The sequence below is a fragment of the Sphingomonas morindae genome, from assembly GCF_023822065.1.
Classification (GTDB): Bacteria; Pseudomonadota; Alphaproteobacteria; order Sphingomonadales; family Sphingomonadaceae; genus Solisphingomonas; species Solisphingomonas morindae.
Map to the genome: position 1 here is coordinate 2,102,391 of NZ_CP084930.1, position 111,004 is coordinate 2,213,394.

Genomic DNA, 111,004 nt, shown 5'->3' on the forward strand with positions numbered 1-111,004 from the left:
GGCCTTTCGCGTCGCCGATGCGGCGGCGGCGCATGCGGCGGCGCTGGCGCGCGGCGCCAAGCCCGCCCCGGCCGAGGCCGGCGCGCTCGGGCCCGATGCCCATGTGCTCGAAGGGATCGGCGGATCGCTCCTCTATCTGGTGGATGGCGATCCCTTCGCCGGCTGGACCGAGGTGCCGGGCTGGCGCGCGGCGGCGGCCGAACAGGGGGTGGGGCTGGATCTGCTCGATCACCTCACGCACAATGTGCGGCGCGGCCAGATGCGCGTCTGGTCCGCCTTCTACGCGCAGCTTTTCGGCTTCGAGGAGCAGAAATACTTCGACATCAAGGGCAAGGCCACGGGCCTGTTCAGCCAGGCGATGATCGCGCCCGATGGCGCGATCCGCATCCCGCTGAACGAGAGCCAGGACGACAAGAGCCAGATCGAGGAGTTCATCCGCGAATATAAGGGCGAGGGCATCCAGCACCTGGCCTTCACCACCGAGGATATCTACGCCACCGTGGAAAAGCTGCGCGCGCGCGGCGTGCGGCTGCAGGATACGCTCGATACCTATTATGATCTGATCGAAGGCCGGGTGCAGGGCCATGAAGAGGATGTCGAGCGGCTGCGGCGCAACCGCATCCTGATCGACGGCTCTTCGGACGAAGGCATTCTGCTCCAGATCTTCACCGAGCCGCTGTTCGGCCCGATCTTCTTCGAGATCATCCAGCGCAAGGGCAATCAGGGCTTCGGCAACGGCAATTTCCAGGCGCTCTACGAATCGATCGAGCTGGACCAGATCCGGCGCGGCGTCATCACCGTCGACGCCTGATGGCGGACTATCTCCCCGGCTTCGGCAACCATGTCGCGACCGAGGCGGTGGCGGGCGCGCTGCCGTCGGGGCAGAATTCGCCCCAGCGCGTGCCCTTCGGCCTCTATGCCGAGCAGCTTTCGGGCACCGCCTTCACCGCGCCGCGCGCCGAGAACCGCCGTTCCTGGCTGTACCGGCTGCGGCCGAGCGCCGGCCATCCGCCCTTCGCGCCCTATGCGCGGCCCGGCGCGCTGCGCACCGCCCCGTTCGACGAGGTGCCGCCCAGCCCCAACCGGCTGCGCTGGGATCCGCTGCCGCTGCCCGAGACGCCCACCGATTTCGTGGACGGCCTCTTCACCTATGGCGGCAACGGCGATGTCGCCGCCGGCACGGGCATGGCCGCGCACGGCTATGCGATCAGCGCCAGCATGGTCGATCGCGTCTTCGCCAATGCCGATGGCGAGCTGCTGATCGTGCCGCAGCAGGGCGCGCTCACGCTCGTTACCGAGCTAGGGCGCATCGCGGTGGCGCCGCTCCAGATCGCGCTGGTTCCGCGCGGCGTGCGCTTCCGGGTGGAGGTGACGGAACCGGCGCGCGGTTTTGTCTGCGAGAATTACGGCGCGCTGTTCCGCCTGCCCGAGCTGGGCCCGATCGGCGCCAACGGCCTCGCCAATCCCCGCGATTTCGAGGTTCCGGTGGCCGCCTTCGAGGATCGCGACGCGCCGGTGGAGCTGGTGCAGAAATTCCAGGGCCGGCTATGGACGACGCGCCTCGCCGCCTCGCCGCTCGATGTGGTGGCGTGGCACGGCACGCTCGCGCCGTGGCGCTATGATCTCACCCGCTTCAACACCATCAACACGGTCAGCTTCGATCATCCCGATCCCTCGATCTTCACCGTGCTGACCGCGCCGAGCGATACGCCGGGCACCGCCAATTGCGATTTCGTGATCTTCCCGCCGCGCTGGATGGTGGCCGAGCACAGCTTCCGGCCGCCCTGGTTCCACCGCAATGTCATGAGCGAGTTCATGGGGCTGATCGCCGGCGCCTATGATGCCAAGGCGGGCGGCTTCGTGCCCGGCGGCGCCTCGCTCCACAATCAGATGGCGGGCCATGGACCGGACCGCGCCAGCTATGAGGCGGCGGTGGCGGCGGAGCTGGTGCCGCATCGGCTGCGCGATACCATGGCCTTCATGTTCGAGAGCCGCGCCGTGATCCGGCCGACGCGCTGGGCGACCGAAACGCCGCTCGCCCAGCCCGATTATGATCTCTGCTGGGACGGGTTCGCCAAGGCGCGCCTGCCATGAGCCGGGCCGGGCTGGACGAAAGCCACGATCCGGCCCGCACCAGCTGGGTGGCGGCGGCGGGCGCGGGCGGCGATTTCCCGATCCAGAATCTGCCGCTCGGCCGTTTCGCCCCGCCCGGCCACGGGCCGCGCCCGATGGTGGCGATCGGCGATCAGGCGCTGGATCTGGTCGATATCGCCGATCTGCTGCCCGAGGCGGCGGCGGCGACGCTGGCGCAGCCCGGGCTCAACGCGCTCTTCGCGCTGCCCGCCGCCGATCGCCGCGCGCTGCGGCGGCGCCTCTCGGCGCTGCTCGCCGATCCGGCGCAGGCCGCGCGGCTCACGCCCTCGCTCCACCCGATCGCGTCCTGCACGCCGCATCTGCCGGCGCAGCTGGGCGATTACAGCGATTTCTATGTGGGCATCCACCATGCCCGGCAGGTGGGCGCGCTGTTCCGGCCGGATGCGCCGCTGCTGCCCAATTATGCGCATGTGCCGATCGGCTATCATGGCCGCGCCTCCTCGGTGCGCGCGAGCGGCGTGCCGGTGGTGCGGCCGCATGGCCAGAGCAAGGCGGCGGACGCGGCGGCACCGCGCTTCGGCCCGAGCGCGCGGCTCGACTATGAACTCGAGCTGGGGCTGTGGATCGGCACCGGCAACGCGCTCGGCACGCCGATCCCGATCGCCGAGGCGGAGGCGCATCTCGTCGGCCTGTGTCTGCTCAACGATTGGTCGGCGCGCGATCTCCAGGCCTGGGAATATCAGCCGCTCGGGCCGTTTCTGGGCAAGAGCTTCCACACCAGCGTCTCGCCCTGGGTGGTGACGGCGGAGGCGCTGGCGCCGTTCCGCCGGCCGCCCGCCCCGCGCGAGGAGGGGGCGCCGGCGCCGCTTCCCTATCTGCAGCATGAAGAGGATGCGGCGCGCGGCGGCTTCTCGATCCGGCTCGAGGCCTTTCTGTCCAGCGCGGCGATGCGCGCCGCCGGCCATGCGCCGCTGCGCCTGGCCGAGGTGGCGGCTGCCGATGCCATGTATTGGACGGTGGCGCAGATCATCGCGCACCATAGTTCCAACGGCTGCAATCTCCGCCCCGGCGACCTGATCGGCACCGGCACGCTGTCCACCCCCGGCGCGGGCGGCGCCGGCAGCCTGTTGGAACAGACACGCGGCGGCGCGGCGCCGATCACCCTGCCCGGCGGCGAGACGCGGCGCTTTCTGGAGGATGGCGATCGCATCACGCTGCGCGCGCGCGCCGAGGCGCCCGGCGCGGTCGCCATCGGCTTTGGTGAGGTGACGGCGGAAATCGTCGCGGCCGCCGGCTGATCCGCTTCAACTGGCGGCAAATCGCGCTACAGATGGGCCATGCCGGCCCGCAGCGAGACGCTTCCCCACCGCCGCGCGATCATCGATCGCCGCCTCGTCGCCGATCGCCTGGCCGCGCTGCCCGATACGCCCGCGACGCTGCGCCAGGACGCCACCCAGATCTTGCGCGCGGCGCTGGCGGACGGCCGGGCCGAAGTGGCGCGGCGGCTTACCGAGCATCCCTCGCGCGGGCGCGAGGCGGCGGCGGCCTATGCCTTTCTCGCCGATCAGATCCTGCGGCTGGTGTTCGATCTCGCGGTGGAGCGGCTTCGCGCCGAGCCGGCGCGGGCAGCGTCGGATCAGCTCGTGCTGGTCGCGGTGGGCGGCTATGGCCGGGCGGAGATGGCGCTCGCCTCGGATGTCGATATCGCCTTCCTCACCCCGGCCCGGCCCAGCGCCTGGGCCGAGGCGACGATCGAGACGATCCTCTATCTGCTCTGGGATCTCGGCCTCAAGATCGGCCATTCCACGCGATCGATCGACGAGATGGTGCGCCAGGCGCGCGCCGATCTCACCATCCGCACCGCGCTTCTGGAAAGCCGCTATGTCTGGGGTGACGAGGCGCTGTTCGACGAGGCGTGGCGGCGCTTCAATGGCGAGGTGGTGGCCGGCACCGCACGCAGCTTCATCCATGACAAGCTGGCCGAGCGCGATGCCCGCCACAAGCGCATGGGCGACAGCCGCTATGTGGTGGAACCCAATGTGAAGGAGGGGAAGGGCGGGCTGCGCGATCTCCACGCGCTCTTCTGGATCGGCAAATATGTGTTCAACACGCGCGCGGTGGGCGATCTCGTCGGGGTCGGGCTGTTCAGCGCGGACGAGCTGCGCCAGTTTCAGCAGGCCGAGAATTTCCTCTGGGCGGTGCGCTGCCAGATGCACCTCATCACCGGCCGCCCCGAGGAGCGGCTGACCTTCGATCTGCAACGCGAGGTGGCGGCGCGGATGCGCTACAAGGACCGGCCGGGCCGATCGGCGGTCGAGCGGTTCATGCAGCATTATTTCCGCACCGCCAAGCTGGTCGGCACGCTCACCGGTCTGTTCCTCGCGCATCTCGACGAGAGCTTCGCCGCGCGCGCGCGGCTGCGCCTGCCCAAGATGCGGCGAAGGCCGCGCAAGCTGGACGGGTTCGTGCTCGACGCGGGGCGGCTGGCGCTGCCCGACGAAGGCTTCTTCCTCGCCGATCCGGTGCGGCTGATCGCGCTCTTCACGCTGGCGGATCGCCACGGGCTGGAGATCCACCCGCTGGCGATGCGCCAGGCCTCGCGCGATGCCGCCGCCATCACCGCCGCGGTGCGCGCCGATCCGCGCGCCAACCGTCTCTTCCTCGAGCTGCTCACCTCGCCGCGCGAGCCCGCCAAGGTGCTCCGCTGGATGAACGAGGCCGGCGTGTTCGGCCGGTTCGTGCCCGATTTCGGCCGCGTCGTGGCGCGGATGCAGTTCGATATGTACCATCATTACACGGTGGACGAGCACACCATCCACGCGATCGACCTGCTGTCGCGGATCGAGCGCGGGCTGCTGGCCGAGGATCATCCGATCGCGACCGAGCTGATGAGCCGCATCGTCGCGCGGCGCACGCTCTATGTGGCGGTGCTGCTGCATGATATCGCCAAGGGCCGGAGCGGCGATCATTCGATCCTCGGCGCCGAGGTGGCGGAGCGGCTCTGCCCGCGCCTCGGGCTCACCCCCGCCGAAACCGAGACGGTGGCGTGGCTGGTGCGCTACCATCTCCTCATGTCGGCCACCGCCTTCAAGCGCGACCTCGCCGATTTCAAGACGATCCTCGATTTCGCCGAACAGGTGCAGAGCCCCGAGCGGCTGCGGCTGCTGCTGATCCTCACCATTGTCGATATCCGCGCGGTCGGGCCGGGCGTGTGGAATGGCTGGAAGCGCCAGCTGCTCGGCCAGCTCTACGAGGCGGCGGAGGAGGTGCTGCGGCTCGGCCACAAGCAGAAGGGCCGCGCCGAGCGGATCGGCGCCAAGCAGGAGCGGCTCGCCGAGGCGCTGGGCTGGGACGCGGCGCGCTTCGCCGCCTATCGCCAGCGCATGCCCGAAAGCTATTGGGTGGCGGAAGCGGGCGATTCGCTGCTCGCCAACGCCCGGATGATCGCCGAGGCGGATGAGGCGGCGCTGCCGCTGTCGGTCTTCACCCAGCCCGATCCCGAGCGCGGCGCGACTTTGGTCACCGTCTATGCCGCCGATCATCCGGGGCTGTTCTACCGCATCGCCGGCGGCATCCATGTCGCCGGCGGCACCATCATCGATGCGCGCATCCACACCACGCGCGATGGCATGGCGGTGGACAATTTCCTCGTCCAGGATCCGCTGGGCGGCCCGTTCGACGATCCCGACCGGCTCGACCGCATCCGCACCACCATCTCGGACGCGCTCGCCAATCGCGCGCGGCTCAACGATCGGCTCGCGGACAAGAAGCCCGCGCGGATCCGCGCCGAGGCCTTCCATGTCGAGCCCAATGTGCTCATCGATGGCAAGGCCTCCAACCGCTATACGGTGGTGGAGGTGAATGCGCAGGACCGGCCGGCGCTGCTGCACGCGCTGGCGCACGCGCTCTTCCAGTCCAAGGTGACGATCCACTCGGCCCATATCGCCACCTATGGCGAGCGGGCGGTGGACACCTTCTACCTGACCGATCTGACCGGGGACAAGATCGCCGGCACCCAGCGGCTCAAGGCGCTGGAGCGGCGGCTGCTGGCGGCGGCGGCGGGCCAGACGCTGGCGGAGCCGGCCTGATCCGGCCGGCTCCCGCGTGACGCCGCGGCGCCGGGCTTATTTGGGGGCGAGCACCATCAGCATCTGGCGGCCTTCCATGCGCGGGAACTGCTCCACCTTGGCGACCTCGGCGACATCCGCCTGAACGCGCTGGAGCACCTGCATGCCGAGCTGGCCATGGGCAAGCTCACGACCTCGGAAGCGCAGCGTGCACTTCACTTTGTCGCCCTCTTCGATGAACTCGAAGATCTTCTTCATCTTCACGTCGTAGTCGTGGTCGTCGATGTTCGGACGCATCTTGATCTCTTTGATTTCCTGCGTCTTCTGCGACTTGCGCGCGAGGTTCGCCTTTTTCTGCGCCTCGTACTTATACTTGCCGACATCGAGGAACTTGCACACCGGCGGATCGGCGTTGGGCGAAACCTCAACCAGGTTCAGGCCCAGCTCATGCGCCTGCTCCACCGCTTCGCGCGTATACATGACGCCCAGATTCTCACCCTGCTCATCAATCACGCGCACGCGCGGGACATTGATGAACTCATCATAGCGGGGGCCGTTGAGGGGCATGGGCGGCGCACCAAGCGGGCGGCGCATCATCGGCGGTCGTATAGCGGCTTCTCCTGTGGTCGTGCCTATTCCAGCGCCATATAGTGATTCACGCAGGCGAACGGAAGATGCGCCCGGGCCGGTCCTGCATATTGGTGGCGGCTGTTCCTTTTAGGACGCGGCGGCGAGATCGCCCGCGCGCGGCGGATGCGCGGCGGGGCCGAGCCGCTCCATCGCCTCGGCCTCGATCTGGCGCAGCTCCGCGATCGTCTGCGCGATCGCGGCCTGCTGATGCTCCAGCGCCTCGCGCCGCCGCTCCGCCGCCTCGGCGAGCCGCCGCAGCTGCTCCAGATGCTGCGGATCGGCATCGTAGAGATCGAGGAACTCCTTGATCTCCTTGATCGAGAAACCGAGCCGCTTGCCGCGCAGGATGAGCTGCATGCGGCCAAGCTCGCGCCGGCCATAGACGCGGATCGCGCCCACCCGGCGCGGCTCGATCAGCCCCTTGGCCTCGTAGAAGCGCAAGGTGCGGCTGGTGATGCCGAGTTCGTCCGCGACATCCTGGATGGTGCGCAGCTCGCCGCGCGCCTCATCCATTGGGCCGGCCCGCCTTGGCGCGTTCCTCCGCCACCAGCTCCTTTTTGGAAAGCTTGCCGATCAGTGTCTTGGGCAAGGTGTCTCGAACCTCGATCTCGCGGGGCAGTTCGAGTTTGTTGATATGCGTCTTGAGGAAATCGCGCAATTCCAAGCCCGTTACACTGGCGTCGGGCTGGAGCGTGACAAAGGCCTTGGGCGCCTGGCCGCGATAGGGATCGTCGATGCCGATCACCACCGCCTCGCGCACCTGCGGGTGCAGATAGAGCGCCTCCTCGATCACGCGGGGATAAATATTGTAGCCGCCGCACAGGATCACGTCCTTGATGCGGTCGACGAGGAAGAGATAGCCGTCCTCGTCGAGATAGCCGACATCGCCGGTGCGCAGCGCGCCATCGACGAACACCCGCGCATCCTCGTCGGGTCGCCGCCAATAGCCCTTCATCACCTGCGGCCCGCGCGCGCACACCTCGCCGCGCTGGCCCGCGGGCAGGCGCCGGCCGGGATCGTCGAGGTCGCGGATCTCGATCACCGTGGCGGGGAAGGCGGGGCCGCAGCTATTGTCCTTGATCGCGCCGTCCAGCGGATTGCAGGTGATGATCGGCGAGGCCTCGGACAGGCCATAGCCCTCGACCACCCGGCAGCCGGTGCGCGCCTCGAAGCTCTGGCGCACGTCGAAGGGCAGCGGCGCGCCCCCCGAGATCGAGAATTTGAGCGAGCCAAGCGCGCCGAGCTTGGCCTTGGGCAGGGTGTTGAGCGCGCCATAGATGGTCGGCACGGCGAACAATTCGGTGCAGCGCGTGCGCTTCATCGTCGCCAGGAAGAGCTTCATCTCGAAGCGCGGCAGCAGTACGATCGTCGAGGCGGTGTCGATGCCGTGGTTTAGCACCGTGGTCAGCGCGAAGACATGGAAGAGCGGCAGCACGCCCATGATCCGCTCGTCGCGCAGGTCGAGGCTGCCGGTGTGGATCGTCATCTGCGCGCTGTTGGCGGCGAGATTGGCGTGGGTGAGCATCGCCGCCTTGGGCACGCCGGTGGTGCCGCCGGTATATTGCAGCACCGCCACATCGTCGGGATCGCGCGCCACGGGATCGGCCGGCGCCGCGCTCGCGAGCAGCGAGGTGAAGGCGAGCAGCCGCCCGTCCTCCCGGACGCGCGCGATCGCCTTGCGCTTGAACAGGCGGTAGAGCAGCCGCTTCAGCGGCGGCAGCGCCTCGCTGATCGGGCAGACGATCAGCGCGTCCAGCGCCAGCGTGTCGCCGAGCGCAACGAGCTTGTCGTGATATTCGGGCACGTCGCAGCAGGCGACGATGCGCGCGCCGCTGTCGCGCAGCAGATGCTCGATCTCGCGGCCGGTATAGAGCGGGTTGATGTTCACCACCACGCCGCCGATCCGGTGGATGGCGAAATAGAGGATCACATAGGCCGGCATGTTGGGCAGGCAGAGGCCGACCGGCGTGCCCTTTTCCACGCCGAGATCCTGCAGGCCGCGCGCCGCCCGCGCCACCAGCCGGCCAAGCTCGGCATAGCTGATGGTGGCGCCCATGAAATCGAGCGCCACCGCGTCGCCCGCCCGCGCGACGCTCGCGTCGAGCAGGTCGGTGAGCAGGCGCGGCGCGGGGCCGGCGGCGATCGGATCGCCGGCCGGATTGGCGCGGGGCGGGACGCGGGCGGCGCGCATCGCGGCCATCAGAAGGTCATGTGCCCGCCCAGGCCGAACACCAGGGCGTGGGCCTTGTAGAGCTGGCCGGAGGTGAGGATCAGCGTCTGCAGCGGCGTGCCGGCATAGGCGGCGGTCGCCTTGTCGATCGGGTTGGACGCGATCTTGGTGTAGTTGACCGAGGCGTCAAGGCCGAGATGCTGGGTCAGCTGGTAGCTGGTGCCGCCCGCGAAGGTCCAGCGATTGCCGTCGGGCACGCGCGGATCACGCTCGCCATCGGCGATCGGCGAGAGATCGCGCTGCACGCCGCCACGCAGCGTCCAGCGCGGCGTCACGTCCCAGTCGAAGCCGAGCGAATAGGCGTAGCGGCTGCGATAATTCTCGGGCAGCGCCGCGTTCACCGGCGCGGCGAGCGTGATCTGGTCGAACTTCTCCCAGCCGAAGCGCGTCACCTGCGCGTTGACGGTGAAGCTCGGCACGATGTGATAGCGCGCGCCGACATTCACCTGCCACGGCGTGGTGAACTGCGCGCGCGCGGGATCGATCGTCCGGTTGACGCCGGCGGCCAGGGTGATCGGATCGGCGAGGCCGTCCACGATCAGCGTGCCCTTGAGCTTGTGCTTGATCGCCGATTTGTAGCTGGCGCCGAGATCCACTTTCTCATTGTGGAACTGGAAGCCGAACGAATAGCCGACATCCCAGCCATCGCCCTTCAGATATTGATGCCCGTCGGGGAAGGCGGCGGAGATCGGATCCGGCAGATAGTTGGACAGGGTGGCGCGGACATATTCCACGTTCACCGCCGCGCCGAGGCTGATCGACGGCGCCGGCGAGAAGGCGAGTCCGGGCTGGATGTCGTAGGTGCGCAGCCGCGTCTTGTCGGCGCTGTAGCGTGCCCAGGAGTCGGAATCATAGTTGGTGGTGAAGCTGTAGGGCGAGGTGACGGTCAGCCCGGCGGCGAGCTTGTCGGTGATCGGGAAGGCGAAGCCGCCATTCGGGAGATAGCCGTCATTCACCGGGTTGGAGAAGGTCTGGTTGCCGCCCACCGCGCTGTTCGAGCCGGGCACGACCTGGCCGGTCGGGAGGGCCAGCGTCGGCCGCACCACGCGCGTGTTGACATTGCTCGACCGCGCGCGCGGATAGAGCGCGGTCACGCCGCCATAGGCCTGAAAGCCGGTGATCCCGCCGATCGCCGCCGGATTCCACCATTGCTGCTGGGCGCCGCGCTCGGCCGCCTCGCCGGACCAGGCCCGGCCATTGGCCTTGACCGACTGTTCCTGCAAGTAGAAGGCCGCGGCATCCGCCTGGCTGGCCGCGGCAAGTCCGGCGGCGATCACGGCCAGGGCAGTCGCGCCGCGAAGCGCACGATCATAAGCAAGAAGCACGGGCAATCTCCCTTTTGTTCCTCCAGCGCCTTTTATGGTCAAGGCAGCCGCGTCCAGGTTTCGGTCTTGCACAGGGGCACGAACACACAGCCACGTAACTTCAGGTGGTTCGCATCGACGATGGTGATGCGGCCGCTATAGGTGCGGCCGTCGGCCCCATTATAGACCTCGCCATCCACCCAGGCGTCGGATTCCTGTCGAAAGCCGCTGAGCATCAGCATATTCTTGAGCGGGCGGCCGCGCAGCGCGGGGTTCTTGTTGTTGACATCCTTGCGCGCCGGATCGGCCCGCAGATCATCGGACGAGACCAGCCGGCCGCACAGCGAGGCGCCGCAGCGCTGGATCTCGATCACGGCATTTTTGGTGGGCGAGCGCCAATGGCCCACCGCGCTGTCGCTGGATGGCCCCGCCATGGCGGCGGCCAGCAAAGCGCCGAGCATCAGAAGCGGCATCATACCTCCTCACACATCGCTCTCCCCGCCCGACGCTCTTGACGGCGTCCCGGCGGGCCGGGGCGGCGCGACCGCCTCCGACTCCTCTACCATAGCCAGATTTGGCTTGACGTATAGGGAAAAGATCGCACCTTAAGGACAAGCAATGCGGAGGCCCGACTCCGCCCGCCCCTTGGAGAGGAGTGTCGATGAGCGACGTCGTGATCGCGGGTTATGCCCGCTCCCCCTTCCACCTCGCCAACAAGGGCGCGCTCGCGCGGACCCGCCCCGATGATCTCGCCGCCGCCGTGATCCGCGGCCTGATCGAGCGCACCGGCGTCGATCCCGCCCTCATCGAGGATATCATTGTGGGCTGCGCCTTTCCGGAAGGCGAGCAGGGCATGAACGTGGCGCGGCTGATCGGACTATTGTCGGATCTGCCGCTCTCGGTGGGCGGCATGACGGTGAACCGCTTCTGCGGCTCGTCGATGAGCGCGATCCACATCGCCATGGGGCAGATCGCGATCGGCGCCGGCGAGGCCTTTATCTGCGCGGGCGTCGAGTCGATGAGCCGGGTGCCGATGGGCGGCTACAACCCCCTGTTCAACGCCGATCTCGCCGAGCGTAACGCCGGCGCCTATATGGGCATGGGCGAAACCGCCGAGAATGTGGCGGAGAAATACCAGATCACCCGCGCCGAGCAGGAGGCGTTCGCGGTCGCCAGCCAGCACAAGGCCGCCGCCGCGCGGGCCGAGGGCCGGCTGAAGGACGAGATCGTGCCGATCGCCACCAAGGCCGGGCTGGTGACGGAGGATGGCATCATCCGCCCCGACACCACGGCGGAGGTGCTGGCCGGGCTCAAGCCCGCCTTCGACAAGGACGGCACCGTCACCGCCGGCACCGCCTCGCCGCTCACCGATGGCGCCTCGGCGGTGCTCGTCACCTCGGCGGCGTTCGCGGCGCGCCACGGCCTCGCTCCGCTCGCGCATATCCGCAGCGTCGCGATCTCGGGATGCGATCCGGCGATCATGGGAATCGGCCCCGTGGGCGCGAGCCGCAAGGCGATGGAGCGCGCGGGCGTCACCGCCGAGCAGATCGATCTGGTCGAACTCAACGAGGCCTTCGCCAGCCAGGCGCTCGCCTGCATCCGCGATCTCGGGCTCAAGCCCGAGAGCGTCAATCTGGATGGCGGCGCCATCGCCATCGGCCATCCGCTCGGCGCCACGGGCGCGCGCATCGTCGGCAAGGCGGCGGCGCTGCTGGCGCGCGAGGGCGGCCGCTTCGCGCTCGCCACCCAGTGCATCGGTGGCGGCCAGGGCATCGCCACGGTGCTGGAGCGCGCGTGATGGGCGAGACGATCCGCAAGGTCTGCGTCATCGGGGCGGGCACGATGGGCGCGGGCATCGCCGCGCAGATCGCCAATGCCGGCGTGCCGGTGCTGCTGCTCGATATCCTGCCCAAGGACGGCGCCGATCGCGACGCCGTCGCCAAGAACGCGGTCGCGCGCCTCGCCAAGGCGCAGCCCGCCGCCTTTATGAGCCCCGCCGCGATCAAGCTGGTGGAGACCGGCAATCTCGAGGATCATCTCGATCGCATCGCGACGTGCGACTGGGTGATCGAGGCGATCATCGAGCGGCTCGATCTCAAGCAGGCGCTCTACGCCCGGATCGAGGCGATCAAGCGGCCGGGCACGGCGATCTCGTCCAACACCTCGACCATCCCGCTCGACCGGCTGATCGAGGGACGCGGCGAGGCCTTTGCCCGCGATTTCCTCATCACCCATTTCTTCAATCCGCCGCGCTATATGCGCTTGCTCGAAGTGGTCGGCGGCCCGGCCACCGATGCCGCCCTGCTCGCGCGGGTCAGCGATTTCGCCGATCGCGCGCTCGGCAAGACGGTGGTCCGCGCCAAGGATACGCCGGGCTTCATCGCCAATCGCGTGGGCACCTACTGGCTGTCGGTCGCGGTCAACGCGGCGATGGATCTCGGCCTCACGGTCGAGGAGGCGGACCAGATCGGCGGCAAGCCGATGGGCGTGCCCAAGACGGGCATTTTCGGCCTGATCGATCTGGTCGGGATCGATCTCATGCCGCTGCTCGCCCGTAGCCTGACCGAAACGCTGCCCAAGGGCGATCCCTATTTCGACACGGTGCGGCCGCTGCCGCTGGTGGATCGCATGATCGCCGAGGGGCTGACGGGCCGCAAGGGCAAGGGCGGCTTCTACCGGCTGGATCGCAGCGGCGGCGGCAAGGTGAAGCAGGCGATCGATCTCGCCTCCGGCGCCTATCGCGCGGAGGCGCGGCCGCCGCGCCTGCCCGGCGCGGCCGAGCGCGATCTCGCCGCTTTGGTGGCGCTGCCCGACAAGGCCGGCGCGTTCGCCTGGACGGTGCTCAGCCAGGTGCTCGGCTACGCCGCCGCGCTGGTGCCCGAGGCGGCGGCGGACATCGTCGCGGTCGATACCGCGATGCGGCTCGGCTATAACTGGAAGTTCGGCCCGTTCGAGCTGATCGACCGGCTCGGGCCGGGCCGGCTGGCGGCGCGGCTGCGCGCCGAGGGGCGGCCGGTGCCGCCGCTGCTCGATCTCGCGGGCGATCGCCCCTTCTACCGCGTCGCCGATGGCGAGCGCGCCTATCTCGGCGTCGACGGCGCCTATCATCCCATCGTCCGCCCCGAGGGCGTGCTGCTGCTGGAGGATGTGAAGCGCGCCTCCGCGCCCCTGCTCAAAAACGGCTCGGCCGCGCTGTGGGATGTTGGCGATGGCGTCGCCTGCCTCGAATTCACCGGCAAGATGAATGCGCTGGACGGCGATGTCATGGCGCTGATCAACCAGACGGTCCCGCTGGTGCAGAGCCGCTTCAAGGCGCTCGTCGTCTATAATGAGGGCAGCAATTTCTCCGCGGGCGCCAATCTCGGCCTCGCGCTGTTCGCGCTCAACATCGCCGCCTGGGGCGAGATCGAGAAGCTCATCGCGGGCGGCCAGCAGGCATACAAGGCCCTCAAATATGCGCCTTTCCCGGTCGTCGCCGCGCCGGCGGGCATGGCGCTGGGCGGCGGCTGCGAAATCTGCCTCCACGCCGATGCCATTCAGGCCCATGCCGAAACCTATATGGGGCTGGTCGAGGTCGGGGTCGGGCTCATCCCCGGCTGGGGCGGCTGTGGCGAGCTGATCGATCGCATCGTCAAGGCGCCCGGCACGCCCAAGGGGCCGATGCCCGCCGTCGCCAAGGCGTTCGAGACCATCTCCACCGCCACCGTCTCCAAATCGGCGGCCGAGGCCAAGGCGCTGCACTTTCTGCGCCGCGACGATGGCATCACCATGAACCGCGATCGCCTGCTGGCCGATGCCAAGGCCAAAGCGCTGGCGCTCGTTCCCGGCTATGCGCCGCCGCCGGCGCCCGAATTCCGCCTGCCCGGCGCGGGCGGGCGCGTGCCGCTGACGGGCGCGGTGCGCGATTTCCAGAAGAAGGGGCTCGCCACCGCCTATGACGGTGTGATGGGCGGCGAGCTGGCCCTGGTGCTGACCGGCGGCGACGCCGATCTGGTCGATGTGGTGACCGAACAGCAGCTGCTGACGCTCGAGCGCGCGGCCTTCATGCGGCGGGTGCGCGATCCGCGCACCATCGCGCGGGTGGAGACCATGCTCGAAACCGGCAAGCCGCTGCGCAACTGACCGCGCCGCATCGCGGCCGGCAACGAGACGAGAGGAGTGCGCCCGTGCAAGTCTACAAGGCTCCGCTGCGCGACATGCGCTTCGTGCTGCATGAGCAGTTCACCGATGATGGCTTTGGCGGGCTCGCCGCCTTTGCCGAGCATACGCCCGATCTGCTCGACGCGGTGCTCGAGGAATCGGCCAAGGTGGCGGAGGAGCTGCTGCTGCCGCTCAACGCCAGCGGCGATCTCGAGGGCTGCACCTATGAGAATGGCGTGGTGCGCACGCCCCAGGGCTTCAAACAGGCCTATCGCCAGTTCGCGGAGGCCGGCTGGCCCGCGCTCGCCGCGCCGGTCGAATGGGGCGGCCAGGGCCTGCCCGAGGCGGTGAACAAGCTCACCGAGGAGATGATCTGCGCGGCCAACGTGTCGTTCAGCCTCTATCCGGGGCTCACCCATGGCGCCACCACGGCGCTGCAGGGCCATGCCAGCGACGCGCTGAAGCAGGCCTATATGCCCAAGATGGTGTCGGGCGAATGGTCGGGCACCATGTGCCTCACCGAGCCGCATTGCGGCACCGATCTCGGCCTGCTGCGCACCCGCGCCGATCCGCGCGAGGATGGCAGCTACGCGATCACCGGCTCCAAGATCTTCATCTCGGCCGGCGATCATGATCTCACCGACAATATCATCCATCTCGTGCTCGCGCGGATCGCCGGCGGCCCCGCCGGGGTGAAGGGGATCAGCCTGTTCCTCGTGCCCAAATTCCTGCCCAAGGACGATGGAACGCCGGGCGCGCGCAACGGCGTCACGGTCGCCGGCATCGAGCACAAGATGGGGCTCAAGGCCTCGGCCACCTGCCAGATCAATTTCGATGGCGCGACCGGCTGGCTGGTCGGCGAGGCCCATAAGGGCCTGGCCGCCATGTTCACCATGATGAACACCGAGCGCGTCTCGGTGGGCGTGCAGGGGCTCGGCCTGGCCGAGCTCGCCTATCAGTCGGCGGTCCATTACGCCAAGGAGCGGCTCCAGGGCCGCGCCCTGTCCGGCGCCAAGAATCCCGACGGGCCGGCCGATCCGATCATCGTCCACCCCGATGTGCGGCGCATGCTGATGACGATCCGCGCCTATGCCGAGGGCTCGCGCGCGCTCGGCCAATGGTGCGCCCGCGCGCTTGATGCCGAGGCCCATGCCGAGGATCCCGAAACGCGGCTCCGCGCCGGCGATTTCGTGGCGCTGATGACGCCGGTGGTGAAGGCGCTGTTCACCGATCTCGGCCATGAGGCGGGGCAGCTCGCCATCCAGGTCTATGGCGGCCACGGCTATATCCGCGAACATGGGGTCGAGCAGATCGCGCGCGATGCCCGCATCGCGATGATCTACGAAGGCACCAACGGCATCCAGGCGCTCGATCTCGTCGGCCGCAAGCTGCCGGCGCATATGGGCCGCAGCCTGCGCGCCTTCTTCCATCCCGTCTCCACCTTCCTCGAGGATATGGCGGGCGAGCAGGACAAGGGGCTGAAGGCGATGACCGCCGGGCTGCAGCAGGCGTTCGGCGCGCTCCAGCTCTCCACCGCCACCATCGCGCAAAAGGGGCTGAAGGATCCGGAAGAGGCGGGCGCCGCCGCGACCGACTATCTGCGGCTGCTCGGCCTGGTGGCGATGGGCTATTGCTTCCTCAAGGCGGCGCGGATCGCGCATCGGCGCCTCGCCGAGGGCAGCGAGGAGACCGATTTCTACCGCGCCAAGATCGTCACCGCCGGCTTCTTCTTCGATCGCATCCTGCCCCAGGCGACGGCGGCCTTCCTCGCCATCAAATCGGGCAAGCGCGCGATCATGGCGCTGGAGATCGACGCTTTCTGACATGGCCGCCGCCCGCGCCGCGAGGCCGGGCGGGGCGGGCGGCCGTCGGGATGCGGGTCGCGCGCGCCGGATCAGCCGGCGATCGAAAGCGCGGTCCGCGTCATCTCCTGGTCCGCCTTGAAGCTGGCGGCGTTGGCCTGATAGGCGCGCTTGGCGGCCGCCTGCTTGCCCGCCTCGCGCACCAGATCCACCGGCCGCTCGGCCAGCCGCTGATTGGTATCCCCCGCCTGCGCGGGAGCAGAGGCCGGCGCCGCCGCCGCCGGGGGCGGAACCGCCCCGCGCGCGGCCGCCGGCGCCGCGTCCTGCGTCGCCGCGCGCGCCGTCCGCGCCGCGCTCGCATCGAAACGCGCCATGCTGGCGCGCATGCCCGAAACCGCTCCGATCGCCATCATCGTCCACCCTCCTGGATCGCCGATCCTGCGCCCGAACCTGCTACCACCGAATTGGCGAAGAGGGTTGCGCCCCCGTTCAGCACGAGCCCCGCGCCGGCCTCGCAGTATCGACGGATCACGGATCTTCGCCTCGGCGACGGCATCCCGATGGGCACAAGGCCGCGCCGATCGGGGCGCGGGGCTAGTGTCCGATTGCACCTCAAACATCTCACGGGGCCTGGCCTAAAGGTCATAGCGCGGCGCTTCGCCGTCTAACAGCAGCGGCGGATAGACGATGGGCTTATCTCCGAAATGCCGCCGCAGCGAACGCTCACTGCGCACCCCAAGGTCTTCCTCCGGATCGATCTCGTCCGGGTAGAAATAGGTGACGTGGAATCTGCCATCGCGAAGCACGAATTCCAGCTCCGTCCACCGATCGCGCGCATTCTGTGCGTCCCACAAATCCAAAAGCCCGTACGTCAAACGATCGCTCATTTCCGAGCGGTAGAGAAAATGATTGCCAAGTTCCTTGAAGATGGCGGGTCTGATCATGTTGTGATCTAGTTGAGTGTAGAGCAACGTGGGTTCGGACGGGTAATCGGGGTCTTCCATCAGCGACTGACCGATCTCGTTCAGCAGGCGCTCCGACTCATTTTCCACCATGGCGCTTCTCCGGCGGTTTATTGACGAATCTCGCACTCTTCTTCAGGCCATCGACCGTCCACCACACATTGATGTTCGACGGCCGAACAGAATTGCTGCCGAACTGCGGTGCGATTTGCACCGTCACCGCCCGACCGGCCCGCTTGTCCCTCGCCCACTCGTCCTCGAGCCGACGATAGGCGCCCCGGTTGACGCTGGCATCCTGCGCGAAATGGTTGAACGCGTCCCTCGGGCCGTTGAAGCGCGCCGCGATGTAGTGGCCGCCATCGTCGCTCGCCCGCCGCTCCGATCCACCCGCCTGACGCTGCGACGCGCGGGAACGCACCGGCGCTTGAGCGATCGTGAGGCTCCCGGACACGTGTCGCGTCCGCTCCCGCGCATCGATCTGGTACGTGTAACCGTTGCGAACGACCGTGCGGAGACCGTCGCTCGGTGGCTTCGCAGGCCGCGCTGTGACCGTGCGCGGCGCGGCGGCGCGGTTTGAAGGCGTAATGGCGCGCGTCGAAATGCGCGAAGACGTCGGGCGAGCCTCCCGCTCGGCTGATCCCCACGTTCCCGCTGCGCCACCTCCACCGAAGCTGCCGCCGCCGCCGCCGGTAAAGCCGCCACCCGCCCATGGTCCTGCGCCGCGGTCGGACGCTTTGGGAGCCGTGTCGCGAGCATTTGGCGACGCGGTCCGCCTTGGCACCTGAGAAGCAATGCGTCGCGCCGGGCCGTGCGATGGCGCGGGGGCCGGGTGCGCCGGCTGATCCCATGATCCGGCCGCACCGCCACGGCCCCCCTGGCCATAGCTGCGTCCCGCGCCGACGAAGGTGAAGCGTCCGGTCTCAGGATCATGCCATGGATTGAACTTGCGCTCGATCCCGTCCGGCCCTTGTGGAGAGGGCAGCCTGCCGGTCCGCAGCCATATCGAGAAGGCGCGCCGTCGTTCATTTTCCGATATGTCGATCATGGTGCCCCGCTATCCACGCGGCGAGAACATCTGAGCAACATTCTCCTACATGTCAAGCTGGGTCGGGTCCGCGGTCGACACCGCGCCGCGAGGCCGAGCCCCGTCCTGCCCGAGCGGCCTTTTCAAGCGACTGGTGCCGGGTGTCGGACTCGAACCGACGACCTCCCGCTTACAAGGCGGATGCTCTACCAGCTGAGCTAACCCGGCGGCGGCTGCTTCCATGCGTCATGGCACGCCGAAGGTCCAGCCTTCGCGCGCGGCGAGTCGCGGCGTCAGCGCGGGCGGGTGCCAGAGCGCCGGCTGCCCGGCGGCGCGGCGTAGCCAGGCGGCGCCCAGCACGGCATCGGCGCGATGCTCGTCATGGCGCGCGTCCGGGGCGCCCGGCCGGCTCTGCAGATGGGCGAGGGCGGCGGCGAGATGCGCCGGATCGCGCAGCTTGGTCGCGCCGCGCCGTCCGGCGGCGCGCGCGGCGAGCCCGGTATAGATTTCCACCAGCAGCGGCCCGCGCGCGGGCACGGGATCGAACGGCCAGACCGGCAGCCGCCCCGCCAGGCGGTGCAGCAGCCGCATCCCCGTCAGCGCCGATTTGCCGACCTGCGCCGGCCCGACCAGCACGAAGCTGCTCTGCGCCGGGCCCAGGCCGGCGGCGCGGCAGGCGGCTTCGGTCACGCGCAGCCGCCCGCCGCCGGCCGCGCCGAAGCGCGCGCCCCGCAGGCCGCCGGGGCGCCGGAAGTAGGGCGCGATCGCAGGGTCCGCGAGCACATCGCCCAGGCCCAGCCCGGGGGCGTCGGCGGCGCGCGCGTCGATCAGCGCCCAGAGCGCGCGAGCGTCGGCGGGGCTCCCGTCCCAGCCGGGGAAGAAGGCGCCGGCGTCCGCGAACGGCAGCGAGGCGGAAAAGTCCACGCCGATCAGCAGGTCGCTGCCGCGCGCGGCATGGTCGAGCAGCCAGTCCGCCAGCGCGGGCCGGCTCCACCCGCCGGGCGGATCGACCAGGGCGGGCGCCTCGGTGCCCGCCGCGCACCAGGCGAGCGCGAGGCCCGGCGGGCGCGCGACCGCCGCGCCCGACCAGTCGATACAGGCGAAGCGCGCGAAGCGCCTCACCCGCGCCGGTCGCGCCGCAGCCGCTCCCAATAGGCCAGCCGCTCCGCGATCTTGGCCTCGAAACCGCGCGGCGAGGGCGTGTAGAAGCTTTGCGGCGTCATCTCCTCGGGCCAGTAATCGTCGCCCGAAAAGGCATCGGGCGCGTCATGGTCATAGGCGTAATCCTGGCCATAGCCGATCTGCTTCATCAGCTTGGTCGGCGCGTTCAGGATCGTCTTGGGCGGCATCAGCGAGCCCGTCTGCTCGGCGGTGCGCCGCGCCGCCTTATAGGCCACATAGCCGGCATTGGATTTGGGCGCGGTGGCGAGATAGAGGCAGGCCTGCGCCAGCGCCAGCTCGCCTTCGGGCGAGCCCAGAAAATCATAGGCGTCTTTCGCCGCCAGGCAGTGGGCGAGCGCCTGGGGATCGGCCAGCCCGATATCCTCGATCGCCATCCGCACCAGCCGGCGCGCCAGATAGAGCGGCTGCTCGCCCGCCACCAGCATCCGCGCGAGATAGTAGAGCGCCGCCTGCGGATCCGATCCGCGCACCGATTTATGCAGCGCCGAGATGAGGTTGTAATGGCCCTCGCGATCCTTGTCGTAGACGGCGACGCGGCGGTGGAGCAACGCCGCCAGCCCGGCCGGATCGAGCGGCGCGGGCGGCGCGATCGAGACCAGCGTCTCGGCCTGGTTGAGCAGGAAGCGGCCATCGCCATCCGCCGAGGCGATCAGCGCGGCGCGCGCCGCCTCGGTCAGCGGCAGCGTCGTCCCCAGCAGCGCCTCGGCGCGGGCGAGCAGATCGCCCAGCGCGGCGCCGTCGAGCCGGTTGAGGATGAGCACCTGGGCGCGGCTGAGCAGCGCGGCGTTTAGCTCGAACGAGGGGTTCTCGGTGGTCGCGCCAACCAAGATGACGGTGCCATCCTCGACATAGGGCAGGAAGCCATCCTGCTGCGCCCGGTTGAAGCGGTGGATCTCGTCCACGAAGAGCAGCGTGCGCGTGCCGGTGCGGCTATGGTCGCGGGCTTCGGCGAACACCTTCTTCAGATCGGCGACGCCCGAGAAGACCGCCGAGATGGCGACGAAGCGCAGCCCCACGGCGGCGGCGAGCAGCCGCGCGATGGTGGTCTTGCCCGTGCCCGGCGGCCCCCAGAGGATCATGGAGGAGAGCCGCCCCGCCGCCACCATCCGCCCGATCGCGCCGTCCGCCCCGGTGAGATGCGCCTGGCCCACCACCTCGGCCAGCGTGCGCGGCCGCAGCCGCTCGGCCAGCGGCGCGCCCGAGGGCGGCGGCGGCGGCGCGGAGACGGGATCGGAGGAGAAAAGGTCCATGTCCCGCATATGGCGGCGGGGCGGGGCTTGGCAAAGAGGGGCGCCGTACCTCTTGCACATCACGATGCCTCAAGATATATCGTGAGTCGTCTTAGAAGGAGCTTTTGCACATGTGGACCGAGGATATGGAGGGCTTTCCCTCCCGGCACGATCTTGGATCGATGCACCGTCACGCGCACCCGCACCGCCACCGTTTCGGCCACCGCTTCGGCCACGGCTTCGCCGCCGCCGGCTTCGGGCGCGGCGGCTTCGGCTTCGGCTTTGCCGGGTTCGATGAGGCGGAACCGCGCGGCGGCCGGCGCCGGCAGTTCGATGGCGCCGGGCTGCGGCTGATCCTGCTGCGGCTGATCGCGGACGCGCCGCGCCATGGCTATGATCTGATCCGCGCGATCGAGGAGCGCACGGGCGGCGCCTATGCGCCCAGCGCCGGCGTCGTCTATCCCACGCTCACCCTGCTCGCCGAGATGGAGCTGATCGCCGAGGCCCCGGCCGAGGGCGCGCGCAAGATCTACGCCGCGACCGAGGCGGGCGAGCGGCTGCTGGTCGAGAAGGCGGAGGAGGTCGCGGCCCTGATGGCGCGGCTGGACGCGCTCGGCGCCGCGCGCGAACGGCCCGATGTCGCGGCGGTGCGGCGCGCCATGCACAATCTCAAGGCGGTGCTGCGGCATCGCCTGGGGCGCGAGGCGGTGCCCGCCGAGACACTGCACGAGGCCGTCGCGCTGATCGACGAGGTCGCGCGGCGGATCGAGCGGCTGTGAGCGGCGTGGACATCGCCGGCCCCGCCAGCAGCGAGGCCTGCGTGCCGACCAAGCTCGGCGCGCGCTATCTCCAGCAGCTCTGCAAGCATTGGGCGCACAAATTCGCCGTGGAACTGGAGGACGCGCGCGGCCTGGTGCCGTTCGACCCCGCCACCCGCGCCGAGTTCCTGGCCGAGCCGGAGGCGCTCCGCGTCCGGATCACCGCGCCCGATGGCGAGCGGCTCGCGCAGATGCAGCGCGTGGTGGCCGCGCATCTCGATCGCTTCGCCTTTCGCGAGGCGCCGCTCTCGTTCGACTGGACCTGACGCGCGCGCCGCTCAGCGCGCGGGCGGTACCTGGCCGCCGGCCCAGGGCACGCCGCCCAGGCCGGGCGCGCCACGGCTGCCGCGCGCGCGCTGGCGGATGATGCGGAGATAGCCGTCCACCATCGCCTGGTTCACCGTGTCCCATTCATAGGCGCGGCTTTCCGCGCGGCCGGCCGCGCCGGCGCGGGTGCGGGCGTCCGCGTCGCGGCAATAATGCTCCACCGCGTCGACGAAATAATGGACGGCGCCGGGGCGGATCAGCTGCCCGGTCAGGCCGGGCACGACCAGGCTGCGGCTGCCCGTGGCGTCGGCCGCCACCACCGGGACGCCGCACGCCATCGCCTCCAGCGTCACATTGCCGAAGGTCTCGGTGACGGAGGGGTTGAGCATCACGTCCATCGAGGCGGTGGCGCGGCCGAGATCGGCGCCGCGCTGGAAGCCGGCGAACACGGCATCGTCGGGCAGGCGCTTCTCGAACCAGTCCCGCGCCGGGCCATCGCCGACGATGAGCGCGCGCGCGCGCACGCCGCGCCGCGCCAGCCCGTCGATCGTGTCGGCGAAGACATCGAGCCCCTTCTCCATCACCAGCCGGCCGACAAAGCCGATCGCCACCTCGTCATCCTGGATGCCGAGCGCGCGGCGCCAGCCGAGATCGCGCGCCTCGGGCGTGAACACGTCGCGCTCGACCCCGCGCGACCAGATGCCCACGTCGAAATTCATCCGCTGGTCGCGCAGCAGCTGCGCCATGCTGTCGGAGGGGGCGAAGATGGCGTCGCAGCGACGGTAGAAGCGCCGCAGCGCGGCCTCCACCATCGGCTCGAGAAAGGCGAAGCCGTAATAGCGCGGATAGGTTTCGAAGCGGGTATGGACCGAGGCCACCGCCGGGAGCGCATTCTTGTGCGCGTGGCGCAGCGCCGCGTGGCCGAGCAGCTCCGGGCTGGCGACGTGGATGAGATTGGCGCCGAAGGCGTGGATGTCCTTCTTCACCCCCGGGGTGAGCACCAGCGGCGCGCGATATTCGGCGCGGCCCGGAAGCGGGATGGCCGGCACGCCCACGAGATCGCCGATCGGCTCGAAGGCCGGCTTCTTCACCTTGGGCGAATAGACGCGCACCGCCGCGCCCTGGCGCAGCAGATAGTCCACCAGCCGGTTCAGCGCCTGGTTGGCGCCGTCGCGGACATAATTGTAGTTGCCGGTGAACAGCGCGATGCGCAGATCGGTGACGTCCATTTCGGGTCCGATAGCGTGCCCGGCGGCAAAGGCAAATCCGGGATGCGCGCAGCCGGCGTCATCCGCTTCGCGGATCGCCCGCCTCATGCTCCAGCAATTCGTGCCGCACGCGGGTGGAGCGGTTGGCGAGATGGATCTCGTACAGGAACAGCAGCAGCGCCACCATCAGCGACAGGGTGGCGAGCACGAAGAGCAGGGCGGTGGCGCGGCCGAAGCCGCCGCCGATCAGCCCCGAGATGAACAGCCCCGCCACCACCAGCGCGATCGCCAGCGCGCTGACCGTGCCGAAGGTGATCGCGGCGCTGACGATCCGCATCCGCCGATCGAGCAGCCGCAGCTCCCACACGGCGCGATCGCGCTCCTCACCGGGGCCAAGCTCGGGGATGCGCAGCTCGACCACGCGCGAGCGATCGATCACCCGCGCCAGCCGGCCGGCAAACAGGTTGAGGATCTGCCCCAGCCCGGTGAGCAGGAAAACCGGCCCGACCGCGAGCTGGATGGTGTGCGCGATCGTCTGGCTGGGAAGCTCGGTCATCATCCTTGGCAGGATGGCGGGGCGGCCGCGTCCGGTCAACGCCGTGCCGAAGCCGCCAATATGGGGCTTTGTCCTTGTTCCCCGATGGTTGGCAGCTAAGCCGTTGCCCGGGGGGACAGCGAAGATGATGATGGGGTCGGTCACCGATCGGGCGAACGGGTGCGCCGCCGCGCCGGCGCCCGATCTCCGCTTCGCCTATCATCGCGGGCTGGTGCCGCTGTTCGCGCTGCTGCTCGGTCTCGCCCTCGCCGTCGCGGGGCTGCTCCATTGCGCCGCCGCTTTGCTCTGGCCGTGGATGGCGCGCCCGCTCGCGCTGTTCGACGCAGCGGTGGTGGTCGGCGCGCTGGGGCTGGTCCGCTCCTTCCGGGTCCGGCCGGTGCTGGTGCTCCAGGATCGCCTCGTGCTCCATGCCGGCTGGCTGGCGCGGGTGTCGCTGCCGCTCGCCTGCGTGCGGCTGCGGCCGCACTGGTCGCCGGGCCAGCTGGCGCGGCCCGATCTGCTCGATCTCGCGCTGGTCGGCGCGCCCAATATCTGGCTCGATATCGAGCCGCCACTGCGCCGCCGCGGCCGGTTGGTGCGGGTGATCGTGCACCGGCTGGATGATCGCGAGGCGTTCGTCGCGGCGCTGGTGGCGCGCGGCCGTGCTCCGGCGGTGCCGCGCTAAGCCGGCGGCGGCGCGCGCCGCTCGGCCGGCCGCATCCCGATCCCCGCTCCGCGCGATCCACTTTGCGTCGACGCCGCCGACGCGCTAACCCGCCGGGAATGATCGATGCTGAGGATCCATTGGGGCCGCTCGACCCGGGCTTCGCCACGCGCTTCGTGCGCGATGACAGCCGGCCGCCCTGCCAACTCTACCTGATCTCGCCGCCGGTGCTGCCGGACGATTTCGCGGACCAGCTCGCGCGCGCCTTCGATGCCGGGCCGGTGGCGGCCTTCCAGCTGCGCATCAAGGATATGGACGAGCATGGCCTGGCCCGCCTCGCGGCGCCGCTCCAGACGCTGTGCGCGCGCCACGATGTCGCCTTCATCGTCAATGATTCGGTGAGCCTGGCCAAAAGGCTCGGCGCCGACGGCGTGCATCTCGGCCAGACCGACGGCGATGCCCGCGAGGCGCGCCAGCTGCTCGGGCCCTCGGTGCAGATCGGCGTGACCTGCCACGACAGCCGCCATCTGGCGATGGAAGCGGGCGAGGCGGGGGCGGATTATGTCGCCTTCGGCGCCTTCTACCCGACCGAGACCAAGGCGGTGCGGCATCGGCCGGAGCTTTCCATCCTGTCCTGGTGGTCGACCCTGTTCGAGCTGCCCTGCGTCGCGATCGGCGGCATCACGCCCGCCAACGCGCGGCCGCTGGTGGAGGCGGGCGCGGATTTCCTCGCGGTGAGCGGGGGTGTCTGGGCGCATCCCCAGGGGCCGGACCGGGCGGTGGCGGCCTTCGCCGCGCTGCTGGCATGATCCGGCGGCTGGCGCGCCTGGTCGCGATCGCGGCGATCGTCTTCGATCTCGCGGCGGCCTGGGCGCGCTGGCGGTACGGGCCGAGCCCGTCGGGCTTTGTCCGCGCCACCATCGTCACCGTGCTGGCGCTGATCCCCTGCGCGCTGGCCTTTGCCGCCACCATCGTCGCTCAGTCGCGCCGGCGGATGCGCAGCACACGCGGCGCCTTCACGCGGATGCGGCTGCCGATCAAGGTGCCGCGCGCCTATGTCGGCGCGGCGGCGCTCGGCTTCATCGGCACGCTGGCGGCGATGGGCGAGGGGTTCGGCGCCTATATCCTCCTCGCCGGCGTCGTGCTGATCGCGCTGGCCCTCTCGCAGGCATTGCCCGGCGGCGTGCAGGGATACGCGCGGCGCTGAGCGGCGTTGTCTTGTCCCATTGGCGGGAAGGACGACCATGATGCACAGGGCCGCGAGGCTGTTTCCCATTGTCGCGCTCGGGCTTGCCGGCGCGTCGCTCGGTGCGCAGGCGGCCGTGGCGCCCGCGCGTCCGGCGCCGGCCGCCAGCACGACGCCGCCGGTCGATCCCAAGATCATGCTCGTCCAGGTCGCGCTCGATAGGCTGGGCTTCGGCCCCGGCGTGATCGACGGCCGCACCGGGCAGACGCTGACGCTGGCGATCAAGGGGCTGCAGACCGCCGCCGGCCTGCCCGTGACGGGCACGATGGATCCCGCCACCGCGCAGGCGCTCGGCAAGGCGGGCGTGGCGCAGCCGGTGCGCGACATCGTGCTCACCCCGGCCGATGTCGCCGGGCCCTTCGTCGGGCCGATCCCGAAAAAGGAGGATGCGCAGGCCAAGCTGCCCGCGCTCGGCTATCAGAATGCGCTGGAGATGCTCGCCGAGCGCTACCACACCACGCCGGCGACGCTGATCGCGCTCAACTCGCCCGACACCAAGCTCGTCGCCGGCACGCATATCCGCGTGCCCGACGTGATCACCAACGCGCGCGACTATCCGGCCGATGCCAAGCCCGAATGGAAGGCGACGCTGGCCGGGCTCAACGTCGCCTCCACCCAGCCCCAGGCGGATCACATCGTCGTCAGCAAATCGGCCAAGGCGCTGATGGTCTATGATGCGGGCGACAAGCTGGTGGCGCAGTTCCCGGTCACCACCGGGAGCAGCCACGATCCGCTGCCGCTCGGCACCTGGACCATCTACGGGGCCGATACCAATCCCAAGTTCCACTTCAATCCGAAGCTGTTCTGGGATGCGAAGAAGGGCGAGACCAAGGCCATGCTGCCGCCAGGGCCGAACGGCCCGGTGGGCGTGGTGTGGCTCGATCTCTCCAAGCCGCATTACGGCATCCATGGCACGCCCGAGCCGCAGAATATCGGCCGCACCGCCAGCCATGGCTGCGTGCGCATGACCAATTGGGATGCCGCCCGGCTGGCGCTGATGGTGAAGCCCGGCACCAAGGCGATCTTCAAGGCATGAACCGCTTCGGCATCGCCATCGCCGGGCTGCTGCTGCTGCTGCTGATCGGCTTCGCGGCCGTGGTGCGGGTGACGGGGCCGGGCTGGAGCGGCACCAGCCCGCACGTCGTCGCCCCACCGCCGGCCGCGCCCGGATCGCCCGCGCCGGGCGGGGCGCCGGCGACGCTGCCGGTGCCGGTGCAGGGCGTCGCGCGCGCGCAGCTCAGCTCGAGCTGGTCCGATCCGCGCGACGGCGGCACGCGCGCGCATCACGCCATCGACATTCCCGCGCCGCGCGGCACGCCGGTGCTGGCGGTGGCGGACGGGACGATCGAGAAGCTCTACACCTCGGCGCTGGGTGGGCTGACCGTCTATGAGCGCACGCCCGATGGTGGGCTCGTCTACTACTATGCCCATCTCGATCGCTATGCGCCGCAGCTGGCCGAGGGCCAGATGGTGCGCGCCGGCCAGGTGCTGGGGGCGGTGGGCAGCACCGGCGATGCCGATGCGCGGGTGCCGCATCTCCATTTCGAGATCCACCGCATGGCGCCCGGCGAAGCCTGGTGGCAGGGCGAGGAGCTGGACCCCTATCCCATATTGCGGCGCGGCTGAGCTTGCCCCGGCGCGGGCGCGCGGGTAAAGCGCGCGCCTGCTCTTTCAAGCTTAGGCGAGACTTCCCATGAAGATCAGCGGCGTGGACATTCGTCCCGGCAATATCATCGAATATGAGGGCGGCATCTGGCGCGCCGTGAAGATCCAGCACACCCAGCCCGGCAAGGGTGGCGCCTATATGCAGGTCGAGATGAAGAATCTCATCGACGGCCGCAAGAACAACGTCCGCTTCCGCTCGGCCGAGACGGTGGAGCGGGTGCGGCTGGACACCAAGGATTTTCAGTTCCTGTTCGCCGATGGCGAGGATCTGACCTTCATGGACAAGGACAGCTACGAGCAGATCACCCTGCCGCGCGACCTGCTCGGCGATGCCGCCGCCTTCCTGCAGGACGGAATGGACGTGGTGATGGAGCTGCACGAGGAGCGGCCGATCTCGGTGCAGCTGCCCGATCAGGTCGAGGCGACGATCGTCGAGGCCGATGCGGTGGTGAAGGGGCAGACCGCCTCGTCCAGCTACAAGCCGGCGATGCTCGACAATGGCGTGCGCGTGATGGTGCCGCCACATATCAGCAGCGGCACGCGCATCGTCGTCGATGTGTACAGCCAGGAATATGTGCGCCGCGCCGATTGAGCGCCGCGCCCCACACCCTCGGCGCGGGCCGGCCTTAGCCTGGCCCGCGCCCCATCGCCCCCGCCGGCGCGCGGGGGAAAGGACGATCATGGTAGCCCATTCCGGTCTCATCACCGTCATGCAGAAGGCGGCGCGCAAGGCGGCGCCCAAGCTGCGCCGCGATTTCGGCGAGGTCGACGCCTTGCAGGTATCGCGCAAGGGGCCGGCCGATTTCGTGTCGCAGGCCGACAAGGCGGCCGAGCGCACGATCTTCGACGAACTCAAGCATGCGCGGCCCGATTGGGGCTTCGTGATGGAGGAGGGCGGCACGATCGAGGGCGATCCCGACAAGCCGCGCTGGATCGTCGACCCGCTCGACGGCACCAGCAACTTCCTGCACGGCATCCCCCATTTCGCCATCTCGATCGCGGTCGAGGATCCGCGCGCGGGCGTCACCCATGGCCTGGTCTACCAGCCGCTCACCGATGAGAGCTTCTGGGCCGAAAAGGGGCGGGGCGCCTGGCTGCACGATCGGCGGCTGCGCGTCTCCAGCCGGCGGGCGCTGGCCGATGCCCTGGTCGCCACCGGCATCCCGTTCAAGGGCCATGGCGATTTTGACAGCTGGCAGCGCATCTTCCGGACCCTCGGGCCGGAGGTGGCGGGCATCCGCCGGTTTGGATCGGCGGCGCTCGATCTCGCCTGGGTCGCCGCCGGCCGCTATGACGGCTTCTGGGAAACCGATCTGAAGCCGTGGGATGTCGCGGCGGGCGAGCTGCTGGTCCGCGAAGCGGGCGGCTATGTCACGGATTTCCGGGGCGGCGATCAGCTCGCCGAGCGGCGCCAATGGCTCGCCGCCAATGACGGGCTCCACCCCAGCCTGCTCAAGCTCGTCGCCGCCGCGCTGCGCTGAGCCCGGCCGATCGGCCGTCGCCCCAAGGCGGCGGCCGCGCCGGACCTGAATTGCGATTCATTCTCATGGCCCCGGCGGGTTGCTTCGCAGGTGCGGCAGTCCTAGGAAGCGGCCGTTAAGCTGCGCACTCGCGCGTGTTCCGCCCGGAGAAAGCCATGGCGTCCGTCGCCGTCCAATATCTCCCGATTCTCCTGTTCCTCGGCGTGGCGCTGATTCTGTCGTGCGTCTTCGTGTTCCTGCCCCAGGGCGTGGCGCGGCTGACCGGGGCCTATAAGCCCAACGCCGACAAGCTCGCCGAATATGAATGCGGCTTCCCCGCCTTCGAGGACAGCCGCATGCAGTTCGACGTGCGCTTCTACCTCGTGGCGATCCTGTTCATCGTCTTCGATCTCGAGGCGGCGTTCCTCTATCCCTGGGCGGTCTCGCTCAAGCAGATCGGCTGGACCGGCTGGCTGTCGATGATGGTGTTCCTGGGCGAGCTTGTGCTCGGCTTTGCCTATGCGTGGAAGAAGGGAGCGCTGGAATGGGAGTAGAGGTCGCCACCGACCCGCAGGCGCCGTACCTGCCGGAGACCGCGCAGAAGGCACCCGACCAGGCCTTTTTCGACGATCTTAACACCGAGGTGCAGGACAAGGGCTTTCTTGTCACCTCCACCGAGGATCTGTTCCACTGGGCGCGCACGGGCTCGCTCTGGTGGATGACCTTCGGCCTGGCCTGCTGCGCCGTGGAGATGATCCACGTCAACATGCCGCGCTATGATCTCGAGCGCTTCGGCGTGGCGCCGCGCGCCAGCCCGCGCCAGTCGGACGTGATGATCGTCGCCGGCACGCTCTGCAACAAGATGGCGCCCGCGCTCCGGAAGGTCTACGACCAGATGTCGGAGCCGAAATACGTCATCTCCATGGGCTCCTGCGCCAATGGCGGCGGCTATTATCATTACAGCTACTCGGTGGTGCGCGGCTGCGACCGCATCGTGCCGGTAGATATCTACGTGCCCGGCTGCCCGCCGACCGCGGAGGCGCTGCTCTATGGCGTCCTGCAGTTGCAGCGGAAGATCCGCCGCGTCGGCACGATCGAGCGGTGAGGGCATGACGGCAAGCTTCCCCAAATTCGCCAGCAACCAGGGCGTGATCGAGGCGGCCACCGCCGCGCTCGGGCCCGTGCTGATCGAGGCGGTCGAGCGGGTCGGCGAGATCCAGCTCTTCGTCCGCCGCGAGAGCGTGGTCGACGCGCTGCGCCGGCTGCGCGACACGCCGGGGCTGGAATATCAGCAGCTGATGGAGATTGCCGGGGTCGATTATCCGACCCGCGATCTGCGCTTCGAGGTGGTCTATTGCCTCCTCTCGCTGACCCGCAACCACCGGCTCCACGTCCATGTCCGCACCGACGAGAGCCAGCCCGTGCCTTCGGTGACGGGCCTGTGGCCGGTCGCGAACTGGCTGGAGCGCGAGGTGTACGACATGTACGGCGTGCTGTTCGACGATCATCCCGATCTGCGCCGCATCCTCACCGATTATGGCTTTCAGGGCCATCCGCTGCGCAAGGACTTCCCGATGACGGGCTATGTCGAGATGCGCTATTCCGAGGAGGCCAAGCGGGTCGTGTACGAGCCGATCAAGCTCCAGCAGGATTTCCGGACCTTCGATTTCCTGAGCCCGTGGGAAGGCGCGGCCTATCAGCTGCCCGGCGACGAGAAGGCGCCGCAGGCGCCCGGCGCGCAAACCCCGCTCAAGGCCGATGAGGTGAAGCGCTAATGGCGACCCTCCACCAGCTCACCGAGCTTGATACCCAGGTCGATCCCGTCCCCAAGGGCGAGGTCGAGATCAAGAACTACACGCTCAATTTCGGGCCGCAGCACCCGGCCGCGCACGGCGTGCTGCGGCTGGTGCTGGAGCTGGACGGCGAGATCGTCGAGCGGGTCGATCCGCATGTCGGCCTGCTGCACCGTGGCACCGAAAAGCTGATGGAATGGCGCCCCTGGCTCCAGAACGTCCCCTATTTCGATCGTTTCGACTATTGCTCGCCGCTGTGCATGGAGCACAGCTTCGTGCTCGCGATCGAAAAGCTCATGGGGCTGGAGGTGCCGCTGCGCGGCCAGTATCTGCGCGTGCTCTTCGCCGAGCTGACGCGGATCTCCAACCACCTGCTCAACCTTGGCAGCCACATCATGGACGTGGGCGCGATGACGCCCAATCTCTGGCTGTTCGAGCCGCGCGAGGACACCTATAATTTCTTCGAGCGGGCCTCGGGCGCGCGGATGCACGCCAATTATTTCCGTCCGGGCGGCGTCCACCAGGACGTGCCGCTGGCGCTGCTGACGGATATCGGCGACTGGCTGGACAGCCGCCTGTCGCCGCTGTTCGAGGACGCGATCCGCCTCGTGGCCGACAACCGCATCTTCAAGCAGCGCAACGTCGATATCGGCACGGTGAGCCGTGACGACGCGATCGCCTGGGGCTTTTCGGGGCCGATGATCCGCGCCGCCGGCATCCCCTGGGATATCCGTCGCTCCCAGCCTTACGACGTGTATGATCGCATGGAGTTCGATGTGCCCGTCGGCACCCAGGGCGATTGCTATGATCGCTTCATGGTGCGCGTCGAGGAAGTCCGCCAGTCGGCGCGGATCATCAAGCAGTGCATCGCGCAGATGCCGGACGGCCCGGTGCTGACCAGCGATCGCAAGGCCGCGCCGCCGCGCCGGGGCGAGATGAAGCGCTCGATGGAAGCGCTCATCCACCATTTCAAGCTCTACACCGAGGGCTTCCACGTCCCCGAGGGCGAGGTCTATGTCGCGACCGAGAGCCCCAAGGGCGAGTTCGGCGTCTATGTCGTGTCCGACGGCACCAACAAGCCCTACCGGGTGAAGGTGCGGCCGACCGCGTTCAGCCACCTCCAGGCGATGGACTTCATGATGAAGGGGCATATGCTCGCCGATACCACCGCGATCCTCTCGGCGATCGACATCGTGTTCGGGGAGTGCGACCGCTAATGGCCGACGCTCCCATCCTGCCCGACGAGGGCGAGGTCCGCGCGCGCTGGGGCGGGTTCGCCTGGAACGAGGACAGCGCCGAGAAGGCGCGCGTCATCCTGGCGCGCTATCCCAAGGGGCGCGAGCAATCGGCCGTGCTGCCGCTGCTCGATCTCGCCCAGCGTCAGGTCGGCGCCGAGACGCAGACCCAGGGCTGGCTGCCCGTGCCGGTGATCGAATATGTCGCCGCCTTCGTGAACGTGCCCTATATGCGCGTCTACGAAGTCGCCACATTCTACACCATGTACAATCTAGCCCCGGTCGGTCGCTACCATGTCCAGGTGTGCGGCACGACGCCGTGCATGCTGCGCGGCTCGGACGACGTGCTTGCCGCGTGCAAGAACAAGGGCCTGGTGAAGGGCAGGACGACGCCGGACGGGCTCTTCACGCTCACCGAGGTGGAATGTCTGGGGGCCTGCGCCAACGCCCCGATGGTGCAGATCAACGACGACAATTTCGAGGATCTCACCTACGACAGCACGACCGCGCTGCTCGAGGCGCTGGCCGCCGGCGAGGCGGTGACGCCGGGCTCGCAGATCGGGCGCCGGGCGAGCTGCCCGGAGGGCGGCCCCACCTCGCTGCCCGAGATGGTCGACGCCAATCATGATTACCGGGATCGCTGGTGATGCTAGAAGACAAGGACCGCATCTTCACCAATGTCTACGGCTTCCAGCCCTGGGGGCTGAAGGCGGCGCAGGCGCGTGGCGACTGGGACAATACCAAGGCGCTGATGCTGCGCGGGCAGGACGCGATCATCGACGAGATCAAGGCCTCGGGGCTGCGCGGGCGCGGCGGCGCCGGCTTCCCGACCGGCACCAAATGGGGCTTCATGCCCAAGGAGCCCAAGCCGGGCCGTCCCAATTTCCTCGTCATCAACGCCGATGAATCCGAGCCGGGCAGCTGCAAGGATCGCGAGATCATCCGTCACGATCCGCACAAGCTGATCGAGGGCGCGCTGATCGCCGGCTATGCGATGCGCGCGCGCGCCGCCTATATCTACATCCGCGGCGAATATATCCGCGAGGCCGAGACGCTCTACGCGGCGATCGCCGAGGCCTATGACGCCGGCCTGATCGGCCGCAATGCGTCGGGCTCGGGCTATGATTTCGACGTGTTCCTGCATCGTGGCGCCGGCGCCTATATCTGCGGCGAGGAAACCGCGATGCTGGAGAGCCTGGAGGGCAAGAAGGGCCAGCCCCGGCTCAAGCCGCCTTTCCCGGCCGGCGCCGGCCTCTATGGCTGCCCGACGACGGTCAACAATGTCGAATCGATCGCGGTGGCGCCCACCATCCTGCGCCGCGGCGCCGGCTGGTTCGCCTCGTTCGGCCGCGAGAACAACAAGGGCACCAAGCTCTTCCAGATCTCCGGCCATGTGAACAAGCCGTGCGTGGTCGAGGAGGCCATGTCGATCCCGTTCCGCGAGCTGATCGATCGCCATTGCGGCGGCATTCGCGGCGGCTGGGACAATCTGCTCGCGGTGATCCCGGGCGGCTCCTCGGTGCCGCTGGTGCCCGCGTCGCAGATCATGGACGCGCCGATGGATTTCGACGGGCTGCGCGACGTGAAGTCGGGCCTCGGCACGGCGGCCGTGATCGTGATGGACAAGTCCACCGACATCGTCCGCGCGATCAGCCGGATCAGCTATTTCTACAAGCATGAATCCTGCGGCCAGTGCACGCCGTGCCGCGAAGGCACCGGCTGGATGTGGCGCGTGATGGAGCGGCTGCGCGAAGGCCAGGCCGAGATCGAAGAGATCGACATGCTGGAGGAAGTGACCCGGCAGGTGGAGGGCCACACGATCTGCGCGCTCGGCGACGCCGCCGCCTGGCCGATCCAGGGCCTGATCCGCCACTTCCGCCCCGAGATCGAGCGCCGCATCACCGCCCGCCAGGCCGGCGCGGCCCCGCTGGCGGCGGCCGCCGAATAATGGCCGCGCCCGCTTCCCCCCGTTTTCGCGAAGAGACGCACTGATGCCCAAGCTCAAGGTCGATGGGATCGAGGTCGAGGTGCCCGCCGGAGCCACGGTGCTCCAGGCGTGCGAGGCCGCCGGCAAGGAGATTCCGCGCTTCTGCTATCATGAGCGGCTTTCGATCGCCGGCAATTGCCGCATGTGCCTGGTCGAGGTGAAGCCGGGGCCGCCCAAGCCGCAGGCCTCCTGCGCCTTGCCCGCGGCCGACAATCAGGAAGTCCGCACCGACAGCGCCATGGTGAAGAAGGCGCGCGAGGGCGTGATGGAGTTCCTGCTCATCAACCATCCGCTCGATTGCCCGATCTGCGATCAGGGCGGCGAGTGCGATCTCCAGGATCAGTCGGTCGCCTATGGCCGCGGCCATTCGCGCTATGACGAGAATAAGCGCGCCGTCACCGAGAAATATATGGGTCCGATCGTCAAGACCCAGATGACGCGCTGCATTCAGTGCACGCGCTGCGTGCGCTTTGCCGAGGAGGTGGCCGGGGTCGAGGAGATCGGCGCCATCTATCGCGGCGAGAATATGCAGATCACCTCCTATCTGGAGCGGGCGGTCTCGAGCGAGCTGTCGGGCAATGTCGTCGATCTCTGCCCGGTCGGCGCGCTGACCTCCAAGCCCTATCAATATGAGGCGCGGCCCTGGGAGTTGAGCAAGACCTTCGGCATCGACGTGATGGATGCCGTGGGCACCAATATCCGCCTCGATTCGCGCGGACGCCAGGTGCTGCGCGCGCTGCCGCGCCTCAACGAGGAGGTGAACGAGGAATGGGCCTCGGATAAGACCCGGCACGCGGTCGACGGCCTGGTCCGCAACCGGATCGACAAGCCCTGGGTGCGCAAGGACGGCAAGCTGGTGCCGGCGAGCTGGCAGGAGGCGTTCGCCGCCATCGCCGCCGCCGCCGCCGGGCTGCGCGGCGATGCCGTGGCCGGGCTGGCGGGCGATCTCGCCGAGGTCGAGAGCGTCTATGCGCTCAAGCAGCTGCTCGCCGGCTTCGGCTCCACCCTGCACGAGGCGCGGGTGGATGGCGCGATGTTCGATGTCGCCGCGCCGGCCGACTGGCGCTTCAACCCCGGCATCGCCGGCCTCGAGACGGCGCGCACCATCCTGCTGGTGGGAGCCAATCCGCGCTGGGAGGCGCCGCTCGTCAACACCCGCATCCGCAAGGCGGTGAAGAAGGGCGCCAAGGTGTTCGCGATTGGCCCCGAGGTCGATCTCACCTATCCCGCGCGCTGGCTCGGCGAGGATATTAACGCGCTCGGCGCGCTGCCCGAGGAGATTGGCGGCGAGGGCGTGGTGGTGATCGTGGGCACCGGCGCCTGCGCGATCGAGGGCGGCTATGGCGCCGCCCGCCAGACCGCCGCCGCGCTGGGCGCGGGCTTCGGCCTGCTCCACACCGCCGCCGGCCGGGTGGGCGCGCTGGAGCTTGGCTTCGTCACCGAGGGCGGGCTTGCCGCCGTCGCCGCCGCGGCGCCGAAGCTGCTCTTCCTGCTCGGCGTCGACGAGACGGATCTGAGCCCCTTCGCGGAGAGCTTCACCGTCTATATCGGCACGCATGGCGATCGCGGCGCGCGCGCGGCGGATGTCATCCTGCCGGGCGCGGCCTATCCGGAAAAGCCGGGCACCTGGGTCAATCTCGAGGGCCGGGTGCAGCGCGCCGAGCGCGCCGTCTTCCCGGTGGGCGATGCGCGCGAGGATTGGACGATCCTGCGCGCCCTGTCCGGCGTGCTCGGCCGGCCGCTGCCGTTCGACACGCTCGCCCAGCTGCGCCAGCGCATCGCCGCCGATCACCCGACGCTGGCCGAGGAGGGCATCGCCCCCGTCGCCGCGCTGGGCGCCGCCGCCAAGGGCGGCGATGTGTCCGGCGCGATCCGGTGGCCGATCGAGGATTTCTACCTGACCAATCCGATCGCGCGCGCCTCGCCGACGATGCGCCGCTGCTCGGCCGAACTGCTGCATGGCGCGCAGTTCGCGGAAGCGGCGGAGTGAGCGGCCCCATGGCGCAAGCGACGATCCCGAGTGCAAGGAAGGCCGGTCGATGACCGACGCGATGACCCCCTATCTCGGCTATGAGCTGGCCTGGTTCGTGGCCACCCTCATCGGCTGTCTGCTGATCGCGCTGCCGGTGATGCTGGCGGTGGCGATGGCTATCTATGCCGAGCGCAAGCTGTGGGCGGCCTTCGCGCTGCGGCGCGGCCCCAATGTCGTGGGCCCGCTCGGCCTGCTGCAGAGCTTCGCCGATGGTCTCAAGGTCTTCCTGCAGGAAACCATCGTGCCGGCGGCCGCCAACCGCACGCTGTTCCTGATCGCGCCGATCATCACCTTCACCGTGGCGCTGATCGCCTGGGCGGTGATCCCCTTCGGCCCCTCGATGGTGCTGGCCAATGTCAATGTCGGCCTGCTCTACATCCTCGCCGCCTCGTCGCTGGGTGTGTACGGCGTGATCCTGGCGGGCTGGGCGTCCAACTCCAAATATCCCTTCTACTCGGCGATCCGCGCCGCCGCGCAGATGGTGTCCTACGAAGTGTCGATCGGCTTCGTGCTGATCTCGGTCGTGCTCTGGGCCGGCAGCTTCAACATGCAGGACATCGTGCTGGCGCAGAAGGGCACGATCCTCGGCGTGATCAGCTTCAACGCGCTCAACCCGCTGCTGCTGCCGATGTCGGTGGTGTTCCTGATTTCGGCCATGGCCGAGACGAGCCGCACCCCCTTCGACCTGACCGAGGCGGAGAGCGAGCTGGTCGCCGGCTATCAGACCGAATATTCGTCCATGGCCTTCGCGCTCTACTGGCTGGGCGAATATGCCAATGTCATCCTGATGTGCGCGCTCAACAGCGTGCTCTTCTGGGGCGGGTGGCTGCCGCCGGTGGATTGGGCGCCGCTCTACGCCGTGCCCGGCATCCTCTGGCTGTTCGCCAAGATGCTCGTCGTCTTCTTCATCTTCGCCTGGGTGAAGGCCACCGTTCCCAGGTATCGCTACGACCAGCTGATGCGGCTGGGCTGGAAGATCTTCCTGCCCCTGTCGCTGCTCTGGGTGTTCCTCGTCTCCGGTTGGCTGATGCTGACCCGCTTCCACGGAGCCTGACGCGATGAGCGTTGCGCATTACGTCAAGTCCTTCACGCTCTGGGAGCTGTTGAAGGGGCACGCGCTGACCCTGAAATATTTCTTCAAGCCGAAGGCGACGCTCAACTATCCGTTCGAGCGCAACCCGCTGAGCCCGCGCTTCCGCGGCGAGCATGCGCTGCGCCGCTATCCCAATGGCGAGGAGCGGTGCATCGCGTGCAAGCTGTGCGAGGCGGTGTGCCCGGCGCAGGCGATCACGATCGAGGCCGAGCCGCGCGACGACGGCTCGCGCCGCACCACGCGCTACGACATCGACATGACCAAGTGCATCTTCTGCGGCTTTTGCCAGGAAGCCTGCCCGGTCGACGCGATCGTCGAGGGGCCCAATCTTGAATATGCCACCGAAACCCACGAAGAGCTTCTCTACGACAAGGCGAAGCTGCTCGAGAATGGGGACAAGTGGGAACGGGTGCTGGCGGCGAACCTTGCCGCCGACGCGCCCTATCGTTAATCGCGCGTAGCGAAACCAAGGGGCCAGCCGCAAAGTGATCCAGGCCATCGCCTTCTATCTGTTCGCCGTGGTGGTGATCGCGTCCGCCGCGCTCGTCATCACGTCGCGCAACCCGGTCCACTCGGTCCTGTGGCTGATCCTGGCGTTCTTCAACGCCGCCGGGCTCATGCTGCTGGTCGGCGCCGAATTCATCGCGATGCTGCTCGTCATCGTCTATGTCGGCGCGGTCGCGGTGCTGTTCCTGTTCGTGGTCATGATGCTCGACATCGACTTCGCGGAGCTGCGCGCCGGTTTCGTCCGCTATCTGCCCTTCGGTCTGGCGATCGCGCTGGTGCTGCTGGCGGAGATCATCATCGCCGCCGGCGCCTGGTCCAATGGCGGGGTGCAGATGGCCGCGCGTGTCGCGCCCACGCCCGACGCGGCGGTGACGCCGAACATCCAGGCGCTCGGCATCCTGCTCTACACGCGCTACCTCTTCATCTTCGAAGGGGCCGGCCTGGTGCTGCTGGTCGCGATGATCGGCGCGATCGTGCTGACGCTGCGCGCCCGCACCGGCGTGCGTCACCAGAATATCAGCCGCCAGACGATGCGGCGCCCGGAGGATGCGGTGCGCAACACCAATCCGCCGGTCGGCCAGGGAGTGACGCTGTGATCGGCCTCCAGCATTATATCGCCGTGTCGGCGATCCTGTTCGTGATGGGGGTGCTCGGCATCTTCCTCAACCGGAAGAACGTCATCGTCATCCTGATGGCGATCGAGCTGATCCTGCTCGGGGTGAATCTCAACCTCGTCGCCTTCTCGGCCTTTCTGCACGATCTGGTCGGGCAGATCTTCGCCATGTTCGTGCTGACGGTGGCCGCCGGCGAGGCCGCGATCGGGCTCGCCATTCTCGTCATCTATTTCCGTGGCCGCGGCACGATCGCGGTGGACGACATCAACCGGATGAAGGGCTGAGCCGCTTCCATGATCCAGCTCCTCGTCTTTCTGCCGCTCCTCGCCGCGATCGTCGCCGGCCTCGGCAATCGCGCCATCGGCGCGGTGCCCGCCAAGCTGGTGACGACGCTGTCGCTGCTCGTCTCCTGCGCGCTCGCCTGGCCGATCTTCATCGGCTTCCTCACTGGCGCCTCGCACGCGACGGTGGTGCCGGTGCTCACCTTCATCCGCTCGGGCGACCTGCAGGTCGATTGGGCGCTGCGCGTCGACAGCCTGACGGCGGTGATGCTGGTGGTGGTGACGAGCGTGTCCGCGCTCGTCCATCTCTACAGCTGGGGCTATATGGCGGAAGATCCCGACCAGCCTCGCTTCTTCGCCTATCTCTCGCTCTTCACCTTCGCCATGCTGATGCTGGTGACGGCGGACAGCCTGGTGCAGATGTTCTTCGGCTGGGAAGGCGTGGGCCTCGCCTCCTATCTGCTGATCGGCTTCTGGTATTATAAGCCCTCCGCCAACAAGGCCGCGATCAAGGCCTTCGTCGTCAATCGGGTGGGCGATTTCGGCTTTTCGCTGGGCATCTTCGGCACCTTCCTGGTGTTCGGCACGGTGTCGATCCCGACGATCCTCGCCGCCGCGCCGCATATGGTCGGCTCCACCATCGGCTTTCTCGGCTATCGCGTCGATACGATGACGGTGCTGTGCCTGCTGCTGTTCATCGGCGCGATGGGCAAATCGGCGCAGCTCGGCCTCCACACCTGGCTGCCCGACGCGATGGAGGGCCCGACGCCCGTCTCCGCGCTGATCCACGCCGCCACCATGGTGACGGCGGGCGTGTTCATGGTGTGCCGCCTCTCGCCCATGTTCGAGGCGAGCCCGACCGCGCTGACCGTGGTGACGATCATCGGCGCCTGCACCTGCTTCTTCGCCGCAACGGTGGGCACGGTGCAGACCGACATCAAGCGCGTGATCGCCTATTCGACCTGCTCGCAGCTCGGCTATATGTTCTTCTCGGCCGGGGTCGGCGCCTATGGCGCGGCGATGTTCCACCTCTTCACCCACGCCTTCTTCAAGGCGCTGCTGTTCCTCAGCGCGGGTTCGGTGATCCACGCCATGCACCATGAGCAGGACATGCGCTTCTATGGCGGCCTGCGGAAGCACATCCCGCTCACCTTCTGGGCGATGATGGCGGGCACGCTGGCGATCACCGGCGTCGGCATCGAGGATGTGTTCGGCTTCGCCGGCTTCTATTCCAAGGACGCGATCATCGAGAGCGCCTATGCCAGCGGCACCCAGGCTGGCGGCTTCGCCTTCGCGATCGGCGTGATCGCGGCGCTGCTCACCAGCTTCTATTCGTGGCGCCTGATGTTCCTCACCTTCTTCGGCAAGCCGCGCTGGGCCGCGTCGGAGCATATCCAGCACGCCGCCCATGGCGACCATGGCCATGACCATGCGCACGATCACGCGCACGGCCACGATCACGACCATGACCATGCGCATGCCGCGCACGCTCATGGCGCGACCGCGCAGGCGCTGGCCGATCATGGCAGCGATGCGCATGGCCATGACGCGCACGCCCATGCGGTCGCCGCGCACGACGCGCCCGACGAGAGCGCGGGCGGCGAGCCGGCGACGGATTCGCGCGACTGGACCGAGGTGGAGCAGGGCACGGCCGGCTATCATCCGCATGAGAGCCCGTGGCCGATGGCGGTGCCGCTCATCCTCCTGTCGATCGGCGCGGTGTTCGCGGGCTTCGTCTTTGCCGGCCCGTTCGGCAATCTGCACGATTTCTGGCAGGGCGCGATCGTGGTGAAGGCGCATCTCCAGCATGCCGCGCATGAGAGCCCGGCCTGGGTGAAGCTGTCGCCCACGGTGGTGATGCTGCTCGGCCTCGTCACGGCCTGGTTCGCCTACATCCGCGACGTCACGGTGCCCAAGCGCTTCGCCGGCACCTTCCGGGGGCTCTACGCCTTCCTGCTCCACAAATGGTATTTCGACGAGCTGTACGACCTGCTGTTCGTGCGCCCCGCCTTCGCGATCGGCCGCTTCTTCTGGAAGGCGGGCGACCAAGGCACGATCGACCGCTTCGGCCCCGATGGCGTCGCCAAGCTGGTGGTGGTGGGCAATCGGCTGACCGCGCGGGTCCAGTCCGGCTATGTCTATACCTATGCGCTGGTCATGCTGATCGGGCTTGCCGGCGCCGCCACCTGGGCGGTGACGCGATGAGCGGCGCCCTTCTCCACTCCGCCGGGATGACGGTACGATAATGAACGGATTTCCCATTCTCTCCGTCATGCTGGCGGTGCCGCTGCTGGCGGCGATCTGGTGCGTGTTCGCGCCGGGCGAGGGCGAGGCGCGCGCCACCCAGGCGCGCTATGTGGCGCTGATCGCCACGCTGATCGATTTCGGCCTCGGCATTCTGCTGTGGCTCGGCTTCGACCAGGCGGGGCCGCGCTGGCAATTTACCGAGCGCGCCGATCTGTTCGGCCGCTTCTCCTACGCGCTGGGGATCGACGGCATCGCGCTGCTGCTCATCCTGCTGTCCGTCTTCCTGATGCCGCTCTGCGTGCTGGCCAGCTGGAAGGCGATCGGCAAGCGCGTGCCGGAATATATGGCGGCGTTCCTGCTCATGGAAACGCTGATGGTCGGCGTGTTCGCCGTGCAGGATCTGTTCCTCTTCTACATCATGTTCGAAGGCACGCTGATCCCGATGTATCTCATCATCGGCATCTGGGGCGGCGCGCGGCGGATCTACGCCAGCTATAAGTTCTTCCTCTACACGCTGCTCGGCTCGGTGCTGATGCTGGTGGCGATGCTCTACATGGCGCGCACCGCGGGCACGACGAACATCCCGGCGCTGCTCGCCTTCAACTTCGATCCGGTGGTGCAGCGCTGGCTGTGGCTCGCCTTCTTCGCCTCCTTCGCGGTGAAGATGCCGATGTGGCCGGTCCATACCTGGCTGCCCGACGCGCACGTCGAGGCGCCGACGGCAGGCTCGGTGATCCTGGCGGGCGTGATGCTGAAGATGGGCGGCTATGGCATGCTGCGCTTCTCGCTGCCCATGTTTCCCGATGCCTCGGTCTATTTCTTCTGGCTGGTGATGGCGCTCTCGATGGTGGCGACGGTCTATACCTCGCTCGTCGCGCTGGTGCAGACCGACATGAAGAAGCTGATCGCCTATTCGTCGGTCGCGCACATGGCGCTCGTCACCTTCGGCCTGTTCGCGATGAACCGCCAGGGGATCGAGGGCGCCTATATGGTGATGCTCGGCCACGGCCTCGTCTCGGGCGCGCTCTTCCTGTGCGTCGGCGTCGTCTACGATCGGCTCCATACCCGCGAGATCGCGCGCTATGGCGGCATCGCCAACAACATGCCGGGCTACGCCACGATCTTCCTCTTCTTCACCATGGCCTCCATCGGCCTGCCCGGCCTGTCCAACTTTCCGGGCGAGTTCCTCTCGATGATGGGCACCTACCGGGCCTCGTCCTGGGCGGCGCTGATCGCGGTGACGGGCATCATCACCAGCGCGGCCTATATGCTGTATCTCTACCGGCGGATCGCCTTCGGCCCGCAGAAGAATGCGGATGCCGCCGCGATGCCGGACCTGGACGCGCGCGAATATGCGATCCTCGTGCCGCTGGTGCTCGCCACCATCTGGATGGGTGTCTATCCCGAAAGCTTCCTGGCGCCGATCCGCAAGGATGTCGGCCTGGTGATGGAGCGGGTGGCGCATGCGCATCCGCCCAGCGACGCCCAGCCCACCCCCGGCCACCCCGCACCGGCGCATGCCGAGGGACAGGAATAAGATGAACGGCTCCTACCTCCTCTCGCTTCCCGAGATCATCCTCAGCCTGGGGTCGATCGTGCTGATGCTGGTCGCCGCCTGGGGCGGGGACAAGGCGTCGCGCGCGATCAGCATCGTCGCGGTGGCGCTGCTCGTCGCGGCGGGCTTCGCGGCAATCGGGCCGCTCGGCCATGGCGGCGTCGGCTATGGCGGCCTCTATGTCGCCGATGCCTATTCCGCCTTTGCCAAGCCGCTGATCTATCTGGCCACTGCCGTCGTCCTGATGATCGCGCCGGGCTTTTTCGAGCGCGACGGCGAGATGCGGGCCGAGTTCCCCGTGCTGCTCCTGCTCTCGGCGGTCGGCATGGGCGTGATGGTTTCGGCGGTCGATCTGCTGACGCTCTATGTCGGCCTCGAGCTGCAGTCGCTCTCCGCCTATGTGTTGGCGAGCTTCCTGCGCCGCGATCAGCGCTCGGCCGAGGCGGGGCTGAAATATTTCGTGCTCGGCGCGCTCGCCTCGGGCATCCTGCTGTACGGCACCTCGCTGCTCTACGGCTTTGCCGGCACCACCAGCTTCGCCGGCGTCGCCGCCGCCTTCAAGGGCGGCGCGGGCGTGGGGCTCACGTTCGGCCTGGTGTTCGTGCTCGCCGGCCTCGCCTTCAAGATCTCGGCCGTGCCCTTCCACATGTGGACGCCCGATGTCTATGAGGGCGCGCCGACCCCGGTCACCGCCTTCTTCGCCTCCGCGCCCAAGGTGGCGGCGCTCGGGCTGGCGATGCGCGTCGCGATCGAGGCGCTCGGCCCGGCGACCGATGCCTGGCGCCAGATCGTCGTCTTCTGCGCGCTGGCCTCGACCATCCTGGGCGGCGTGGCCGCGATCGGCCAGACCAACATCAAGCGGCTGCTCGCCTATTCGTCGATCAACAATGTCGGCTTCGCGCTGTTCGGCCTCGCCGCCGGCACCCAATATGGCGTGTCCGCGACGCTCACCTATCTCGTCGTCTATGTGGCGATGACGCTGGGCTCGCTGCTGTGCGTGCTGCAGATGCGCGACGCCGAGGGCAACCGCACCGAGACGATCGCCGCCCTGTCCGGCCTGTCGCGCAGCCGGCCCGGCCTGGCCGCCGCCTTCGCCTTCTTCATGTTCAGCCTCGCCGGCATCCCGCCGCTGTTCGGCTTCTGGCCGAAATTCCTGGTGTTCGATGCGCTGGTGGAGATCGGCATGTGGCCGCTGGCGATGATCGGCATCGCCACCTCGGTGATCGGCGCCTTCTATTATCTCAAGATCGTGAAGACGATCTACTTCGACGATCCGGCCGCGCCGCTGGCGCCGAGCCGCTCGAAGGTGGAGCTGGTGCTGATCGCGCTCGCGGCGCTGTTCGTCTCGCCGCTCGGCTATCTCGCGATCACGCCGCTCGACGGCGCGAGCATGGCGGCGGCGGCGGCCCTGTTCTGATCGCGCTCCGCACCGTCGCCGAGACGGACTCGACCAATGACGATATGGCCGCGCTCGCCGAGGCGGGCGCGGCCGAGGGGCTCTGGCTGCGCGCCGAGCGCCAGCGCGCCGGGCGCGGCCGCCAGGGCCGCTCGTGGATCTCGCCGCCCGGCAATCTCTACGCCAGCACGCTGGTGCGGCTGGGCGCGGGTGATCCCCCACCGGCCTCGCTCGCCTTCGTGACCGGCGTGGCGCTGCACGAGGCGCTCTCCGCCTTCGCGCCCGGCCTCGCGCTCAAATGGCCCAACGACATTCTCGGCGGCGCCGCCAAGCTGGCCGGCATCCTGCTGGAGCGGCGCGGGGCGGCGGTGATCATCGGCTGCGGCGCCAACCTCGCGCATCATCCCGATCTGCCCGAGCGCCCGACCACGGCCATCGCCGCGCTCGCCGGCCATGCGCCCGATCCCGATGCGGTGCTGCACGCGCTGGCGGAGAGTTTCGCGCGCTGGCTAGGGCGCTGGCGAGGCGAGGGGGTGGCGCCGGTGCTGGCGCGCTGGCAGGCGCTGGCGCATGCGCCGGGCACCGCGCTGGCGGCGCATCTGCCCGATGGCACGCGCATCGCGGGCCTGTACGAGGGGCTGGAGCCCGATGGCGCGCTGCGGCTGCGCTTGGCGGACGGGACGCGGCATGTCATCCACGCTGCCGATATTTTCCTGGTGCAGGATTAAGCCATGCTGCTCGCGATCGATGCCGGCAACACCAACATCGTCTTCGCGCTGGTCGACCAGTCGGCCGCGCGGCCGCTGATCCGGGCGCGCTGGCGCATCGCCACCGACCCGCGCCGCACCGCCGACGAATATGCCGTGTGGCTGCACCAGCTGCTCCAGCTGGAGGGGCTGGACCGCGGCGCGGTGGACGCGGTGATCCTCTGCACCGTGGTGCCCCGCGCGCTCCACAATCTCGAGGTGCTGGCGAGCAAATATTTCGGCTGCGAAGCGCTGGTGGCGGGCCGCGCGCCGGTGGAATGGGGCATCAGGCTGGACGTCGCCGAGCCCAAATCGGTCGGCGGCGATCGCGCGGTCAACACCATTGCCGCGCATGCGCTGGCCGAGGGCGATCTGATCGTCATCGATTTCGGCACCGCCACCACCTTCGACGTGGTGGATTATGCCGGCGCCTATAAGGGCGGGATCATCGCGCCCGGCATCAATCTGTCGCTGGACGCGCTGGTCGCGGCCGCCGCCAAGCTGCCGCGCATCGCGATCGCCGCGCCGCTCGGCGCGGGCGTGATCGGGCGCACCACCGAGGATCAGATGCTGATCGGCATCTATTGGGGCTATGTCGCCATGCTCGAAGGGCTGGTGGCCCGGCTCAAGGCGGAGATCGCGCGGCCGGTGACGGTGATCGCCACCGGCGGCCTTGCGACCCTGCTGGCCCAGCATACATCGGTATTCGACCGGGTTGAACCCGACCTCACCATCACCGGCCTGGCGTTGATGCATCGCCGGCTGCTTACCGTACAAGGATGATTGCTTGACCATTCCCGGCGACGAATTGCTGTTCCTGGCCCTTGGCGGCTCGGGCGAGATCGGCATGAACGTCAATCTCTACGGCACCCAGGGCAAATGGCTGATGGCCGATCTGGGCGTCAGCTTCGCGGATCCGAACTATCCCGGCATCGACGTGGTGCTGCCCGATCTCGGCTTCATCGAGGAGCGCAGCGCCGATCTTCTCGGCCTGGTCATCACCCATGGCCATGAGGATCATATCGGCGCCATCCCCTATCTCGCGCTCGATCTCGGCTGCCCCATCTACGCCACCGCCTTCACCGCGGGGCTGATCCGCGCCAAGCTGGACGAGGAGGGGCTGGCGGATCGCGTCAAGGTCAAGCTCGTCAAGGTCGGCCAGCCGGTCAAGATCGGGCCGTTCGCGGTGGAATGGGTGCCGATGGCGCATTCGATCCCCGAGATGAACGCGCTGCTGATCGAGACCAAGCATGGCCGCGTCTTCCACACCGGCGACTGGAAGCTGGACGAGACCCCGGTGATCGGCCAGCCCTCCGGCGAGGCCGCGCTGCGCGCGATCGGCGATCGCGGCGTGCTCGCGCTGATGGGCGATTCCACCAATGTCTTCAACAATGAGGCGTCCGGCTCGGAAGCCAGTGTGAAGGCCGATCTGGAGCGCGAGATCGCCGCCGCGCCCGGCCGGGTGCTGGTGACGACCTTCGCCTCCAACGTGGCGCGGCTGCAGACCTTGGGCCAGGTGGCGGTGGCGACGGGGCGGCAGCTCTGCGTCGCCGGCCGCTCGCTGGACCGCATCACCAAGATCGCGCGCGCCGTCGGCTATCTGCCCGATTTCCCGCCGACCGTGGATTTCGACTCGGCGATGCGGCTGAAGCCGCGCGAGCTGATGATCGTCGCCACCGGCGGTCAGGGCGAGGCGCGGGCGGCGCTGTCGCGCATCGCCCATGGCAGCCACCGGCTCGCGCTCAGCGAGGGGGACACGGTGCTCTTCTCCTCCAAGCAGATCCCCGGCAATGAGGAGGCGATCGGCATCGTCCAGAATGCGCTGGCCAAGCGCAACATCCGGATGGTGACGGAGCGCCAGGCGCATATCCACGTCTCCGGCCATCCCGGACGGCCCGAGATCGAGCGCCTCTATGGCTGGCTCAAGCCCGAGATCGTGGTGCCCGTGCATGGCGAGCGCCGGCACATGGCCGAACATGCCCGGCTCGCGGCCGCGCTCGGCGTCCCCGCCTCGATCGTGCAGAGCAATGGCGATGTCGTGCGGCTCGCACCCAACGGGCCCAAAATCATCGGCCATGAGCGGTCGGGCCGGCTGGTGCTCGATGGCGACGTGATCCTGCCGGCGGACGGCACCACGCTCAACGATCGCCGCAAGCTCGCCGCCAACGGTCTGGTGACGGTGGGCGTGGCGGTGGACAAGGCGGGCCATCCGCGTGGGCGGCCGCAGATCGGCATCCACGGCCTGCCCGTGGAGGAGGACCGCGCCGACTTTATCGAGGATGCCGCCGAGGCGGTGCTCGACGCGCTCACCGACGCCCCGCGCGACGAGGCCAAGAAGCGGGACGCGGTGCGGCTGGCGGTGCGCCGGCGCGCCACCGCCTGGACGGGCAAGAAGCCGATCGTCGAGGTGCTGCTGCTGCGCGTGTGACGGCGCGGCGGTGGGGTGGCGACCGCGCGCGTTGGCGCGGCGGCGCGACTGGTCTAGAAGCGGGCGATGCGCTGGTTCTCCATCATCGCCATCTATTTCCTATTCTGGTTCCTATCGCTGTTCGTGATGCTGCCGATCGGGATGCGCACCGCCGACGAGGCGGGCGCGCCCAAGGTGCCGGGCCAGGCCGACAGCGCGCCGCACCAGTTCCGCCCCTGGCCGATCGTGGCGCGCACCACGCTGTGCGCCGCGATCCTGTTCGGGCTGTTCTACGCCATTTATCGGCAGGGCTGGATCGACGTGCATCTGCCCGCCGACGCGGTGAACCGGATCCCCGGCTAAGGCTGCGCGTCAGGCCTCGGCGGGGGGCAGGGTGAAGACGAGCCGCGCGCCCGGCCCGATCCCATCCTCCACGACGATATCGCCGCCCATGGCGCGGGCGAGCCGGCGCGAGATATAGAGGCCGAGGCCCGAGCCGGGCTCGCTGGCGCCGAGCCGCTCGAACTTCTCGAACACGCGCGCGCGATCGGCGGGGGCGATGCCGCGCCCCTCGTCGATCACGATCGCCGCCGCGCCGCGCTCGGTGCGCTCGACCGTGACGGTGACGGTCGATCCTTCCGGGCCGAAGCGCACGGCATTGCCGATCAGATTGACGAGCACCTGGAGGCACCGGCCGAAATCGCCGAGCGCGAGGCAGCGCTCCTGCGGATCGGGGCGGACGATCTGGATCGCCCGATCGTCGGCGCGGACCGCGAGCAGGCCGGCGGCGCGACGCGCGCAATCCGCCAGGTCCAGCGGTTCGCGCTCGGTCGCGAAATCCTCGCGCTCGACGGCGTCGAGATCGACCAGATCGCCGACCAGCCCGAGCAGATGCCGGCCGGCGGTGGCGATATCGCCGGCATAGCCGCCATAATCGGCGCGGAGCGGCCCGTCCTGCTGGAGCCGGATCGATTCGGCGGCGGCGACGATCCGCTGCAGCGGGCCGCGCAGCGCCGTGTCGAGCCGCTGCGAAAAGGCGCCGTCGGCGACCACGGGCGTGGCGGGCGCGGCGGGCAGGGCGGTAGCGGTGCCGCGAAAGCCGGTGAGCCGCCCGAGCCCGTCGTGCAGCGGCACGGCCGCGAGGCGGAAGCGGGCACCGCTGGCGCGCACCGTGACGCGCTGATCCTCGAAGCCGCGCCCCTGGGCCAGCGCATCGAGCAGCGGCGGCCCTCCTTGCGCGCCCTCCTCCAGGATCATCAGCCGCGACAGCGGATCGCCCAGCGCGGGGCCGGCCGCGCCGCGCATCGCGCGCACGCCTTCCTCGGAGAGCGCGATCAGCCGCAGCGCGCCATCCGTCTCCCAGGTCCAGTCGGCCTCGGCGCGCAGCCGGTCGAACGCATCGGCGCCCTCCTCGGCGGGCAGCGGACCGCTTGGCGCGCGGCGCGTCCAGCCGGCGATCGCCAGCGTCACGCCATCCTCGTCGGGCCGCGCGCGGACCCAGAGATCAAGATCCTCCTCGCCATCGGCGGCGAGCACCGCGCGCGACACCGGCACCGCCAGCCGCCGCGCGAGCCGCGCGAGCTGCGCGAGCTGCGGAATGGCGAGCGGGCCGCGCACCTCGCCGCCGGCGCGGCGGTGCAGCGCGGCGAGCACGGGATCGGCGACGACCAGCCGGCCCTCGCGATCCACGCGGCCGCGCACCGGGCCCTCGGCGGGGCTCACAGCGCGCGTCCCAGCGCGGCGAGGCCGGCGCGGTAGAGCGGTTCCAGCCGGGCGCGGCGCACCGCCGCGCGTGCCTGATCGGGCCCCAGCCGGTCAAAGCCCTGGAGCAGCAGCGCGGCGCGTTCGGCCGGATCCGGCCCGACGCCGCGATCGAGCGCGATCGCCAGCGCGAGGATCATCGCCGCCGCCACCGGCCGCGCCACGTCGCAGCCGCGCAGCAGCAGCGCCGCGCGCGCCGGCATGGCGAGCATGGCGTGCGCCTCATCAAAGCCGATCCCCGCGCGCACCGCGAGCAGCGCGGCCAGGGTGGCGATGCGGCCGGCGGCGAGCGTGCCCGCGAGCAGCGCGTCGTCGAGCTGGTCGGCGGCGCGCAGGCCATGGGCGAGGCGCATCGCGGCGGCGCCGATCCCATCGGCCTCGTCGATCGCGGCGAGGGTGCGCGCCACCGCGCCCTCGGCGGCGCGATGCAGCGTCTCCTCGCTGCCGGGGCCGGCCGCGCCCAGCGTGGCGAGCGCGGCGTCGGCGAGGCAGGCGGCGACTTGCCAGAACAGGGCGTGGCGATCCTCGGCGGAAAGATCGTGCAGCGGCAGCAGCGGATCGCCGCTGCGATCGAGGCGCGTGGCCTCGGCGGCGCGGACCGCGAAGCTTTCCGCCGCGAGCGTGCCGCCGATCGGATCGAGCCGACGCGCGCCCGGCGCCTCCTCCTCCACCGCCAGCCCATAGCCGCGCACCAGCGCCGCCGCGAGGCGATGCTCCTCGGCGCGGGCGAGCGCGGCGGCGGCGAGGCCGGAGCGTTGCAGCAGCCCGGCGCCGACGAAGCGCGCGGCGCAATCGAAGCCGGGGGCGGCGTCGAGCAGCGGTTCGGCGCCGCGCAGCAGCGCCTCGATCGACTGGATCAGATGCTCGACGATCAGCCCGGCGCGGGCGCGGGTCTCGTCGTCGATGGCGAGGGCGAGCGGGCGGGCGAGTTCGTGCGCGGCGGCGGCGCGGCGCGCATCGGCGAGTCGATCCGCGGCGGCCGCCGCCCCGAGCAACGCGCCACCCGAATCGGACTCTTCATCGGGGAAGCGACGACCGGACATGGGAGCTGCCTACGAAATCGTGATTAACGAGCCGCTAAAGGGGCTTGCCGCCGGTCTCCGAAGCCGTGCCGGCGCGCGCGGCGAGCAGATGCTGGACGCTGGCGAAGGACAGGGCGGCGTAGAAGGCGAGCAGCGCCAGCCCCGCCAGCGTTGCCTGGGCGATGGCGGCGGCGCCGAAGAGCAGCACCAGCGCATCGGCGTCCGCGATCCAGCCGGGCGGAGGAAGGCCGGCGAGGCGGCCGAGCAATCCCGTCTCGCGCGCCGTGGCGGCGCTGGCGCCGATGGTGATGGCGGCGAGCAGCGGCGCGATCCAGCCCGCATCCATGCGGTGCGCCGCAAAGGCGGCGAGCGCGGCGGCCATGGCGAGGCCGCGCAGCCGCGCCGCGCCATCCCCGGGGCCGGCGGCGGACAGGCGGATCGACGCCACCAGCCGCCCCAGCGCCTCGAGCAGCGCGCCGCCGACGAGCAGCAGCAGCCCGAGCAGCAACAGCCCCCACCAGGCGCAGGGAATGGCGAGCAGCGCCGCCGCCACCGCGCCGCGCCGCAGCCAGCGCGCATCGAGCGGACGATCCAGCACCAGCCCGACGAGCAGGCGCGCCAGCGGGCCGTAGAGGCGCCGCATCGGCCAGGCTTCGCCCGACAGGTCGCGCATCAGGCTGGCTTCGGTGGCGGCCCGCGCGCCGGCGCGGCTGCGCACGAGCAGCACCGGCCCGGCGGGGCCGAGATCGGCGCCATCGGCGCTATCGAGCCGCCGCGCCGAGGCGCCGACCGCGCGGCGCAGCAGCGTGGAGTGGAGATCCCAATCGCCCAGCATGGCGACGGTGCGCCGGAGCAGATCGCCGCTGACCAGCGCCAGCCCGCTCCAGCGCGCGCCGGAATCGATCCGCTCGAAGGCGCCGTCGGGCCTGGCTTCGCCGATCGTCAGCAGCGCGGGCGCGGCGCTGGCGGCGAGGCGGGCGACCTGTCCGGCCGGGGCGAGCGCGCCATCGGCGAAGATCAGCACGCGCTCGTCCGGGTGGAAGCGATCCGCGCCATCGCCGGCGGAGCGCGCGACATCGACGGTGATGCCGTCGCGCCGCAGCCGGTCGATCGCGCTGGTGAGCGCCGCCGGCACGCGCTCCACCAGCAGCACGACATGGCCGGCGCCGGCGGCCACGGCGAGCCGCACCTGCCGTTCCAGCAGGGCATGGCCGGCGACCGGCAGCGTGGCGATCAGCCCCGCGCCGTCATCGGCCTCGCGCACCGCCGCGATCAGCGCCGCCAGCACAAGGCCCCTCTCTTTCCGTCGCTCGTCACCGGCCTGCGATAGCCTTGGCGTGGCGGCCCTGCCAAGCCGCCGGGCCCTGCCTTTTTGTCCACCGTTTTTTCTCCGCCTCACGGCCAATATGTGCGCGATCCGGGGCCATGCGACTGGCCCCGCGCCCCCCGACGGTGTTACCATGCCGGTATGAACCAGGGGGCTTATTGGGCGGGCAGCCCGCGCGCATCCGAAAACGACGCCATGATCCGCGAGTCGGTTCCGCCCGAGCTGCTGCCGCCGCCGGTGGACGCGCCGCCGCCGCCGCCCAACTGGCGCGCGCGGGCGCTGCTGGGGCTGTTCGCCTTCGCGGCGCTGGCGTGGCTGGCGCTGGCGATCGGGCTCGGCCTGTCCGCCGCCTCGGCGGGCGGGATCGACGCCGCCGGGCTGGCGCGCGGCATCAGCCTGGCCAGCGGTCCGCTCGCCCTGCTGGTGGCGCTGCTGATCCTGTGGCAGCGCAATGCCAGCCGCGAGGCGGGCCGCTATGCCGATGTCGCGCGGGGTGTCCGCATGGAGACTTTGGCGCTCGACGCGGTGCTGAGCCTCGCCTCGCGCCGCCTCGCCGAGGATCGCGCCGCCGTCGCCGAACAGGCGGACCGGCTGCTCAGCCTCGCCGACCAGACTTCCGCCAAGCTCACCGACGCCACCGCGCTGCTCGCGCGCGAGATCGCCGAGCTTGGCCGCCAGAGCCGCGATCTCGATGCCGCCGCCGGCACCGCGCGCGTCGATATGGGCGTGCTGCTGGCCGATCTGCCCGTGGCCGAGGGGCAGGTGCGCGGCCTCGCCGAAACGCTGCGCGCGGCCGGCGTGGGCGCGCACGAACAGGCGGCGGCGCTGCAGGCGGTGCTCGCCGCGCTCGCCGGCCGCGCCAAGGAGGCGGAGGAGAACGCCGCCGGCGCCGCCAACCGGCTTTCGGCCCAGGTTTCGCGCATCGCCGGTGCGAGCGAGGTCGCCACGCGCGACATCGACGAGGCCGGCACGCGCATGACGGGCGCGATTGATTCGGTGATGCACCGCGCCGCCGAGGCGGTGGGCCGCGCGCAGAGCGCCGCCGAAGCCGCCGCCGAGCGCGCCGCCGCCACGCTGGAGGCGCGCGTCGCCGCGATCCGCCAGGAGGTCGCGGCGCTGGCCGAGACGCTCGCCGCGCAGGATCATGTCGGCGCCGAGCTGGTCGAGCGCATCCAGCGCGGGCTGAGCGCGGTCGAGGCGCGCTTCGCCGAGCTGGACGAGACGGGCGGCGCCCGCACCCAGCGGCTGGGCGAGGCGCTTGGCCTGCTCTGGACCCATGCCGAGCGCACAATGGCGACGCTCAACGATGGCGGCACCGCCGCCACCACGCTGATCAACCGCACCGAGACGCTGAAGGGCGCGATCGCCGCCTGTCTTGGCGAGCTGGGCGAGGCCCTGCCCGAGGCGATCGGCCGGCTGGAGCGTCAGGCGGCGCGCAGCCAGGCGCTCGCCAGCGCCGCGCTGCCCGAGGTGGAGCGGCTGGAGAGCGCCGCCGCCACCGCCGCCGCCGCGCTCGAGGCCGCGCGCACCGAGCTGGACGCGCGCCGCGCCTCGATCGAAGCGCTGGGCGAGGCCATCACCGCGCGGCTGGCCGGCGCCCGCAGCGACGCCGAGGCGCTCGACGCGGCGGTGGCCGGCGCCGACAGCCGCGCCGAGAAGCTCGCCAGCTCGACCAGCCCGCGGCTGGTCGAGGCGCTGATCCGCGTGCGCGAGACCGCAGGCCAGGCCGCGCAGCGCGCGCGCGAGGCGCTCGGCGCGATCGTGCCGCACAGCGCCTCGGCGCTCGGCGAGGCCAGCCGCAAGGCGCTCGAGGCCGCCATGACCGAGACGGTGGACGCGCAGGTGGCGCGGATCGCGGGCGTCTCGCAGGAGGCGGTCGCCGCCGCGCGCGCCGCCGCGGACAAGCTCGAGTCCGATCTCGCGCGCATCGCCGAGACCAGCGCCTCGGTCGAGGCGCATATCGCCGCCGGCAAGGCCGAGGTGGAGAGCAGCGATCGCGACAATTTCTCGCGGCGCGTCGCGCATCTGATCGATTCGCTCAACTCCACCTCGATCGATGTCGCCAAGCTTCTCTCCAACGAGACCGCCGACAGCGCCTGGGCCGCCTATCTCAAGGGCGATCGCGGGGTCTTCACGCGCCGCGCGGTGCGGCTGCTCGACAATGGCGATGTGCGCGAGATCACCCGGCATTATGAGGGCGATGCCGAGTTCCGCGATCAGGTGAACCGCTATATCCACGATTTCGAGGCGCTGCTCCGCCCGATCCTCGCCACGCGCGACGGCTCGACCCTGGCGGTGATCCTGCTCTCCTCCGAAATGGGCAAGCTCTACGTGGCGCTTGCCCAGGCCATCGAGCGCCTCCGCGCCTGAGCGCCGCGCGGCGCCGCTCCGCTCCATCGGTCCGTCGGGAGGAGGGCGCCGGCCCCCGCCGCGTGGAGCGATGATGTGCGGAGGCCCCGCCCCGACGCGCCTCGCGCCTCCGCGCGCGCGACCGGCGGTCGTAAGCGGAGCCCCACAACGCCCGTCGCCCCCGCACGGGCGGGGGTCCAGGCCCACGGGCGCGGCCGGAGCCGTGCGTCGAAAGGAAGAACCTGGATCCATGCCTGCGCGGGGATGACGGAACAGGGGCGCCGCGCCGACGCGCGCCGTCGGGAGGACGCCGTGTCGACGCGCGCGATCGGGAGGATGCCGCGCCGACGCGCGCCGCCAGAAGCGTGCCGCGCCGACGTGTGTCTGCAGCGTGGCGCGGAGCCGACGGGGTGCCTGCAGGAGGACGCCGCGCCGACAGGGGTCTGCAGGAGGGCTTCGGTCGCCGGCGCGTCGAGTGACCATGCGGAGGACCTGGCCCTAACGCGCCCCGCGCCTCCGCCTGCGACGGGCTGCCGAGAACAGTGCCCTCAAGCCGCGTCGCCCCCGCGCAGGCGGGGGCCCAGGCCCGCAGGCGCGGCCGGGGTCGTGCGTCGAAAGGAAGAACCTGGATCCCCGCCTGCGCGGGGATGACGGAAAAGGGGGCCGCGCCGACGCGCGCCGCCGGGAGAGTGCCGTGTCGACGCGCGCCTGCCGCGTGGCACGGAGCCGACGGGGTGCCGGCAGGAGGGCGCCGACTAGCGCCGCGTCGAGCGACAATGCGGAGGACCTGGCGCCAATGCGCCCCGCGCCTCCGCCCGCAACGGGCCGCCGAGATCAGCGCCCTCAAGCCCCCGTCGCCCCCGCGCAGGCGGGGGCCCAGGCCTGCAGGCGCGGCCGGGGCCCTCCGTCCAAAGGGAGGGCCTGGATCCCCGCCTGCGCGGAGATGACGGAAGGGGGCGCAGCGCCGACGCGCGCGATCGGGAGGAGCCCGCGCCGCGCCGCAAGGAAAAGGCCGCGCGCCCCCAAGGAGCGCGCGGCCTTGGATCAGGCGGCCGGCGGCTTAGCGGTCGCCGATGGCGACATAGTCGCGCTGGGTCGGGCCGGTGTAGAGCTGGCGCGGACGGCCGATCTTCTGCGCCGGATCGGTGATCATCTCGTTCCACTGCGCGACCCAGCCGACGGTGCGGGCGAGCGCGAAGAGGACGGTGAACATGGTCGTCGGGAAGCCGATCGCCGAAAGGATCACGCCCGAGTAGAAGTCCACATTCGGATAGAGCTTCTTCTCGATGAAATATTCATCGTTGAGCGCGATCTGCTCCAGCTCGCGGGCGACGTCGAACACCGGATCGGTGACGCCCAGCTTCTCGAGCACCTCGTTGGCGGTCTTCTGCATCACCGTCGCGCGGGGATCGTAATTCTTGTAGACGCGATGGCCGAAGCCCATCAGCCGGAAGGGATCGTCCTTGTTCTTGGCGCGGGCGATATATTCCGGAATGCGATCGGGCGTGCCGATCTCGCGCAGCATGTTGAGCGCGGCCTCGTTGGCGCCGCCATGCGCGGGGCCCCACAGGCAGGCGATGCCGGCGGCGATGCACGCGAAGGGGTTGGCGCCCGAGGAGCCGGCGAGCCGGACCGTCGAGGTGGAGGCGTTCTGCTCGTGATCGGCGTGCAGGATGAAGATCTTGTCCATCGCCGCTTCGATCACCGGATCGACGACATAGTCCTCGGCCGGGACCGAATAGGTCATCTTCAGGAAATTGCCGGTGTAGCTCAGCGCGTTGTCCGGATAGACGAAGGGCTGGCCGATCGAATATTTATACGCCATGGCGGCGATGGTCGGCATCTTGGCGATCAGCCGGTGGCTGGCGATCTCGCGCTGCTTGGGATCGTTGATGTCGGTCGAATCATGGTAGAAGGCCGAGAGCGCGCCGACCACGCCGCACATGATCGCCATCGGATGCGCATCGCGCCGGAACCCGCGGAAGAAGGTGGCGAGCTGCTCGTGCACCATGGTGTGGCGCGTGATCGTGCGGTTGAACTTGGCCAGCTCGTCCTGCTTGGGCAGTTCGCCGTTGAGCAGGAGATAGGCGACCTCCATGAAGCTCGACTTCTCGGCAAGCTCGCCGATCGGGTAGCCGCGATGCAGCAGCACGCCCTTGTCGCCATCGATATAGGTCAGGCCGGACTGGCACGACGCGGTGGAGGTGAAGCCGGGATCATAGGTGAACATGTCCGTGTCGGCGTACAGCTTGCGGATGTCCACCACGCTCGGGCCGACCGAGCCTTCCATGATCTTGTAGTCGAAGCTCTTGTCGCTGATGTTCAGCGTCGCGCTGCCGTCGGCCATAGGGTAGTCCTCCGTCCTCTTGTCTGAGCGCATGCCGGCCGGGCGGCCGGATACGGATGGGTGCTTAGCTCGCCGATCGGAGCTGATCGGCGAGACGTGCCAGGCTTTCATCACGACCCAGCAGCAACAGCACGTCGAAAATGCCCGGGCTCGTCGTCCGGCCGGTCAGCGCCGCCCTGAGCGGCTGCGCCACCTTGCCAAGCCCGACACCGGCCGCCTCCGCCACGCTGCGCACCGCCGCATCCAGCGCCTCGGCCGTCCAATCGGCCGTCTCCAGGGCGCGGGCCGCGTCGGCCAGCAGGGTCGCGCCGGCCCCCTCCAGGAGAGCCTGTGCGCGCGGCTCGATATCTAGCGGGCGGGCGCGAAAAAGGAAGGTGGCGCCGTCGGCAAGTTCGCGCAAATCCTTGGCCCGAACCTTCAGCACGGCCATGCCGCGCTGCAGCAGCGCGCGCTCGTCGGCGGTCGCTTCGCGGCCCAGCATTTCGGCCAGGAACGGCGCGACAAGGCCCGTCAGCCGGGCATCGTCGGCGGCGCGGATATAGTGGCCGTTGAGATTTTCGAGCTTCTTCGTATCGGTGCGCGCGGGCGAGCGGCCGATATCGCGCAGATCGAAAATCTCGATCGCACGCTCGCGCGGGAGAATCTCCTCGTCGCCATGGCCCCAGCCGAGTCGCAGCAGATAATTGCCGAGCGCCTCGGGCAGGATGCCGAGCTCGTCGCGATAGGCCTCGACGCCGAGCGCGCCGTGCCGCTTGGAAAGCTTGGCGCCGTCGGGCCCGTGGATCAGCGGGACATGGCCATAGACCGGCTCCTCCCAGCCCATGGCGCGGATGATGCCGAGCTGGCGGAAGGCATTGTTGAGATGATCGTCGCCGCGCACGACATGGGTAACGCCCATATCGTGATCGTCCACCACCACCGCGAGCATATAGGTGGGGGTGCCGTCGGAGCGGAGCAGCACCATGTCGTCCAGCTCGGCGTTGCGCACCGTGACGCGGCCCTGCACCACATCCTCGAGCGTCGTCTCGCCCTCGGTCTCGGCGCGCAGCCGCACGACATAGGGCGCGCCCGCCGGGGCTTCGGCGGGATCGCGATCGCGCCAGCGCCCGTCATAGCGGAGCGGCAGCTTCCTGGCGCGCTGCTCGGCGCGCATCGCCTCCAGCTCCTCGGCGGTGGCGAAGCATTTATAGGCGCGGCCCTGCGCGAGCAGCTGATCGGCGACCTCGGCATGGCGGGCGGCGCGGGCGAACTGGAACACGGCCTCGCCGTCCCAATCCAGGCCGAGCCAGCGCATGCCGTCAAGAATGGCGTCGATCGCCGCCTGGGTCGAGCGGGTGCGATCCGTATCCTCGATGCGGAGCAGGAACCGGCCGCCCGTGTGGCGCGCCCAGAGCCAGTTGAACAGCGCCGTGCGGGCGCCGCCGATATGGAGAAAGCCGGTCGGCGAGGGCGCGAAGCGGGTGACGACGGGCCGGTCGGCCGGGGATGTCGGGATCGTTTCGGCGCCGCTTGCGCTCACGCACTCTTCCTTCACAGTGGCGGGATGAAATGGGTCGGGCGCGCCCCTAGCATGGCGGCGGGGGTGCGGCAAACCTTCGCCCGCCGCGCCGGGGCGCTGGAGCATTGGCTGGAAGCGGAGCGGGACCAGCTGCCGCTCTGGCTGCCGGTGATGCTGCTCGCCGGGATCGCGGCCTGGTACGCGCTGCCCGGCCGCGCCGCCTGGGCGGCCTGGTGCGCGGCCATGGCCGGGCTGGCGCTGGGCGCGCTGGGGCTGGGCGGCGCGAGCCGGGCGGCGCGCGCGCTCGGCCTCGCCGCGCTCGGCCTGTGCGCGGGCTGCGCGCTCATCTGGCACAAGGCCGAGCGCATGGCGACGCCGCGGCTCGATCGGCCGCGCGTGGTCCGGCTCGTGGCGGAGGTGCGCGGCGTGGAGGCGCTGCCCGCGCGCGGCGGTACGCGGCTGACGCTGGCCCCGCGCGGCGACGCGCTGCCGAAGCGCGTGCGGGTGATGCTGGCCGATGCGCCGCCCGCACCCGGATCCGCCATCGCCCCGCCCCTGACGCTCGCGCCCGGCATGGTGCTGGCGCTGCGCGCGCGGCTGGTGCCGCCGCCGCCGGCGCTGGCGCCCGGCGGCTATGATTTCCGCGCCACCGCCTGGTTCGCCGGGCTGGGCGCGAGCGGTCGCGTGCTGGATCGGCCGGTGCGGCTGGCGGGGGTGCCGTCGCGCGGGCTCGAGGCCCGGCTGGGCGCGGCGCGCCGGGCGCTGGGCGCGCGCATCCTGGCGCGGGTGCCGGGCGCGGCGGGGGCGGTGGCGGTGGCGCTGGCGACGGGGGATACCGGCGCGATCGCGCCGGACGATGCCGAGGCGTTCCGTCGCTCGGGTCTGGCGCATCTCCTGTCGGTGAGCGGGCTGCATCTCAGCGCCATGGTCGGCGCCACCATCTTCGCGGCGCGGCGCCTGCTGGCGCTGCTCCCCTGGCTGGCGCTGCGCATCGCCGTGCCGCTGCTGGCCTCCGCGCTGGGGGCGGTGGCGGGCAGCCTCTATACGGTGCTCACCGGATCGGCGGTGCCGACGCTGCGCGCGCTGATCGCGGCACTGCTGGTGCTGGCGGGCGCGGCGCTGGGGCGGGAGGCGATCACGCTGCGGCTGGTCGCGAGCGGCGCGCTGCTGGTGCTGATCGCCTGGCCCGATCAGGCGGCGGGGCCGAGCTTCCAGCTCAGCTTCGCGGCGGTGCTGGCGCTGGTCGCCCTGTATGAGGCCGCGCCGGTGCGACGCCATCTGGCGCCGCGGCCCGAGCCCGCCGTCCGGCGATGGGCGCGCGCCGGGGCGGGGCTGTTGCTGGCGGGGCTGGTGGTGGAGGCGGCGCTGATGCCGATCGCCATCTACCATTTCCACCGCGCGGGCTTTTACGGCGCGCTCGCCAATCTCGTCGCGATCCCGCTGACCAGCGCGGTGGTGATGCCGGCCGAGGCGCTGGCGCTGCTGCTGGAGCCGCTCGGGCTCGCCGCGCCGGCCTGGTGGGTGGTCGCGCAGGCGCTCGCGCTGCTGCTCTGGCTCGCACGGCGCGTGGCGCTGCTGCCGGGAGCGGTGGCGCTGGTCCCCGATATGAGCCGAACGGCCTTCGCGCTGATCGTCGCGGGCGGGCTGTGGCTGGCGCTGTGGCGCACGCGGGCGCGGGTTGCGGGCCTGGTGCCGCTGATCGCCGGGCTCGGCCTCATCGCCGCGACGCCGCCGGTCGATCTGGTGGTGACCGCGGACGGCCGCCATGTCGCGCTGCGTCGCGCCGATGGGTCGCTCGCGCTGCTCCGCGCGCGCACCGGCGACTATGTGCGCGGCGCGCTCGCCGAACTGGGCGGGCAGGAGAGCGCGGCGGCGCTGGCGTGGGAGGCGCTGCCCGAAGGGCGGTGCAGCGCCGATTTGTGCCTCGCCGAGCGGGCGGCGGCCGGTCGGCGCTGGCGCATCGCGGCGACGCGCAGCGCCTATCCGCTGCGGCGCGCGGCGCTGGCGCCGGTCTGCGCCTGGGCGGATATCATGGTCAGCGAGCGGCGGCTTCCGGGCTGGTGCCGGCCGCGCTGGCTCAAGGCGGATGCCGCGCTGCTCGCCCGCACGGGCGGCCTCGCGATCCGCCTCGCCCCGCCGCGGATCGATACCGTCGCCGCCTGGGCGGCGGGCAAGCCCTGGGCGGACTCGCCCGTGCGTTGACGGGTGTCGTCTCGAGCCCGGCACAGCGCGCGGGCGGGCGAGACGGCGGGCGCTTTTGGAGCCGGCCGCAGCGTGGGCGCGTCACGCCGTGCGTGGCGCTCGCGCCGCAGCGCGGGCGGATCAGTAGCGGCGCAGCAGCCCCGAAAGCCGGCCCTGCACGCGCACCTGGCCCGGCTCGTAGCGTTGCGCGCTGTAGCTGCGATTGGCGGGATCGAGCCGGATCATCTGGCCCTCGCGGCGGAAAAATTTGAGCGTCGCCTCGCTCTCGTCGATCAGCGCGACCACGATCTCGCCGTCACGCGCGGTCTCGGTGCGGCGGATAAGCGCGTAGTCGCCATCGAGAATGCCGGCCTCGATCATCGAATCGCCGGCGACCTCGAGCGCATAATGTTCGCCCGGCCCGAGCAGCGCGGCGGGAACGGGCAGTGTCGCCTGGCCTTCCAGCGCCTCGATCGGGAGGCCGGCGGCGATGCGCCCGTGCAGCGGCAGTTCCACCACGCTGTCGTTCGCGGCGCGGGGCAGCGGACGCGGCGCCTCGGCCAGCGGCGCGGCCTTGGCGGGGATGGTGCGCTCGGGCATCTTCACCACCTCGAGCGCCCGCGCGCGATTGGGCAGGCGGCGGATGAAGCTGCGCTCCTCCAGCGCCCGGATCAACCGGTGCACGCCGGACTTGGATTTGAGATCCAAGGCGGCCTTCATCTCCTCGAACGAGGGCGAAACGCCATCCGCCTCAAGCCGATCATGGATGAAGAGGAGCAGCTCATGTTGCTTGCGCGTCAGCATTGGAAACCCCGCATCCAGGAACGGATGGCGAACGTATAAGAAACCGTTCGGGGCGTGTCAACGTACCGATCAGGCGAAATCGAGCAAAGCCGCCGAGTCGCCGATCGCCGCCGACGGCGCATGGGGGGGGCGGACGATCAGCCCGTCGGCCGCCGCCAGCGCCAGCAGCGCCGCCGAATCCTGTCCATCGGGTGCGAACGCGGTGTCGCCCTCCAGCCGCGCGCGCAGATAGTCCGCGCGCACGCCCGTCGCGGGCAGCGCCGCGCCCAGCCGCACCGTGCGCGGGCGCGGCCAGGGATGGGCGCTGCCGGCGAGGTGCGCGAGCAGCGGCAGCAGGAACAGCGTCGCGGTCACATAGGCGGAGACGGGGTTGCCGGGCAGGCCCAGCACCACCGCGCCGCCGAGGCGGCCGGCGAGCAGCGGCTTACCCGGCCGCATCGCCACCCGCCAGAAATCCAGCGTCGCCCCGGCTTCGGTCAGCGCCGGGCGGATCAGATCATGATCGCCGACCGAGGCGCCGCCGGTGGTGACGATCACGTCTGCCTCGCGCGCGGCCTCGCGGAACGCCTGCGCGATCTGGGCGAGATCGTCAGGGATGATGCCGCGATCCGCCACGATCGCGCGCGGCCCGATCAGCGCCGTCAGCATCGGCGAGTTGGAGGCGGGAAGCTGGGCGCCCGCCAGCGGCGCGCCTGGCGGCACCAGCTCGTCGCCGGTCGCGATCAGCGCCAGCCGCGGCAGGCGGCCGACCGAGAGCGTGCCATGGCCGCCGATCGCGGCCAGCGCCAGCCGCCGCGCCTCGATCCGCGCGCCGGCCTCGATCAGCACCCGCCCCTCGGCGAAATCGGTCGCGCGGGGGCGGATATTGCCGCCCGGCCCGCGCGGCCCCTCGCCGGCCATCACCAGCCGCGTGCCCTCGCGTGCGGCTTCTTCCTGGATGAGCACGCAATCCGCGCCCTCAGGCACCGGCGCTCCGGTGAAGATGCGCGCCGCCTCGCCCGGCGCCAGCGGGCGGCCAAGGCCGCCGCCGGCGGCGCTTTCGCCCACCACGCGCCACGGGCCGGGCCGTTCTGCGTAGCGGATCGCATAGCCGTCCATGGCCGAGAGCGCCGCCGCGGGCTGGTCGCGCCGGGCGAGCACCGGCGCCGCCGCGTACCGCCCGGCGGCGAGGCCAAGCGCGACCGTTTCGGCGGCGAGCGGCGGGGCGAGCGCGAGCAGACGCGCCTGTGCCTCGGCGACGGGCAGCAGGCTCATGCCGCCCGCCACGGGCCCGAGCGACCGCCCGATTTGGCGAGCAGCCGCACCGCCTCGATCGTCATGCCGCGATCCGCCGCCTTCACCATGTCGTAGAGCGTCAGCAGCGCCACCGAGACGGCGGTCAGCGCCTCCATCTCCACCCCGGTGCCGTGGGTGGTGCGCACCGTGGCGGTGGCGGTCACGGCGGCGGGTTCCAGCACCAGCTCCAGCGTCACCCCGTCGAGCGGCAGCGGGTGGCACAGCGGGATCAGATCGGCGGTGCGCTTGGCCGCCATGATGCCGGCGATCCGCGCCACCGCCAGCACATCGCCCTTCGCGGTCGCGCCCTCGCGGATCAGCGTGGCGGTCGCCTCGGCCATGGTGATGCGGCCGCTGGCGGTCGCCTCGCGCGCGGTGCGGGGCTTGTCCGACACGTCCACCATGCGCGCGGCGCCGGCTTCGTCGATATGGGTGAGGCCGCTCACCCGATCAGCTCGGCCGTGGCGCGGGCGAGATCGGGCTGGCGCATCAGCGTCTCGCCGATCAGGAAGCGGCGCACGCCGAGCGCGGCGAGGCGATCCAGATCGGCGCGGGACGCAAGCCCGCTCTCGGCGACCAGCGCGACATCGTCGGGCACGTGGCGCAACAGCCGCTCGGTGCGCGCGAGATCGACGGAAAAGTCCCGCAGATCGCGATTATTGACGCCGATAAGCCGCGATCGCAGCCGCAGCGCCCGGGCAAGCTCGGCCTCGTCATGCACCTCGATCAGCACATCCATGCCGAGCGCGAAGGCGGCGGACTCGATCTCGGCGAGCTGGCCATCGTCGAGCGCGGCGACGATCAGCAGGATCGCGTCGGCCCCGGCGGCGCGCGCCTCGGCCGCCTGCCAGGGATCGACCATGAAATCCTTGCGCAGCACCGGCAGGGTGCAGGCCGCGCGCGCCGCCTCGAGATCGGCCAGCCGCCCCTGGAAATAGGGCGTGTCGGTCAGCACCGAGAGGCAGGCGGCGCCGCCCTCGGCATAGGCGCGGGCATGGGCCGGCGGATCGAAATCCTCGCGGATCAGCCCCTTGGAAGGGCTGGCGCGCTTGATCTCGGCGATCAGCGCATAGCCATCGATCGCCTTGGCGGCGAGCGCGGCGGCAAAGCCGCGCGGGAAGAGCGCGCCGGCGGCGCGCCGCTCCATCTCGGCCTGGGGCGTGGCCGCCTTGCGACGGGCCACCTCCTCGCGGGTGGTGGCGCAGATCTCGGTGAGGATGGTCATGTCAGAAGCCGATCCATTGGCGGAGCAGAAGGCGGGCGGCGCCGCTGTCGATCGCGTCGGCGGCACGCGCGGCGCCGGCGGCGAAATCGCCCGCCTCGCCCGCGACGATCAGCGCGGCGGCGGCGTTGAGCAGCACCGCGTCGCGATAGGCGCCGGCGGCGCCCTCGAGCAGCGCGGTGAGCGCGGCGGCGTTGAAGGCGGCATCGCCGCCGCGCAGCGCGTCCAGCGTGTGGCAGGCGAGCCCGGCCTCTTCGGGCCGCACCCCGGCCTCGCCCTCGCCACAGGCGCCGATCCGCACCGCGCGGCTGCCGCCGGCGATCGAAAGCTCGTCCAGCCCCTCGTCGCCCGAGACGATCATCGCGCTGTCGGTGCCGAGCAGACGCAGCGCCTCGCCCACCGTGCCGATATAGTCGGTGCGCGCCACGCCGATCAGCTGGCGCCGCACCTGCGCCGGATTGCACAGCGGACCGATGATGTTGAAGATGGTGCGCCGGCCGATCGCGCGGCGCACCGGCGCCAGCCGGCCGAGCGCGGGATGGTGGGTCTGCGCGAAGAGAAAGGCGATGCCCAGCCCCTCCAGCGTCTCCTCGGCGGTGGCGGCGGCGCGGTCGAGATCGAGGCCCAGCGCCTCCAGCGTGTCGGCCGCGCCGGCGCGGGAGGAGGCGGCGCGATTGCCATGCTTGGCCACCGGCACGCCGCAGGCGGCGACCACGATCGCCACCGCGGTGGAGATGTTGAGGCTGTGCGCGCCATCGCCGCCGGTGCCGCACACGTCGATCGCGCCGGCGGGGGCGCGGATCGTGCGCATCCGCTGGCGCAGCGCCCGCGCGGCGGCGGCGATCTCGATCGCCGTCTCCTCGCGCAGCGTCAGCTCGGTGAGGAAGGCGGCCACCGCCGCATCGGGCACGCTCCCGTCGAGAATATCGGCGAAGGCGGCCTCCGCCGTCTCGAAGGACAGAGGCGTCGCCGGATCGGGCAGCAGCGCGACGCTGGTCATGCCGCGCCCGCAAGCGCGCGCGGGCTCAGGCCGGCGGCGCGCAGGAAATTGGCGAGCATCGCATGGCCATGCTCGGTGGCGATGCTTTCGGGGTGGAACTGCACGCCATGGATCGGCAGCGTCGCGTGGCGGAACCCCATGATCGTCCCGTCCTCGGCGCGGGCGTTGACGCGCAGCTCGGCCGGCAGATCCGCCTCCGCCACGATCAGCGAATGATAGCGGGTGGCGGTGAAGGGCGAGGGCAGGCCCTCGAACAGGCCGGTGCCGTCATGATGGACGAGGCTGGTCTTGCCGTGCATCAGCGTGGCGGCGCGCGCCACCGTGCCGCCGAAGCTGGCGCCGATCGCCTGATGGCCGAGGCACACGCCGAGCAGCGGACGCCCCGCCGCCGCGCAGGCCGCGACCAGATCGAGGCTGATCCCGGCCTCGCGCGGGGTGCAGGGCCCGGGCGAGATCAGGAAGGCGCTGGCGCCGCTGCTCAGCGCCTGGCCGACCCCGATCGCATCGTTGCGCACCACATGCACCTCGCTCCCCAATTCCTGGAGATAATGGACGAGGTTCCAGGTGAAGCTGTCGTAATTGTCGATGACCAGGATCATGGCGCCGGACTTAGGCCGCCGCCGCGCGCGGAGCAATGCCGCCGTCAGCCCTGATCCTGATAGGCGAGCTGCAAAATGCCCCAATGGCGCCCGCCAATGTGGATGGCGGCGATCACCTGCTTGAGCAGCATCACCCCGCCGCCGCTGATCGGCCGACGATAGGCCTTGAGCACGAACGGCCGGCTGGTGGCGCATTGCTCGCGCTGATCGGGATAATCGAAGAATATGCGATCGCGGCTATATTCGCTGTTCCAGCCGGCATCGTCGGGCCGGCGGGGCTGCGAGCGCTCGGGCATCTGCACCGCGCCGAAGGTGCGCCGGTCGGTCAGCGTCATGCCGAAAAAGCCGGGAAGCCGCCGCGCCGCCTCCTGGCGCGGCCGCGCGGCCGCGACCAGAGCAGGCACGGCGGGATGGTCGAACTGCTGCGGCATGGTGCCCGGCACGGGCTGATAGGCATCGGAGAAGATCGCGTCCGCCGTCAGCCGCCCGGCGGCGGTTTCCGCCTCCAGCGCCGCGCCGATCGCGGCGGCGGTCTCGAGCGCGAAGCGGATATAGGGCGTGTCCGGTATCTCCACCGTGCTTTCGGCGATGATCTGAAGCAGCACATTGGTATCGTCGCTGATCGCGCTGACGCGGCGGCTGAGATCGGTGAGGCCATCGGCATGGGCGCTGGCGCTGGTCGTCAGCGCGCCGATACCGCCGCGCAGGCCGGACACCGACTGGACGATCGATTCGGTCCGCCGCGCCACCGCGTCGCTGTCGAAGGAGAGCCCCGTCATCAGCTGCTTCAGCTCGTCCGACAGCGCCTCGATCTGACGGGTGCCGCTATGCGCCGCGCGCGCCTTGTCGACGCCGCGCTCGATCTTGGCGAGCATCGACCCCGCCTCGCCGGTCAGCGCGTGGATCGAGCGGTCGATCGTCTGGGTGGCGGCGGCGGTCTCGAGCGCGAGCTTCTTCACCTCGCTCGCCACCACCGCGAAGCCGCGCCCCGCCTCGCCGGCGCGCGCGGCCTCGATCGTGGCGTTGAGCGCGAGCAGGTTCACCTGCCCGGCGATCCGCCCGATCGCCTGGGTGACGGTGGCGACCGCCGCCAGCGCCTGGTTGAAATTGCCGAGCCCGGCATGGATGTGGCTCACCTGATCGATCAGCTCGACGACATTGGCGGTGGCGAGCGCCAGCCGCCGCGTCGAATCGTCGATCATGTCGTTGGCGGCGACGGCCTTGTCCTTGGCCTCGTGCGCGGCGGCCGAGGCCGCCTGCTGGTCGCGCTCGAGCTGGTCGGTGTCGCCGCCGATCGCCTGCACCGTCCGCGCCTGCTCGGTCACGCGCTCGGCCAGCGCCTGGATGTCGGCCTGAAGATCGAGCGTGCGCAACCCCAGCGCACCGGAGAGGGTGGCGGCGTGACGCAGCGTGGCGGCGTGAGTCATGACGGGTGTAATCCAGCAACGCAACGGACCGGACCGGCATCGCGGAAAACAGCTAAAGCTCGGTTAAGGAGGCAGAAACCGAGCTGTCGCTCAGGATGCGGCGGCGATCCGCTCGGCCTCGCGCGCGGCGGCGAACAGCGCCCCGGCCTTGGCTTCGCACTCGCGCTGCTCGGCGGCGGGATCGCTGTCGGCAACGATGCCGGCGCCGGCCTGCACATGCATGACGCCGTCCTTCACCACCGCGGTGCGCAGCACGATGCAGCTGTCCATGCTGCCATCGGGCGAGAAATAGCCGACCCCCCCGGCATAGGCGCCGCGCGTCTCGCCTTCCAGCTCGGCGATGATCTGGCAGGCGCGCACCTTGGGCGCGCCCGACACCGTGCCGGCGGGGAAGCCCGCGAGCAGCGCGTCGATCGCATCCTTGCGCGGATCCAGATGGCCGGTGACGTTGGACACGATGTGCATCACATGGCTGTACAGCTCGACCGTGTAGCGCTCGGTGACGCGGACGCTGCCCGGCGCAGCCACGCGGCCGACATCGTTGCGGCCCAGATCGAGCAGCATCAGATGCTCCGCCCGCTCCTTGGGATCGGCGAGCAACTCCTCGCGGCGGGCGGCATCCTCGGCGGCGTCGCCACCGCGTGGGCGCGTGCCGGCGATCGGCCGGATCGTCACCTCGCCGTCGCGCGCGCGGACCAGGATTTCCGGCGACGAGCCGATCAGCGCGAACCCCGGCAGATCGAGGAAATAGAGGAAGGGCGACGGGTTGATCCGCCGCAGCGCGCGGTACAGCGCCAGCGGCGGCAGCGCGAAGGGGCGGGTGAAACGCTGCGCGAGCACCACCTGGAAGATATCGCCTGCGGCGATATAGTCCTTGGCGGCGGCGACCATCGCATCATAGCGGCCGGGCGCGAGCACCGGCGCGGGGGCCTGCTGGGCGGGGGCTTCCGGCGCCGGCGCGGACGGGGCGCCGGCTTCGGGCAAGGGTGCCTTGAGCCGCGCCTGGGCGGCCGCGATCCGCGCCTCGGCCGCGGCGACGCTGCCGCTCTCGGGCCAGACCGGCGCGACCCAGAACAGCTCGTCGGTGAGCCGGTCGAAGATCAGGATCAGCGTCGGCCGCACGAACAGCATATCGGGCAGCGCCAGCGGATTGGGCGCCGGGCGCGGCAGCGTTTCCACCAGCCCCACCGTTTCATAGGCGAAGAAGCCGACCAGGCAGGCGAGCGCCTTGGGCAGCCCCTCGGGCACCGCCATGCGGCACTCGGCCACCAGCGCGCGCAGGCTCGTCAGGCTGTCGGCCGGGCAGGGGTGAAAAGCCTCGCGATCGGCCAGCCAGGTGCGGTTGAGCGCGGCGTGCGCGCCCTCGGCGCGGAACACCAGATCGGGGGCGAGCCCGATCACGCTGTAGCGCCCGCGCGTGCGGCCGCCTTCCACCGATTCGAGCAGATAATCGCCGCGCGCAGGCTCGATCAGCTTGAGCGCGGCCGAGACCGGCGTCTCGGTATCGGCGATCTGCCGCCGCCAGACGATAGCGGGGCGTCCGGCGGCGAGCGCGGCCTCGGCCTCGGCGTCGCTCACGGCGCGGTGGCCGGGGTCGCGCCGAGCATCCGCGCCTTGAGCGCCAGGATCGCGGCCTCGTTGCGCTTCACCCCCACCGCCTTGGCGGCGGCGGTGGCGAGCTGCTGGACATATTCGTCCCCGGCCGCGCCCACCAGATCGCCCCGACTGCCCGCCACCAGCGGCGCCAGCAGCTTGGGATCGGCGGGCACGATTTTGGCGAGCTGGACGATATACCAGCCCTGACCGCCTTCGGCCGGCACCAGCTGCGCGGTACCGGCTGCCATGGTGAAGAGCGCCTTGAGGCTCGCCGGCACCTGCATGCGCGCCTGGGCGAGATCGATGCGGCGGCCCGCGCCGTCGTGCGGCGGCGGCAGCGGCACCGGCGCGGCCTTGAAGGCGGCGGCCATGGGCGTGCCCGCCTTCACCTTGGCGAGCAGCGCCTCCGCGATCGCCTTGGCGCGCTCCGAGGCGCGCAGGGCGGTGAAATCGGCGGCGACCCGCGCCTTCACCTGCGCGAAGGGCAGCGGCGCCGAGCGCAGCACACGGGCGACGGCGAGCAGCGCATAGCGTTCGCCCGGCTGGATCGTCTCGATGCTGGCGCTACCGTCGGTGGCGGCCTGGAAGCCGGGGCGCAGCAGCGGCTGCAGCTCGGCCGGCGGCGTATAGCCGGGCTGATCGGGCGCGAGGCCGGCGGCGGTGAGCGGCTTGGTCTCGACCACGGTCAGATGGTTGCGCGCGGCGAGGTCGGCAAAGCCGGTGCCCTGGTCGAGCGCGTCCTGGGTGCCGTTGATAAGCTTGGCGAGCGCCGCGTCCTGCTTGGATTTGGCGAGATCGCCGGCGATCTGCGGGCGCGCCACGGCATAGGGCGTGGCGGCGACCTTCTCGATCGCGTCGACCTTGACGACATGCCAGCCCAGCGCCGAGCGCGCCGGCGCGGTGATCCCGCCCGACGCCGCCGCGAAGGCGGCATCGGCGACGGCGGGGCTGCTCTGCGCGGCGAACTGGGCTTTCGTCTTCTTGCCCACGGCGATGTCGCCGGCGGCGAAGCCCAGTGCCTTGGCGGCCTCGGCGAAGCTCTTGCCGCCCTTCACGCTGGCGGCGAAGGCATCGGCCTTGGCCTGGCTGTCGAGCACCACCTGCGACAGGGTGCGCGTCTCGCGCGCGCCATATTGGTCGGGCTTGGAATCATAGACCTTGCGGATCTCGGCCTCGCTCGGCGTCGCGGCCGCCGCCACCTGATCGCGCCCGATCAGCGCATAGCGCAGCACGCGCCGCTCCGGCAGCGAATAGGCGGCGAGATGCGCCTTGTAGAAGGATTGCAGCTCGGCATCGCTGGGCGCCTTGCCGTCCTTCATCGCGGCGGCCGGCACCAGCCCGATCGTGCCCTGGCGCTGTTCCACCAGCAGCGCGGCATAGGGACGCACCAGCCCATCGGGCAGGGTGACCGCGCCGCTCGCCGGCAGATACAGCATCTGGCGGATGAGATCGCCCGCGATATCGCGCCGCAGCGCCGGCTCGGCGATATGCTGCTGCGCCAGCGCGGCGCGGAACACCGCCTGGTCGAACTTGCCCGTGGGCCCCTGGAAGGCGGAGATGCCCGCGATCTGCCCGTCCACCTGGCGCGCGCTCGCGGCGAGGCCGATCTTGCGGCCATAGGCCTCGAGCGCGGTGGCGGAGATGGTCTGGTCCACGGTCGCGTCGAAGCCGCCGCCGGCGACGAACTGGGTCAGCTCCACGCCGGGCTGCTGCTGCGCGATCTGCGCATATTGCCGGCGGACGCGCTCCTCCATCTCGGGTACGGTGATGGTGCGATCGCCCACCTTGGCGAGCACGTCGCCGCTCGGCTCGGTCAGCGCGGAGGCGCCGGGCAGCTCATGGGTGAAGACGCCGGTGACGATGAACGCCAGCATGATCAAGGCCAGCAGCCCGAGGGCGAGCTTTGAAGCGAGCGTGCGGCGGAAAAAGGCGATCATGATGTTCCGATTTCGGCAAGAGCAATCAGCCTGCTCCCTTAAGCAACCGCGCCGCGCTCGACAAGCAAGCCGGGCGCCCCTTATCGCGGATCGAAAGCAAGCAAGAAGGGGAGAGGATTGTGACGCCGCTGATCGCCGGTAACTGGAAGATGAACGGATCGCGCGCCGCGCTGGCCGAGCTGGACGCGATCGCCGCCGCCGCCGCCGCGACGCCGGGGGTGGAGGTGGCGATCTGCCCGCCCTTCACGCTGATCGAGCGGGCGGTGGCGCGCCAGCCGGGGCTGCTGATCGGCGGCCAGGATTGCCATGCCGAGCCGCACGGCGCCTTTACCGGCGCCGTCTCCGCCGCCATGCTCGCCGAGGCCGGCGCGCGGCTCGCGATCGTCGGCCATTCGGAACGCCGCCGCGACCAGCACGAGACCGACGCGATGGTGTGCGCCAAGGCCGAGGCGGCGATGGGCGCGGGCCTCATGACCATCATCTGCGTCGGTGAGACCGAGGCGGCGCGCGCCGATGGCGGGACCGAGGCGATGGTCGCGCGGCAGCTGCGCGGCTCGGTGCCGCACAGCGCCGGCGATCATCTGGTGATCGCCTATGAGCCGATCTGGGCGATCGGCAGCGGCCAGACGCCGACCGTGGAGGAGGTGGCCGGCGTCCACGCGCTGATCCGCCGCAGCCTGGCCGGGCTCCTGGGCGAAACCCGCGCGGCCATGGTGCGCATCCTCTATGGCGGCTCGGTCAACGCGCACAACGCCGCGGCGCTGCTCGCGGCGCCGCATGTCGATGGCGCGCTGGTCGGCAGCGCCAGCCTGACCGCCGCCGATTTCGTTCCGATCATCGAGGCGGCGGCCTAAGGGCCGCCCGCGGCTCAGCTGGCGGGCTTGACGAACTTCAGCGTCATCCGGTCGCTCTCGCCGATCGCGGCATATTTCTCGCGATCGGTGTCGCCCAGCGAATAGGTCGGCGGCAGCGTCCACACGCCCTTGGGATGATCGTGATCGTCCTTGGGATTGGCGTTGATCGTGCTGGCCCCGGCGAATTGGAAGCCCGCCGCCATCGCCAGCCGGATCACCGTCGACTGTTTGACATAGCCGTCGGTCTTCTCGCGCGCCGTGTCCATCTGCTCGGGCAGCCGGTGCTCGACGATGCCCAGCACGCCGCCCGGCTTGAGCGCGCGATACCAATCGGCAAAGGCCTGGGGCGCGTTGCCGTCCCCCGCCTGCGACGGATCGCCGAGCAGATTGTGGATGTTGCGGAAGGTGAGCACGAGATCGGCGGTGCCGTCGGGCACCAGCTGGCTGGGCTGGCCGGCGGTAAAGGCGGTCACCTGCGCCTTGCCGTAGCGCGCGGCATCGCCCGCGACGAGCGCGTTGAAGCTGTCCGTCGCCTTGCCCGGGGGCACCGCCGCGACATAGTGGCCGCCGCCGGCCGCGAGATAGGGCGCCAGGATGGCGCTGTACCAGCCGCCGCCCGGCAGCACCTCCACCACCGTCATATCCGGCTTGATCCCGAAAAAGGCGAGCGTCTGGGCGGGATGGCGATAGCGATCGCGGGCGCGATCCTTGTCCGGCCGGCCGGGATCGGCGATCGCCTTGGCCAGCGCCGGATCGGCGGCGACGCGCGGCGCGGCGGGATGGGCGGCGCGGGCGGGCGCATGGCCGGCGGCGGCCGGCTTTTTCGGCGCGGCGGCGAGCGGGGCGAGCGCGGTGGCGGCAAGGGCGAAGGCGATCAGGCGGCGCAAGGCAACTCTCCCTAAAGGACGTCGCCGATGCTGGCCGTTGATCGCGTCCGGCGCAAGCGCCGCGCGCGGCGTCTAGAGGCAGGCCTCGAGAAAGGGCTGGTCGAAGCCATATTGCCGGGCCTTGTCCAGCGTATAGGGGCGCAGGCCGGCGGAGCGGTACTCGCCCATGATCTTGCCGTCCTCGCCCTCGTCCAGATATTCGAACTTGAACAATTCCTGGGTGACGATCACCGGCCCTTCCATGCCGATCACCTCGGTGATGTTGGTGACGCGGCGCGAACCGTCGCGCAGGCGCTTCACCTGCACGATCAGGTCCACCGAATCCGCGATCTGCCGGCTGATCGCCTCCTTGGGCACCTTGATGTCCGACATCATCACCATGTTCTCCATACGCGCCAGCGCCTCGCGCGGGCTGTTGGAGTGGAGCGTGCACATCGAGCCGTCATGGCCGGTGTTCATCGCCGAAAGCATGTCGAAGCATTCGGCGCCGCGAATTTCGCCCAGAATGATGCGATCCGGGCGCATACGCAGCGCGTTCTTGACGAGATCGCGGATCGAAATCTCGCCCTGGCCCTCCAGATTGGGCGGCCGCGTTTCCAGCGGCAGCCAGTGCGGCTGCTGGAGCCGCAGCTCGGCCGCGTCCTCGATGGTGAGCACGCGCTCGCCCGGGTCGATCATCTTGGACAGGGCGTTGAGCATGGTCGTCTTGCCCGAGCCGGTGCCGCCGGAAATGACGATGTTGAACCGGCTGGCGCCGGCGATCTTGAGCGCCGTGGCCATTTTCTGGCTCATCGACCCGCCCGAGGCCATCATATCCAGCGTGATCGGCTTGGCGGAGAATTTCCGGATCGAGATGGCCGTGCCGCGCAGCGACAGGGGCGGGACGATGACGTTGACGCGGCTGCCATCCTCCAGCCGGGCGTCGGCCAGCGGCGTGGTCTGGTCGACGCGGCGGCCGACCTTGTTGACGATGCGCTGCGCGATCTGGAACAGATGCTGCTCGTCGCGGAACCGGATCTGCGACAATTCCAGCCGACCGCGCCGCTCGACAAAGGTCTGCTCGGGACCGTTGACCATGATGTCCGACACTTCGGGATCGGCCAGCAGCTCCTCGAGCGGACCATAGCCGAGCAGCTCGTCGATCAGCACCTTTTCCAGCGCGAACTGTTCGCGGCGGTTGAGGTTGATCTTGAGCTCGGCCAGCACCTCGCTGATGATCGGGCGGAATTCCTCCGCCAGCTCGTCCTTGCCGAGGGTCGCGGCGGCTTCCGGATCGACCCGCTCGAGCAGGCGCGGCAGCACCTGCTCCTTGATCTTGTGGACCGAGGCATCGAAGCCCTCGGCGCGGCTGGCGGCGACCGTTTCCTGGCGGCTGGCGAGCCGCGCCATCGCATCGGCGGCGCTTTGCGGGGCGGCGGCCTCGCCGGCCGGCGCGGCGACGGGGGTGGGCGCGGGCGCGGCGCCCTCGGCGCTGTGCATCGGCCGGGCCACGCCGAAGGCGGGGCGGGCGCCACCATTGGGGCCGTTGGGGCCGCTCCGCTTGCCAAATGCACTCATCGCGCCAAGATCGCTCCGTGTCCGAGACGGAGCCCGATCTAGGGCTTAGTGGTTAAAGCTCGGTAATTCGCGCGGAAACTATATCAGGCAAGGGTTTCCGCGCGTTCGGCCAGCACCGTCAGCCCCTCGGGCGTGACTTCGGCGAAGCCGCCTTCGACGCGGATGCGCGCGCTGACATTATTCTCGCTGGCATAGACGACGAGTTCGCCGTCGCGCACCGTCGCCATCAGCGGGGCGTGGCCGGCGAGCACGCCGAAATCGCCCTCGGTGCCGGGCACCACGACCATATAGACCTCGTCCGAGCGGACCAGCTTTTCGGGCGTGACGAGTTCAAAGTGAAGAGTGGCCATGGCCTATGTCCTGCAATGCGGGGCGCGGAAAAGGGGCAGGGGCGATCGCGGGCCGGGCGGCAGGCGCCGCCGCAGGCCCGCGATCGCGCCGCGCTCAGGCGGCGTCCGCCAGCTTCTTCGCCTTCTCGACCGCCTCGTCGATCGAGCCGACCATGTAGAAGGCCGCCTCGGGCAGATCGTCATGCTTGCCTTCGACCACCGCCTTGAACGAGCGCACCGTGTCCTCGATCGACACGAACTTGCCCGAAATGCCGGTGAACACCTCGGCGACGTGGAAGGGCTGCGAGAGGAAGCGCTGGATCTTGCGCGCGCGGCTGACCGTCAGCTTATCCTCCTCCGACAGCTCGTCCATGCCGAGGATGGCGATGATGTCCTGCAGCGACTTGTACTTCTGCAGCGTCTCCTGGACGGAGCGGGCGACCTCATAATGCTCCTGGCCGACCACCGCCGGGCTGAGCGCGCGGCTGGTGGAATCGAGCGGATCCACCGCCGGATAGATGCCGAGCTCGGAAATGGCGCGGCTCAGCACGGTGGTGGCGTCGAGATGGGCGAAGGAGGTGGCCGGCGCCGGATCGGTGAGATCGTCGGCGGGCACGTAGATCGCCTGCACCGAGGTGATCGACCCCTTGTTGGTGGAGGTGATGCGCTCCTGAAGCGCGCCCATATCGGTCGACAGCGTCGGCTGATAGCCCACGGCCGAGGGGATGCGGCCGAGCAGCGCCGACACTTCCGCGCCCGCCTGGGTGAAGCGGAAGATGTTGTCGACGAAGAAGAGCACGTCCTGGCCCTCGACGTCGCGGAAATATTCCGCGTTGGCGAGGCCCGAGAGCGCGACGCGCGCGCGGGCGCCCGGCGGCTCGTTCATCTGGCCATAAACCAGCGCGACCTTGGAGCCTTCGGAGATCGGATTGCCGTCCGCATCCTTGGCGATCACGCCCGCATCGAGAAATTCGTGGTAGAGATCGTTGCCCTCGCGGGTGCGCTCGCCCACGCCCGCGAACACCGAGGTGCCGCCATGGCCCTTGGCGATATTGTTGATCAGCTCCTGGATGAGCACCGTCTTGCCCACGCCGGCGCCGCCGAACAGGCCGATCTTGCCGCCCTTGGAATAGGGGGCGAGCAGATCGATCACCTTGATGCCGGTGACGAGGATCGAGGTCTCGGTCGACTGGTCGACAAAGGCGGGCGCCTCGGCATGGATCGGGGCGAGCGTGTCGGCGCCGACCGGGCCGCGCTCGTCGATCGGATCACCGATGACGTTGAGGATGCGGCCAAGCGTCTTGGGGCCGACGGGCACGCGGATCTGGCCGCCGGTGTCGCGCACTTCCTGCCCGCGGGTGAGGCCGTCGGTCGAATCCATGGCGATGGTGCGGACGGTGTTCTCGCCGAGATGCTGGGCGACCTCGAGCACGAGCTTGCGGCCCTCGACGCTGGTTTCCAGCGCCGAGAGGATGGCCGGCAGCGGGCCGTCGAACGTCACGTCGACGACGGCGCCGATCACCTGGCTGATGCGGCCTACGGTATTGGTGGTGAGTGCGGGTGCGGTAGCCATGACGTCCTGCCTTCTGCCCTGTCGATCCGGCGCGCCGCCGGACGACCCTGATTTAAAGCGCCTCGGCGCCGGAAATGATTTCCACCAGCTCGGTGGTGATCGCCGCCTGACGGCTGCGATTATACTGGATGGTCAGCTTGTTGATCATGTCGCCGGCGTTGCGGGTCGCATTGTCCATCGCGGTCATGCGGCTGCCCTGCTCGGACGCGGCATTTTCCTGGAAGGCGCGGAACAGCTGCACCGCGATGTTGCGCGGCAGCAGCGCCGCGAGGATTTCCTCCTCGTCGGGCTCGAACTCGAACGCCGCCGTCGCCTCGCCCTGCTCGGCCGGGGCGCGCGCCGGGATCTCCACCGGGATCAGCTGCACCTCGGTCGGCTGCTGCACGAGCGCCGACTGGAATTTGGCGTAGAAGAGATGCGCCACGTCGAACTCGCCCGCCTCGAAGCGGTGGGTGATGTCCTGCGCCACCTCCATCGCATCGCCGAAGCTCACCGTCTTGATGTGCGTCTGATCGACCTGGTGGACGATGAGGCCCGGATAGAGCCGCGCGATCACGGCCCGGCCCTTCTTGCCGATGAGGTAGAATTTCACCTGCTTGCCGGCGGCGATGAGCGCATCCGCGCGGCGCCGCGCGGCGCGCACGATATTGGCGTTGAACGCGCCGGCGAGGCCGCGCTCCGATGTGGCGACCACCAGCAGATGGACATCGTCCTTGCCGGTGCCGGCGAGCAGCTTGGGGCTCTCCGGGCCGATCGTCACGCCGCTGGCGAGCCGCGCCATCACCTCGGCGAGCTTGTCGGCATAGGGACGGCCGGCCTCGGCCGCTTCCTGCGCGCGGCGCAGCTTGGCCGCGGCGACCATCTTCATCGCCTTGGTGATCTTCTGCGTCGACTTCACCGAGCCGATGCGAAGCTTGAGAGCCTTGAGGCTAGGCATGGATGCTGACCGTCTTTCTTCCTCGTCGCGCCGGTGTGCGCCGGCGCGACGCTCCCCTTAGCCGAAGGTCTTGGCGAAGCTGTCGAGCGCGCTCTTCAGCTTGGCCTTGGTGTCGTCCGCGAGATCCTTGCTGTCGCGGATCGCGGCCAGCACGCCGCTATGATGCGCGCGCAGATCGGCCAGCATGGCCTCCTCGTAGCGCGTCACGGCGTCCACCGGGATGGCATCCAGATAGCCCTGGGTGCCCGCGAAGATCGAGGCGACCTGCTCCTCTACCGGCATGGGCGAGAATTGGCGCTGCTTGAGCAGCTCGGTCAGCCGCGCGCCGCGATTGAGCAGCTTCTGCGTCGAGGCGTCGAGATCGGAGCCGAACTGCGCGAAGGCCGCCATCTCGCGATATTGGGCGAGCTCGAGCTTGATCGAGCCGGCCACCTTCTTCATCGCCTTGGTCTGCGCCGAGGAGCCGACCCGGCTCACCGACAGGCCGACATTGATGGCCGGGCGGATGCCCTGGTAGAAAAGGTCGGTCTCGAGGAAGATCTGGCCGTCGGTGATCGAGATCACGTTGGTCGGGATATAGGCGGACACGTCGCCCGCCTGCGTCTCGATGATCGGCAGCGCGGTGAGCGAGCCGGCGCCATGCTCGTCGCTGAGCTTGGCGGCGCGCTCCAGCAGGCGCGAGTGGAGGTAGAAGACGTCGCCCGGATAGGCCTCGCGGCCCGGCGGGCGGCGCAGCAGCAGCGACATCTGCCGATAGGCGACCGCCTGCTTGGACAGATCGTCGTACACGATCAGGCCGTGCATGCCGTTGTCGCGGAAATACTCGCCCATCGCGCAGCCGGTATAGGGCGCGAGGAACTGCATCGGCGCGGGGTCCGAGGCGGTGGCGGCGACGACGATGGTATAGTCCATCGCGCCATTTTCCTCGAGCTGGCGCACGATCTGCGCCACGGTCGAGCGCTTCTGCCCGATCGCGACATAGATGCAGTAGAGCTTCGCCTTCTCGTCCGTGCCGGCGTTGACGCCCTTCTGGTTGATGAAGGCGTCGATCGCGACGGCCGACTTGCCCGTCTGGCGATCGCCGATGATCAGCTCGCGCTGGCCGCGGCCCACCGGCACCAGCGCGTCCAGCGCCTTGATGCCCGACTGCATCGGCTCGTGCACCGACTTGCGGGCGATGATGCCCGGCGCCTTCACCTCGACGCGGCGACGCTCGCTATGCTCGATCGGGCCCTTGCCGTCGATCGGGTTGCCGAGCGCGTCGACCACGCGGCCGAGCAGGCCACGGCCGATCGGCACGTCCACGATCGTCTCGGTGCGGCGGACGGTGTCGCCCTCCTTGATCTCGGCATCCGAGCCGAAGATCACGACGCCGACATTGTCGGCCTCGAGGTTGAGGGCCATGCCCTTTACGCCATTGGCGAATTCCACCATCTCGCCGGCCTCGACGCTGTCGAGCCCCCAGACGCGGGCAATGCCGTCGCCCACCGACAGCACCTGACCAACTTCGGAGACCTGCGCGTCGGTGCCGAAATTGGCGATCTGGTCACGGATGACCTTCGAGATTTCTGCGGCCCGGATGTCCATGTTCAGCCTTTCATCGCATTCGCGAGCATATTGATCTTGGTGCGGATCGAGCCGTCGATCTGGCGCGAGCCCATGCGCACCACGAGGCCGCCGAGAATCGCCGGATCGACCTGCGCGTCGATCGCGACCTCGCGCCCGAAGCGCGCCTTAAGGCGATCCTTGAGCGCGCCCAGCTGGGTGGCGTCAAGCGGATGGGCGCTGATCACCTGCGCCTCGGTGACGCCGCGATGCGCCGCCACCAGCGCCTTGAACGCGCGCAGGATCGCGCCAAGCTCGCGGAGCCGGCCGTTGCGGGCGAGAACGCCCAGGAAGTTGGAGGCGATCGGCGAGAGCTGAAGCGTGCCGGCGGCGGCGGCCACCGCGCGGGCGGCGTCGCGCCGGCCGATCAGCGGGCTCTGCGTGAGCAGCCGGAATTCCGCGCTCTCGGCCAGGGCGGCGCGCACCGTGTCGAGATCGGCCGAAACCGTGTCGATTGCACGCTCGTCACGCGCCAGTTGAAACAATGCGGTGGCATAGCGACCGCTCAAGCTGGCCTGGATGCCGGCGGAAATGTCCACGCCCTGAAGACCCCCGATCCCTAGAAGACCCTCATATGCGAAAAGGGGCCGCCGCAAGGGCGCCCCCGCATGGGTCGCCGGCCGGTTAGCAGGGGGGGACGGCTTATGCAAGCCGAGCCGCCGCCGGCGCTTCGGCACGGGCCGCGCCGCTCGCACGGACGCCATCGCCGCCCCCTTAGGCGACGGCCGTCCTTCGATTCGGCCTATTCATACCTTAGTCTTTTTTAAGGGGTTGCCGAGCTAGACAGCGGATCATCGATCCGGGGGCTAAGACCTTGACACTAAACCAGATTATACGCCGCGGCGGCGTCGTGCTCGTCGCATCCCTGCTCGCGGCCGCGCTGGTCGTCGGGCTGGCGGTAAACATGGTCCGGCTGGGTGGCCCGCTGGACGCGCAGGTGCAGCAGGTCAACGCGCTCACCGCCGATATCCTGCCGCCGCCGGAATATATCATCGAACCCTATCTGGAGGCGACACAATTGCTGCGCGCGCCGGCCACCCTGTCGACACGGCGGGCGCGGCTGGCCTCGCTGCACGCCACCTTTTCGGAACGCCGCGACGTGTGGCGCGCCAGTCCGCTCGCGCCGCGCCTCAAATCGGTGCTGATCGACGAGGCGGGGCGCGCCGCCGACGGTTTCTGGACCGAGCTGGAGCAAGGCTTCCTGCCGGCGATCGAGCGTAACGACGCGGCCGCCATGACGGCCAGCTATGCGCGGCTGAGCCGCAGCTACGAGACTCATCGCCACGCGATCGACCGGCTGGTCGATCTCGCGACGGACGAGCAGACCCAGGTCCAGGCGCGGACCGGCCGGATCGCGGGCTGGGCGAGCCTGGCGATGATCGCGGTGGCCGTGCTGGTGCTGTCGCTGATCCTCGCGGCGCTCCTCTTCATCCGCAGCCGCGTGCTGGCGCCGATCCGCGCGATGAGCGCGGCGATGGACGGCATGGCCGCCGGCGATTACGGCATCGCCGTGCCAGGCCTCGGCCGCGCCGACGAGATCGGCGCCATGGCCGCCGCGCTCGCCAGCTTCCGCGACGCCGGCATCGCGCAGGCGCGCACCCGCGCCGAGCAGGCGGCGGTGGTCCAGGCGCTCGGCACCGGGCTCGATGCGCTCGCCGCCGGCCATCTCGACGCGCGGCTGCGCGAGGCCATGGCGGCCGAGTATGAGCCGCTGCGGCTGGGCTTCAACCAGAGCCTCGACGAGCTTTCGGAAAGCATGGCGCAGGTGTCGCGCACGGCGGCGGCGATCGCCCTGGGCGCGGGCGAGATCCGCGCCGCCTCTGACGATCTCGCCCAGCGCACCGAGCATCAGGCGGCGGCGCTGGAAGCCGCAGCGAGCGAGATGAACCAGGTGACCGCGCTGGTCGAGGAAACGGCGCGCGGCGCGGTGGACGTGCGCGATACGATTCGCGCCGCGCAGGACGAGGCCGATGCGGGCGGCACGGTGGTGGGCCAGGCCGTCACCGCCATGGCCGGGATCGAGCGCTCGGCGAACGAGATCGCCCAGATCATCAGCGTGATCGACGGCATCGCCTTCCAGACCAACCTGCTCGCGCTCAATGCCGGGGTGGAGGCCGCGCGCGCTGGGGATGCCGGTCGCGGCTTCGCGGTGGTGGCGAGCGAGGTGCGCGCGCTCGCCGAACGCTCGGCCGAGGCGGCGCGCACCGTCAAGCGGATCATCGCCGATTCCGGCGATCAGGTGGCGCACGGCGTGGCGCTGGTGGGCGGCGCGGGCAATGCGCTGACGCGGATCGTCGAGCGGATCGGCCAGGTCAGCGCGGTGATCGAGACGATCTCCGACGGCGCGCGCAGCCAGGCCGAAAGCCTGCGCCGCGTGACCGGTGTGGTCGGCGACATGGACCGCTCGACCCAGCAGAATGCCGCGATGGTGGAGGAAAGCACCGCCGCCGCGCGCAGCCTGGCGGGCGAGGCGGAGGCGCTCAACGCGCTGGTCGGCCGGTTCCGGCTGCCGTCCGCCGCGTCGGCGGAGGCTGGCGGGCGCGGCACGGCGACGCGGCAGATCGGCCGCGCCGCCTGATCCCGGCGCCGGGGAGCGCACGGTCCGGACGCGCGTTCAGCGGCCCATGAGACCGACCCGCACCGACGATCGCGATCCCACCATCCCCGCGCTCAGCCTCGTCTTCGGCTATGGGCCGATGCTGCCGATGCTGATCGGGGCGGGGATCGCCTGGACCATGGCCTTTCCCTGGCCGATCATCGCCACCTCGCTCACCGTGCTCTGGGCGGGCGCGATCCTGCTCTTCCTGTCGGGCGTGCGGCGCGGCCTTGCCTTCCACACCCCCGGCGGCGAGCGGCCGGTGCAGATGCTGACGATGCTGTGGCTGTTCCTGCTGGGGCTGGGCGCCTTTGTGGTGCGGACCCCGGTGGCCGCGCTGATCCTGCTGCTGATCGGCTATGGCTCGATCGCGATCCTCGATCCGATCGCGGCGCGGCGCGAGGAAGCGCCCGCGCATTTCGCGCGCCTGCGTCCGCCCCAGATGCTGGTGGGGATGATCGGCCTGGCGGCGCTGCTCGCCTATCACCTCACGCGCGGCTGATCGGATCAGGCGCGGATCGGGAAGCGCAGCAGGCGATCGGCCAGCGGCACCAGCGCCTCGGCCGGACCATGGCCGAGCGCGCGCGCGATCGCGGGATGCTGGGCGTCCAGCCCGCCCGTCAGCGCGCCGAACGCCGGCAGGATCAGCTTGGAGCGGCTGGCCACGAAACAGCGCCGCGCCACCCGCCGGCCCTTCACCGTCAGCCGCAGCTTGGGATGGAAATGGCCCGAAAGCTCGGGCATGTCCTCGTCCGGCTCGGCCTCGTGCCGCAGCATCAGCCCGTCGACGCGCTGCTCCGCCACCACCGTGCCGCCGCAATGATCCGCGAGCGTGGCGGCGCCGGCGTCATGATTGCCGGCGATCCATGTCCAGCGCGTGCGCCGGGTGAGGCCGCGCAGCCGCGCCTGATCGTCCGGCGCCAGCCGCTCGCATCCCTGCGCATCGTGGAAGCTGTCGCCCAGGCACCAGATCTCGCCCGCGTCCGTCGTCTCGACCAGCGCCGCGACGGCGGCGAGCGTGGCGGCGCTGTCATAGGGCGGCAGCATCTGCCCGGCGCGCGCGAAGAAGCTCGCCTTTTCGAGATGGAGATCGGCGAGGATCAGGGCGCGCCGGGCGGCCCACCATAGGGCGCCGGGCGCAAGCGCGGCCAACTCCGTGCCCGCGAACGAAAAGCGAACCATGGCGGCGCGCTAGCACGGAGCGTCGGCCCGCTCAACCGCCGCCGCGCGCTCAGGCGCCGAGCGAGTCGATCACGGCGCCGACGATATCGGGCGAGGGGGTGGCGAGCTTGGGGCTGGGATGCGCGCCATAGATGAAGCCATAGACGGGATAGGCGGTGGTGCCGAGCCCCTGGCGATCGCGCCACCACACGCGCACCGCGCTCCAATCATGCGCGTCGGACACGTCGACCAGCGTCACGTCGCGCTCCACCTGGCCGCGCACGCCGCCGATGCGGGACCAGTTGGCGTGGGTGATCATCAGGATGCTCGGCGAGACGATGCGGCTGACGACGGCGACATGGCCGAGTCGCATCGGCCCGTGCGGCTTGAACACCAGCACCGCGCCCACGCGCGGCGCGCCGCCCTGCGCGTAGCGGCCGGCGGCCTGGCTCCACCAGGTCCAGGCATCGCCGTGGAGATCCAGCCCCGACATTTCGCGCGCGAAGGGCACGCATTCCAGCCCCGTGCCGATCCGCCCATCCAGCGTGTCCGGCGCCTGCGCGGCAAGCGGCGCGCAGGCCAGGGCAAGCCCCAGAGCAAGCCTTCGGATCATATGGAAGCGACCCCTTGTCCCTCATCCCTGAACCGATTCGGTCCTATAGCCGATTCGGTCGCGTTTATGGTTAACGGCTAACCCATAGCCTCGGCCACCAGCGCTTCGGCCTCGATGAGCAAAGCGTCGTCTGAGGCGCCGGTCGCCACCCGTTCGCGGCCGATCAGCACCAGCACCGGCACCGCCAGCGGCGAGACCCGCGCGAGCGGCTTGTGGAGGATGCGGGCCGCCGCCGTATCGAGCATGCGGGCGAGCCGGCCGACATCGGTCATCCGCGCCCGGGCATCGTCCCACGCCGCCTGGAGCAGCAGATGGCCGGGTTCGTAGCGGCGCAGCACATCGTAGATGAGATCGGTGGAGAAGCTGACCTGGCGCCCGGTCTTGCGCTTGCCAGGATGCTGGCGCTCCACCAGCCCGCCGATCACCGCCACCTCGCGGAACGCGCGCTTGAGCAGCGCCGATTCCTGCACCCAGTCGACAAATTCATGTTCCAGAATGTCGGGCGAGAAGAGCGGGCGGGGATCCGCCACGGGCTGAAGCGAATAGCAGGCCAGCGCATAATCCGAGGCGACGAAGCCGATCGGCTGGAAGCCGGCGCTCTCCATCCGGCGCGTCAGCAGCATGCCGAGCGACTGGTGCGCGTTCCAGCCCTCGAAGCCGTAGACGACCATATAGTGGCGGCCCTCGCGCGGGAAGCTTTCGATCAGCAGCCGGTCGGGCGGGGGGAGCACCGAGCGCTCCGCCTGCATCTCCAGCCAGTCGCGCACATCGTCGGGGAAGCGCGGCCATTGCGCGCGCTCCGAAAGAAAGTGGCGCACGCGATCCGCGAGATTGGTCGAAAGCGGCATGCGCGCGCCGCCATAGGTCGGGATGCGCGCCGGCCGGCTGGTGGCGCGCACCAGCACGTCCTCGCCGGTGATCGATTCCACCTCCAGGCTGAGCCCGGCGAAGAAGAAGGTGTCGCCCGGCGCCATCTGCGCCGCGAAGCCCTCCTCGACGCGGCCGAGCGTGCGGCCGTTGCGGAAGCGCACGCTTAGCATCGCGGCTTCGACGATGATGCCCGCATTGAGCCGGAACTGGGCGGTGAAGCGCGGATGCGCCACGCGCCACAGCCCGTCCCCGCCCAGCACCAGCCGCTTATACTGGTCATAGGCGCGCAGCGCATAGCCGCCGGTGGCGACGAAGCCGAGCACGCGGTCGAACGTCTCGCCGTCGAGCGTGGCATAGGGCGCGGCCTCGCGCACCTCGTCGAACAGCGCGTCGCGGGCGAAGGGGGCGGCGCCAGCCACCGCCATGATATGCTGGGCCAGCACGTCGAGCGCGCCGGGGCGGAACAGGTCGGGATCGCGCTCGCCCGCCTGGACCGCATCCAGCGCGGCGCGTGCTTCCAGATATTCAAAGCGGTTGCCGGGCACGATGATCGCCTTGCTCGGCTCGTCCAGGCGGTGATTGGCGCGGCCGATGCGCTGGAGCAGCCGCGAGGAGCCCTTGGGCGCGCCCATCTGGATGACGAGATCGACATCGCCCCAGTCCACCCCGAGATCAAGGCTGGCGGTGGCGACCAGCGCGCGCAGGCGCCCGTCCGCCATCGCCTGCTCCACCTTGCGCCGCGCCTCCATGTCGAGCGAGCCGTGATGGATGCCGATCGGCAGATGCGCCTCGTTGACCGCCCAGAGATCCTGGAAGATCAGCTCCGCCAGGCTGCGCGTGTTGCAGAAAACGATGGTGGTGCGGTGCGCGGCGATTTCCGCCATCACCTGTTCGGCGGCATAGCGGCCGGAATGGCCCGCCCAGGGAATGCGGCCATCGGGCAGCAGGATGCGGATGTCGGGCGCGGCGCCGCTCTCGCCTTCCACCAGCGCCACCGATTGCCAATCGCCATCGCCCGTCAGCCACGCGCGGTAGAGATCGGGATCGGCGACCGTCGCCGACAGCGCGACGCGCCGCATGCCGGGCGCCAGCCGCGCCAGCCGCGCCAGCGCGAGCGCGAGGAGATCGCCCCTCTTGGTGGGCGCGAAGGCGTGCACCTCGTCGATCACGACGCGCCGGAGACCGGCGAACAGCGTCTCCGCCTCGGGATAGCTGAGCAGCAGGCTGAGCGACTCGGGGGTGGTGAGCAGGATGTCGGGCGGGTCGGTACGCTGGCGCGCCTTGCGATCGGACGAGGTGTCGCCGGTGCGCGTCTCCACCCGCACTGCCAGCCCCATCTCCTCGACCGGGGTGAGCAGGTTGCGCTGCACATCCACCGCCAGCGCCTTGAGCGGGGAGACATAGAGGGTGTGCAGCCCGCGGCCGGCGCCCTGCTCGATCAGCTCGCACAAGGTCGGCAGGAAGCCGGCCAGCGTCTTGCCCGCGCCGGTGGGCGCGACGAGCAGCGCCGAGCGGCCCGCCCGCGCCGCCGCCAGCATGGCGCGCTGGTGCCGGCGCGGCGCCCAGCCGCGCGCCGCGAACCAGGCGGCGAGCGGCGGCGGCAGCCGTTCCGCCTCGGCATCGGCTGGCGTGGCGGCCGGGGCAAGGGAACTCTCTCTCATCTGGCGGCCTATACCAGCATGGCGCGGACTGGTTCCTGGATCGATCCCCGGAAGGAGGGCATTTACCTGCCCGATGCCGATGCCTGGATCGATCCCTCGATCCCGGTGCCGCGCGCGCTCGTCACCCATGGCCATGCCGATCACGCCCGGGGCGGCCATGGTGCCGTGCTCGCCACCGCCGAGACGCTCGCCATCATGGCGACGCGCTACGGCCCGCAGAGCGGCCAACCGGTGGGCTATGGCGAGACGGTGCGGCTCGGCCCCGTTTCGGCGCGCTTCGTGCCCGCCGGCCATGTGCTCGGCTCGGCCCAGATCGTGCTGGAGAAGGGCGCGGAGCGGGTGGTCGTCTCGGGCGATTACAAGCGCCGCGCGGATCCCACCTGCGCCCCGTTCGAGCCGGTGCCGTGCGACATTTTCGTCACCGAGGCGACCTTCGGCCTGCCCGTGTTCCGCCATCCCGACACCGGCGCCGAAATCGACCGGCTTCTGGAGGCGCTGCACGCCAATCCCGACCGCTCGGTGCTGGTCGGCGCCTATGCGCTGGGCAAGGCGCAGCGGGTGATTGCCGAGCTGCGCCTGCGCGGCCATGCGGCCCCCATCTATCTTCACGGCGCGCTGGAGCGGCTCTGCGCGCTCTACGAGACGCTGGGCGTGGCGCTCGGGCCGCTGCTGCCCGCCACCGGCGCGCCGGCCTCGGCGCTGCGCGGTGCGATCGTGCTGGCGCCGCCCTCCGCGCTCAACGATCGCTGGTCGCGCCGGCTGCCCGATCCCATCACCGCCATGGCCAGCGGCTGGATGCGCGTGCGCCAGCGCGCGCGGCAGAAGAATGTCGAGCTGCCGCTCGTCATTTCCGACCATGCCGATTGGGACGAACTGACCGAAACGGTGGCGGAAATCAGGCCGGGCGAACTGTGGGTGACGCATGGCCGCGAGGAGGCGCTGGTCCATTGGTGCGCCCAGCGGCAGATCCGCGCCCGCGCGCTCGCGCTGATCGGCTATGAGGATGAGGATGACTAGCCGGCGCGTGCGGATCGGGCGCCGAGCGGAGCATCCGGTTCTACAGACCTCCGGTCACGTGAAAATATCCTGTACCTTGCTTCACCTCAAGTTCAGGTGGCGGGGGCACACCGTGGCACTGAATGTGGCGTGGAGTGACATAGATGGCGACCCGTCTGGCCGATCCCGTCCCGCCGCCGCGCGGGCAGCCTGCGGATCGCCCGGAGGCCGGCTATGCACTCGCGGTGATCGTGCCGACCTTCAACGAGGCCGCCAATGTCGCCCGCATCGTCGCAACGCTGGACGCGGCGCTGGCCGGCATCGCCTATGAGATCCTGTTCGTCGACGATTGGTCGGGCGACGGCACCGCCGCGGCGATCGCCGCGGTTGCGCGCGGCCGCGCCGACATCCGCGTGCTGCGCCGCTATGGCCGGCGCGGCCTTTCCTCGGCCGTGATCGAGGGCATGATGGCGACCATGGCGCCCGTCGTCGCGGTGATCGACGGGGACGGCCAGCATGACGAGCGGCTGCTGCCGCGCCTCTACGCGCTGGTGGCGAGCGGCGAGGCCGATATCGCGATCGGCTCGCGCTATTGCGCGCGCGGATCGACGGGGGAGTGGGACGCGGCGCGGCTCCGCACCAGCCGCCTCGCCACGCGCCTGTCGCGCTGGGTGCTGAAGGTGCGCGTCGAGGATCCGATGAGCGGCTTCTTCGCGGTGCGTCGCGACCGGGTCGAGGCGCTGCTCCCGCAGCTTTCGGGCAAAGGCTTCAAGATCCTGTTCGATCTGCTCAGCGCCGGCGGCCCGCCGCCGCGCGTGGTGGAACTGCCCTTCCGCTTCCGCTGCCGCGCCGAGGGCGAAAGCAAGCTCGGTCCCGGCGTGGCGCTGGATTATGGCGTGATGATCGCCGAGCGGCTGATCAGCCGGCTGCTGCCCGCGCGCTTCGTGCTGTTCGCGCTGGTCGGCAGCCTCGGGCTTGGCGTGCACCTGGCGGTGCTGCGCGCGCTGCTCGGCGCCGGCGCCGCCTTTTCGCGCGCGCAGGCCGCCGCCGTGGTGACCGCAATCGCCTTCAACTTCCTCCTCAACAACAGCCTGACCTTCCGCGACCGGCGGCTGCGCGGCAAGCGGCTGCTGCTTGGCTTGGCCAGCTTCTACGCGGTGTGCGGCTTGGGCGCGCTCGCCAATATCGGCACCGGCTCCGTGCTCTTCGCGGCGCATAGCCGCTGGTGGGTGTCGGGCGTGGCGGGCGCGGTTGTCGGCTCCTTGTGGAATTTCGCGGCCTCCGCGCTGGTGACGTGGCGCAAGCGCTGAGCGTGCGATCGCGTTCGGGAGGGCTGGCCGGCGCGCTGCTGCTGCTGGCGGCGGTGGCGCTCCGCTGGCGCGCGCTGGGCAACCCCGTCATCCATATCGACGAGCAATTCTACTTTCTCGTCGGCGGCCGCATGCTCGAGGGCGCGCTGCCCTTTGTCGACATTTTCGATCGCAAGCCGGTCGGCCTGTTCCTGATCTACGCCGCCTGCCGCTGGATCGGCGGCGCCAGCCCGCTCGCCTACCAAGTCCCCGCGCTGCTCTGCGCCTGGGCGACGGCGCTGCTGATCCACGGCCTGGCGCGCCGCTTCGCCGGGCCGATCGCCGCGCTGGGCGCGGGGCTGCTCTATCTCGTCTGGCTGACGCTCGCCGGCGGGGAGGGCGGGCAGGCGCCCGTCTTCTATACGCCGCTGGTGGCGGGCGCGGCGGCGCTGATCGCGCGCCGGCTCGCGGGCTCGCGCCCGGCTGGCTGGCGGGGCACCGGATGCGCGGCGATGCTGCTGATCGGCCTGGCGCTCCAGATCAAATATAGCGTGGTGTTCGAGGGGCTGTATCTTGGGCTGGTGCTGCTCGCCGCCGCCTGGCGCGATGGGCGCCGCCCCGCCGCGCTGGCGCTCGACGCGCTTGTCTGGATCGGTTGCGCGCTGCTGCCGACGGCGGCGGCGGCGGCCTGGTACGGCGCGATCGGCCAGGGCGGGGCGTGGTATTTCGCCAACATCGCCTCGATCCTCGCGCGCCGGCCCGAGGCGCCGGCAATGGTGGCGGAGCGTATCCGCGTCATGCTCGCGTTGATGCTGCCGCTGGTGCTGGCGGTGCCGCTGCGGCGCTGGACGGGCGCGCGGCCGACGGACGCGGGCGCGAGCGCGGCGCTGCGTTTCGTGGATGGCTGGGCGGCTTCGGCGCTGCTCGGCGTGGTGCTGTTCGGCACCTGGTTCAACCATTATGCCTTGCCGCTCTTCGCGCCCTTCGCGGCGGCGGCCGCCCCGCTCGGCCGCCGCACGATCGGGCGCGTCTATCTGGTGCTGGCGCTGGCGATCGGCACGGTCTGGGGGCAGCGGCTGCTGCTGCGGCACCAGCATTCGCGCGGCGATGCCCGCGTGCTGGCGGCGGCGACGGCGGCGGCGCGGGGCGCGACGGGCTGTCTGTTCGTCTATGACGGCTATCCCGCTTGGTACGATACGACCCACAGCTGCCTGCCCACGACCCGGCCCTTTCCCGCGCATCTCCAGGCGCTCAACGAGCAGGGCGCGACCGGGATCGACGAGGTGCGCGAGGTGCGGCGGATCATGGACGCGCGGCCAAGCCGCGTGATGACGCTGACGCCACGCTATGCGGGCGAAAATCTGGCGGCGCGCGCGATCGTGGCGGCGCGGCTGGCGCGGGGCTATCGCGTGCTGCTGCGCGCGCCCATCGATGGGCGGATCCTGCTTGTCTATGCGCGGCGCGACACGGTGCCCGCCGATCGGCCGGCGCTTACGCTTCCTCGCTGAGCCGCGCGCGCAGCCAGCCCGCCGGGGCGGCGACCGCGAAGGCCGAGGCGATTCCCCAGCAGACCTCGGTGATCCGCGCCACCATCATCTGCCCGGCGCTGTTCTGGTGGGGCACCAGCAGGATGATCGTCGCCGTCACGCCCGAGAGCCGCGCCGCGCTGGCGATGTTCGCGCTCCACGCGGCGAGAACGGCGATCGCCACCGCGCCGGCATAGCGCGGCACCAGCGGCAGCGGCCATTGCGCGAAGGCGAGGCCGACCAGGCCGCCCAGCGCCGCGCCGAGCGCCTGGTCGCGCGCGGTGGAGCGGACCGCCGCGAGATCCGTCTGCGCCACCACCAGCGCCGTGATCGCTGCCCAGAAGCCCTCGCGCAGGCCGATCGCGCGGGTCGGCAGATAGGCGAGCAGCGCCGCCGTCACCGCCAGCCCGGCATGGACGAGCCCATCGGCCAGCCGGTCGATCGTCGGCATCCGCTTGGCGGCGGTGGCGGAAAGCCGGGCGAGGCGGCGCGAGCGGGCGCGGGCGGTGCCGGAGCGGGAAGGCATGCGCGTCTAAGCCCCTGTCGTCGCGAGCGGTTCCCCAGCTTAGCGGCGGGCGAGCAGAAGGTCGCGCGCGGCGTTCACGCGCGCCGCCAGCGCGGCGCTGCCCCCGGCATCGGGATGGACGCGGGCGATCAGGCGGCGATGCGCGGCGACGATCTCCTCGGCCGAGGCATCGGCGCGCACCGCCAGCAGCGCGCGCGCCTCGGCGTGGCTGAGCGCGGGCTTCTGCCGGCGCTGCGCGAGCCACCAGATCGCCGCGAGCAGCGCCAGGACGACGATGAGCTTCATGCGGCCGCGCTCACGCGGCGGCGGGCCGGTCGCGGTTGAACAAGGTGGGCGCCTCGGGCAGCTCGAGCCCCGACACCATCTCGCGCAGCTCCTGGCGCGCGGCGACATGGCTGAGCCCCGCCTCGCGGATCGCGCCGAGATCGAGCAGGGTGAGCCCGCGCGGGAAGAGCTCGCGATAGATCACGCGCTCGCCGAGGCCGGGGATGACGCGGAAGCCCACGCGCTTGGACAATTCGTCCACGGCTTGGCCGACGCGGCGCATATTCTTGGCCTCCAGATGCTGGAGGCGGTTGCGCAGCACCACCCAATCCACCGTGCCGCCATCGGATTTGGCGCGCGCCTTGCGCGCATCCCACACCACTTCGGCGTAGAAGCTCGGGCGCTTGATACGATAGGTTTCGGGATCGACCTGGCCGATCAGATCGAGATCGATGAAGCTGTCGTTGATCGGCGTGACGAGCGTATCGGCGCGCGCCGCCGCCTTCATGGCGTGCGGATCGTCACGGCCGGGCGTGTCGACCACCACGAACTCGGCCTCTTCGGCGAGCGCGGCGATGCGATCCTCGATGCCGTCGCCCCGGGCGGGATCGAACACCTCGAACCGCGGCGTCGCCAGCTCCACCGAATCGCGGCGCATGGTCGCGGCGCGGTTCTCGAGATAGCGGACCATGGTGCGCTGGCGCGTATCGAGATCGATCGCGGCGACGCTGCGTCCCTGGGCGGCGAGCGCCACCGCGACATGCACCGCCGTGGTGGATTTGCCGGTGCCGCCTTTCTCGTTGGCGAAGACGATAATATGGGCACGGGGCACGGACTTGCCTCTTGTTAGCGATCGCGGCGATCGGGAGCGGCCCCCTTGATTTGGACGGGCGCTCGCCCCACAGAGCGCGGCCAAGACATATCGGAGCGCTGCGTCCCGTGCAAATCATCCGTGACCTGCCGGCTTTGCGCGCCACGCTGGGCGAGCGTCGCCTCGCCGGGGATCGAATCGCGCTGGTGCCGACGATGGGGGCGCTCCATGCCGGGCATGTCGCGCTGATCGAGGAGGCGCGCCGCCGGGCGCCGCTGGTGGTGGCGTCGATCTTCGTCAATCCCCGCCAGTTCGCACCCGGCGAGGATCTGGACCGCTATCCGCGCCGCGAACGTGCCGATGCGCAGATGCTCGAGGAGGCGGGCTGCGCCCTGCTCTGGGCGCCCAGCGCCGACACCATGTATCCCCAAGGCTTCGCCACCAGCGTGACGGTGGGCGGCCCGTCCGAGCCGCTGGAAGGCGCGGCCCGGCCCGGCCATTTCGACGGCGTGGCGACGGTGGTGCTCAAGCTGCTCAACCAGGTTCAGCCCGATGTCGCGCTGTTCGGCGAGAAGGATTGGCAGCAGCTTGCGGTGATCCGCCGGCTGGTGGCGGATCTCGATCTCGCCGCCGAGATCGTGGGCGTGCCGATCGTGCGCGACGATCAGGGCCTCGCCCTCTCCTCGCGCAACGCCTATCTCACGCCGGAGGAGCTGGCCGCCGCCCGGGCCCTGCCGCGCGCGCTGGGCGAGGCGGCGGGCGCCATTCTGAAGGGCCAGCCGGTCGAGGCGGCGCTCGCCACCGCCTGCGCGCGGCTGAGCGAGGCGGGCTTCTCGGCGATCGACTATGTGTCGCTGCGCGATGCCGAGACGCTGGCGCCGCTCGACGCGCTGGGCGAGCGGCCGGCGCGGCTTCTGGCGGCGGCGAAGATCGGCGCCGCGCGGCTGCTCGACAATCTGGCGGTGGCGCGCTGAGCGCCTCCGCTGCGTCTTTGGTCTAGTCGCCCGGCTAATCCGCAGGCCCGGCGCCCGTCTTAACCAATTTTTTGGCCGCCGCCGCCAGACTCCGGGTCATGGCGAAGGATGAGCGACGATCATGGCGAATTCGATTCACTCTGCACGTTTCCTGATGGAATCCCGACAGGCCGAGGCCGCGATGGACGAGGCCGAGGCTTTGTACGATCTCGGCATCGCCTGCTCCACCGGTGCACGCGGCGAAGCCGTCGATCTGATCGAGGCGCATAAATGGTTCAATCTCGCGTCGGTGGCGGGCTCGCTCGATGCGCAGCGCTGCCGCGCCGAGATCGCCGAGGAGATGACCGCGCGCGAGATCGTCGAGGCGCAGCGCAAGGCGCGGGCCTGGCTTTCGCAGCGGACCGCCCGCGCGGCCTGACTATTCCCCTTCCTTGCGGAAGGGGGTGAGGGCGGCGAGCGCATCCATGTCCTGCGCGACCATCTCGGTCTCGCGGACGAGGAAATCCTCGACCGCGGCCCTGAAGCCCGGATGCGGGATATGATGGGCCGAAAAGGTGGGCACCGGCGCATAGCCCCGCGCCAGCTTGTGCTCGCCCTGCGCGCCGGCTTCCACCCGCGCCAGCCCGCGGGCGATCGCGGCTTCGATCGCCTGATAATAGCAAAGCTCGAAATGGAGGAAGGGCACCTCCTCGGTACAGCCCCAATAGCGGCCGTAGAGCGCGTCCGCGCCGATCAGGTTCAGCGCGCCGGCGATCGGGCGGCCGTTGCGATAGGCCAGGAAGAGCAGCACCTTGTCCGGCATCTTCGCGCTCAGCAGCGGGAAGAAGGCGCGGGTGAGATAGGGCCGGCCCCATTTGCGGCTGCCGGTATCCTGGTAGAAGGCCCAGAAGGCGTCCCACTCGGCGCGGCCGATCTCGGCGCCCGGCACCGCGCGGAATTCCAGCCCCGCCCGGGCGGCGGCGCGTTCCTTGCGGATCGCCTTGCGCTTGCGCGAGGCGAGCGCGGCGAGAAACGCCTCGAAATCCGCATAGCCCTGATTGTGCCAGTGGAACTGGCTGCCGGTGCGAATCAGCCAGCCGGCCTCGCGGAACAGCGCAACCTGGTCCGGCGCGAGGAACGTGGCATGCGCCGAGGAAAGATCATGCTCGGCCACCAGCGCTTCGGCGGCGGCGATCAGCGCCGGCGCGGCGGCCGGATCGCGCAGCAACAGGCGCGGCCCCGGCACCGGGGTGAAGGGCACGGCGATCTGGAGCTTGGGATAATAGGCGCCGCCCGCGCGCGTCCAGGCATCGGCCCAGCTATGGTCGAACACATATTCGCCCTGGCTGTGGCTCTTGGCGAAGGCGGGGAGGATCCCATCGGGCCGGCCGTCGTCACCCTCCACGAGGATCGGCACGGGCTGCCAGCCGGCGCGCGCGGTGGCGCTGCCCGATTCTTCGAGCGCGGCGAAGAAGGCGTGGCTCACAAAGGGATTGGCGGTGCCGGCACAGGCATCCCAGGCGGCGGGATCGATCGCCGCCACACCCTTTTCCACCCGCGCTATCGCCGCGCTCATGCCGCTTCCCAGATCGGACGATCGGCATAGGCGGCGGCGCGGGCGCGGTCCTCGGCGGTGCGCACCGTCCAGCTCAGCACGGGCCGGCCGCGCGCGCGAAAGCCGGACACCAGGGCGGAGGGCAGGCAACGCACGTCATAGGCGAGGAAATCGGGATTGGCGTAGCAAAGCGCAAGCCGCCGCCGCAGCGCCGCGCGGCGGCCGGGATGCTCGGTCATCACCAGACCGCGCGGCCGATCGGGATCGTGACGGCCGAACCAGCGGACGATGCGCGGATCGAAGCTCATGATCGCGGCCAGCCCGGCATAGGGCCGCAGCGCGGCCAAGGTGCCGCGGCACAGCGCGACGGGGAGGTGGCGGTCGCTCTTGATCTCGACGAACAGCGGCACGCGGCCGCCGATGGTGGCGAGCAGCGCGCCGAGCGTCGGCACGGCCTCGCCATTGGCCAGGCGGAGCGCGCGCCAGTCGGCGTCGACGAGCGCGCCGGGGCGGCCGCAAAGCCGCCCGGTATCGGCATCGTGGAAGACGAGCACGGTCGCATCGCCGCCCAGCCGCACATCGCATTCGATCGCGAAGCCGCCGGCGATGGCGGCCTCGGCGGCGGCGAGGCTGTTTTCCGGAACGCCGCCCCCGTGCAGACCGCGATGGGCGACATCGCGGGCGATCAGGCCGTCAGCGCGCGAGCGCGACGATCGCATCGACCTCGACCGAGGCGCCGAGCGGCAGCGCCGGCACGCCCACCGCCGCGCGCGCATGGCGCCCGGCCTCGCCGAACAGGGCCACCATCAGCTCGGAGGCGCCGTTGGCGACCTTGGGCTGATCGAAAAAGTCCGGCCCGGAGGCGACGAAGGCGCCGAGCTTGACGATCCGCTCCACGCGATCGAGCGAGCCGCCGAGCGCCATCTTGATCTGCGCGACCAGCATCAGCGCGCAGCGCCGCGCCGCTTCCTCGCCGCGCGCCACGTCCGCCGCCGAATCGAGGCGGCCGGTGAGCAGGCGATTGTCGGCGTCGAAGGGCAGCTGGCCCGAGACATGGAGCAGGCCGCCCGCTTCCACCGCCGGCACATAGGCGGCGACGGGCGTGGCGGGGGCGGGAAGGGTGAGGCCAAGCTCAGCCAGGCGTGCATCGATATCCATGGCGCCAGCGCTAGGCGCGGGCGGCGCTGCCGGTCAAGACCGGGGCGGGCCGTCCCTCGGCGAAGCGGTCGAGCACCCAGTCCGCGCCGGCGGCCCAGTCGTCGATCCGAACATGCGCGGCGGGGGCGGGCGGCCGGTGCGTGGCGACCAGCGGCTCGGCGATCATGTGGAGCCGCCACACTTCGGGCGTGGTGTCCGCCACCGAGGCGTGCTGGACCGCGAGATCGTCCACGAACACCGCCACGCTGGGCCGGATCTCGTCGAGCAGCCGCCGCAGCGCCGGGCCCTTGCCCCCCTGGTTGCACACCACGCGATGGCGGATCCCATGGCCGGCGAGCTGGTCCAGCCGGGGCGTCTGGCGATGATCGGGCAGGTTGGTGAGGATCACGATGTCCGCCACCGCGCCAATCCGCGCCAGCGCATCGATCGCGCCGGGGGTGGGCTGCTGGCGCGGCATCTCGGTATCGAAAAAGGCGTCGAGATAGGGCCAGACCTCGGCCGGCTCGACCGGCTGGCCGGTGTCGCGCCGGATCAGCGCCTCGCCCCAATTCTCCTCGTGGATCAGAAAGTCGATGCCGTGCGCCTCGTCCAGCCAGTCGCGGAAATGGGCGACCATGTGGAGCAGCACCTCGTCGCAATCGGAGATGAGCAGGGGACGTGCCATTACCGGGACTCCAACTGGGACTGGGCCGCGATCAGGGCCTCGGGCGGCAGGCTGAGCGCCTCGGTGCAGGCGAGCAGATCGGGTTCATGGCCGGCGAGGAAGCCGAGCACCGCCGCGAGCAGCGCGGGCTCGGTGGCGCGGGCGCGCAGATCATCGGCGTCGAGCCCGGTGAGCGCGAGCAGCCGGTCCGCGCGCGAGGGCTCGGTCAGCACCCAGGCGAGCGCCTGGAGTGCAACCACTGTGGCATCGGGATAGTTTGTCTTGGACGCGGCCAATCGCTATCTCCGCCTCACATCTTCACCAGGGATCGTGGCATTTGACGGGCAAAGTGCTCGTTGTCGAGGACAACGAACTCAATCTGAAGCTGTTCTGCGACCTGCTCGAGGCGCATGGCTATGCCACGCTCGCGGTGCGGGACGGCCGCGACGCGCTGGACCAGGCGCGCGCCTTCGCGCCCGACATGATCGTGATGGATATTCAGCTCCCGCATGTCAGCGGTTTGGAGCTGATCGCGGCGATGCAGGGCGATGACGCGCTGCGCGATGTCCCGATCATGGCGGTGACCGCCTATGCCACGCCGGCCGACGAGGAGCGGGTCCGCGCGGCGGGCGCGACCTCCTATGTGTCCAAGCCGATCTCGGTGATGCGCTTCATCGAGGCGATCGAGGCGCTCGGCCGTTCCGACGGCGCCTGAACGCACGAAAGCGCCCCGGCCGCGTGGCCGAGGCGCCCCTTGCGCCGAAGCGGCGGCCGCAGCCGCCAGCCTCTTACTTGATCTTGGCTTCCTTGAACTCGACATGCTTGCGCACGACGGGATCATATTTGCTGAAGCTCAGCTTCTCCGTCTTGGTCCGGGGGTTCTTCTTGGTCACGTAGAAGAAACCGGTATCGGCGGTCGACACGAGCTTGATCTTGACGGTGGTCGGCTTGGCCATGCTGCCCTCTAATGCGTTGGCGATGCCGCGAGGGCGATGGCCACGCGAATCGTCTGAATGCAAAAGAGCGGCGTCGCCGCCGCTCGGATCGGTGCGGCTCCTGCGCGAAAGCCGCCCGGCTGTCAAGCTGTGCCCGGGTTTAACCGATCTGCAAAGAGGATGCGCTAGTCTGGTGCGAACCAGACGGGAGAGGGTGCATGCCGCCGATCATGCGGGAAAGCGGGCCGAACACCAAGGGCCAGGCGCGCCGCCCTATCCCGCCGTCGATCCTCGCCGCGGCGCCCGACGCCGAGGCGCGGCGTCAGGTCCGCGGCGAATTGTGCCGCCGGCTGGACGTGCTGGAGGCGGGGCTGGGCCAGCGCGACGGCATCGCCGCGCGACTCGAAGCGCAGCATATCCTGGCGCTCGCCGCCGAGCAGCGGCTCACCAGCGCCGCGCGGCTCGCCGAGGGGCTTGCGGCCGTGCTCCGCGCGGGCGGCCGCGGCGCGGCGATCCAGCCCTGGATCGATCGGCTGCGCGACGCGATCGGCTGCGAGGCCGAAGGCGCCGCCGCCGGCGATGCCTGGATGGCGTCGGTGATGGTCCGGCTCGCCTGCTGAGGCGGGCGGCCCTTTCCCTCGCCGCGCCCGCGGCCTAGCCTCGCGTGCATGGATGGCCTGCTGCCCGCTTTTCTGCTCGCCGCGCTGACCCAGATCGGCGATCGACCCGAGCGGCTGGTGATCGCGCTCGGGCAGCGGTACCGGCGCACCGGCGCGGCGCTGCTGGGTGTCGCGCTCGCGGCGATCGCGCTGATGGCGCTCGCCGGCGCGGGCGGCGCGGCGCTGGCGGGGTCGATCAACCATCGCGGGCTGCGGCTGATCGAGGGGCTGGCGCTGCTGCTCGCGGCGGCGGGCGGCCTGTGGCGCGGCAAGCCCGCGCCGCCGCTGGACGGCTGGCGGCTGGGCGCCACCGCCACCGCCGCCCTGAGCCTGTTCGTGCTGGCGCTGGGCGAGCGCGCGCAGCTGCTCGTCGCGGCGATCGCGGGAGCGAGCGGCCAGCCGGTGGCGACGGCGATCGGCGGGAGCGCCGGCCTGGTGCTGGGCCTCGCCCCCGGCGCGGCGCTGGGCGCGCGCTGGGCACGGCTGGCGCCCTTGCGCGCGATCCGGATCGGCCTCGCCGCGCTGCTCGCGCTCGCCGGGGCCGGGCTGATCGTGAGCGCGCTCGAACTGATCTGAGCCCCCTTCCGGCCGAGCGGATCGATCGTGCTGATCGAGTTGATTTTCGATTGAGCGGCGAACCCTTTTTCGCTTCTGTCGTTCAGCACCCGAAACTGTACACAGGCAGGAGAACCGCCATGGCCGATGCGCCAGCCCCCGCGCTCGACACCCCGACCGATTTGCAGAACCGCAACACCAGCACCGCCGCCGACGCGCTCAACGGCGTGCTCGCGGATCTGTACGCGCTGTATCTGAAGACCAAGAATTTCCACTGGCACATGTCGGGCCCGCATTTCCGGGACTATCACCTGCTGCTGGACGATCAGGCGGCGCAGATCCTCGGCATCACCGATGCGGTGGCCGAGCGGGTGCGCAAGACCGGCAATCTCACGCTGCGCTCGATCGGCGACGTCTCGCGCCGCCAGTCGATCCGCGACAATGACGCCGAGTTCGTCGAGCCGCTCGCCATGCTTCAGGAAGTGCGTGACGACAATCTCGCGCTGATCAAGACCTTCCGCGAGGCGCGCGAGCGCTGCGAGGAAGCCGGCGATACGCCCACCTCGTCGCTGATCGACGAGTGGATCGATCAGGCCGAGGAGCGCGCCTGGTTCCTGTTCGAGGCCGCGCGCAAGGCCTGAGTGGCCGCCTCAAGGCGTTGCGAGGCGGGGCGGGGTGGCGGGAACGCCGCTCCGCCCCTCTCGTTTACCCTCTGGAACCAAGGAGCCGCGCCATGATCAAATGGGCAATCATCTTTCTGGTGCTGGGCCTGATCTTCGGCGCGATGGGCTTTGGCGGCCTGGGCGGCGCCTTTGTCGGCATCGCCAAGATCCTGTTCGGCATCGCGATCATCGTGTTCCTGGTGCTGCTGGTGCTGGGGCTGATGGCCGGGCGCGCCATATCCTGAGCCGTGCGGCGCTTCGCCAAGCTGCTTGACGGGCTCGTCTACACACGATCGCGCAATGCCAAGCTCAAGCTGATCGAGGATTATCTCCGCGCTACGCCCGATCCCGACCGGGGCTGGGCGATGGCCGCGCTGACCGGCACGCTCGATCTCAAGACGGTCAAGCCCGCCGCCATTCACGACATGGTGGCGCGGCGGATCGATCCCGTGCTGTTCGCGATGAGCCGCGATTTTGTCGGCGATCTCGCCGAGACGGTGGCCTTGCTCTGGCCCAAGGCCGGGCACGAGCCCGAGGCGCTGGACGATGGCACGCTCACCATCAGCGCCGCGATCGAGCGCCTGTCCGGCCTGCCGCGCGGCGAGGCGCCCGAGGCGCTGGCCGCCATGCTCGATCATCTCGATGCCTCCGGCCGGTACGCGCTGCTCAAGCTGGCGACGGGCGCGCTGCGCGTCGGCGTCTCGGCGCGGCTCGCCAAGACCGCGCTCGCCCAGACCTTCGGGCTCGATGTCGACGAGGTCGAGGAGCTGTGGCACGGGCTGGCGCCGCCCTATGCGCCGCTCTTCGCCTGGGCCGAGGGGCGGGGCGAGCGGCCCGCGGCGGGTGCGCTGCCGGTCTTCCGTCCCTTCATGCTCGCCCATCCGCTCGAGGACGGCACCGCCCTCTCGCTCGAGGACTATGCCGCCGAGTGGAAATGGGACGGTATTCGCGTCCAGATCGTCCGCGCCGGCGGCGAGACGCGGCTCTACAGCCGCGCGGGCGACGATATCACCGGCAGCTTTCCCGAGATCGCCGAGGCCTTTGTGCTGGAGGCGGTGTTGGATGGCGAGCTGCTGGTGCGCGGCCAGGCGCAGGGCGGCGCCGCGCATGGCGGCGCGGCGGCGAGCTTCAACGCGCTCCAGCAGCGGCTGGGGCGCAAGCAGGTGAGCGCGCGCATGCTGGCGGACTATCCCGCCTTCGTCCGCGTGTACGACGTGCTGGTGGACGGCGCGGAGGATCTCCGGCCGCAGCCCTGGCGGCTACGGCGCGCGCGGCTCGAGCGACTGGCGGCGGCGCTGCCGGCCGATCGGTTCGATCTCTCCATGCTGATCGAGGCGCCCGATTTCGCGGCTTTGGGCGAAATCCGTCTCGGCGCGCGCGACGCCGCGATCGAGGGGCTGATGCTCAAGCGGCGCGACAGCCCCTATCTGGGCGGCCGCAGGGTGGGGGCCTGGTACAAGTGGAAGCGCGATCCGCTCGTCGCCGATTGCGTGATGATGTACGCGCAGCGCGGCCACGGCAAACGCTCCAGCTTCTATTCGGACTATACCTTCGGCTGCTGGACGGCGCCGCCCGAGCAGGGAGGCGAGCTGCTGCCCGTGGGCAAGGCCTATTCGGGCTTCACCGACGAGGAGCTGGCCGGACTCGATCGGTTCGTGCGCACCCATACGGTGCAGCGCTTCGGGCCGGTGCGCGAGGTGGAGAAGACGCTGGTGCTGGAGGTGGCGTTCGATTCGATCCATGCGTCCAAGCGCCACAAGAGCGGCCTGGCGATGCGCTTTCCCCGGGTCAGCCGGATTCGGCGTGACAAACCCGCGGCGGAGGCCGATCTGATCGCCACGCTCAAGGCCATGGTGCCCGCCGACGAGGCGTAAGCGGCTTGCCCCGAATCGAAGCGTCTGTTAGGGGGCCGGCTTTCCGGGCGCGGGCCTGTCCTGCGGCCGCCCATTCTACGCGCTGCGGTGGTTCTGCGGGGAGTGTGCCCTGGTCCCCACCCGGCCGGCTGGAGATTATCGGTTTATGCAGATCATCGTTCGCGACAACAATGTCGACCAGGCGCTCCGAGCTCTCAAGAAGAAGCTCCAGCGCGAGGGCGTGTATCGCGAGATGAAGCTGCGCCGCCACTATGAGAAGCCGTCGGAGAAGCGCGCGCGCGAGCGCGCCGCCGCCATCCGTCGCGCCCGCAAGCTGGAGCGCAAGCGCGCCGAGCGCGACGGCGTCCGGTAAGCGGCACGCCGGCGATCGGGTCTGCCCGCTCGCGGGCTGAAGGCCGGCGCTCCGCTGCGGGGCGCCGGCTTTTCGCGTTCTGGGTGCCGCGCGGCGTTCAGGGTCTGGACGCGGGCCGCCGCTGCGGGCAAGAGCGGCGCCAAGAGTGACACTGCGAGGATTGCCATGTCCGAAGTTACCGCCGTTCCGCTGCGTCCCGTCGGCAAAGGCACGGTCAGGCGTTTGTGGCTGGGCGTCGCGGCGGCGGTGCTGATCGGCGGCGGCCTGGCCTGGGCGGGCACCGCGCGGCAGGTCGCCATGGGCGAGCCGCCCGCCGTGTTCCTGGCGAAGAACGCCAAGAAGCATGGCGTCCACACCACCGCCTCCGGCCTCGAATATCAGGTGCTGAGCCAGGGGCAGGGCAATACGGCCGGCGCCACCGACATCGTGCTCATCGATTATGACGGCAAGCTGCTCGACGGATCGACCTTCGATTCCACGGCGCAGCACGGCTCGCCGGCGGTGATGCCGGTGGCGGGCTCGATCCCCGGTTTCTCCGAAGGATTGCAGCTCATGAACCGGGGCGCGCGCTACCGTTTCTGGATCCCGCCGCAGCTCGGCTATGGCGCGCAGGGCGCGGGCGACGGGGTGATCCCGCCCAACAGCGTGCTGGTGTTCGATGTGACGCTTCGCGAGATCGCGCCGCAGCAGCCCGACGCCGGCATGGCGGGGATGACGGGGCCCGGCGGCCAGCCCTGAGCCCAGGCGGCGGACGGCGGCGGCGCGTGCGCCGCCCGCCGCGCCGCGATCACGCCTCGCGCTGCGCCACCTGCGGCGCCAGCCCGCTCTTCCGCTCCAGCGCCACCTTGGTCATGGCGACCAGCGGATCGGCGAACATCAGGCCGAGCAGCCCGAACAGCGCGCCGAGCAGCAGCTGCATGCCGAGCACCAGCGCCGGCGCGAGATCGACCGAGCGGCGCGCCACGATCGGCACGATCACATAGCCGTCGAGGATCTGCACCATCGCATAGGCGCCCACCGCCAGCAGGCCGGTGGTGGTGCCCGCCGAGAAGCCGACCAGGATCGTCAGCGCGCCCGAGATGATCGCGCCGATATTGGGGAGGAAGGCGAGCAGCCCGGTGAGAATGCCCAGCAGCAGCGCCATCGGCACGCCGACCAGCGACAGCGCGACCCCGATGAACACGCCTTCCACCGCCATGCCGAGCAGCCGCCCGGCCATGAGCCGGCGCATGGTGTGCGCCATGTCGGAGGTGGTGCGATAGAAGCCGGCGCGCTTCTCCATGGGCAGCAGCCAGGCGAAGCCGCGCTCGTAGATGCGCGGTTCGGCGGCGATGAACAGGCCGAGCACGATGATCATCGCACCCGAGGTGACCGCGCCCAGCGCGGTGCCGACCGCGCTGGTCAGCTGGCCGAGCGATCCCATCAGCTGCTTGGACAAAGCGGTCATCGTGCCGCCCCCCTGGGGCAGCAGGCCGAAGCTTTCCGCCCAGCCCTCGACGCGCTGGACCTGGAGCGTCACCACCGTCTTCAGCGCCTCGAACTGACCGACCAGCTCAACCCCGGCATAATAGACGACGCCCAGCAGGAAGGCGAAGGCGACGAGCGCGACGATCGCGATGCGCAGCCCGCGCCGGATCGGCAGCACCCGCCCCAGCAGCCGGGCGCCGCCGTCCAGCATGGCCGCGAACACCGTGCCGCCCACGATCAGCAGCAGCGGCTGGGCCAGGACATAGATCAGCACCACGGCGAGGATCACCGAAACCCACACGATCGCGCGGGTCAGCTCGGCGCGCGTGCGGGGATCGCTGAGCGTCAGCGGGCCCGGCGCCTCGGGCGCGCGGCGCGCCTCCTCGTCGGTCATCGCGGCGCGCCGGCGCGCGCGGGGTGCAGGCTGGTGCCGCTGCGGCCGCCGCGCAGCGCGGTGAACCAGCTCAGCGGGTTGTACCATTGGGACGAGCCATCGAGCGAGAAGGTGATGAACTCGGCCCGACCGCCCAGATTTTCCCACGGCACCGGGCCGCCCAGGCCCAGCTCCTCGATCGGATAGCGGCTGTCGGCCGATTCGTCGCGATTGTCGCCCATCACGAAGACATGGCCCGCCGGCACGGTGATGGGCCCATAATCATCGCCCGAGCCGGGGATATAGCCCATGTCGATCGTGTCGTAGCTGCGGCCTGAGGGCAAGGTCTCGCGGAAGCGGGGCAGCGCGCAATAGGCGCGGCCGTCCTTGCCGGTGATGCGGTACTGCGCCTCGAGCCCGCGATCGCAGGGCACATTGGCATCGACCGGAATCATCGCCGGCGTTTCCGCGAGACGCGGGATCGGCTTGCCGTTGAGGATCACCTGGCCCTCGCGCACCTCCAGCGTATCGCCCGGCAGGCCGATCACGCGCTTGATATAGTCGCTGCTCTCGCCCGGCGGGGTGAGGATCACGACATCACCGCGCTCGGGCATGTGGCCGAAGATGCGGCCGTGCATGAAGGGCAGGACATGGAAGCTGGGCGAGGCGTAGCTCCAGCCATAGGGAAATTTCGTCACCACCAGCCGATCGCCCTTGATGAGCGTGGGCATCATCGATTCGGACGGGATGTAGAAGGGCTTGGCGATCAGGCTGTGAAAGGCCAGCACGGCCAGCACGAGCCAGAACAGGCCCTTGATCTCGGCCCACCAATCGGTGCCCTGCCTGGTCTTGCCGGCGAGCGGCGCGCGGTCGGTGGTGTCGTTCAAGCGGGGATCCTCGGTCATTCGGCCAGCGTCCTGGCCTCGATCACGACCAGCGCCTGGGCCCAGGGATGATCGTCGGTCATGGTGAGATGAACATGGGCGACGCAGCCTTCCGGCACCAGAGCATCAAGCCGTGCCCGGGCGCCGCCGGTGAGCGACAGGCTCGGGGCGCCGGAGGGCAGGTTGACGACTCCGATATCGCGCATGAACACGCCCTGACGAAAGCCGGTTCCCACCGCCTTGGAAAACGCCTCCTTGGCGGCGAAGCGCTTGGCCAGGGTGGCGGCGCGCGTGAAGGGCCGGCTCTCGGCCTTGGCGCGTTCGTGATCGGTGAAGACGCGGGCGAGGAAGCGGTCGCCATGGCGATCGAGCGCGGACTGGATCCGCGTGATGTTGCACAGGTCGGAGCCCAGGCCGAGGATCATCGCGCCGCGTCCATCGCCGCGCGCATCCGCCGGATCGCCGCCTCGAGCCCCACGAAGATCGCCTCGCCGATCAGGAAATGGCCGATATTCAGCTCGCGCACCTGCGGGATCGCCGCGATCGGGGCGACATTGTCGAAGGTGAGGCCATGGCCGGCATGGACCTCGATGCCGTTCTTGGCGGCCAGCGCGGCACCATCGGCGAGGCGGCGCAGCTCGGCGGCCTGGGCCTCGCCCTCGCTCAGCGCGTAGCGGCCGGTATGCAGCTCCACCACGGGCGCGCCGAGCGAGAGCGCCGCCTCGATCTGGCGCGGATCGGGCTCGATGAACAGGCTGACGCGCACGCCCGCCTCGCCCAGACGCGAGACGATCGGCTTGAGGTGGTTATGCTGGCGCGCCGCGTCCAGCCCGCCCTCGGTGGTCACTTCCTCGCGGCGCTCGGGCACGATGCAGGCGGCGTGCGGGCGATGGCGCAGCGCGATCGCCAGCATCTCCTCGGTGGCGGCCATCTCCAGGTTGAGCGGCAGCGCGATGCCACCGATCAGCCGGGCGATATCCTCGTCCATGATGTGGCGGCGATCCTCGCGCAGATGCGCGGTGATGCCGTCCGCGCCGGCGGCGGTGGCGATCTCCGCCGCGCGCAGCGGATCCGGGGTGCGGCCCCCGCGTGCGTTGCGGATGGTCGCGACATGATCGATGTTTACGCCAAGCCTCAAGGTCATGGCGGCGAGCCTATAGCCGAACCGGGCGAAATGGCGAAGCCATGTGTCAGTCCGCGCGACGCCGGTCAGGCGGCGCGGCTGCCGGGCTTGATGGCGGGCAGGGCGGCGAGCGCGGGCGGCAGCGCGTCGGCCGCATAGGTCGGCACGTCGAGCCGCACCAGCGCGGTCAGCGGCACGCCGACATCGGCCTTGCCGTTGGAACGGTCCACCAGGCAGGCCGCCGCGATCACCCGGCCGCCGGCCGCCTCGATCGCCGCGATCGCCTCGCGCGAGGACAGGCCGGTGGTGACGACATCCTCCATCATCAGCACCTTCTGCCCGGGCTCGAGCGTGAAGCCGCGCCGCAGCTCGAACTGGCCGGTGGGCCGCTCGACGAACATCGCCTCGACACCCAGCGCGCGCGCCATCTCATAGCCCGCGATCACGCCGCCCATGGCGGGGGAGACCACCGCCGTCACCCCGGCATGCACGGCGGGCGTCAGCCGCGAGGCGAGTTCGGCGCACAGCCGCGCGGCGCGGCGCGGATCCATCAGCACGCGCGCGCACTGGAGATAGGTGGGGCTGCGCAGCCCCGACGAGAGGATGAAATGGCCCTCAAGCAGCGCGTCGGCCGCCCGGAACTCCGCCAGAACCTCCTCGTCCGTCATATCATCCTCGAAACCGTGGTGGCCGGCCTGATAGGCGCGGGGCGCCGCCGCATCAATGCCGGGCAATTGCGGGGGCTGCGGATTCTTTTCGGGCCCGGGGCGGCTTGAGGCTTGCCGCCGCCACGCTATAACGGCGAGGATAAGGCCAAAGGCCAGTGGAGGGGTGCCATGGGTAAACGCATGAGGATGCTGGCCTTGGGCGGCGCCGCGATGCTCGCGTCGACGATTCTCGCGCCGACGATGCTCGCGTCGACGATGGCCGCGCAGGCGCAGGCGCAGGCGCCTACCGCCGCGAGTCCGACGGCGGTGCAGACCGCGCCTTTCGCGGGCGCCGCCGCCGAGACGGCGACATCGGCCCCCGCCACCGGGGTGTCGTCGGCCGCCCCGGCCGGCGGCACGGGCGCGGGATCGGGGGCCGCGGCGCCGGCGGCGACGCCCGCCAAGCCCGCGACGCCGCAATTCTACAAGCCGACCCCGGGCATCGGCCAGCCGACCGACCGGATTGGCCTGCAGCCGCAGGAAACCGCGAACGGCCAATATGCCGCCTGGTTTCACGATGGCGTGCTGCTGCCGATCATCACCGGCATCTGCGTGGTGGTGCTGTTCCTGCTGCTCTACGTGATGGCGCGGCACAATCGCCGCAGCAATCCGCAGCCCTCGGCGACCTCGCACAACACGGTGCTGGAAGTGGCGTGGACGGTGCTGCCCGTGCTGATCCTGCTCGGCATCGCCGTGCCTTCGATCAAGCTGATCGCGCGGCAATATGATACGCCCAAGCCCGATCTGACGGTGAAGGTGATCGGGCATCAATGGTATTGGTCGTACCAATATCCTGATAACGGCGATTTCGAGGTGGTGTCGAACATGCTGACCCCCGAACAGGATCGCGCCCGCGGCGAGCCGCGCCAGCTGGGCGTGGACGAGCGCATGGTGGTGCCCGCCGGCGCGGTGGTGAAGGTGATCGCCACCTCCGACGATGTGATCCACTCCTTCGCCGTGCCCGCCTTCTGGACCAAGATCGACGCGGTGCCCGGCCGCTTGAACGAAACCTGGTTCAAGGTGGACCGTCCCGGCGTCTATTACGGCCAGTGCTCGGAATTGTGCGGCGCGCGCCATGCCTTCATGCCGATCGCGGTGGAGGTGGTGACCAGGCCGCAATTCGCGCAGTGGATCGCGGCCAAGGGCGGCACGCTGGGCGGCAAGGCCGCCAGCCCGGATGCGACGTCCAATTCGCCGATCAGCAATCCTTCCGCCACCACCGCCAATCCCGGCAGCTTCGGCGGCGCTGTCGCCGGCGCCAAGACCGAAGCCGCCGCCGGCGCCAACATTCCGGTCGCGGGCGCCGCGACGAGCAGCAAGTAAGGCAGGCCCGATGACCGACACCGCCGCCAACGCCCATTTCTTCCAGGCCGAGGAAGGCCATGGCCACGATCACGACGCGGACCACAAGCCCGGCTTCTTCGCGCGCTGGTTCCTGTCCACCAACCACAAGGATATCGGCACGCTCTACCTGATCTTCGCGATCATGGCGGGGATCATCGGCGGCGCCATCTCGGGCGTGATGCGCGCCGAGCTGGCGCATCCGGGCATCCAATATCTCACCTGGCTGTCGGGCGAGACGGGCGACGCCGCGCTGCACTTCTGGAACGTGCTGATCACCGCCCATGGCCTCATCATGGTGTTTTTTATGGTCATGCCGGCGATGATCGGGGGCTTCGGCAACTGGTTCGTGCCGATCATGATCGGCGCGCCGGACATGGCCTTTCCGCGTATGAACAACGTGTCCTTCTGGCTGATCGTGCCGGCCTTCATGCTGCTGCTCGGCTCGCTCTTCGTGCCCGGCGGCACCGGCAACGGCGCGGGCACGGGCTGGACCGTCTATGCGCCGCTCTCGACCAGCGGATCGGCCGGCCCGGCGGTGGACATGGCGATTCTCGCGCTCCACCTCGCCGGCGCCTCCTCGATCCTCGGCGCGATCAACTTCATCACCACCATCTTCAACATGCGCGCGCCGGGCATGACGCTGCACAAGATGCCGCTGTTCGTCTGGTCGGTGCTGGTCACCGCCTTCCTGCTGCTGCTGGCGCTGCCGGTGCTCGCCGCCGCCATCACCATGCTGCTGACCGACCGTAATTTCGGCACCGCCTTCTTCGACGCCAGCGGCGGCGGCGATCCGATCCTGTACCAGCATCTCTTCTGGTTCTTCGGCCATCCCGAAGTCTACATCATGATCCTGCCGGGCTTCGGCATGATCAGCCACATCGTCGCCACCTTCAGCCGCAAGCCGGTGTTCGGCTATCTCGGCATGGCCTATGCCATGGTCGCGATCGGCGTGATCGGCTTCGTGGTGTGGGCGCACCACATGTACACCACCGGGCTCGACCTCAACACCAAGATGTACTTCACCGCCGCCACCATGGTCATCGCGGTGCCCACCGGCATCAAGATCTTCTCGTGGATCGCCACCATGTGGGGCGGTTCGATGGAGTTCAAGGTGCCGATGATGTGGGCGCTGGGCTTCATCTTCATGTTCACCGTAGGCGGGGTGACCGGCGTGGTGCTCGCCAATGGCGGCATCGACAACTACATGCAGGACACTTATTACGTGGTGGCGCACTTCCATTATGTGCTGTCTCTGGGTGCGGTCTTCTCGCTATTCGCCGGCTTCTACTATTGGTTCCCGAAGATGTCGGGCCGGATGTACAATGAGCTGCTCGGCCATGTGCATTTCTGGGTCTTCTTCATCGGCGTGAACCTGCTGTTCTTCCCGATGCACTTCCTCGGCCTGCAGAGCATGCCGCGCCGCTATCCCGATTATCCCGATGCGTTCGAGCATTGGAATTCGGTGGCGACGACCGGCTACCACATCATGGCGGCGAGCATGGTGGTGTTCTTCGTGAACATCCTCTGGGCGCTGATCGCGGGGCCCAAGGCGCCGGCCAATCCCTGGGGGCCGGGCGCGACGACGCTGGAATGGACGCTGTCCAGCCCGCCGCCCTATCACCAGTTCGAGCAGCTGCCGCGCATCGACGAGCACGGCCATCATTGAACCGGGCCATTGCGGTCTTAACTTCGCGGACGGATCGGCGTAGCAGCCGGTCCATCCGTTGCGTAAGAAGGACATGATGGCGACCGTAGCCGACGCGCTCGCGGCCGAAGGCGAGCCGATCGAGGGTTTGCCCGCGGACTGGCGGGATTTTCTCGCGCTGACCAAGCCGCGGGTGATGACGCTCGTGGTGTTCACCGGGCTGTGCGGCCTGTTGGCGGCGCCCGAATCGATCCATCCCGTGCTCGGCTTCGTCGCGATCCTCTGCATCGCGCTGGGCGCCGGCGCGGCCGGGGCGCTCAACCAATGGTATGAGGCCGATCTCGACGCCAAGATGCGCCGCACGCGCAACCGCCCGCTGCCCGCCGGGCGGATGGGGCGGCCGGCGGCGCTGCAATTCGGGGTGGGCCTCGCCGCCTTTTCGGTGATCCTGATGGGTCTGGCGGTGAATCTGCTCGCCGCCGCCATCCTGTCGGTGTCGATCCTCTTCTATGTGCTGATCTACACCGTGTGGCTGAAGCGCCGCACGCCGCAGAACATCGTCATCGGCGGGGCGGCGGGAGCGTTTCCGGCGCTGATCGGCTGGGCCGCCGCCACGGGCCGCGTCGATCTGCTGCCCTGTCTGCTGTTCCTGCTCGTCTTCCTGTGGACGCCGCCGCACTTCTGGTCGCTCTCGCTGTTCGTCAATTCGGACTATGCGGCGGCGGGCGTGCCGATGATGTCGGTGGTGGCGGGCCCGCGGTCCACGCGCCTCCAGGCCTTTCTCTACAGCCTGCCGATGGCGGCCGTGGCGGTGGCGCCCTGGCCGATGGGGCTGACGGGGCGGCTGTACGGCGTCGCCGCGCTGGCGCTGAGCGGCCTGTTCGTGGCCCTGGCGCTGCGCATGGCGCTCAGCGGCGAGACCGAGCCCGCGCGGATGCGCGCCGAGCGCCGGCTGTTCGGCTTTTCGGTCTTCTACCTCTTCGCGCTGTTCGGGGTGCTCGTGATCGACCGCTGGTTTCCGCTGTGACCGATCCGCGCGATCCGGCGGGCGAGCAGGCCCGGCTGCGCCAGGACGAGGCGATTCGCGCGCGTCAGCGGTCGCGCGCCAAGGTGACGGCGCTGCTCCTGTTCGCGCTGGTGCTGCTCTTCTACGCGCTCAGCATCGCCAAGATGGTGAAGTGACGAGGCGGCGGAACCGGCGCACGGGGCTTTTGGCGGCGGCGGTGGCCTGCCTGATGGTGGGGCTCGGCTTCGCGGCGGTGCCGCTCTACCGCATGTTCTGCCAGGCGACCGGCTATGGCGGCGCGGCCCGGATCGATCAGGGCGCGCGCGCGCCGGGGGCGATCGGCCGGCGGGTGCTGGTGCGGTTCGATGCTAATGTGAACAGCAAGCTGCCCTGGCGCTTCGGCCCCGAGACGCCGGCGATGACGGTGCCGATCGGCGCCCGCCAGATCGCCTTTTTCGAGGCGACCAATCTGAGCGATCACAGCATCACCGGCTCGGCCGCCTTCAACATCAGCCCCGACCAGGCGGCGACCTATTTCGTGAAGGTGCAGTGTTTCTGCTTCACCCAGCAGACGCTGGGCCCCGGCGAGACGCAGCGCATGCCGGTGGTCTTCTATGTCGATCCCGCGATCACCAAGGATCCCGATGCCGCGCGGGTGGGCGAGATCACGCTCAGCTACACCTTCTATCCGGTGGACCGGCCGGCCGCCGCCCGCTAAGCTTCCCCCAACAGGCCCGCAAAGGGTCGGATCATGGGGTAGGACGCATGGCCGGCGCGAAGAACCACCAATATCATATCCTGCCACCCAGCCCGTGGCCGATCCTCAGCGCCTTCTCGGCGCTGACGCTCGCGGGCGGGCTGATCATGTTCATGCATTCGGTGAAGTTCGGCGGGCTGGTGCTGCCGCTCGGCCTGGCGTGCGTGCTGGCCTGCATGGGCTTCTGGTGGGCCGATGTGATCCGCGAGGGGAAGGAGGGGCATCACACGCCGGTGGTGGCGCTGCATCTGCGCTACGGCATGATCCTGTTCATCGCCTCGGAGGTGATGTTCTTCGTCGGCTGGTTCTGGGCCTATTTCGATGCCGCGCTCTTCCCCAAGGCGGTGGAGGCGGTGGGCGGCGTGTGGCCCCCCAAGGGCATGGAGCTTATCAACCCCTTCCACTTCCCACTGCTCAACACGCTGATCCTGCTCTGCTCGGGCACCACCGTCACCTGGGCGCACCATGCGCTGATCCATGGCGACCGGCGCGGGCTGAAGCAGGGGCTGTGGTGCACCATCGCGCTCGGCCTGCTGTTCAGCAGCATCCAGGCCTATGAATATGTGCATGCGCCCTTCGCCTTCAAAGGCCATATCTACGGCGCCACCTTCTTCATGGCGACGGGCTTCCATGGCTTCCACGTCATAGTCGGCACGATCTTCCTGATCATCTGCCAGATCCGCGCCTATCGCGGCGATTTCACGCCGCGCGCCCATTTCGGCTTCGAGGCGGCCGCCTGGTATTGGCATTTCGTCGACGTGGTGTGGCTGTTCCTCTTCCTCGTCATCTATGTGTGGGGCAGCGCCGGGGCGACCTACGCGCCCTGACGCGGCGGCTATCGCGGGCGCGCCGGCGCCGGCTATAAGGATGGTCATGGACGATCCCGCGCCCGCGCTTCCGCCGCCGCCCCGCCTTGTCGCGATCGGCCTGAAGGGCCTGTGTCCGCGCTGCGGGGCGCCGACTTTGTTCTCGGGGCTGATCGCCTTCGCGCCGCGCTGCGCCGCCTGCGGGCTGGATTTCACGGCCTTCAATGTCGGCGACGGGCCGGCGGCCTTTCTCACGCTGATCGTGGGCACCTTGGTGTGCATCGGCGCGATCGCGCTGGAGCTGACCGCGCATCCGCCCTTCTGGGTGCATGTGCTGATCTGGGTGCCGGTGACGCTCGGGCTGGTGCTGGTGCTGCTGCGCGTCGCCAAGGCGATGCTGCTCGCCTCCGAATATCGCAACCGCGCGGGCGAGGGCCGGCTGGCGGAGCGCGATCCGCGATGAGCCTGCGCGCGCGCGTGCCGCTCGGGCCGACCCTGCTGGTCGCCGCCGCCGTGGCGCTGATGATCGGGCTGGGCGTGTGGCAGCTGCGCCGTATGCACGAAAAGGAGGCGCTGCTCGCCCGCTACGCCCAGGCCGCCACCTTGCCGCCGCGCGCCTTTCCGCGCGATCGCAGGGCGGTGGACGCGCTGTTCCGGCGCGCCGAAGCCTTTTGCCTGGCGCCCGTCACATGGCGCGCCGGCGCCGGCCGCGATCGCGCCGGAGAGCCCGGCTATCGCCATATCGTGGAGTGCAGCACCGGCGCCGAGGGACCCGGCGTGGCGCTGGACATGGGCTGGTCGAAAAGCCCCTCGGCGCCGCAGGGCTGGCGCGGCGGCACGGTGCGCGGGGTGATCGGGCCCGATCGCGGCGGCCAGATCCTGCTCGTCGCCGACCAGCCCGCCCCCGGCCTGCGCGCGAGCGCGGTGCCGACGATGGACGATATCCCGAACAATCATCTGGCCTATGCGGTGCAGTGGTTCCTGTTCGCGGGCATGGCGGTGATCATCTACGCGCTGGTGCTGCGCCGCCGCGCGCGCGAAGGCTGAGTGCGGCGGACCCGCGTTGCAAATCGCCATGGAAGCGCGCAGGAGAACGGCACCGGCGGGACGGCAAGAGGTGAAGATGATGCGGATCGGGGTGGCGGCATTGGCACTGGCGCTGGCGGGTCCGGCGATCGCGGCCGAGGCGCCGCCGCTGGAGGGCGGTGCCACCTTCATCAGCCCGATGGGTGAGCCGTTCCGCTCGACCGACGGGCTCTCCGGCGCCGAACATTGGTTCCGCGAGGCCGATGCCGATCATGACGGCCGCATCACCCGCGAGGAGATGCGCGCCGATGCCGAACGCTTCTTCAAGAAGCTCGACCAGGATGGCGATGGCGAGATCGGTCCGGACGAGATCACCCGCTACGAGACCGAGATCGCGCCCGAGATCCGCGTCGCCAGCACCATGGGCGACATGTCGCTCGCCAAGACGGACGATCAGGGCAATGTGACGCCCCCGCCTTACCCGACCCGGCTGGGCGCGGGCCGCTTCGGCTATCTCGACATGCCCGAGCCGATCATCACCGCCGACACCAATATGGACCGCGCGATCACGCGCGCCGAGTTCGACACCGCCGCCTTCCGCCGGTTCAAGATGCTCGACACCGATGGCGACGGCGCCATCACCCGCGCCGAGCTACCCAAGCTCTCCGCCAAGGCCGCGACCAGCTTCGGTCATGGCCATGGCGGCGGCGGCGGGGGCGGGCGTGGCGGCCGGGGGCATGGCCGGCATTGATCGCGCGCCGGGCGCGGGCGCCGTGGCGGCGCGCGCGATGGCGCCGAGCGTGGCGCGGCGAATCAGCCCGCTCGCCGGGCGGATCAGCCGCCCGTAGCGGCGCATCGCCCGCTGCGCGTCCGCATCGGCGCAGTGGATGCGCGTTTCGGTGACGAGGCAGGCGCCGTCCGCGTGCGGCGACGCGCTGTAGCCGATCGCCAGCCGCGCCACTCCGGCCCGGATCTGCGCGAAATCGGCCGCGTCGCGCAGCGGCACGAGGCCGGGATCGGCGCGCCAGAAGCGCCCCGCCAGCCCGAACACGATATAGGTCGTGGCCTGATCCAGAACGGTGAAATCCTCCCGCCGGAACGAGAGCGGTCCCGCGCCCATCAGCCGCGCGGGCAAGAGGCGCAGCGCCAGCAAGGCGGCGGCAAGCGGCAGGCGTTCGGGCCGGAAGGCGGCGGCGGCGGCGATCACCCGCTCTGGCGGGGCAGCGATGACCCGGCCGTGCCGGTGGCGGATGTGCCAGCGGGGGCAATGGCGATCGAGGCAGCGCATCCGGGCAGGATCGGCGATCGCGCTTTGCGCCGCCAGTCCGCAATATCACCAGGGCCCGCCGGCGGCCGGATCAGGCCATGCGGCCGGCGGCGAACCAGATGCGCGTGGCCTGGGTGCGCATGATCGGCGCGCCGCAATAGCGGCACTGGGCGCGGCGGATCTCGCCATCGCCGCCCTCCTTGATCTCGGCGGGCGTGTGCCTGCCCGCCGCGCACCGCTCGCGCCGTGTCAGTCGCCGTGTCGCCATCGCCTGCCTCCTTGCTGGAGACGGGCTTGTGCCAGCCTTGCCGGGCGCGCGAATGTCGGTCGCGTGTCGGCGAGTTGCGGCGCTTGTCAGCCCGGCAGCCGGCCGTCGAGCAGGCCGAGAATCGCGGAGAAGTCCTTGCCGCCGCCGCCGGCATTGGTGAAGCTC

Annotated in this window: 113 protein-coding genes, 1 tRNA gene and 1 pseudogene (2 of these 115 only partly in view); 61 read left to right on the forward strand and 54 right to left on the reverse strand. The window is 70.2% G+C overall.

What is annotated here, in order from left to right:
* The 4 genes in view from hppD to LHA26_RS10330 are tightly spaced (at most 39 nt apart) and all read left to right on the forward strand, a layout consistent with a single transcriptional unit that may run on beyond the window.
* A protein-coding gene (gene hppD, locus LHA26_RS10315) for a 4-hydroxyphenylpyruvate dioxygenase (RefSeq protein WP_252165538.1) crosses the window boundary here: on the forward strand, positions 1 to 811 show its 3' portion. It extends 242 nt beyond the left edge of the window; the window shows 811 of its 1,053 coding nt (coding positions 243–1,053); the start codon falls outside the window, past its left edge; it ends in the stop codon at positions 809 to 811.
* Positions 811 to 2,094, forward strand: coding sequence for a homogentisate 1,2-dioxygenase (hmgA, locus tag LHA26_RS10320; protein ID WP_252165539.1), 1,284 nt, complete (start codon positions 811 to 813; stop codon positions 2,092 to 2,094). Before hppD ends, hmgA begins: the two co-directional genes overlap by 1 nt.
* A complete protein-coding gene (gene fahA, locus LHA26_RS10325) occupies positions 2,091 to 3,392 on the forward strand; it encodes a fumarylacetoacetase (RefSeq protein WP_252165540.1) in 1,302 nt (433 codons plus the stop codon). Before hmgA ends, fahA begins: the two co-directional genes overlap by 4 nt.
* A 39-nt stretch (positions 3,393 to 3,431) precedes the next feature.
* Positions 3,432 to 6,182 carry a [protein-PII] uridylyltransferase gene (locus LHA26_RS10330; RefSeq protein ID WP_252165541.1) on the forward strand — a complete coding sequence of 917 codons (2,751 nt, stop codon included), beginning with the start codon at positions 3,432 to 3,434 and terminating at the stop codon, positions 6,180 to 6,182.
* Between the two features lie 36 nt (positions 6,183 to 6,218).
* On the opposite strand, the gene infC is transcribed toward LHA26_RS10330, so the two are convergent.
* From infC to LHA26_RS10355, 5 genes are all read right to left on the reverse strand, one after another.
* Entirely contained in the window at positions 6,219 to 6,758 is a 540-nt protein-coding gene (gene infC / locus LHA26_RS10335; RefSeq protein ID WP_252165542.1) for a translation initiation factor IF-3, read from the reverse strand.
* A gap of 120 nt (positions 6,759 to 6,878) precedes the next feature.
* Positions 6,879 to 7,304 (reverse strand): MerR family transcriptional regulator, encoded by a 426-nt coding sequence (locus LHA26_RS10340; RefSeq protein WP_252165543.1) that lies wholly within the window; start codon positions 7,302 to 7,304, stop codon positions 6,879 to 6,881.
* A complete protein-coding gene (locus tag LHA26_RS10345; protein ID WP_437441203.1) occupies positions 7,297 to 8,991 on the reverse strand; it encodes a long-chain-fatty-acid--CoA ligase in 1,695 nt (564 codons plus the stop codon). The genes LHA26_RS10340 and LHA26_RS10345 overlap by 8 nt, the downstream gene beginning before the upstream one ends.
* Complete coding sequence (locus tag LHA26_RS10350) at positions 8,991 to 10,346, reverse strand: OmpP1/FadL family transporter (RefSeq protein ID WP_252165544.1); 1,356 nt, start codon at positions 10,344 to 10,346, stop codon at positions 8,991 to 8,993. Before LHA26_RS10350 ends, LHA26_RS10345 begins: the two co-directional genes overlap by 1 nt.
* Before the next feature lie 38 nt (positions 10,347 to 10,384).
* A complete protein-coding gene (locus LHA26_RS10355) occupies positions 10,385 to 10,801 on the reverse strand; it encodes a DUF2147 domain-containing protein (protein ID WP_367890714.1) in 417 nt (138 codons plus the stop codon).
* Between the two features lie 185 nt (positions 10,802 to 10,986).
* Between LHA26_RS10355 and LHA26_RS10360 the strand changes: the two genes are divergently transcribed.
* The 3 genes from LHA26_RS10360 to LHA26_RS10370 are packed head-to-tail and all read left to right on the forward strand — an operon-like array spanning position 10,987 to position 16,288.
* Positions 10,987 to 12,123: a thiolase family protein gene (locus tag LHA26_RS10360; RefSeq protein WP_252165545.1), complete on the forward strand. Its 1,137-nt coding sequence runs from the start codon at positions 10,987 to 10,989 to the stop codon at positions 12,121 to 12,123.
* A complete protein-coding gene (locus LHA26_RS10365) occupies positions 12,123 to 14,447 on the forward strand; it encodes a 3-hydroxyacyl-CoA dehydrogenase/enoyl-CoA hydratase family protein (RefSeq protein ID WP_252165546.1) in 2,325 nt (774 codons plus the stop codon). The genes LHA26_RS10360 and LHA26_RS10365 overlap by 1 nt, the downstream gene beginning before the upstream one ends.
* A 44-nt stretch (positions 14,448 to 14,491) precedes the next feature.
* Complete coding sequence (locus LHA26_RS10370) at positions 14,492 to 16,288, forward strand: acyl-CoA dehydrogenase C-terminal domain-containing protein (RefSeq protein WP_252165547.1); 1,797 nt, start codon at positions 14,492 to 14,494, stop codon at positions 16,286 to 16,288.
* Positions 16,289 to 16,359: 71 nt separating this feature from the next.
* Here the strand turns inward: LHA26_RS10370 and LHA26_RS10375 are convergent, their stop codons facing one another.
* The 6 genes from LHA26_RS10375 to LHA26_RS10400 all read right to left on the reverse strand — a co-directional run bounded on the left by LHA26_RS10375 (position 16,360) and on the right by LHA26_RS10400 (position 20,685).
* The gene (locus LHA26_RS10375) at positions 16,360 to 16,680 is read right to left on the reverse strand and encodes a flagellar basal body rod C-terminal domain-containing protein (RefSeq protein ID WP_252165548.1); all 321 of its coding nucleotides are present in this window, start codon (positions 16,678 to 16,680) and stop codon (positions 16,360 to 16,362) included.
* 222 nt (positions 16,681 to 16,902) lie between these two features.
* The gene (locus LHA26_RS10380) at positions 16,903 to 17,322 is read right to left on the reverse strand and encodes a hypothetical protein (RefSeq protein ID WP_252165549.1); all 420 of its coding nucleotides are present in this window, start codon (positions 17,320 to 17,322) and stop codon (positions 16,903 to 16,905) included.
* Positions 17,309 to 18,274, reverse strand: coding sequence for a DNA/RNA non-specific endonuclease (locus LHA26_RS10385; protein ID WP_252165550.1), 966 nt, complete (start codon positions 18,272 to 18,274; stop codon positions 17,309 to 17,311). Before LHA26_RS10385 ends, LHA26_RS10380 begins: the two co-directional genes overlap by 14 nt.
* 131 nt (positions 18,275 to 18,405) lie before the next feature.
* A tRNA-Thr gene (locus LHA26_RS10390) sits at positions 18,406 to 18,481 on the reverse strand.
* An 18-nt stretch (positions 18,482 to 18,499) separates the two neighbouring features.
* Entirely contained in the window at positions 18,500 to 19,375 is an 876-nt protein-coding gene (locus LHA26_RS10395) for a hypothetical protein (protein ID WP_252165551.1), read from the reverse strand.
* Complete coding sequence (locus tag LHA26_RS10400; RefSeq protein ID WP_252165552.1) at positions 19,372 to 20,685, reverse strand: replication-associated recombination protein A; 1,314 nt, start codon at positions 20,683 to 20,685, stop codon at positions 19,372 to 19,374. Before LHA26_RS10400 ends, LHA26_RS10395 begins: the two co-directional genes overlap by 4 nt.
* A 161-nt stretch (positions 20,686 to 20,846) precedes the next feature.
* On the opposite strand from LHA26_RS10400, the gene LHA26_RS10405 reads away from it, so the two are divergent.
* Entirely contained in the window at positions 20,847 to 21,443 is a 597-nt protein-coding gene (locus tag LHA26_RS10405; RefSeq protein ID WP_437441255.1) for a PadR family transcriptional regulator, read from the forward strand.
* Entirely contained in the window at positions 21,440 to 21,748 is a 309-nt protein-coding gene (locus LHA26_RS10410) for a DUF2218 domain-containing protein (protein WP_252165554.1), read from the forward strand. The genes LHA26_RS10405 and LHA26_RS10410 overlap by 4 nt, the downstream gene beginning before the upstream one ends.
* Positions 21,749 to 21,760: 12 nt before the next feature.
* Here the strand turns inward: LHA26_RS10410 and LHA26_RS10415 are convergent, their stop codons facing one another.
* Together LHA26_RS10415 and LHA26_RS10420 are read right to left on the reverse strand one after the other, a co-directional pair.
* Positions 21,761 to 22,978 (reverse strand): glycosyltransferase family 4 protein, encoded by a 1,218-nt coding sequence (locus LHA26_RS10415; RefSeq protein ID WP_252165555.1) that lies wholly within the window; start codon positions 22,976 to 22,978, stop codon positions 21,761 to 21,763.
* Between the two features lie 58 nt (positions 22,979 to 23,036).
* Complete coding sequence (locus LHA26_RS10420) at positions 23,037 to 23,513, reverse strand: DUF2721 domain-containing protein (protein WP_252165556.1); 477 nt, start codon at positions 23,511 to 23,513, stop codon at positions 23,037 to 23,039.
* Positions 23,514 to 23,637: 124 nt separating this feature from the next.
* On the opposite strand from LHA26_RS10420, the gene LHA26_RS10425 reads away from it, so the two are divergent.
* The 25 genes and pseudogenes from LHA26_RS10425 to LHA26_RS10545 all read left to right on the forward strand — a co-directional run bounded on the left by LHA26_RS10425 (position 23,638) and on the right by LHA26_RS10545 (position 46,783).
* Entirely contained in the window at positions 23,638 to 24,177 is a 540-nt protein-coding gene (locus LHA26_RS10425; protein WP_252165557.1) for a hypothetical protein, read from the forward strand.
* A gap of 98 nt (positions 24,178 to 24,275) precedes the next feature.
* Entirely contained in the window at positions 24,276 to 24,965 is a 690-nt protein-coding gene (gene thiE / locus LHA26_RS10430; RefSeq protein ID WP_252165558.1) for a thiamine phosphate synthase, read from the forward strand.
* The gene (locus LHA26_RS10435; protein WP_252165559.1) at positions 24,962 to 25,363 is read left to right on the forward strand and encodes a hypothetical protein; all 402 of its coding nucleotides are present in this window, start codon (positions 24,962 to 24,964) and stop codon (positions 25,361 to 25,363) included. The genes thiE and LHA26_RS10435 overlap by 4 nt, the downstream gene beginning before the upstream one ends.
* A 37-nt stretch (positions 25,364 to 25,400) precedes the next feature.
* Positions 25,401 to 26,438 carry a L,D-transpeptidase family protein gene (locus LHA26_RS10440; RefSeq protein ID WP_437441204.1) on the forward strand — a complete coding sequence of 346 codons (1,038 nt, stop codon included), beginning with the start codon at positions 25,401 to 25,403 and terminating at the stop codon, positions 26,436 to 26,438.
* Complete coding sequence (locus tag LHA26_RS10445; RefSeq protein WP_252165560.1) at positions 26,435 to 27,028, forward strand: M23 family metallopeptidase; 594 nt, start codon at positions 26,435 to 26,437, stop codon at positions 27,026 to 27,028. The genes LHA26_RS10440 and LHA26_RS10445 overlap by 4 nt, the downstream gene beginning before the upstream one ends.
* Before the next feature lie 67 nt (positions 27,029 to 27,095).
* Positions 27,096 to 27,659 (forward strand): elongation factor P, encoded by a 564-nt coding sequence (efp, locus tag LHA26_RS10450; RefSeq protein ID WP_252165561.1) that lies wholly within the window; start codon positions 27,096 to 27,098, stop codon positions 27,657 to 27,659.
* An 88-nt stretch (positions 27,660 to 27,747) separates the two neighbouring features.
* A complete protein-coding gene (locus LHA26_RS10455) occupies positions 27,748 to 28,548 on the forward strand; it encodes an inositol monophosphatase family protein (RefSeq protein WP_252165562.1) in 801 nt (266 codons plus the stop codon).
* 155 nt (positions 28,549 to 28,703) lie between these two features.
* Positions 28,704 to 29,081: an NADH-quinone oxidoreductase subunit A gene (locus tag LHA26_RS10460; RefSeq protein WP_252165563.1), complete on the forward strand. Its 378-nt coding sequence runs from the start codon at positions 28,704 to 28,706 to the stop codon at positions 29,079 to 29,081.
* The gene (locus tag LHA26_RS10465) at positions 29,072 to 29,632 is read left to right on the forward strand and encodes a NuoB/complex I 20 kDa subunit family protein (RefSeq protein WP_252165564.1); all 561 of its coding nucleotides are present in this window, start codon (positions 29,072 to 29,074) and stop codon (positions 29,630 to 29,632) included. Before LHA26_RS10460 ends, LHA26_RS10465 begins: the two co-directional genes overlap by 10 nt.
* Positions 29,633 to 29,636: 4 nt before the next feature.
* Positions 29,637 to 30,293, forward strand: a pseudogene (locus tag LHA26_RS10470) (NADH-quinone oxidoreductase subunit C); the annotation flags it as partial.
* An 8-nt stretch (positions 30,294 to 30,301) separates the two neighbouring features.
* On the forward strand, positions 30,302 to 31,537 hold the full coding sequence (locus LHA26_RS10475; RefSeq protein WP_252165565.1) for an NADH-quinone oxidoreductase subunit D: 1,236 nt from the start codon (positions 30,302 to 30,304) through the stop codon (positions 31,535 to 31,537).
* Entirely contained in the window at positions 31,537 to 32,202 is a 666-nt protein-coding gene (locus tag LHA26_RS10480) for a complex I 24 kDa subunit family protein (RefSeq protein WP_252165566.1), read from the forward strand. The genes LHA26_RS10475 and LHA26_RS10480 overlap by 1 nt, the downstream gene beginning before the upstream one ends.
* Entirely contained in the window at positions 32,202 to 33,503 is a 1,302-nt protein-coding gene (gene nuoF / locus LHA26_RS10485; RefSeq protein WP_252165567.1) for an NADH-quinone oxidoreductase subunit NuoF, read from the forward strand. The genes LHA26_RS10480 and nuoF overlap by 1 nt, the downstream gene beginning before the upstream one ends.
* Positions 33,504 to 33,546: 43 nt before the next feature.
* Complete coding sequence (gene nuoG, locus LHA26_RS10490) at positions 33,547 to 35,532, forward strand: NADH-quinone oxidoreductase subunit NuoG (RefSeq protein WP_252165568.1); 1,986 nt, start codon at positions 33,547 to 33,549, stop codon at positions 35,530 to 35,532.
* Positions 35,533 to 35,581: 49 nt separating this feature from the next.
* On the forward strand, positions 35,582 to 36,628 hold the full coding sequence (gene nuoH, locus LHA26_RS10495; RefSeq protein WP_252165569.1) for an NADH-quinone oxidoreductase subunit NuoH: 1,047 nt from the start codon (positions 35,582 to 35,584) through the stop codon (positions 36,626 to 36,628).
* 4 nt (positions 36,629 to 36,632) lie between these two features.
* Positions 36,633 to 37,118 (forward strand): NADH-quinone oxidoreductase subunit NuoI, encoded by a 486-nt coding sequence (gene nuoI / locus LHA26_RS10500; RefSeq protein WP_252165570.1) that lies wholly within the window; start codon positions 36,633 to 36,635, stop codon positions 37,116 to 37,118.
* Between the two features lie 34 nt (positions 37,119 to 37,152).
* Positions 37,153 to 37,770, forward strand: a complete 618-nt coding sequence (locus LHA26_RS10505; RefSeq protein WP_252165571.1) for an NADH-quinone oxidoreductase subunit J — start codon at positions 37,153 to 37,155, stop codon at positions 37,768 to 37,770.
* Positions 37,767 to 38,072, forward strand: coding sequence for an NADH-quinone oxidoreductase subunit NuoK (nuoK, locus tag LHA26_RS10510; protein ID WP_252165572.1), 306 nt, complete (start codon positions 37,767 to 37,769; stop codon positions 38,070 to 38,072). Before LHA26_RS10505 ends, nuoK begins: the two co-directional genes overlap by 4 nt.
* A 9-nt stretch (positions 38,073 to 38,081) precedes the next feature.
* Positions 38,082 to 40,274: an NADH-quinone oxidoreductase subunit L gene (nuoL, locus tag LHA26_RS10515; RefSeq protein ID WP_252165573.1), complete on the forward strand. Its 2,193-nt coding sequence runs from the start codon at positions 38,082 to 38,084 to the stop codon at positions 40,272 to 40,274.
* A gap of 40 nt (positions 40,275 to 40,314) precedes the next feature.
* Positions 40,315 to 41,853 (forward strand): NADH-quinone oxidoreductase subunit M, encoded by a 1,539-nt coding sequence (locus LHA26_RS10520; protein WP_252165574.1) that lies wholly within the window; start codon positions 40,315 to 40,317, stop codon positions 41,851 to 41,853.
* A gap of 1 nt (position 41,854) precedes the next feature.
* Positions 41,855 to 43,288, forward strand: coding sequence for an NADH-quinone oxidoreductase subunit NuoN (gene nuoN, locus LHA26_RS10525; RefSeq protein WP_252165575.1), 1,434 nt, complete (start codon positions 41,855 to 41,857; stop codon positions 43,286 to 43,288).
* Positions 43,288 to 43,995, forward strand: a complete 708-nt coding sequence (locus LHA26_RS10530; RefSeq protein ID WP_302898073.1) for a biotin--[acetyl-CoA-carboxylase] ligase — start codon at positions 43,288 to 43,290, stop codon at positions 43,993 to 43,995. The genes nuoN and LHA26_RS10530 overlap by 1 nt, the downstream gene beginning before the upstream one ends.
* A gap of 3 nt (positions 43,996 to 43,998) precedes the next feature.
* On the forward strand, positions 43,999 to 44,796 hold the full coding sequence (locus tag LHA26_RS10535) for a type III pantothenate kinase (RefSeq protein ID WP_252165577.1): 798 nt from the start codon (positions 43,999 to 44,001) through the stop codon (positions 44,794 to 44,796).
* A 64-nt stretch (positions 44,797 to 44,860) separates the two neighbouring features.
* A complete protein-coding gene (locus LHA26_RS10540) occupies positions 44,861 to 46,441 on the forward strand; it encodes a ribonuclease J (protein ID WP_252168351.1) in 1,581 nt (526 codons plus the stop codon).
* 66 nt (positions 46,442 to 46,507) lie between these two features.
* Entirely contained in the window at positions 46,508 to 46,783 is a 276-nt protein-coding gene (locus LHA26_RS10545) for a DUF1467 family protein (protein ID WP_252165578.1), read from the forward strand.
* Positions 46,784 to 46,792: 9 nt separating this feature from the next.
* Here the strand turns inward: LHA26_RS10545 and LHA26_RS10550 are convergent, their stop codons facing one another.
* From LHA26_RS10550 to LHA26_RS10560, 3 genes are read right to left on the reverse strand one after another with little or no spacing between them, the layout of a single operon-like run.
* Entirely contained in the window at positions 46,793 to 48,142 is a 1,350-nt protein-coding gene (locus LHA26_RS10550; protein WP_252165579.1) for a sensor histidine kinase, read from the reverse strand.
* Entirely contained in the window at positions 48,139 to 49,224 is a 1,086-nt protein-coding gene (locus LHA26_RS10555; RefSeq protein WP_252165580.1) for a DUF2336 domain-containing protein, read from the reverse strand. The genes LHA26_RS10550 and LHA26_RS10555 overlap by 4 nt, the downstream gene beginning before the upstream one ends.
* A gap of 34 nt (positions 49,225 to 49,258) precedes the next feature.
* Positions 49,259 to 50,491, reverse strand: a complete 1,233-nt coding sequence (locus LHA26_RS10560) for a hypothetical protein (protein ID WP_252165581.1) — start codon at positions 50,489 to 50,491, stop codon at positions 49,259 to 49,261.
* 234 nt (positions 50,492 to 50,725) lie between these two features.
* Here LHA26_RS10560 and LHA26_RS10565 point away from each other — a divergent pair, with 234 nt between their 5' ends.
* A complete protein-coding gene (locus LHA26_RS10565) occupies positions 50,726 to 52,900 on the forward strand; it encodes a hypothetical protein (protein ID WP_252165582.1) in 2,175 nt (724 codons plus the stop codon).
* 1,039 nt (positions 52,901 to 53,939) lie between these two features.
* On the opposite strand, the gene LHA26_RS10570 is transcribed toward LHA26_RS10565, so the two are convergent.
* Together LHA26_RS10570 and gltX are read right to left on the reverse strand one after the other, a co-directional pair.
* On the reverse strand, positions 53,940 to 55,226 hold the full coding sequence (locus LHA26_RS10570; protein WP_252165583.1) for a citrate synthase: 1,287 nt from the start codon (positions 55,224 to 55,226) through the stop codon (positions 53,940 to 53,942).
* Between the two features lie 64 nt (positions 55,227 to 55,290).
* Positions 55,291 to 56,721 carry a glutamate--tRNA ligase gene (gene gltX / locus LHA26_RS10575; protein ID WP_252168352.1) on the reverse strand — a complete coding sequence of 477 codons (1,431 nt, stop codon included), beginning with the start codon at positions 56,719 to 56,721 and terminating at the stop codon, positions 55,291 to 55,293.
* A gap of 87 nt (positions 56,722 to 56,808) precedes the next feature.
* Here gltX and LHA26_RS10580 point away from each other — a divergent pair, with 87 nt between their 5' ends.
* On the forward strand, positions 56,809 to 58,926 hold the full coding sequence (locus LHA26_RS10580; protein WP_252165584.1) for a ComEC/Rec2 family competence protein: 2,118 nt from the start codon (positions 56,809 to 56,811) through the stop codon (positions 58,924 to 58,926).
* A 120-nt stretch (positions 58,927 to 59,046) separates the two neighbouring features.
* On the opposite strand, the gene lexA is transcribed toward LHA26_RS10580, so the two are convergent.
* The 9 genes from lexA to LHA26_RS10625 form a co-directional block, all read right to left on the reverse strand.
* The gene (lexA, locus tag LHA26_RS10585) at positions 59,047 to 59,709 is read right to left on the reverse strand and encodes a transcriptional repressor LexA (protein ID WP_252165585.1); all 663 of its coding nucleotides are present in this window, start codon (positions 59,707 to 59,709) and stop codon (positions 59,047 to 59,049) included.
* A gap of 69 nt (positions 59,710 to 59,778) precedes the next feature.
* On the reverse strand, positions 59,779 to 60,963 hold the full coding sequence (locus LHA26_RS10590) for a molybdopterin molybdotransferase MoeA (protein ID WP_252165586.1): 1,185 nt from the start codon (positions 60,961 to 60,963) through the stop codon (positions 59,779 to 59,781).
* The gene (gene moaC / locus LHA26_RS10595) at positions 60,960 to 61,430 is read right to left on the reverse strand and encodes a cyclic pyranopterin monophosphate synthase MoaC (RefSeq protein ID WP_252165587.1); all 471 of its coding nucleotides are present in this window, start codon (positions 61,428 to 61,430) and stop codon (positions 60,960 to 60,962) included. Before moaC ends, LHA26_RS10590 begins: the two co-directional genes overlap by 4 nt.
* On the reverse strand, positions 61,427 to 62,209 hold the full coding sequence (gene trpC, locus LHA26_RS10600) for an indole-3-glycerol phosphate synthase TrpC (protein WP_252165588.1): 783 nt from the start codon (positions 62,207 to 62,209) through the stop codon (positions 61,427 to 61,429). The genes moaC and trpC overlap by 4 nt, the downstream gene beginning before the upstream one ends.
* 1 nt (position 62,210) lies before the next feature.
* A complete protein-coding gene (gene trpD / locus LHA26_RS10605) occupies positions 62,211 to 63,206 on the reverse strand; it encodes an anthranilate phosphoribosyltransferase (RefSeq protein ID WP_252165589.1) in 996 nt (331 codons plus the stop codon).
* Positions 63,203 to 63,805 (reverse strand): anthranilate synthase component II, encoded by a 603-nt coding sequence (locus LHA26_RS10610; protein WP_252165590.1) that lies wholly within the window; start codon positions 63,803 to 63,805, stop codon positions 63,203 to 63,205. Before LHA26_RS10610 ends, trpD begins: the two co-directional genes overlap by 4 nt.
* A gap of 44 nt (positions 63,806 to 63,849) precedes the next feature.
* Positions 63,850 to 65,232 (reverse strand): methyl-accepting chemotaxis protein, encoded by a 1,383-nt coding sequence (locus LHA26_RS10615; RefSeq protein WP_252165591.1) that lies wholly within the window; start codon positions 65,230 to 65,232, stop codon positions 63,850 to 63,852.
* A 90-nt stretch (positions 65,233 to 65,322) separates the two neighbouring features.
* Entirely contained in the window at positions 65,323 to 66,810 is a 1,488-nt protein-coding gene (gene trpE / locus LHA26_RS10620) for an anthranilate synthase component I (protein WP_252165592.1), read from the reverse strand.
* Entirely contained in the window at positions 66,807 to 68,765 is a 1,959-nt protein-coding gene (locus LHA26_RS10625) for a peptidyl-prolyl cis-trans isomerase (RefSeq protein ID WP_252165593.1), read from the reverse strand. The genes trpE and LHA26_RS10625 overlap by 4 nt, the downstream gene beginning before the upstream one ends.
* A gap of 119 nt (positions 68,766 to 68,884) precedes the next feature.
* Between LHA26_RS10625 and tpiA the strand changes: the two genes are divergently transcribed.
* Positions 68,885 to 69,619 carry a triose-phosphate isomerase gene (tpiA, locus tag LHA26_RS10630; RefSeq protein WP_302897972.1) on the forward strand — a complete coding sequence of 245 codons (735 nt, stop codon included), beginning with the start codon at positions 68,885 to 68,887 and terminating at the stop codon, positions 69,617 to 69,619.
* Between the two features lie 14 nt (positions 69,620 to 69,633).
* Here tpiA and LHA26_RS10635 read toward each other — a convergent pair whose 3' ends face one another.
* From LHA26_RS10635 to LHA26_RS10665, 7 genes are all read right to left on the reverse strand, one after another.
* A complete protein-coding gene (locus LHA26_RS10635; protein ID WP_252165594.1) occupies positions 69,634 to 70,506 on the reverse strand; it encodes a class I SAM-dependent methyltransferase in 873 nt (290 codons plus the stop codon).
* Positions 70,507 to 70,578: 72 nt separating this feature from the next.
* Entirely contained in the window at positions 70,579 to 72,063 is a 1,485-nt protein-coding gene (locus tag LHA26_RS10640; RefSeq protein WP_252165595.1) for a TadA family conjugal transfer-associated ATPase, read from the reverse strand.
* Positions 72,064 to 72,146: 83 nt separating this feature from the next.
* Positions 72,147 to 72,413, reverse strand: coding sequence for an ATP synthase F1 subunit epsilon (locus tag LHA26_RS10645; RefSeq protein ID WP_252165596.1), 267 nt, complete (start codon positions 72,411 to 72,413; stop codon positions 72,147 to 72,149).
* Positions 72,414 to 72,507: 94 nt separating this feature from the next.
* On the reverse strand, positions 72,508 to 73,965 hold the full coding sequence (atpD, locus tag LHA26_RS10650) for a F0F1 ATP synthase subunit beta (RefSeq protein WP_252165597.1): 1,458 nt from the start codon (positions 73,963 to 73,965) through the stop codon (positions 72,508 to 72,510).
* 52 nt (positions 73,966 to 74,017) lie between these two features.
* Positions 74,018 to 74,902, reverse strand: coding sequence for a F0F1 ATP synthase subunit gamma (locus LHA26_RS10655; RefSeq protein ID WP_252165598.1), 885 nt, complete (start codon positions 74,900 to 74,902; stop codon positions 74,018 to 74,020).
* Between the two features lie 57 nt (positions 74,903 to 74,959).
* Positions 74,960 to 76,489 (reverse strand): F0F1 ATP synthase subunit alpha, encoded by a 1,530-nt coding sequence (gene atpA, locus LHA26_RS10660; protein ID WP_252165599.1) that lies wholly within the window; start codon positions 76,487 to 76,489, stop codon positions 74,960 to 74,962.
* Positions 76,490 to 76,491: 2 nt separating this feature from the next.
* Entirely contained in the window at positions 76,492 to 77,046 is a 555-nt protein-coding gene (locus tag LHA26_RS10665; RefSeq protein WP_252165600.1) for a F0F1 ATP synthase subunit delta, read from the reverse strand.
* Positions 77,047 to 77,357: 311 nt separating this feature from the next.
* Here LHA26_RS10665 and LHA26_RS10670 point away from each other — a divergent pair, with 311 nt between their 5' ends.
* On the forward strand, positions 77,358 to 79,085 hold the full coding sequence (locus LHA26_RS10670; RefSeq protein ID WP_252165601.1) for a methyl-accepting chemotaxis protein: 1,728 nt from the start codon (positions 77,358 to 77,360) through the stop codon (positions 79,083 to 79,085).
* Positions 79,086 to 79,131: 46 nt separating this feature from the next.
* Positions 79,132 to 79,605, forward strand: a complete 474-nt coding sequence (locus LHA26_RS10675; protein WP_252165602.1) for a DUF3429 domain-containing protein — start codon at positions 79,132 to 79,134, stop codon at positions 79,603 to 79,605.
* Positions 79,606 to 79,610: 5 nt separating this feature from the next.
* Here the strand turns inward: LHA26_RS10675 and pdeM are convergent, their stop codons facing one another.
* The 3 genes from pdeM to LHA26_RS10690 form a co-directional block, all read right to left on the reverse strand.
* Positions 79,611 to 80,285, reverse strand: coding sequence for a ligase-associated DNA damage response endonuclease PdeM (gene pdeM, locus LHA26_RS10680; RefSeq protein WP_252165603.1), 675 nt, complete (start codon positions 80,283 to 80,285; stop codon positions 79,611 to 79,613).
* Positions 80,286 to 80,334: 49 nt separating this feature from the next.
* Entirely contained in the window at positions 80,335 to 80,877 is a 543-nt protein-coding gene (locus LHA26_RS10685; protein WP_252165604.1) for a CHAP domain-containing protein, read from the reverse strand.
* A 77-nt stretch (positions 80,878 to 80,954) separates the two neighbouring features.
* The gene (locus LHA26_RS10690; RefSeq protein ID WP_252165605.1) at positions 80,955 to 83,408 is read right to left on the reverse strand and encodes a ligase-associated DNA damage response DEXH box helicase; all 2,454 of its coding nucleotides are present in this window, start codon (positions 83,406 to 83,408) and stop codon (positions 80,955 to 80,957) included.
* An 18-nt stretch (positions 83,409 to 83,426) separates the two neighbouring features.
* Between LHA26_RS10690 and LHA26_RS10695 the strand changes: the two genes are divergently transcribed.
* The 3 genes from LHA26_RS10695 (at position 83,427) to LHA26_RS10705 (ending at position 87,201) form a co-directional block, all read left to right on the forward strand.
* Positions 83,427 to 84,425 (forward strand): ligase-associated DNA damage response exonuclease, encoded by a 999-nt coding sequence (locus LHA26_RS10695; RefSeq protein WP_252165606.1) that lies wholly within the window; start codon positions 83,427 to 83,429, stop codon positions 84,423 to 84,425.
* A 143-nt stretch (positions 84,426 to 84,568) separates the two neighbouring features.
* Complete coding sequence (locus LHA26_RS10700) at positions 84,569 to 85,714, forward strand: glycosyltransferase (protein WP_252165607.1); 1,146 nt, start codon at positions 84,569 to 84,571, stop codon at positions 85,712 to 85,714.
* 2 nt (positions 85,715 to 85,716) lie between these two features.
* A complete protein-coding gene (locus LHA26_RS10705; protein WP_252165608.1) occupies positions 85,717 to 87,201 on the forward strand; it encodes an ArnT family glycosyltransferase in 1,485 nt (494 codons plus the stop codon).
* On the opposite strand, the gene LHA26_RS10710 is transcribed toward LHA26_RS10705, so the two are convergent.
* The 3 genes from LHA26_RS10710 to LHA26_RS10720 are packed head-to-tail and all read right to left on the reverse strand — an operon-like array spanning position 87,185 to position 88,841.
* Positions 87,185 to 87,745 carry an FUSC family protein gene (locus LHA26_RS10710; RefSeq protein ID WP_252165609.1) on the reverse strand — a complete coding sequence of 187 codons (561 nt, stop codon included), beginning with the start codon at positions 87,743 to 87,745 and terminating at the stop codon, positions 87,185 to 87,187. The two genes, LHA26_RS10705 and LHA26_RS10710, sit on opposite strands and share 17 nt — an antisense overlap.
* Positions 87,746 to 87,784: 39 nt before the next feature.
* Positions 87,785 to 88,030, reverse strand: a complete 246-nt coding sequence (locus LHA26_RS10715; protein WP_252165610.1) for a J domain-containing protein — start codon at positions 88,028 to 88,030, stop codon at positions 87,785 to 87,787.
* Between the two features lie 10 nt (positions 88,031 to 88,040).
* Complete coding sequence (locus tag LHA26_RS10720) at positions 88,041 to 88,841, reverse strand: division plane positioning ATPase MipZ (protein WP_252165611.1); 801 nt, start codon at positions 88,839 to 88,841, stop codon at positions 88,041 to 88,043.
* Positions 88,842 to 88,948: 107 nt separating this feature from the next.
* On the opposite strand from LHA26_RS10720, the gene panC reads away from it, so the two are divergent.
* Together panC and LHA26_RS10730 are read left to right on the forward strand one after the other, a co-directional pair.
* Positions 88,949 to 89,794 (forward strand): pantoate--beta-alanine ligase, encoded by an 846-nt coding sequence (gene panC, locus LHA26_RS10725; RefSeq protein ID WP_252165612.1) that lies wholly within the window; start codon positions 88,949 to 88,951, stop codon positions 89,792 to 89,794.
* Between the two features lie 121 nt (positions 89,795 to 89,915).
* On the forward strand, positions 89,916 to 90,212 hold the full coding sequence (locus LHA26_RS10730; RefSeq protein ID WP_252165613.1) for a hypothetical protein: 297 nt from the start codon (positions 89,916 to 89,918) through the stop codon (positions 90,210 to 90,212).
* Here LHA26_RS10730 and LHA26_RS10735 read toward each other — a convergent pair whose 3' ends face one another.
* Genes LHA26_RS10735 through LHA26_RS10755 form a run of 5 tightly spaced genes read right to left on the reverse strand, consistent with a single transcriptional unit; the run spans position 90,213 to position 93,425 of the window.
* Positions 90,213 to 91,349, reverse strand: coding sequence for a GNAT family N-acetyltransferase (locus LHA26_RS10735; RefSeq protein ID WP_252165614.1), 1,137 nt, complete (start codon positions 91,347 to 91,349; stop codon positions 90,213 to 90,215).
* Positions 91,346 to 92,047, reverse strand: a complete 702-nt coding sequence (locus LHA26_RS10740; protein ID WP_252165615.1) for a glycerophosphodiester phosphodiesterase family protein — start codon at positions 92,045 to 92,047, stop codon at positions 91,346 to 91,348. The genes LHA26_RS10735 and LHA26_RS10740 overlap by 4 nt, the downstream gene beginning before the upstream one ends.
* Positions 92,022 to 92,486, reverse strand: a complete 465-nt coding sequence (locus LHA26_RS10745) for a RidA family protein (RefSeq protein WP_252165616.1) — start codon at positions 92,484 to 92,486, stop codon at positions 92,022 to 92,024. The genes LHA26_RS10740 and LHA26_RS10745 overlap by 26 nt, the downstream gene beginning before the upstream one ends.
* Positions 92,487 to 92,496: 10 nt before the next feature.
* Positions 92,497 to 93,150 carry an HAD family hydrolase gene (locus LHA26_RS10750; protein WP_252165617.1) on the reverse strand — a complete coding sequence of 218 codons (654 nt, stop codon included), beginning with the start codon at positions 93,148 to 93,150 and terminating at the stop codon, positions 92,497 to 92,499.
* Positions 93,150 to 93,425, reverse strand: coding sequence for a DUF3572 domain-containing protein (locus LHA26_RS10755; RefSeq protein WP_252165618.1), 276 nt, complete (start codon positions 93,423 to 93,425; stop codon positions 93,150 to 93,152). The genes LHA26_RS10750 and LHA26_RS10755 overlap by 1 nt, the downstream gene beginning before the upstream one ends.
* A 41-nt stretch (positions 93,426 to 93,466) precedes the next feature.
* On the opposite strand from LHA26_RS10755, the gene LHA26_RS10760 reads away from it, so the two are divergent.
* Positions 93,467 to 93,844 carry a response regulator gene (locus LHA26_RS10760; protein ID WP_252165619.1) on the forward strand — a complete coding sequence of 126 codons (378 nt, stop codon included), beginning with the start codon at positions 93,467 to 93,469 and terminating at the stop codon, positions 93,842 to 93,844.
* Between the two features lie 73 nt (positions 93,845 to 93,917).
* On the opposite strand, the gene rpmG is transcribed toward LHA26_RS10760, so the two are convergent.
* Entirely contained in the window at positions 93,918 to 94,085 is a 168-nt protein-coding gene (gene rpmG, locus LHA26_RS10765) for a 50S ribosomal protein L33 (protein ID WP_017977469.1), read from the reverse strand.
* Positions 94,086 to 94,282: 197 nt separating this feature from the next.
* Between rpmG and LHA26_RS10770 the strand changes: the two genes are divergently transcribed.
* The 7 genes from LHA26_RS10770 to LHA26_RS10800 all read left to right on the forward strand — a co-directional run bounded on the left by LHA26_RS10770 (position 94,283) and on the right by LHA26_RS10800 (position 98,904).
* Positions 94,283 to 94,684, forward strand: a complete 402-nt coding sequence (locus tag LHA26_RS10770; RefSeq protein ID WP_252165620.1) for a hypothetical protein — start codon at positions 94,283 to 94,285, stop codon at positions 94,682 to 94,684.
* Positions 94,685 to 94,732: 48 nt separating this feature from the next.
* Positions 94,733 to 95,299: a TMEM165/GDT1 family protein gene (locus LHA26_RS10775; protein ID WP_252165621.1), complete on the forward strand. Its 567-nt coding sequence runs from the start codon at positions 94,733 to 94,735 to the stop codon at positions 95,297 to 95,299.
* A gap of 119 nt (positions 95,300 to 95,418) precedes the next feature.
* The gene (locus LHA26_RS10780; RefSeq protein ID WP_252165622.1) at positions 95,419 to 95,919 is read left to right on the forward strand and encodes a Dps family protein; all 501 of its coding nucleotides are present in this window, start codon (positions 95,419 to 95,421) and stop codon (positions 95,917 to 95,919) included.
* 92 nt (positions 95,920 to 96,011) lie between these two features.
* Positions 96,012 to 96,185, forward strand: coding sequence for a DUF1328 family protein (locus LHA26_RS10785; RefSeq protein WP_252165623.1), 174 nt, complete (start codon positions 96,012 to 96,014; stop codon positions 96,183 to 96,185).
* A 3-nt stretch (positions 96,186 to 96,188) separates the two neighbouring features.
* A complete protein-coding gene (locus LHA26_RS10790) occupies positions 96,189 to 97,814 on the forward strand; it encodes a cisplatin damage response ATP-dependent DNA ligase (protein ID WP_252165624.1) in 1,626 nt (541 codons plus the stop codon).
* Between the two features lie 145 nt (positions 97,815 to 97,959).
* Positions 97,960 to 98,166 carry a 30S ribosomal protein S21 gene (gene rpsU / locus LHA26_RS10795; RefSeq protein ID WP_010126124.1) on the forward strand — a complete coding sequence of 69 codons (207 nt, stop codon included), beginning with the start codon at positions 97,960 to 97,962 and terminating at the stop codon, positions 98,164 to 98,166.
* A 165-nt stretch (positions 98,167 to 98,331) separates the two neighbouring features.
* Entirely contained in the window at positions 98,332 to 98,904 is a 573-nt protein-coding gene (locus tag LHA26_RS10800) for an FKBP-type peptidyl-prolyl cis-trans isomerase (RefSeq protein ID WP_252165625.1), read from the forward strand.
* A gap of 49 nt (positions 98,905 to 98,953) precedes the next feature.
* Here LHA26_RS10800 and LHA26_RS10805 read toward each other — a convergent pair whose 3' ends face one another.
* The 5 genes from LHA26_RS10805 to pyrE all read right to left on the reverse strand — a co-directional run bounded on the left by LHA26_RS10805 (position 98,954) and on the right by pyrE (position 102,681).
* Positions 98,954 to 100,027 (reverse strand): AI-2E family transporter, encoded by a 1,074-nt coding sequence (locus LHA26_RS10805; RefSeq protein ID WP_252165626.1) that lies wholly within the window; start codon positions 100,025 to 100,027, stop codon positions 98,954 to 98,956.
* The gene (gene lepB, locus LHA26_RS10810) at positions 100,024 to 100,911 is read right to left on the reverse strand and encodes a signal peptidase I (protein WP_252165627.1); all 888 of its coding nucleotides are present in this window, start codon (positions 100,909 to 100,911) and stop codon (positions 100,024 to 100,026) included. Before lepB ends, LHA26_RS10805 begins: the two co-directional genes overlap by 4 nt.
* A complete protein-coding gene (gene acpS / locus LHA26_RS10815; RefSeq protein WP_252165628.1) occupies positions 100,908 to 101,315 on the reverse strand; it encodes a holo-ACP synthase in 408 nt (135 codons plus the stop codon). The genes lepB and acpS overlap by 4 nt, the downstream gene beginning before the upstream one ends.
* Positions 101,312 to 102,034, reverse strand: coding sequence for a pyridoxine 5'-phosphate synthase (locus LHA26_RS10820; protein WP_252165629.1), 723 nt, complete (start codon positions 102,032 to 102,034; stop codon positions 101,312 to 101,314). Before LHA26_RS10820 ends, acpS begins: the two co-directional genes overlap by 4 nt.
* Before the next feature lie 65 nt (positions 102,035 to 102,099).
* Positions 102,100 to 102,681, reverse strand: coding sequence for an orotate phosphoribosyltransferase (pyrE, locus tag LHA26_RS10825; RefSeq protein ID WP_252168354.1), 582 nt, complete (start codon positions 102,679 to 102,681; stop codon positions 102,100 to 102,102).
* Positions 102,682 to 102,867: 186 nt separating this feature from the next.
* On the opposite strand from pyrE, the gene coxB reads away from it, so the two are divergent.
* The 9 genes from coxB (at position 102,868) to LHA26_RS10870 (ending at position 110,055) form a co-directional block, all read left to right on the forward strand.
* Positions 102,868 to 104,043 (forward strand): cytochrome c oxidase subunit II, encoded by a 1,176-nt coding sequence (gene coxB / locus LHA26_RS10830; protein ID WP_437441256.1) that lies wholly within the window; start codon positions 102,868 to 102,870, stop codon positions 104,041 to 104,043.
* Between the two features lie 10 nt (positions 104,044 to 104,053).
* Positions 104,054 to 105,730 carry a cytochrome c oxidase subunit I gene (gene ctaD, locus LHA26_RS10835; protein ID WP_252165631.1) on the forward strand — a complete coding sequence of 559 codons (1,677 nt, stop codon included), beginning with the start codon at positions 104,054 to 104,056 and terminating at the stop codon, positions 105,728 to 105,730.
* A gap of 73 nt (positions 105,731 to 105,803) precedes the next feature.
* Entirely contained in the window at positions 105,804 to 106,736 is a 933-nt protein-coding gene (locus tag LHA26_RS10840) for a heme o synthase (protein WP_252165632.1), read from the forward strand.
* Positions 106,733 to 106,891 carry a cytochrome c oxidase system small membrane protein gene (locus LHA26_RS10845; RefSeq protein WP_252168438.1) on the forward strand — a complete coding sequence of 53 codons (159 nt, stop codon included), beginning with the start codon at positions 106,733 to 106,735 and terminating at the stop codon, positions 106,889 to 106,891. Before LHA26_RS10840 ends, LHA26_RS10845 begins: the two co-directional genes overlap by 4 nt.
* Before the next feature lie 53 nt (positions 106,892 to 106,944).
* Positions 106,945 to 107,433 (forward strand): cytochrome c oxidase assembly protein, encoded by a 489-nt coding sequence (locus tag LHA26_RS10850; protein WP_437441257.1) that lies wholly within the window; start codon positions 106,945 to 106,947, stop codon positions 107,431 to 107,433.
* 47 nt (positions 107,434 to 107,480) lie between these two features.
* Complete coding sequence (locus LHA26_RS10855; protein WP_252165634.1) at positions 107,481 to 108,299, forward strand: cytochrome c oxidase subunit 3; 819 nt, start codon at positions 107,481 to 107,483, stop codon at positions 108,297 to 108,299.
* A 46-nt stretch (positions 108,300 to 108,345) separates the two neighbouring features.
* A complete protein-coding gene (locus LHA26_RS10860) occupies positions 108,346 to 108,741 on the forward strand; it encodes a DUF983 domain-containing protein (RefSeq protein ID WP_252165635.1) in 396 nt (131 codons plus the stop codon).
* Positions 108,738 to 109,325 carry an SURF1 family protein gene (locus tag LHA26_RS10865; RefSeq protein ID WP_252165636.1) on the forward strand — a complete coding sequence of 196 codons (588 nt, stop codon included), beginning with the start codon at positions 108,738 to 108,740 and terminating at the stop codon, positions 109,323 to 109,325. The genes LHA26_RS10860 and LHA26_RS10865 overlap by 4 nt, the downstream gene beginning before the upstream one ends.
* A 76-nt stretch (positions 109,326 to 109,401) precedes the next feature.
* On the forward strand, positions 109,402 to 110,055 hold the full coding sequence (locus tag LHA26_RS10870) for an EF-hand domain-containing protein (protein ID WP_252165637.1): 654 nt from the start codon (positions 109,402 to 109,404) through the stop codon (positions 110,053 to 110,055).
* Here LHA26_RS10870 and LHA26_RS10875 read toward each other — a convergent pair.
* The 3 genes from LHA26_RS10875 to mmsB form a co-directional block, all read right to left on the reverse strand.
* Entirely contained in the window at positions 109,957 to 110,592 is a 636-nt protein-coding gene (locus LHA26_RS10875; RefSeq protein ID WP_252165638.1) for a hypothetical protein, read from the reverse strand. The two genes, LHA26_RS10870 and LHA26_RS10875, sit on opposite strands and share 99 nt — an antisense overlap.
* A 70-nt stretch (positions 110,593 to 110,662) precedes the next feature.
* Entirely contained in the window at positions 110,663 to 110,839 is a 177-nt protein-coding gene (locus LHA26_RS10880; protein WP_252165639.1) for a hypothetical protein, read from the reverse strand.
* Between the two features lie 86 nt (positions 110,840 to 110,925).
* Positions 110,926 to 111,004, reverse strand: partial view of a 3-hydroxyisobutyrate dehydrogenase gene (gene mmsB / locus LHA26_RS10885; protein ID WP_252165640.1) — the final stretch only. 806 nt of this gene lie beyond the right edge of the window; only the last 79 of its 885 coding nucleotides appear in the window; the start codon falls outside the window, past its right edge; its stop codon occupies positions 110,926 to 110,928.

Coding starts and splice junctions, on each gene's coding strand:
- LHA26_RS10615 (WP_252165591.1), bottom strand. CDS start 65,232: ATGACTCACGCCGCCACGCTGCGTCACGCCGCCACCCTCTCCGGTGCG.
- rpsU (WP_010126124.1), top strand. CDS start 97,960: ATGCAGATCATCGTTCGCGACAACAATGTCGACCAGGCGCTCCGAGCT.
- LHA26_RS10610 (WP_252165590.1), bottom strand. CDS start 63,805: ATGATCCTGGTCATCGACAATTACGACAGCTTCACCTGGAACCTCGTC.
- trpD (WP_252165589.1), bottom strand. CDS start 63,206: ATGACCAGCGTCGCGCTGCTGCCCGATCCGGCGACGCCTCTGTCCTTC.
- LHA26_RS10785 (WP_252165623.1), top strand. CDS start 96,012: ATGATCAAATGGGCAATCATCTTTCTGGTGCTGGGCCTGATCTTCGGC.
- LHA26_RS10425 (WP_252165557.1), top strand. CDS start 23,638: ATGATGATGGGGTCGGTCACCGATCGGGCGAACGGGTGCGCCGCCGCG.
- nuoH (WP_252165569.1), top strand. CDS start 35,582: ATGACCGACGCGATGACCCCCTATCTCGGCTATGAGCTGGCCTGGTTC.
- nuoL (WP_252165573.1), top strand. CDS start 38,082: ATGATCCAGCTCCTCGTCTTTCTGCCGCTCCTCGCCGCGATCGTCGCC.
- LHA26_RS10800 (WP_252165625.1), top strand. CDS start 98,332: ATGTCCGAAGTTACCGCCGTTCCGCTGCGTCCCGTCGGCAAAGGCACG.
- LHA26_RS10865 (WP_252165636.1), top strand. CDS start 108,738: ATGAGCCTGCGCGCGCGCGTGCCGCTCGGGCCGACCCTGCTGGTCGCC.
- ctaD (WP_252165631.1), top strand. CDS start 104,054: ATGACCGACACCGCCGCCAACGCCCATTTCTTCCAGGCCGAGGAAGGC.
- pdeM (WP_252165603.1), bottom strand. CDS start 80,285: ATGGTTCGCTTTTCGTTCGCGGGCACGGAGTTGGCCGCGCTTGCGCCC.
- LHA26_RS10535 (WP_252165577.1), top strand. CDS start 43,999: ATGCTGCTCGCGATCGATGCCGGCAACACCAACATCGTCTTCGCGCTG.
- LHA26_RS10805 (WP_252165626.1), bottom strand. CDS start 100,027: ATGACCGACGAGGAGGCGCGCCGCGCGCCCGAGGCGCCGGGCCCGCTG.
- LHA26_RS10385 (WP_252165550.1), bottom strand. CDS start 18,274: ATGATCGACATATCGGAAAATGAACGACGGCGCGCCTTCTCGATATGG.
- nuoG (WP_252165568.1), top strand. CDS start 33,547: ATGCCCAAGCTCAAGGTCGATGGGATCGAGGTCGAGGTGCCCGCCGGA.
- LHA26_RS10840 (WP_252165632.1), top strand. CDS start 105,804: ATGATGGCGACCGTAGCCGACGCGCTCGCGGCCGAAGGCGAGCCGATC.
- LHA26_RS10880 (WP_252165639.1), bottom strand. CDS start 110,839: ATGGCGACACGGCGACTGACACGGCGCGAGCGGTGCGCGGCGGGCAGG.
- LHA26_RS10695 (WP_252165606.1), top strand. CDS start 83,427: ATGGCGCGGACTGGTTCCTGGATCGATCCCCGGAAGGAGGGCATTTAC.
- lexA (WP_252165585.1), bottom strand. CDS start 59,709: ATGCTGACGCGCAAGCAACATGAGCTGCTCCTCTTCATCCATGATCGG.
- LHA26_RS10355 (WP_367890714.1), bottom strand. CDS start 10,801: ATGATGCCGCTTCTGATGCTCGGCGCTTTGCTGGCCGCCGCCATGGCG.
- LHA26_RS10445 (WP_252165560.1), top strand. CDS start 26,435: ATGAACCGCTTCGGCATCGCCATCGCCGGGCTGCTGCTGCTGCTGCTG.
- LHA26_RS10480 (WP_252165566.1), top strand. CDS start 31,537: ATGGCCGACGCTCCCATCCTGCCCGACGAGGGCGAGGTCCGCGCGCGC.
- LHA26_RS10380 (WP_252165549.1), bottom strand. CDS start 17,322: ATGGTGGAAAATGAGTCGGAGCGCCTGCTGAACGAGATCGGTCAGTCG.
- LHA26_RS10740 (WP_252165615.1), bottom strand. CDS start 92,047: ATGCGATCGTCGCGCTCGCGCGCTGACGGCCTGATCGCCCGCGATGTC.
- LHA26_RS10820 (WP_252165629.1), bottom strand. CDS start 102,034: ATGACCTTGAGGCTTGGCGTAAACATCGATCATGTCGCGACCATCCGC.
- LHA26_RS10655 (WP_252165598.1), bottom strand. CDS start 74,902: ATGCCTAGCCTCAAGGCTCTCAAGCTTCGCATCGGCTCGGTGAAGTCG.
- LHA26_RS10330 (WP_252165541.1), top strand. CDS start 3,432: ATGCCGGCCCGCAGCGAGACGCTTCCCCACCGCCGCGCGATCATCGAT.
- LHA26_RS10375 (WP_252165548.1), bottom strand. CDS start 16,680: ATGATGGCGATCGGAGCGGTTTCGGGCATGCGCGCCAGCATGGCGCGT.
- LHA26_RS10850 (WP_437441257.1), top strand. CDS start 106,945: ATGGTGGGGCTCGGCTTCGCGGCGGTGCCGCTCTACCGCATGTTCTGC.
- LHA26_RS10645 (WP_252165596.1), bottom strand. CDS start 72,413: ATGGCCACTCTTCACTTTGAACTCGTCACGCCCGAAAAGCTGGTCCGC.
- LHA26_RS10440 (WP_437441204.1), top strand. CDS start 25,401: ATGATGCACAGGGCCGCGAGGCTGTTTCCCATTGTCGCGCTCGGGCTT.
- hmgA (WP_252165539.1), top strand. CDS start 811: ATGGCGGACTATCTCCCCGGCTTCGGCAACCATGTCGCGACCGAGGCG.
- acpS (WP_252165628.1), bottom strand. CDS start 101,315: ATGATCCTCGGCCTGGGCTCCGACCTGTGCAACATCACGCGGATCCAG.
- coxB (WP_437441256.1), top strand. CDS start 102,868: ATGCTGGCCTTGGGCGGCGCCGCGATGCTCGCGTCGACGATTCTCGCG.
- atpA (WP_252165599.1), bottom strand. CDS start 76,489: ATGGACATCCGGGCCGCAGAAATCTCGAAGGTCATCCGTGACCAGATC.
- LHA26_RS10685 (WP_252165604.1), bottom strand. CDS start 80,877: ATGATCCGAAGGCTTGCTCTGGGGCTTGCCCTGGCCTGCGCGCCGCTT.
- LHA26_RS10365 (WP_252165546.1), top strand. CDS start 12,123: ATGGGCGAGACGATCCGCAAGGTCTGCGTCATCGGGGCGGGCACGATG.
- LHA26_RS10780 (WP_252165622.1), top strand. CDS start 95,419: ATGGCCGATGCGCCAGCCCCCGCGCTCGACACCCCGACCGATTTGCAG.
- LHA26_RS10520 (WP_252165574.1), top strand. CDS start 40,315: ATGAACGGATTTCCCATTCTCTCCGTCATGCTGGCGGTGCCGCTGCTG.
- LHA26_RS10565 (WP_252165582.1), top strand. CDS start 50,726: ATGATCCGCGAGTCGGTTCCGCCCGAGCTGCTGCCGCCGCCGGTGGAC.
- atpD (WP_252165597.1), bottom strand. CDS start 73,965: ATGGCTACCGCACCCGCACTCACCACCAATACCGTAGGCCGCATCAGC.
- LHA26_RS10860 (WP_252165635.1), top strand. CDS start 108,346: ATGGACGATCCCGCGCCCGCGCTTCCGCCGCCGCCCCGCCTTGTCGCG.
- nuoF (WP_252165567.1), top strand. CDS start 32,202: ATGCTAGAAGACAAGGACCGCATCTTCACCAATGTCTACGGCTTCCAG.
- LHA26_RS10540 (WP_252168351.1), top strand. CDS start 44,861: ATGAACGTCAATCTCTACGGCACCCAGGGCAAATGGCTGATGGCCGAT.
- LHA26_RS10420 (WP_252165556.1), bottom strand. CDS start 23,513: ATGACCGAGCTTCCCAGCCAGACGATCGCGCACACCATCCAGCTCGCG.
- LHA26_RS10590 (WP_252165586.1), bottom strand. CDS start 60,963: ATGAGCCTGCTGCCCGTCGCCGAGGCACAGGCGCGTCTGCTCGCGCTC.
- LHA26_RS10745 (WP_252165616.1), bottom strand. CDS start 92,486: ATGGATATCGATGCACGCCTGGCTGAGCTTGGCCTCACCCTTCCCGCC.
- LHA26_RS10715 (WP_252165610.1), bottom strand. CDS start 88,030: ATGAAGCTCATCGTCGTCCTGGCGCTGCTCGCGGCGATCTGGTGGCTC.
- LHA26_RS10415 (WP_252165555.1), bottom strand. CDS start 22,978: ATGGACGTCACCGATCTGCGCATCGCGCTGTTCACCGGCAACTACAAT.
- efp (WP_252165561.1), top strand. CDS start 27,096: ATGAAGATCAGCGGCGTGGACATTCGTCCCGGCAATATCATCGAATAT.
- LHA26_RS10545 (WP_252165578.1), top strand. CDS start 46,508: ATGCGCTGGTTCTCCATCATCGCCATCTATTTCCTATTCTGGTTCCTA.
- LHA26_RS10625 (WP_252165593.1), bottom strand. CDS start 68,765: ATGATCGCCTTTTTCCGCCGCACGCTCGCTTCAAAGCTCGCCCTCGGG.
- LHA26_RS10455 (WP_252165562.1), top strand. CDS start 27,748: ATGGTAGCCCATTCCGGTCTCATCACCGTCATGCAGAAGGCGGCGCGC.
- LHA26_RS10460 (WP_252165563.1), top strand. CDS start 28,704: ATGGCGTCCGTCGCCGTCCAATATCTCCCGATTCTCCTGTTCCTCGGC.
- LHA26_RS10640 (WP_252165595.1), bottom strand. CDS start 72,063: ATGAGTGCATTTGGCAAGCGGAGCGGCCCCAACGGCCCCAATGGTGGC.
- LHA26_RS10345 (WP_437441203.1), bottom strand. CDS start 8,991: ATGGCCGCGATGCGCGCCGCCCGCGTCCCGCCCCGCGCCAATCCGGCC.
- LHA26_RS10770 (WP_252165620.1), top strand. CDS start 94,283: ATGCCGCCGATCATGCGGGAAAGCGGGCCGAACACCAAGGGCCAGGCG.
- LHA26_RS10875 (WP_252165638.1), bottom strand. CDS start 110,592: ATGCGCTGCCTCGATCGCCATTGCCCCCGCTGGCACATCCGCCACCGG.
- LHA26_RS10400 (WP_252165552.1), bottom strand. CDS start 20,685: ATGGACCTTTTCTCCTCCGATCCCGTCTCCGCGCCGCCGCCGCCGCCC.
- lepB (WP_252165627.1), bottom strand. CDS start 100,911: ATGACCGAGGATCCCCGCTTGAACGACACCACCGACCGCGCGCCGCTC.
- thiE (WP_252165558.1), top strand. CDS start 24,276: ATGATCGATGCTGAGGATCCATTGGGGCCGCTCGACCCGGGCTTCGCC.
- pyrE (WP_252168354.1), bottom strand. CDS start 102,681: ATGACGGACGAGGAGGTTCTGGCGGAGTTCCGGGCGGCCGACGCGCTG.
- LHA26_RS10465 (WP_252165564.1), top strand. CDS start 29,072: ATGGGAGTAGAGGTCGCCACCGACCCGCAGGCGCCGTACCTGCCGGAG.
- LHA26_RS10690 (WP_252165605.1), bottom strand. CDS start 83,408: ATGAGAGAGAGTTCCCTTGCCCCGGCCGCCACGCCAGCCGATGCCGAG.
- LHA26_RS10405 (WP_437441255.1), top strand. CDS start 20,847: ATGCACCGTCACGCGCACCCGCACCGCCACCGTTTCGGCCACCGCTTC.
- LHA26_RS10775 (WP_252165621.1), top strand. CDS start 94,733: ATGGATGGCCTGCTGCCCGCTTTTCTGCTCGCCGCGCTGACCCAGATC.
- LHA26_RS10855 (WP_252165634.1), top strand. CDS start 107,481: ATGGCCGGCGCGAAGAACCACCAATATCATATCCTGCCACCCAGCCCG.
- LHA26_RS10700 (WP_252165607.1), top strand. CDS start 84,569: ATGGCGACCCGTCTGGCCGATCCCGTCCCGCCGCCGCGCGGGCAGCCT.
- LHA26_RS10340 (WP_252165543.1), bottom strand. CDS start 7,304: ATGGATGAGGCGCGCGGCGAGCTGCGCACCATCCAGGATGTCGCGGAC.
- rpmG (WP_017977469.1), bottom strand. CDS start 94,085: ATGGCCAAGCCGACCACCGTCAAGATCAAGCTCGTGTCGACCGCCGAT.
- LHA26_RS10735 (WP_252165614.1), bottom strand. CDS start 91,349: ATGAGCGCGGCGATAGCGCGGGTGGAAAAGGGTGTGGCGGCGATCGAT.
- LHA26_RS10475 (WP_252165565.1), top strand. CDS start 30,302: ATGGCGACCCTCCACCAGCTCACCGAGCTTGATACCCAGGTCGATCCC.
- LHA26_RS10675 (WP_252165602.1), top strand. CDS start 79,132: ATGAGACCGACCCGCACCGACGATCGCGATCCCACCATCCCCGCGCTC.
- nuoI (WP_252165570.1), top strand. CDS start 36,633: ATGAGCGTTGCGCATTACGTCAAGTCCTTCACGCTCTGGGAGCTGTTG.
- LHA26_RS10710 (WP_252165609.1), bottom strand. CDS start 87,745: ATGCCTTCCCGCTCCGGCACCGCCCGCGCCCGCTCGCGCCGCCTCGCC.
- LHA26_RS10360 (WP_252165545.1), top strand. CDS start 10,987: ATGAGCGACGTCGTGATCGCGGGTTATGCCCGCTCCCCCTTCCACCTC.
- LHA26_RS10730 (WP_252165613.1), top strand. CDS start 89,916: ATGGCGAATTCGATTCACTCTGCACGTTTCCTGATGGAATCCCGACAG.
- LHA26_RS10870 (WP_252165637.1), top strand. CDS start 109,402: ATGATGCGGATCGGGGTGGCGGCATTGGCACTGGCGCTGGCGGGTCCG.
- trpC (WP_252165588.1), bottom strand. CDS start 62,209: ATGACCATCCTCACCGAGATCTGCGCCACCACCCGCGAGGAGGTGGCC.
- nuoN (WP_252165575.1), top strand. CDS start 41,855: ATGAACGGCTCCTACCTCCTCTCGCTTCCCGAGATCATCCTCAGCCTG.
- LHA26_RS10435 (WP_252165559.1), top strand. CDS start 24,962: ATGATCCGGCGGCTGGCGCGCCTGGTCGCGATCGCGGCGATCGTCTTC.
- LHA26_RS10570 (WP_252165583.1), bottom strand. CDS start 55,226: ATGGCCGACGGCAGCGCGACGCTGAACATCAGCGACAAGAGCTTCGAC.
- LHA26_RS10555 (WP_252165580.1), bottom strand. CDS start 49,224: ATGTCCGGTCGTCGCTTCCCCGATGAAGAGTCCGATTCGGGTGGCGCG.
- fahA (WP_252165540.1), top strand. CDS start 2,091: ATGAGCCGGGCCGGGCTGGACGAAAGCCACGATCCGGCCCGCACCAGC.
- infC (WP_252165542.1), bottom strand. CDS start 6,758: ATGATGCGCCGCCCGCTTGGTGCGCCGCCCATGCCCCTCAACGGCCCC.
- LHA26_RS10750 (WP_252165617.1), bottom strand. CDS start 93,150: ATGGCACGTCCCCTGCTCATCTCCGATTGCGACGAGGTGCTGCTCCAC.